Source organism: Flavobacterium sasangense DSM 21067 (assembly GCF_000686885.1).
GTDB lineage: Bacteria > Bacteroidota > Bacteroidia > Flavobacteriales > Flavobacteriaceae > Flavobacterium > Flavobacterium sasangense.
Genome location: NZ_JMLU01000003.1, coordinates 57,414 through 172,756, shown reverse-complemented (window position 1 = coordinate 172,756; position 115,343 = coordinate 57,414). Strand labels below are relative to the sequence as shown.

103 protein-coding genes, 2 tRNA genes and 1 pseudogene (2 of these 106 cut by a window edge) are annotated in these 115,343 nt (G+C 33.1%); 45 read left to right on the top strand and 61 right to left on the bottom strand.

The annotated features are described in order from the left end of the window. The 8 genes from rplJ to BP92_RS0103990 form a co-directional block, all read left to right on the top strand. Nucleotides 1-45: the final stretch of a 50S ribosomal protein L10 gene (gene rplJ, locus BP92_RS0104025; RefSeq protein WP_026724870.1), read on the top strand. It extends 453 nt beyond the left edge of the window; only the last 45 of its 498 coding nucleotides appear in the window; its start codon lies beyond the left edge, outside the window; it ends in the stop codon at nt 43-45. Nucleotides 46-100: 55 nt separating this feature from the next. Next, nucleotides 101-472 carry a 50S ribosomal protein L7/L12 gene (rplL, locus tag BP92_RS0104020; RefSeq protein ID WP_026724869.1) on the top strand — a complete coding sequence of 124 codons (372 nt, stop codon included), beginning with the start codon at nt 101-103 and terminating at the stop codon, nt 470-472. Nucleotides 473-712: 240 nt separating this feature from the next. Continuing rightward, a complete protein-coding gene (gene rpoB / locus BP92_RS0104015) occupies nt 713-4,525 on the top strand; it encodes a DNA-directed RNA polymerase subunit beta (protein ID WP_026724868.1) in 3,813 nt (1,270 codons plus the stop codon). A gap of 246 nt (nt 4,526-4,771) precedes the next feature. Further along, a complete protein-coding gene (gene rpoC, locus BP92_RS0104010; protein WP_026724867.1) occupies nt 4,772-9,079 on the top strand; it encodes a DNA-directed RNA polymerase subunit beta' in 4,308 nt (1,435 codons plus the stop codon). Nucleotides 9,080-9,263: 184 nt separating this feature from the next. Further along, complete coding sequence (locus BP92_RS0104005) at nt 9,264-9,572, top strand: DUF3467 domain-containing protein (protein ID WP_026724866.1); 309 nt, start codon at nt 9,264-9,266, stop codon at nt 9,570-9,572. Between the two features lie 166 nt (nt 9,573-9,738). Next, nucleotides 9,739-16,155, top strand: a complete 6,417-nt coding sequence (locus tag BP92_RS0104000) for an Ig-like domain-containing protein (RefSeq protein WP_160169115.1) — start codon at nt 9,739-9,741, stop codon at nt 16,153-16,155. Nucleotides 16,156-16,224: 69 nt separating this feature from the next. Then, a complete protein-coding gene (locus BP92_RS0103995; protein ID WP_026724864.1) occupies nt 16,225-16,719 on the top strand; it encodes a GNAT family N-acetyltransferase in 495 nt (164 codons plus the stop codon). A gap of 233 nt (nt 16,720-16,952) precedes the next feature. Further along, nucleotides 16,953-17,432: a hypothetical protein gene (locus tag BP92_RS0103990; protein ID WP_026724863.1), complete on the top strand. Its 480-nt coding sequence runs from the start codon at nt 16,953-16,955 to the stop codon at nt 17,430-17,432. Between the two features lie 85 nt (nt 17,433-17,517). On the opposite strand, the gene rluF is transcribed toward BP92_RS0103990, so the two are convergent. The 3 genes from rluF to BP92_RS0103975 form a co-directional block, all read right to left on the bottom strand. Further along, nucleotides 17,518-18,306, bottom strand: coding sequence for a 23S rRNA pseudouridine(2604) synthase RluF (rluF, locus tag BP92_RS0103985; RefSeq protein ID WP_026724862.1), 789 nt, complete (start codon nt 18,304-18,306; stop codon nt 17,518-17,520). Between the two features lie 173 nt (nt 18,307-18,479). Further along, nucleotides 18,480-19,259, bottom strand: coding sequence for a zinc ribbon domain-containing protein (locus BP92_RS0103980; RefSeq protein ID WP_026724861.1), 780 nt, complete (start codon nt 19,257-19,259; stop codon nt 18,480-18,482). A 2-nt stretch (nt 19,260-19,261) separates the two neighbouring features. Continuing rightward, nucleotides 19,262-20,377 carry a Nif3-like dinuclear metal center hexameric protein gene (locus BP92_RS0103975; protein ID WP_026724860.1) on the bottom strand — a complete coding sequence of 372 codons (1,116 nt, stop codon included), beginning with the start codon at nt 20,375-20,377 and terminating at the stop codon, nt 19,262-19,264. A gap of 110 nt (nt 20,378-20,487) precedes the next feature. Here BP92_RS0103975 and lpxK point away from each other — a divergent pair, with 110 nt between their 5' ends. Then, nucleotides 20,488-21,501, top strand: coding sequence for a tetraacyldisaccharide 4'-kinase (gene lpxK / locus BP92_RS0103970; RefSeq protein ID WP_026724859.1), 1,014 nt, complete (start codon nt 20,488-20,490; stop codon nt 21,499-21,501). After that, the gene (locus BP92_RS0103965; protein WP_026724858.1) at nt 21,473-22,285 is read left to right on the top strand and encodes a purine-nucleoside phosphorylase; all 813 of its coding nucleotides are present in this window, start codon (nt 21,473-21,475) and stop codon (nt 22,283-22,285) included. The genes lpxK and BP92_RS0103965 overlap by 29 nt, the downstream gene beginning before the upstream one ends. Here the strand turns inward: BP92_RS0103965 and BP92_RS0103960 are convergent. The 8 genes from BP92_RS0103960 to recF all read right to left on the bottom strand — a co-directional run bounded on the left by BP92_RS0103960 (nt 22,260) and on the right by recF (nt 31,013). Beyond that, on the bottom strand, nt 22,260-24,470 hold the full coding sequence (locus BP92_RS0103960; RefSeq protein ID WP_245598362.1) for a tetratricopeptide repeat-containing hybrid sensor histidine kinase/response regulator: 2,211 nt from the start codon (nt 24,468-24,470) through the stop codon (nt 22,260-22,262). The genes BP92_RS0103965 and BP92_RS0103960 overlap by 26 nt on opposite strands. A 59-nt stretch (nt 24,471-24,529) precedes the next feature. Continuing rightward, nucleotides 24,530-25,540 (bottom strand): type I glyceraldehyde-3-phosphate dehydrogenase, encoded by a 1,011-nt coding sequence (gene gap, locus BP92_RS0103955; RefSeq protein ID WP_026724856.1) that lies wholly within the window; start codon nt 25,538-25,540, stop codon nt 24,530-24,532. A 72-nt stretch (nt 25,541-25,612) separates the two neighbouring features. Beyond that, nucleotides 25,613-26,488: a lipoyl synthase gene (lipA, locus tag BP92_RS0103950; protein WP_026724855.1), complete on the bottom strand. Its 876-nt coding sequence runs from the start codon at nt 26,486-26,488 to the stop codon at nt 25,613-25,615. 107 nt (nt 26,489-26,595) lie between these two features. Then, on the bottom strand, nt 26,596-27,159 hold the full coding sequence (locus tag BP92_RS0103945) for an RNA polymerase sigma factor (RefSeq protein WP_026724854.1): 564 nt from the start codon (nt 27,157-27,159) through the stop codon (nt 26,596-26,598). Beyond that, nucleotides 27,150-28,259, bottom strand: coding sequence for a glycosyltransferase (locus tag BP92_RS0103940; RefSeq protein ID WP_051604381.1), 1,110 nt, complete (start codon nt 28,257-28,259; stop codon nt 27,150-27,152). Before BP92_RS0103940 ends, BP92_RS0103945 begins: the two co-directional genes overlap by 10 nt. 12 nt (nt 28,260-28,271) lie before the next feature. Then, the gene (locus BP92_RS0103935) at nt 28,272-28,475 is read right to left on the bottom strand and encodes a hypothetical protein (protein WP_026724852.1); all 204 of its coding nucleotides are present in this window, start codon (nt 28,473-28,475) and stop codon (nt 28,272-28,274) included. A 307-nt stretch (nt 28,476-28,782) separates the two neighbouring features. Further along, nucleotides 28,783-29,790, bottom strand: coding sequence for a UDP-N-acetylmuramate dehydrogenase (gene murB, locus BP92_RS0103925; protein ID WP_026724851.1), 1,008 nt, complete (start codon nt 29,788-29,790; stop codon nt 28,783-28,785). 143 nt (nt 29,791-29,933) lie between these two features. Continuing rightward, nucleotides 29,934-31,013 carry a DNA replication/repair protein RecF gene (gene recF / locus BP92_RS0103920; RefSeq protein ID WP_026724850.1) on the bottom strand — a complete coding sequence of 360 codons (1,080 nt, stop codon included), beginning with the start codon at nt 31,011-31,013 and terminating at the stop codon, nt 29,934-29,936. A gap of 135 nt (nt 31,014-31,148) precedes the next feature. Between recF and BP92_RS0103915 the strand changes: the two genes are divergently transcribed. From BP92_RS0103915 to BP92_RS0103885, 7 genes are all read left to right on the top strand, one after another. Further along, on the top strand, nt 31,149-31,934 hold the full coding sequence (locus BP92_RS0103915; protein WP_026724849.1) for a tetratricopeptide repeat protein: 786 nt from the start codon (nt 31,149-31,151) through the stop codon (nt 31,932-31,934). 2 nt (nt 31,935-31,936) lie between these two features. Then, entirely contained in the window at nt 31,937-32,422 is a 486-nt protein-coding gene (ribH, locus tag BP92_RS0103910; protein ID WP_026724848.1) for a 6,7-dimethyl-8-ribityllumazine synthase, read from the top strand. 115 nt (nt 32,423-32,537) lie between these two features. Continuing rightward, a complete protein-coding gene (locus BP92_RS0103905) occupies nt 32,538-32,831 on the top strand; it encodes a hypothetical protein (RefSeq protein ID WP_026724847.1) in 294 nt (97 codons plus the stop codon). After that, nucleotides 32,831-34,687: a DNA mismatch repair endonuclease MutL gene (gene mutL / locus BP92_RS0103900; RefSeq protein ID WP_026724846.1), complete on the top strand. Its 1,857-nt coding sequence runs from the start codon at nt 32,831-32,833 to the stop codon at nt 34,685-34,687. Before BP92_RS0103905 ends, mutL begins: the two co-directional genes overlap by 1 nt. Next, nucleotides 34,684-35,427: a rhomboid family intramembrane serine protease gene (locus BP92_RS0103895; protein ID WP_026724845.1), complete on the top strand. Its 744-nt coding sequence runs from the start codon at nt 34,684-34,686 to the stop codon at nt 35,425-35,427. The genes mutL and BP92_RS0103895 overlap by 4 nt, the downstream gene beginning before the upstream one ends. A 37-nt stretch (nt 35,428-35,464) precedes the next feature. Continuing rightward, nucleotides 35,465-36,319: a rhomboid family intramembrane serine protease gene (locus BP92_RS0103890; protein WP_026724844.1), complete on the top strand. Its 855-nt coding sequence runs from the start codon at nt 35,465-35,467 to the stop codon at nt 36,317-36,319. Next, on the top strand, nt 36,320-37,363 hold the full coding sequence (locus tag BP92_RS0103885) for an endonuclease/exonuclease/phosphatase family protein (protein WP_026724843.1): 1,044 nt from the start codon (nt 36,320-36,322) through the stop codon (nt 37,361-37,363). It abuts the gene before it with no gap. Nucleotides 37,364-37,365: 2 nt separating this feature from the next. On the opposite strand, the gene BP92_RS0103880 is transcribed toward BP92_RS0103885, so the two are convergent. The 8 genes from BP92_RS0103880 to BP92_RS0103845 form a co-directional block, all read right to left on the bottom strand. Next, a complete protein-coding gene (locus tag BP92_RS0103880) occupies nt 37,366-37,977 on the bottom strand; it encodes a WbqC family protein (RefSeq protein ID WP_026724842.1) in 612 nt (203 codons plus the stop codon). A 33-nt stretch (nt 37,978-38,010) separates the two neighbouring features. Then, nucleotides 38,011-38,379, bottom strand: coding sequence for a four helix bundle protein (locus BP92_RS0103875; protein ID WP_026724841.1), 369 nt, complete (start codon nt 38,377-38,379; stop codon nt 38,011-38,013). 29 nt (nt 38,380-38,408) lie between these two features. Next, nucleotides 38,409-40,130, bottom strand: coding sequence for a signal peptidase I (lepB, locus tag BP92_RS0103870; RefSeq protein WP_026724840.1), 1,722 nt, complete (start codon nt 40,128-40,130; stop codon nt 38,409-38,411). Nucleotides 40,131-40,166: 36 nt separating this feature from the next. After that, entirely contained in the window at nt 40,167-40,901 is a 735-nt protein-coding gene (gene dapB / locus BP92_RS0103865; protein WP_026724839.1) for a 4-hydroxy-tetrahydrodipicolinate reductase, read from the bottom strand. 44 nt (nt 40,902-40,945) lie between these two features. Continuing rightward, a complete protein-coding gene (locus tag BP92_RS0103860) occupies nt 40,946-41,506 on the bottom strand; it encodes a DUF5683 domain-containing protein (RefSeq protein WP_035692821.1) in 561 nt (186 codons plus the stop codon). Further along, nucleotides 41,506-42,405 carry a ParB/RepB/Spo0J family partition protein gene (locus tag BP92_RS0103855; protein WP_026724837.1) on the bottom strand — a complete coding sequence of 300 codons (900 nt, stop codon included), beginning with the start codon at nt 42,403-42,405 and terminating at the stop codon, nt 41,506-41,508. Before BP92_RS0103855 ends, BP92_RS0103860 begins: the two co-directional genes overlap by 1 nt. Before the next feature lie 9 nt (nt 42,406-42,414). Continuing rightward, complete coding sequence (locus BP92_RS0103850) at nt 42,415-43,179, bottom strand: ParA family protein (protein ID WP_026724836.1); 765 nt, start codon at nt 43,177-43,179, stop codon at nt 42,415-42,417. 159 nt (nt 43,180-43,338) lie between these two features. Then, the gene (locus tag BP92_RS0103845) at nt 43,339-44,466 is read right to left on the bottom strand and encodes a methionine aminotransferase (protein WP_026724835.1); all 1,128 of its coding nucleotides are present in this window, start codon (nt 44,464-44,466) and stop codon (nt 43,339-43,341) included. Between the two features lie 74 nt (nt 44,467-44,540). Here BP92_RS0103845 and BP92_RS0103840 point away from each other — a divergent pair, with 74 nt between their 5' ends. The 4 genes from BP92_RS0103840 to BP92_RS0103825 all read left to right on the top strand — a co-directional run bounded on the left by BP92_RS0103840 (nt 44,541) and on the right by BP92_RS0103825 (nt 48,045). Further along, the gene (locus BP92_RS0103840; RefSeq protein ID WP_245598361.1) at nt 44,541-45,113 is read left to right on the top strand and encodes a hypothetical protein; all 573 of its coding nucleotides are present in this window, start codon (nt 44,541-44,543) and stop codon (nt 45,111-45,113) included. Between the two features lie 331 nt (nt 45,114-45,444). Further along, nucleotides 45,445-46,836: an RtcB family protein gene (locus BP92_RS0103835; RefSeq protein WP_026724833.1), complete on the top strand. Its 1,392-nt coding sequence runs from the start codon at nt 45,445-45,447 to the stop codon at nt 46,834-46,836. 1 nt (nt 46,837) lies between these two features. Beyond that, entirely contained in the window at nt 46,838-47,518 is a 681-nt protein-coding gene (gene prfH, locus BP92_RS0103830; protein ID WP_026724832.1) for a peptide chain release factor H, read from the top strand. After that, on the top strand, nt 47,515-48,045 hold the full coding sequence (locus tag BP92_RS0103825; RefSeq protein ID WP_026724831.1) for a tetratricopeptide repeat protein: 531 nt from the start codon (nt 47,515-47,517) through the stop codon (nt 48,043-48,045). The genes prfH and BP92_RS0103825 overlap by 4 nt, the downstream gene beginning before the upstream one ends. A gap of 51 nt (nt 48,046-48,096) precedes the next feature. Here the strand turns inward: BP92_RS0103825 and scpA are convergent, their stop codons facing one another. The 4 genes from scpA to udk are packed head-to-tail and all read right to left on the bottom strand — an operon-like array spanning nt 48,097 to nt 52,575. Beyond that, on the bottom strand, nt 48,097-50,223 hold the full coding sequence (scpA, locus tag BP92_RS0103820) for a methylmalonyl-CoA mutase (protein ID WP_026724830.1): 2,127 nt from the start codon (nt 50,221-50,223) through the stop codon (nt 48,097-48,099). After that, nucleotides 50,223-51,602, bottom strand: coding sequence for a methylmalonyl-CoA mutase subunit beta (locus tag BP92_RS0103815; protein ID WP_026724829.1), 1,380 nt, complete (start codon nt 51,600-51,602; stop codon nt 50,223-50,225). The genes scpA and BP92_RS0103815 overlap by 1 nt, the downstream gene beginning before the upstream one ends. A gap of 11 nt (nt 51,603-51,613) precedes the next feature. Next, nucleotides 51,614-51,967 carry an FtsB family cell division protein gene (locus tag BP92_RS15755; protein ID WP_051604380.1) on the bottom strand — a complete coding sequence of 118 codons (354 nt, stop codon included), beginning with the start codon at nt 51,965-51,967 and terminating at the stop codon, nt 51,614-51,616. Then, the gene (gene udk, locus BP92_RS0103805; RefSeq protein ID WP_026724827.1) at nt 51,967-52,575 is read right to left on the bottom strand and encodes a uridine kinase; all 609 of its coding nucleotides are present in this window, start codon (nt 52,573-52,575) and stop codon (nt 51,967-51,969) included. Before udk ends, BP92_RS15755 begins: the two co-directional genes overlap by 1 nt. A gap of 191 nt (nt 52,576-52,766) precedes the next feature. Between udk and BP92_RS0103800 the strand changes: the two genes are divergently transcribed. Next, nucleotides 52,767-52,841, top strand: a tRNA-Pro gene (locus BP92_RS0103800). Nucleotides 52,842-52,974: 133 nt separating this feature from the next. After that, on the top strand, nt 52,975-53,922 hold the full coding sequence (trxB, locus tag BP92_RS0103795; RefSeq protein WP_026724826.1) for a thioredoxin-disulfide reductase: 948 nt from the start codon (nt 52,975-52,977) through the stop codon (nt 53,920-53,922). A 67-nt stretch (nt 53,923-53,989) separates the two neighbouring features. Here the strand turns inward: trxB and BP92_RS0103790 are convergent, their stop codons facing one another. Further along, entirely contained in the window at nt 53,990-55,438 is a 1,449-nt protein-coding gene (locus tag BP92_RS0103790) for a glyceraldehyde-3-phosphate dehydrogenase (RefSeq protein ID WP_026724825.1), read from the bottom strand. A 123-nt stretch (nt 55,439-55,561) separates the two neighbouring features. After that, the gene (locus tag BP92_RS0103785; protein ID WP_026724824.1) at nt 55,562-56,944 is read right to left on the bottom strand and encodes a Do family serine endopeptidase; all 1,383 of its coding nucleotides are present in this window, start codon (nt 56,942-56,944) and stop codon (nt 55,562-55,564) included. Nucleotides 56,945-57,069: 125 nt separating this feature from the next. On the opposite strand from BP92_RS0103785, the gene dapF reads away from it, so the two are divergent. The 5 genes from dapF (at nt 57,070) to BP92_RS0103760 (ending at nt 61,214) form a co-directional block, all read left to right on the top strand. Then, nucleotides 57,070-57,858, top strand: coding sequence for a diaminopimelate epimerase (gene dapF / locus BP92_RS0103780; protein WP_026724823.1), 789 nt, complete (start codon nt 57,070-57,072; stop codon nt 57,856-57,858). Nucleotides 57,859-57,878: 20 nt separating this feature from the next. Continuing rightward, complete coding sequence (locus tag BP92_RS0103775) at nt 57,879-58,409, top strand: GNAT family N-acetyltransferase (RefSeq protein ID WP_026724822.1); 531 nt, start codon at nt 57,879-57,881, stop codon at nt 58,407-58,409. Nucleotides 58,410-58,420: 11 nt separating this feature from the next. Beyond that, complete coding sequence (gene mltG, locus BP92_RS0103770) at nt 58,421-59,461, top strand: endolytic transglycosylase MltG (RefSeq protein WP_026724821.1); 1,041 nt, start codon at nt 58,421-58,423, stop codon at nt 59,459-59,461. Nucleotides 59,462-59,597: 136 nt separating this feature from the next. Further along, nucleotides 59,598-60,470: a DUF2279 domain-containing protein gene (locus BP92_RS0103765; RefSeq protein WP_245598360.1), complete on the top strand. Its 873-nt coding sequence runs from the start codon at nt 59,598-59,600 to the stop codon at nt 60,468-60,470. Nucleotides 60,471-60,566: 96 nt separating this feature from the next. Next, nucleotides 60,567-61,214 carry a peptidoglycan-binding protein LysM gene (locus tag BP92_RS0103760; RefSeq protein ID WP_026724819.1) on the top strand — a complete coding sequence of 216 codons (648 nt, stop codon included), beginning with the start codon at nt 60,567-60,569 and terminating at the stop codon, nt 61,212-61,214. A 1-nt stretch (nt 61,215) separates the two neighbouring features. Here the strand turns inward: BP92_RS0103760 and BP92_RS0103755 are convergent, their stop codons facing one another. Genes BP92_RS0103755 through dnaA form a run of 3 tightly spaced genes read right to left on the bottom strand, consistent with a single transcriptional unit; the run spans nt 61,216 to nt 63,841 of the window. Next, nucleotides 61,216-61,950 carry an SAM-dependent methyltransferase gene (locus tag BP92_RS0103755; protein WP_026724818.1) on the bottom strand — a complete coding sequence of 245 codons (735 nt, stop codon included), beginning with the start codon at nt 61,948-61,950 and terminating at the stop codon, nt 61,216-61,218. 4 nt (nt 61,951-61,954) lie between these two features. Next, nucleotides 61,955-62,410, bottom strand: coding sequence for a low molecular weight protein-tyrosine-phosphatase (locus BP92_RS0103750; protein ID WP_026724817.1), 456 nt, complete (start codon nt 62,408-62,410; stop codon nt 61,955-61,957). 3 nt (nt 62,411-62,413) lie between these two features. Then, nucleotides 62,414-63,841 carry a chromosomal replication initiator protein DnaA gene (gene dnaA / locus BP92_RS0103745; protein WP_026724816.1) on the bottom strand — a complete coding sequence of 476 codons (1,428 nt, stop codon included), beginning with the start codon at nt 63,839-63,841 and terminating at the stop codon, nt 62,414-62,416. Between the two features lie 203 nt (nt 63,842-64,044). Between dnaA and BP92_RS0103740 the strand changes: the two genes are divergently transcribed. Then, nucleotides 64,045-64,455 (top strand): acyl-CoA thioesterase, encoded by a 411-nt coding sequence (locus tag BP92_RS0103740; RefSeq protein WP_026724815.1) that lies wholly within the window; start codon nt 64,045-64,047, stop codon nt 64,453-64,455. On the opposite strand, the gene BP92_RS0103735 is transcribed toward BP92_RS0103740, so the two are convergent. The 4 genes from BP92_RS0103735 to ribD are packed head-to-tail and all read right to left on the bottom strand — an operon-like array spanning nt 64,452 to nt 67,573. Next, complete coding sequence (locus BP92_RS0103735) at nt 64,452-65,066, bottom strand: IMPACT family protein (protein WP_026724814.1); 615 nt, start codon at nt 65,064-65,066, stop codon at nt 64,452-64,454. The genes BP92_RS0103740 and BP92_RS0103735 overlap by 4 nt on opposite strands. Before the next feature lies 1 nt (nt 65,067). Next, a complete protein-coding gene (locus BP92_RS0103730; RefSeq protein ID WP_026724813.1) occupies nt 65,068-65,928 on the bottom strand; it encodes a DMT family transporter in 861 nt (286 codons plus the stop codon). A gap of 6 nt (nt 65,929-65,934) precedes the next feature. Then, nucleotides 65,935-66,537 (bottom strand): HAD family hydrolase, encoded by a 603-nt coding sequence (locus BP92_RS0103725; RefSeq protein WP_026724812.1) that lies wholly within the window; start codon nt 66,535-66,537, stop codon nt 65,935-65,937. Then, nucleotides 66,530-67,573, bottom strand: coding sequence for a bifunctional diaminohydroxyphosphoribosylaminopyrimidine deaminase/5-amino-6-(5-phosphoribosylamino)uracil reductase RibD (gene ribD, locus BP92_RS0103720; protein ID WP_026724811.1), 1,044 nt, complete (start codon nt 67,571-67,573; stop codon nt 66,530-66,532). The genes BP92_RS0103725 and ribD overlap by 8 nt, the downstream gene beginning before the upstream one ends. Before the next feature lie 217 nt (nt 67,574-67,790). Between ribD and BP92_RS0103715 the strand changes: the two genes are divergently transcribed. Both BP92_RS0103715 and prmC read left to right on the top strand, forming a co-directional pair. Next, nucleotides 67,791-68,270: a GNAT family N-acetyltransferase gene (locus BP92_RS0103715; RefSeq protein ID WP_026724810.1), complete on the top strand. Its 480-nt coding sequence runs from the start codon at nt 67,791-67,793 to the stop codon at nt 68,268-68,270. Nucleotides 68,271-68,274: 4 nt separating this feature from the next. Further along, a complete protein-coding gene (gene prmC, locus BP92_RS0103710; RefSeq protein WP_026724809.1) occupies nt 68,275-69,129 on the top strand; it encodes a peptide chain release factor N(5)-glutamine methyltransferase in 855 nt (284 codons plus the stop codon). Nucleotides 69,130-69,147: 18 nt separating this feature from the next. Here the strand turns inward: prmC and BP92_RS0103705 are convergent, their stop codons facing one another. After that, entirely contained in the window at nt 69,148-70,389 is a 1,242-nt protein-coding gene (locus BP92_RS0103705) for an ABC transporter permease (protein WP_026724808.1), read from the bottom strand. A gap of 302 nt (nt 70,390-70,691) precedes the next feature. Here BP92_RS0103705 and hisS point away from each other — a divergent pair, with 302 nt between their 5' ends. Together hisS and BP92_RS0103695 are read left to right on the top strand one after the other, a co-directional pair. Beyond that, nucleotides 70,692-72,062: a histidine--tRNA ligase gene (gene hisS / locus BP92_RS0103700; RefSeq protein ID WP_026724807.1), complete on the top strand. Its 1,371-nt coding sequence runs from the start codon at nt 70,692-70,694 to the stop codon at nt 72,060-72,062. Nucleotides 72,063-72,340: 278 nt separating this feature from the next. Next, on the top strand, nt 72,341-72,688 hold the full coding sequence (locus BP92_RS0103695; protein WP_026724806.1) for a hypothetical protein: 348 nt from the start codon (nt 72,341-72,343) through the stop codon (nt 72,686-72,688). An 80-nt stretch (nt 72,689-72,768) separates the two neighbouring features. Here BP92_RS0103695 and BP92_RS0103690 read toward each other — a convergent pair whose 3' ends face one another. The 5 genes from BP92_RS0103690 to BP92_RS0103670 all read right to left on the bottom strand — a co-directional run bounded on the left by BP92_RS0103690 (nt 72,769) and on the right by BP92_RS0103670 (nt 84,483). Next, nucleotides 72,769-77,361 (bottom strand): LamG-like jellyroll fold domain-containing protein, encoded by a 4,593-nt coding sequence (locus BP92_RS0103690; RefSeq protein ID WP_026724805.1) that lies wholly within the window; start codon nt 77,359-77,361, stop codon nt 72,769-72,771. Nucleotides 77,362-77,592: 231 nt separating this feature from the next. Continuing rightward, a complete protein-coding gene (locus BP92_RS0103685) occupies nt 77,593-82,503 on the bottom strand; it encodes a LamG-like jellyroll fold domain-containing protein (protein ID WP_026724804.1) in 4,911 nt (1,636 codons plus the stop codon). A 184-nt stretch (nt 82,504-82,687) separates the two neighbouring features. Next, nucleotides 82,688-83,632 carry a tRNA dihydrouridine synthase gene (locus BP92_RS0103680; protein WP_026724803.1) on the bottom strand — a complete coding sequence of 315 codons (945 nt, stop codon included), beginning with the start codon at nt 83,630-83,632 and terminating at the stop codon, nt 82,688-82,690. Nucleotides 83,633-83,659: 27 nt separating this feature from the next. Beyond that, nucleotides 83,660-84,343, bottom strand: coding sequence for a carboxylesterase family protein (locus tag BP92_RS0103675; RefSeq protein ID WP_026724802.1), 684 nt, complete (start codon nt 84,341-84,343; stop codon nt 83,660-83,662). A 66-nt stretch (nt 84,344-84,409) separates the two neighbouring features. Continuing rightward, nucleotides 84,410-84,483: transfer RNA gene (locus BP92_RS0103670), tRNA-Met, on the bottom strand. A 156-nt stretch (nt 84,484-84,639) separates the two neighbouring features. Between BP92_RS0103670 and BP92_RS0103665 the strand changes: the two genes are divergently transcribed. Then, the gene (locus BP92_RS0103665) at nt 84,640-85,032 is read left to right on the top strand and encodes an START-like domain-containing protein (protein ID WP_026724801.1); all 393 of its coding nucleotides are present in this window, start codon (nt 84,640-84,642) and stop codon (nt 85,030-85,032) included. Nucleotides 85,033-85,083: 51 nt separating this feature from the next. After that, nucleotides 85,084-85,923 carry an aminotransferase class IV gene (locus BP92_RS0103660; RefSeq protein WP_026724800.1) on the top strand — a complete coding sequence of 280 codons (840 nt, stop codon included), beginning with the start codon at nt 85,084-85,086 and terminating at the stop codon, nt 85,921-85,923. On the opposite strand, the gene BP92_RS0103655 is transcribed toward BP92_RS0103660, so the two are convergent. From BP92_RS0103655 to BP92_RS0103635, 5 genes are all read right to left on the bottom strand, one after another. Next, the gene (locus BP92_RS0103655) at nt 85,916-86,476 is read right to left on the bottom strand and encodes a YqgE/AlgH family protein (protein WP_026724799.1); all 561 of its coding nucleotides are present in this window, start codon (nt 86,474-86,476) and stop codon (nt 85,916-85,918) included. The genes BP92_RS0103660 and BP92_RS0103655 overlap by 8 nt on opposite strands. 122 nt (nt 86,477-86,598) lie before the next feature. Then, complete coding sequence (locus tag BP92_RS0103650; protein WP_008256752.1) at nt 86,599-86,874, bottom strand: HU family DNA-binding protein; 276 nt, start codon at nt 86,872-86,874, stop codon at nt 86,599-86,601. A 176-nt stretch (nt 86,875-87,050) separates the two neighbouring features. Then, nucleotides 87,051-87,998 carry a methionyl-tRNA formyltransferase gene (gene fmt / locus BP92_RS0103645; protein ID WP_026724798.1) on the bottom strand — a complete coding sequence of 316 codons (948 nt, stop codon included), beginning with the start codon at nt 87,996-87,998 and terminating at the stop codon, nt 87,051-87,053. Beyond that, nucleotides 87,998-89,884, bottom strand: a complete 1,887-nt coding sequence (locus tag BP92_RS0103640) for a RecQ family ATP-dependent DNA helicase (RefSeq protein WP_026724797.1) — start codon at nt 89,882-89,884, stop codon at nt 87,998-88,000. Before BP92_RS0103640 ends, fmt begins: the two co-directional genes overlap by 1 nt. Before the next feature lie 38 nt (nt 89,885-89,922). Beyond that, a complete protein-coding gene (locus BP92_RS0103635) occupies nt 89,923-90,462 on the bottom strand; it encodes an AAA family ATPase (RefSeq protein WP_026724796.1) in 540 nt (179 codons plus the stop codon). Between the two features lie 125 nt (nt 90,463-90,587). Between BP92_RS0103635 and BP92_RS0103630 the strand changes: the two genes are divergently transcribed. The 4 genes from BP92_RS0103630 to BP92_RS0103615 all read left to right on the top strand — a co-directional run bounded on the left by BP92_RS0103630 (nt 90,588) and on the right by BP92_RS0103615 (nt 94,014). Then, the gene (locus BP92_RS0103630; RefSeq protein ID WP_026724795.1) at nt 90,588-90,872 is read left to right on the top strand and encodes a DUF493 family protein; all 285 of its coding nucleotides are present in this window, start codon (nt 90,588-90,590) and stop codon (nt 90,870-90,872) included. Between the two features lie 6 nt (nt 90,873-90,878). Continuing rightward, nucleotides 90,879-91,580: a DUF4290 domain-containing protein gene (locus tag BP92_RS0103625; protein WP_026724794.1), complete on the top strand. Its 702-nt coding sequence runs from the start codon at nt 90,879-90,881 to the stop codon at nt 91,578-91,580. Nucleotides 91,581-91,588: 8 nt separating this feature from the next. Then, a complete protein-coding gene (gene murA / locus BP92_RS0103620) occupies nt 91,589-92,899 on the top strand; it encodes a UDP-N-acetylglucosamine 1-carboxyvinyltransferase (RefSeq protein ID WP_026724793.1) in 1,311 nt (436 codons plus the stop codon). A 347-nt stretch (nt 92,900-93,246) separates the two neighbouring features. Continuing rightward, on the top strand, nt 93,247-94,014 hold the full coding sequence (locus tag BP92_RS0103615; RefSeq protein WP_026724792.1) for a sulfite exporter TauE/SafE family protein: 768 nt from the start codon (nt 93,247-93,249) through the stop codon (nt 94,012-94,014). Between the two features lie 14 nt (nt 94,015-94,028). Here BP92_RS0103615 and BP92_RS0103610 read toward each other — a convergent pair whose 3' ends face one another. The 8 genes from BP92_RS0103610 to BP92_RS15740 form a co-directional block, all read right to left on the bottom strand. Continuing rightward, nucleotides 94,029-96,686, bottom strand: a complete 2,658-nt coding sequence (locus tag BP92_RS0103610) for a CHAT domain-containing protein (protein ID WP_026724791.1) — start codon at nt 96,684-96,686, stop codon at nt 94,029-94,031. A gap of 107 nt (nt 96,687-96,793) precedes the next feature. Further along, the gene (locus BP92_RS0103605) at nt 96,794-97,084 is read right to left on the bottom strand and encodes a hypothetical protein (protein ID WP_026724790.1); all 291 of its coding nucleotides are present in this window, start codon (nt 97,082-97,084) and stop codon (nt 96,794-96,796) included. 5 nt (nt 97,085-97,089) lie between these two features. Next, nucleotides 97,090-97,338: a hypothetical protein gene (locus BP92_RS0103600; RefSeq protein ID WP_026724789.1), complete on the bottom strand. Its 249-nt coding sequence runs from the start codon at nt 97,336-97,338 to the stop codon at nt 97,090-97,092. A 223-nt stretch (nt 97,339-97,561) separates the two neighbouring features. Next, complete coding sequence (locus BP92_RS16655; protein WP_084329644.1) at nt 97,562-98,587, bottom strand: fibrobacter succinogenes major paralogous domain-containing protein; 1,026 nt, start codon at nt 98,585-98,587, stop codon at nt 97,562-97,564. A 16-nt stretch (nt 98,588-98,603) separates the two neighbouring features. After that, a complete protein-coding gene (locus tag BP92_RS16650; protein WP_051604378.1) occupies nt 98,604-100,388 on the bottom strand; it encodes a collagen-like domain-containing protein in 1,785 nt (594 codons plus the stop codon). 7 nt (nt 100,389-100,395) lie between these two features. Further along, nucleotides 100,396-101,028, bottom strand: a complete 633-nt coding sequence (locus tag BP92_RS0103585; protein ID WP_160169114.1) for an outer membrane beta-barrel protein — start codon at nt 101,026-101,028, stop codon at nt 100,396-100,398. Then, nucleotides 101,003-101,479 carry a T9SS type A sorting domain-containing protein gene (locus tag BP92_RS0103580; protein ID WP_026724787.1) on the bottom strand — a complete coding sequence of 159 codons (477 nt, stop codon included), beginning with the start codon at nt 101,477-101,479 and terminating at the stop codon, nt 101,003-101,005. Before BP92_RS0103580 ends, BP92_RS0103585 begins: the two co-directional genes overlap by 26 nt. 73 nt (nt 101,480-101,552) lie before the next feature. Next, a complete protein-coding gene (locus BP92_RS15740) occupies nt 101,553-101,768 on the bottom strand; it encodes an HTH domain-containing protein (protein WP_051604377.1) in 216 nt (71 codons plus the stop codon). Between the two features lie 328 nt (nt 101,769-102,096). Between BP92_RS15740 and BP92_RS0103570 the strand changes: the two genes are divergently transcribed. Both BP92_RS0103570 and BP92_RS0103565 read left to right on the top strand, forming a co-directional pair. Then, entirely contained in the window at nt 102,097-102,690 is a 594-nt protein-coding gene (locus tag BP92_RS0103570; RefSeq protein ID WP_084329640.1) for an RNA polymerase sigma factor, read from the top strand. A 57-nt stretch (nt 102,691-102,747) separates the two neighbouring features. Then, entirely contained in the window at nt 102,748-103,491 is a 744-nt protein-coding gene (locus BP92_RS0103565) for a tetratricopeptide repeat protein (RefSeq protein ID WP_026724785.1), read from the top strand. A 295-nt stretch (nt 103,492-103,786) separates the two neighbouring features. Here BP92_RS0103565 and BP92_RS0103560 read toward each other — a convergent pair whose 3' ends face one another. From BP92_RS0103560 to BP92_RS0103525, 7 genes are all read right to left on the bottom strand, one after another. Further along, nucleotides 103,787-104,530 carry a hypothetical protein gene (locus BP92_RS0103560; protein WP_026724784.1) on the bottom strand — a complete coding sequence of 248 codons (744 nt, stop codon included), beginning with the start codon at nt 104,528-104,530 and terminating at the stop codon, nt 103,787-103,789. A 410-nt stretch (nt 104,531-104,940) separates the two neighbouring features. Beyond that, nucleotides 104,941-105,237, bottom strand: a complete 297-nt coding sequence (locus BP92_RS15735) for a hypothetical protein (protein WP_035692812.1) — start codon at nt 105,235-105,237, stop codon at nt 104,941-104,943. A gap of 2 nt (nt 105,238-105,239) precedes the next feature. After that, nucleotides 105,240-105,458: a DUF2281 domain-containing protein gene (locus tag BP92_RS0103550; RefSeq protein WP_026724783.1), complete on the bottom strand. Its 219-nt coding sequence runs from the start codon at nt 105,456-105,458 to the stop codon at nt 105,240-105,242. A 74-nt stretch (nt 105,459-105,532) separates the two neighbouring features. Beyond that, nucleotides 105,533-107,998: a DUF5686 and carboxypeptidase regulatory-like domain-containing protein gene (locus BP92_RS0103545; protein WP_026724782.1), complete on the bottom strand. Its 2,466-nt coding sequence runs from the start codon at nt 107,996-107,998 to the stop codon at nt 105,533-105,535. Nucleotides 107,999-108,301: 303 nt separating this feature from the next. After that, on the bottom strand, nt 108,302-108,673 hold the full coding sequence (locus BP92_RS0103540) for a GxxExxY protein (protein WP_026724781.1): 372 nt from the start codon (nt 108,671-108,673) through the stop codon (nt 108,302-108,304). A gap of 399 nt (nt 108,674-109,072) precedes the next feature. Then, a complete protein-coding gene (gene aroQ / locus BP92_RS0103535) occupies nt 109,073-109,486 on the bottom strand; it encodes a type II 3-dehydroquinate dehydratase (protein WP_026724780.1) in 414 nt (137 codons plus the stop codon). A 75-nt stretch (nt 109,487-109,561) separates the two neighbouring features. Further along, nucleotides 109,562-110,116, bottom strand: a complete 555-nt coding sequence (locus BP92_RS0103525) for a porin family protein (RefSeq protein ID WP_026724779.1) — start codon at nt 110,114-110,116, stop codon at nt 109,562-109,564. A 303-nt stretch (nt 110,117-110,419) separates the two neighbouring features. Here BP92_RS0103525 and BP92_RS0103520 point away from each other — a divergent pair, with 303 nt between their 5' ends. Continuing rightward, on the top strand, nt 110,420-111,040 hold the full coding sequence (locus BP92_RS0103520) for an outer membrane beta-barrel protein (protein ID WP_026724778.1): 621 nt from the start codon (nt 110,420-110,422) through the stop codon (nt 111,038-111,040). A 77-nt stretch (nt 111,041-111,117) separates the two neighbouring features. Next, nucleotides 111,118-111,234 (top strand): annotated as a pseudogene (locus BP92_RS16880) (site-specific integrase); the annotation flags it as partial. Nucleotides 111,235-111,372: 138 nt separating this feature from the next. On the opposite strand, the gene BP92_RS0103510 reads toward BP92_RS16880, so the two are convergent. Both BP92_RS0103510 and BP92_RS0103505 read right to left on the bottom strand, forming a co-directional pair. Then, on the bottom strand, nt 111,373-111,708 hold the full coding sequence (locus BP92_RS0103510) for a DUF2752 domain-containing protein (protein WP_026724777.1): 336 nt from the start codon (nt 111,706-111,708) through the stop codon (nt 111,373-111,375). Between the two features lie 9 nt (nt 111,709-111,717). Next, nucleotides 111,718-112,074 (bottom strand): TM2 domain-containing protein, encoded by a 357-nt coding sequence (locus BP92_RS0103505; RefSeq protein WP_026724776.1) that lies wholly within the window; start codon nt 112,072-112,074, stop codon nt 111,718-111,720. A gap of 8 nt (nt 112,075-112,082) precedes the next feature. Between BP92_RS0103505 and BP92_RS15730 the strand changes: the two genes are divergently transcribed. Together BP92_RS15730 and xerD are read left to right on the top strand one after the other, a co-directional pair. Next, entirely contained in the window at nt 112,083-113,012 is a 930-nt protein-coding gene (locus tag BP92_RS15730) for a hypothetical protein (protein WP_150111862.1), read from the top strand. A gap of 14 nt (nt 113,013-113,026) precedes the next feature. Continuing rightward, nucleotides 113,027-113,926, top strand: coding sequence for a site-specific tyrosine recombinase XerD (gene xerD, locus BP92_RS0103495; RefSeq protein ID WP_026724775.1), 900 nt, complete (start codon nt 113,027-113,029; stop codon nt 113,924-113,926). A gap of 753 nt (nt 113,927-114,679) precedes the next feature. Here xerD and rny read toward each other — a convergent pair. After that, nucleotides 114,680-115,343, bottom strand: the end of a protein-coding gene (gene rny / locus BP92_RS0103490) for a ribonuclease Y (protein WP_026724774.1). The gene runs 899 nt beyond the window's last position; 664 of the gene's 1,563 nt are visible here — the last part of the coding sequence; its start codon lies off the right edge, out of view; its stop codon occupies nt 114,680-114,682.

Genomic DNA, 115,343 nt, shown 5'->3' with positions numbered 1-115,343 from the left:
GCAGCTCTTCAAAATCAACCTAACAAGGAAGAGGGAGCAGAATAATAAGTACGCACAAATAAATTATATTTTTTACAAAACATTTTAAACGATAGAAAAAATGGCAGATTTGAAACAATTCGCAGAACAATTAGTTAACTTAACAGTTAAAGAAGTTAACGAATTAGCAACAATATTAAAAGATGAGTATGGTATCGAGCCTGCTGCTGCAGCTGTTGTAGTTGCTGCTGGTGGAGGTGATGCTGGTGCTGCTGCTGAACAAACAGAATTTACAGTAGTATTAAAAGACGCTGGTGCTTCTAAATTAGGAGTTGTTAAAGCTGTTAAAGAATTAACAGGTTTAGGTCTTAAAGAAGCTAAAGATTTAGTTGATGCTGCTCCAACAAATGTAAAAGAAGGAGTTTCTAAAGATGAGGCTGAAGGTCTTAAGAAAGCTTTAGAAGAAGCAGGAGCTGTAGTTGAGTTAAAATAATTTATACTCATAAATAAGCTAGGTTTAGGTCTTGAGAGTGTTCTCAAAGACCTAAACCATTTTGCGTATATTAAATTATTGTATTTTTTATGCGTTTAAAAGTAAACAATAACGAAGAAAAAAATTAAACTATCTTTCCTGGTTTATTTTAAAGATGTATTGTTTATTTAAAAGGAAGTATTATTAAAACAGTGTATTTACACAAAAATTACTTTTTTTAAATCAAAATTTTATCCATTGATGATTGCTAATCAGACTGAAAGATTAAATTTTGCTTCAACAAAAAACATTCCACAATATCCAGATTTTCTAGATATTCAAGTGAAATCGTTTAAAGATTTTTTTCAATTAGAAACTAAATCTGACGAAAGAGGCAACGAAGGGCTGTATAATACCTTCATGGAAAATTTCCCAATTACGGATACGAGAAATCAATTCGTATTAGAATTCCTAGATTATTTTATTGATCCACCTAGATATACCATCGAAGAGTGTATTGATAGAGGCTTAACTTATAGTGTGCCTCTTAAAGCTAGATTAAAATTATATTGTACTGACCCTGAACACGAGGATTTTGAAACAATTGTTCAAGATGTGTATTTAGGAACAATACCATATATGACACCTAGCGGTACATTCGTAATCAATGGTGCTGAGCGTGTAGTTGTATCGCAATTACACAGATCTCCGGGTGTATTCTTTGGTCAGTCTTTCCATGCAAATGGAACTAAATTATATTCTGCCAGAATTATTCCTTTTAAAGGTTCTTGGATTGAATTCGCTACCGATATCAACAACGTAATGTATGCGTATATCGATAGAAAGAAAAAATTACCTGTAACTACTTTATTTAGAGCTATCGGATTTGAAAGAGATAAAGATATCTTAGAAATTTTCGACTTAGCTGAAGAAATTAAAGTATCTAAAACAGGAATCAAGAAATATGCTGGAAGAAGACTTGCTGCACGTGTATTAAATACATGGCATGAAGACTTCGTGGATGAGGATACTGGTGAAGTGGTTTCTATTGAGCGTAACGAAATTATCTTAGATCGTGATACGATTCTTGATAAAGATAATATCGAAGAAATAATTGAAGCAGACGTAAAAACTATTCTTTTACATAAAGAGGATAACAACGCGGCTGATTACACAATTATCCACAATACGTTACAAAAAGACCCAACAAACTCTGAAAAAGAGGCCGTTGAGCATATTTACAGACAATTACGTAACGCGGAACCGCCTGATGAGGAAACGGCTCGTGGTATTATAGATAAATTGTTCTTCTCTGACCAACGTTATAACTTAGGTGAAGTAGGTCGTTACAGAATGAACAAAAAGTTAAATCTTGATATTCCTATGGAAAAACAAGTTTTAACTAAAGAAGATATTATTACAATCGTTAAATATTTGATCGAATTAATCAACTCTAAAGCAGAGATTGATGATATCGACCACTTATCAAACCGTCGTGTAAGAACTGTTGGTGAGCAATTATCAGCTCAGTTCGGAGTAGGTTTAGCTCGTATGGCTAGAACTATCCGTGAGAGAATGAACGTTCGTGATAACGAGGTGTTTACACCTATCGATTTGATTAATGCTAAAACATTATCATCGGTAATTAACTCATTCTTTGGAACGAACCAGTTATCTCAGTTTATGGACCAAACAAACCCATTAGCAGAGATTACACACAAACGTCGTTTATCTGCCCTTGGACCTGGAGGTTTATCTAGAGAAAGAGCTGGTTTCGAGGTTCGTGACGTTCACTATACGCACTACGGAAGACTTTGTCCAATTGAAACTCCAGAGGGACCAAACATTGGTTTGATTTCATCTTTAGGGGTATATGCAAAAGTTAACGGAATGGGTTTCATCGAAACTCCTTACCGTAAAGTTGTAAACGGACAAGTTGATTTAGTTTCTGAACCTATTTACTTAAGTGCAGAGGAAGAAGAAGGTAAAATGATTGCGCAAGCAAACATTGAAATGGATGCTAACGGAAAAATTACGGCTGATAAAGTTATTGCTCGTGAGGAAGGTGACTTCCCAGTAGTAGAACCAACAGTTGTTCATTATACAGACGTTGCTCCAAATCAGATTGCTTCGATTTCAGCTTCATTGATTCCTTTCTTAGAGCATGATGATGCGAACCGTGCGTTGATGGGATCTAACATGATGCGTCAGGCCGTTCCATTATTACGTCCTGAGGCTCCAATCGTAGGTACTGGTTTAGAAAGACAAGTTGCTTCTGATTCAAGAGTATTAATCAACGCTGAAGGTAGCGGAACTGTAGAGTATGTTGATGCTAATATGATTACCATCAAATATGACAGAACTGAAGAAGAGCGTATGGTAAGCTTTGATACAGATGAGAAAACATATCAGTTAATCAAATATAGAAAAACCAATCAAAGTACTTGTATTAACTTAAAGCCTATCGTTAGAAAAGGTGACAGAGTTACTAAAGGTCAAGTATTATGTGAAGGTTATGCTACTCAAAACGGAGAATTAGCAATTGGTAGAAACTTAAAAGTGGCGTTTATGCCATGGAAAGGTTACAACTTCGAGGATGCAATCGTAATCTCTGAAAAAGTAGTTCGTGATGATATTTTTACATCATTACATATTGATGATTATACATTAGAAGTTCGTGATACTAAATTAGGTAACGAAGAATTAACTAATGATATTCCTAACGTTTCTGAAGAAGCTACTAAAGATTTAGATGAAAACGGTATGATTAGAATTGGTGCAGAGGTAAAACCTGGCGATATTCTAATCGGAAAAATTACACCAAAAGGTGAATCAGATCCTACTCCAGAAGAAAAACTTTTAAGAGCTATCTTCGGTGATAAAGCAGGTGATGTAAAAGATGCTTCATTAAAAGCGTCTCCATCTTTACACGGTGTGGTTTTAGATAAAAAATTATTTGCGAAAGCAGTAAAAGATAAGAGAAAACGTTCTAAAGATAAAGAAGACGTTGATAAATTAGAAACTGAATTTGAAGTTAAGTACAACGACTTAAAAGACAAGTTAATTGAAAAATTATTTGTTATCATCGATGGTAAGACTTCTCAAGGTGTAATGAACGATTTAGGTGAAGAAGTATTACCAAAAGGTAAAAAATTCACTAAAAAGATGTTACAAGGAGTAGAAGATTTTGCTCACTTAACTAAAGGTCAGTGGACAACAGATGAGCATACTAATGCAATGGTGAACGACTTAATTCACAACTACAAAATCAAATTAAACGATTTACAAGGTTGGTTAAGAAGAGAGAAATTTACTATTACAGTTGGAGATGAATTACCTTCTGGAATTTTAAAACTTGCTAAAGTTTACATCGCTAAGAAACGTAAATTAAAAGTAGGTGATAAAATGGCAGGACGTCACGGTAACAAAGGTATTGTTGCTAAAATCGTTCGTCATGAAGATATGCCATTCTTAGAAGACGGAACACCAGTAGATATCGTATTGAATCCACTAGGGGTACCATCTCGTATGAACATCGGTCAGATTTATGAAACGGTTCTTGGTTGGGCTGGACAAAAATTGAACAAGAAATTTGCTACTCCAATTTTTGACGGTGCTACTTTAGATCAAATTAATGAATTAACAGACGAAGCAGGAATTCCAAGATTCGGTCATACTTACTTGTATGATGGAGGAACTGGAGAGCGTTTCCACCAACGTGCAACTGTGGGTGTAATTTACATGTTGAAATTAGGACACATGGTAGATGACAAAATGCACGCTCGTTCTATTGGTCCATACTCGTTAATTACACAACAACCATTAGGAGGTAAGGCCCAATTTGGAGGTCAGCGTTTTGGAGAGATGGAGGTTTGGGCACTTGAAGCATACGGTGCATCAAGTACTTTAAGAGAAATCTTGACTGTTAAATCGGATGACGTAATTGGTAGAGCTAAAACTTACGAAGCTATCGTAAAAGGTGAGACTATGCCAGAACCAGGATTACCAGAATCATTTAATGTATTAATGCATGAATTGAAAGGTCTTGGGTTAGACATCAGATTAGAAGAATAAATAAGAATGCAGTATTCAGTTCCGATTTCTCGGAGCTGAATACTTATTTATAATAAGTTTTTAAAGATTTATACCCGTAAACCGTTCCGATTTTTTATGCGATGCTAAATTGTATAACTAGCACTTCAAGGTGAAAGAGACTTGAGGTTTTGAGAAGTAATTCGAGGTAGTAGCTGAATGATTTAGTCTTTTTTCAAGCCGAAAATCATAAATCTAAATTTTAATAATAAATCAATAGTAAAAACTATGATGAATAATAGAAATAATAAAGATAAAAACCAAATCAAAAGGTTTAACAAAATCACGATAGGGTTAGCTTCTCCAGAATCTATTTTAGGAGAATCTAGAGGTGAGGTTTTAAAACCAGAGACTATCAACTATCGTACACACAAACCAGAAAGAGATGGTCTTTTCTGTGAGCGTATTTTCGGGCCTGTTAAAGACTACGAATGTGCTTGTGGAAAATATAAAAGAATTCGCTACAAAGGAATCGTTTGTGACCGATGTGGTGTTGAAGTAACAGAGAAAAAAGTACGTAGAGATAGAGTTGGACACATCAATCTTGTTGTGCCTATCGCTCATATCTGGTATTTCCGTTCGTTACCAAACAAAATTGGTTATATTTTAGGTTTACCATCTAAGAAATTAGATATGATTATTTACTACGAAAGATACGTAGTAATTCAAGCAGGTATTGCTAAAAATGCTGATGGCGAATCATTACAAAGATTAGATTTCCTTACGGAAGAAGAGTATTTAAATATCTTAGATACACTTCCAATGGAAAATCAATATTTAGATGATAACGATCCTAATAAATTCATTGCTAAAATGGGTGCTGAATGTATTATGGATTTATTAGCTCGTACTGACTTAGATGAACTTTCTTATAGTTTACGTCACGCAGCTAATAACGAAACATCTAAACAACGTAAAACAGAAGCATTAAAACGTTTAAATGTTGTAGAATCATTCCGTGAGTCTAACTTAAACAGAGAAAACCGTCCTGAATGGATGATTTTAAAAGTAATTCCAGTTATTCCACCAGAATTACGTCCGTTAGTGCCACTTGATGGAGGTCGTTTCGCAACTTCAGATTTAAATGATTTATACAGAAGAGTTATCATCCGTAACAACCGTTTAAAAAGATTAATGGAAATCAAAGCTCCAGAAGTAATCTTAAGAAACGAAAAACGTATGTTACAAGAATCTGTAGATTCATTATTTGATAACACTCGTAAAGCTTCTGCTGTTAAAACAGAATCAAACAGACCATTAAAATCTTTATCAGATTCATTAAAAGGTAAGCAAGGTCGTTTCCGTCAAAACTTATTAGGAAAACGTGTGGATTATTCTGCTCGTTCGGTAATTGTTGTTGGACCAGAAATGAAATTGTTCGAATGTGGTCTTCCAAAAGATATGGCTGCTGAACTATACAAACCATTCGTTATTCGTAAGTTAATCGAAAGAGGAATCGTTAAAACAGTTAAGTCGGCTAAGAAAATTATCGACAAAAAAGAGCCAGTAGTATGGGATATTTTAGAGAATGTAATTAAAGGACATCCTGTATTATTAAACCGTGCTCCTACGCTTCACCGTTTAGGTATTCAAGCATTCCAACCTAAGTTAATTGAAGGAAAAGCAATCCAGTTACACCCATTAGTATGTACGGCATTCAACGCCGATTTCGATGGTGACCAGATGGCGGTTCACTTACCATTAGGACCAGAAGCTATTTTAGAGGCACAATTATTAATGTTGGCTTCTCACAATATCTTGAATCCTGCGAATGGTGCTCCTATTACAGTACCTTCTCAAGACATGGTACTTGGTCTTTATTATATGACCAAAGAGCGTTTGTCTACTCCAGAAATGAAAATTTTAGGAGAAGGTTTAACTTTCTATTCAGCTGAAGAGGTAAATATCGCTTTAAATGAAGGAAGATTAGAGTTAAATGCTAGAGTGAAAATTAGAGCAAAAGACTTTAATGAAGAAGGAGAATTAGTTACAAAAATTATTCAAACTACAGCTGGTAGAGTATTATTTAATGAAGTAGTACCTGAAGCTGCAGGATATATTAATGAGGTATTAACTAAGAAATCACTTCGTGATATTATTGGTAAAATCTTAGCGGTGACTGACGTTCCTACAACTGCGGCTTTCTTGGATAACATGAAAGATATGGGGTATAAGTTCGCATTCCGTGGAGGATTATCTTTCTCATTAGGTGATATTAGAATTCCAGAACAAAAAACGCAGTTAATTGCTGATGCTCGTGAGCAAGTTGATGGAATTTCGATGAACTATAGTATGGGTCTTATTACCAATAACGAACGTTACAACCAAGTTATTGATATCTGGACTTCTGCGAATGCTCAATTAACAGAATTAGCTATGAAAAATATCCGTGAAGACCAACAAGGTTTCAACTCGGTATATATGATGCTTGACTCTGGGGCGAGGGGTTCTAAAGAACAGATTCGTCAGTTAACTGGTATGCGTGGTTTGATGGCTAAGCCGAAAAAATCAACTGCTGCTGGTGGTGAAATTATTGAAAACCCAATTCTTTCTAACTTTAAGGAAGGTCTTTCGATTCTTGAGTACTTTATTTCTACTCACGGTGCTCGTAAAGGTCTTGCGGATACGGCTCTTAAAACGGCCGATGCTGGTTACTTAACTCGTAGATTACATGATGTATCTCAAGATGTTATCGTTAATTCAGTAGACTGTGGTACATTAAGAGGTATTGAAGTTTCTGCTTTAAAGAAAAACGAGGAAATCGTTGAAACTTTAGGAGAAAGAATCTTAGGTCGTGTAGCATTACAAAATGTAATTAATCCTCTTGATTCTGAAATCTTAGTTCATGCTGGTGAGCAAATCACGGAAGCTATCGTTAAGAAAATTGAAGCATCTCCAGTAGAAAGAGTAGAAGTTCGTTCTCCATTAACATGTGAAGCTACAAAAGGTATTTGTGCTAAATGTTACGGAAGAAACTTAGCTACAGGAAAAATGACTCAGAAAGGTGAAGCAGTTGGTGTTATTGCAGCGCAATCAATTGGTGAGCCAGGTACACAGTTAACACTTCGTACGTTCCACGTTGGAGGGGTTGCTGGAGGTATCTCTGAAGAATCTAGTATTGTTACTCGTTTTGCAGGTAGATTAGAAATTGAAGATTTAAAAACAGTTAAAGGTGAAGATGCTGAAGGTAATACTGTTGATATTGTAATTTCTCGTTCTACTGAGTTAAAATTAGTAGATGCTAAAACAGGAATTTTATTAAATACACACTATATTCCTTACGGTTCAAGTATTTTTGTTAAAGACGGAGACGTTGTTGAAAAAGGTACTACAATCTGTAAATGGGATCCATATAATGGAGTTATTGTTTCAGAATTTACAGGAAAAATTGCTTATGAAGATTTAGAACAAGGACAATCGTTCTTAGTTGAAATCGATGAGCAAACAGGTTTCCAAGAAAAAGTAATTTCTGAAGGTAGAAATAAAAAATTAGTTCCTACTTTATTAATTTATGGTAAAGATGGTGAATTGATTCGTTCTTACAACTTACCAGTAGGGGCTCACCTTATGGTAGATGACGGAGAGAAAATTAAAGCTGGTAAGATTTTAGTTAAAATTCCTCGTCGTTCTTCAAAAGCGGGAGATATTACAGGAGGTTTACCAAGAATTACCGAGTTGTTAGAAGCTCGTAATCCTTCAAACCCTGCAGTAGTTTCTGAAATTGATGGAGTTGTAACATTCGGAAAAATTAAGAGAGGTAACCGCGAAATCGCTATCGAGTCTAAATTTGGTGAAGTGAAGAAATACTTAGTAAAACTTTCGAACCAAATCTTAGTTCAAGAGAACGACTACGTAAAAGCAGGAACTCCACTTTCTGACGGAGCAATTACACCAGAAGATATTTTAAGAATTCAAGGACCATCTGCTGTTCAACAGTATTTAGTAAATGAAATTCAAGAGGTATACCGTTTACAAGGGGTAAAAATCAATGACAAACACTTTGAAGTGGTTATTCGTCAGATGATGCGTAAAGTAAGAATTGTTGATCCAGGAGATACTTTATTCTTAGAAGATCAATTAGCTCATACAAGCGATTTCCTTGTTGAAAACGACAAATTATACGGAATGAAAGTAGTAGAGGATGCAGGTGACTCTGAAAATTTAAAACCAGGTCAAATTATTTCTCCACGTCAGTTAAGAGATGAAAATTCGTTATTAAAACGTAATGATAAAAACTTAGTAGTGGCTCGTGATGTTATTACTGCAACTGCAACTCCAGTACTTCAAGGTATTACGAGAGCATCGTTACAAACGAAATCATTCATTTCTGCTGCATCGTTCCAAGAAACTACTAAAGTATTAAACGAAGCTGCAGTAGCAGGTAAAGTAGATACTTTAGAAGGATTAAAAGAAAACGTTATTGTAGGTCACAGAATCCCAGCTGGTACAGGTATGAGAGACTACGACAATACAATAGTAGGTTCTAAAGAAGAATACAATGAGTTAATGGCTGCTAAAGAAGAGTTTAACTACTAATTAGCTTCATTATTCCAATATAAGCCTAACAGATTTTCTGTTAGGCTTTTTTTTTACCCAAATTATACTTATTCTTGTATAAGATTCTTGAATATCACTTAAATGAACTTAATAATGCAATATAAGGTCTAATAAAAGTTAAAAAAAACTTACATGACTTATATGTTTAAAAATTTAAAAAGAAATGGAAAATAATAACCAACAAGGGCAAATTAACATCGAATTAGATGAACAAACAGCAGAAGGAACGTATTCTAATTTAGCAATTATCAATCATTCTAATTCAGAGTTTGTAGTTGATTTTGTTACGATTATGCCTGGCGTACCAAAGGCGAAAGTAAAATCTAGAATTATCTTAACGCCACAACACGCAAAACGTTTACTAAAAGCATTAGGAGAAAACATTCACCGTTTTGAAAGTGCTCACGGAAAAATCGAAGAAGGAGAACAACCTTCAATTCCTTTAAATTTTGGTCCAACAGGACAAGCTTAATATGATATCCTCAACATGTGTTGGAGATATGTTTTTTATGCATCTCATCGATTAATTATGCATTTCATCGTTGATTTTTCTTAGTAATTGTTTTTTTTTGGAAATTGTGTAACTTTTTGTAAAATTCATGTTTTACACTAAGAAACTAATTAACAAAATTATTTTTATGAAACACAATTACGATTCCGTTGACATGTTAAAAGAAACATGTTCAACAAATTCTTCACAAAAAGAAGAAACATCGTACTCAGTTAAAAAACAAACATGGCTTTCGTTTTTATCTGCGTTCTTGATGTTATTTTCTTTTGTTTTTGTACAAGGACAATCAGTAACTAACTACGTCTTTAGTACAACAACAACTGGTTCATTAGCGTTAGATGCTAATGGAAATACTGTTGATATGTCAATAGGAACAACTCAATTGGTTGCTTCGGGTGTTGATACATCAGTATCCACTGTTCAAGCAATAGGTTTTGATTTTATTGGTATGGGAACATTACAAACTAATTTCTCAGCCAATTCAAATGGAGCTATGGGTTTAGGAAATGTAGCAATAGGCACATCAGGTACAACTAATGCGGGAACAGCTACAACAATGTTTATAGCGCCTTTTGGTGGTGATCACGCTACTCATGCAACAGGTAAAGTGCATTATAAAGTAGTTGGTTCTGCTCCAAACAGAACTCTTGTTGTAGAATGGTTAAATATGGAGATGGATTGGGGGTCTTCCACTGCGAATGGAACTTACCAAGCTAGAATTTATGAAACTTCGGGGGTTGTTGAATTTGTTTATGGAGCAATGGCTGTTGCTGATACTTTTACTACTGGTCCAATAATTGGTTTTTCAGGCGGAGCAGTAGCAGGTAAAATTGCATCTATAACTTCTTCAACAAATGCGCTCACAACTAATGGTACTGCTTTTGTAAACAATACTTACACAGTAGCTGCAATTGCAAATTTAGATTCAAGTGCAAATGGTTCAAGAAGAACTTACGTATTTACACCATCTACATTGCCAGTTTCAGCTCCTACTACACTAACATTTTCGGGAATTACTTCAGCGGGAACTACTGTAAACTGGGTTGATAATTCAACAAATGAATCTGCATTTTTAGTAACAAGAGCTACAGATGCAACTTTTACTACTAATGTTGTTACTACAATTGTAGCGTCAACATCAACTGCAGCGACAGGAGGTGCATATAATTCTATTCAAACTAGTTTATTGCCAAGTACATTGTATTATTATAAAGTTCAAGCTATTTCTGAAGCTGTTTTTTCAACTGAAATATCAGGTTCTCAAGTAACAAATGCTCCTGGGATTTTTATTTCAGTTGCAAATGGTAACTGGACAAATCCTGCAACATGGGATGCAAATGCTGTTCCTACAGGAGCAGATAGTGCAATTGTGGCGGTACATACTGTGACAATTGATGCGGCAAGTTTATCAATTAATAACTTAACGGTTCAAGGCTCTTTAGAGTTTGGTGCAACTCCAACAACTTTCAATGTTAATGGGAATTTAACTGTTGAAGCGGGAGGGGAGTTTCTTGTATTTAACGGTACAACTGGTAAAGCAATTGTTGTTACTGGAAATATAGTGAATGATGGAAATATCGATTTGTCAATTGGAGCAACAACTGAAGGAAGTTTGACTTTAAATGGAACTACAGTTCAATCAATTACTGGTTCTGGAACGTTTGCTAACAATAAAATTAGAAATTTAATTTTTAGTAATACATCAACTGCAATTCCAAATATTAACTGGGGATTTGATGATATTAGTGTTGAATATAATTTAACAATATCAAATGCTAAGATTGATTTAGGGGGTAATAAAATTAATTATGGTGTTAGTGCAACTTCAACAGGTAATACATTTGCATTTACAAATGGAGGTTTTTTAAACGGAACTTTTTCTAGATGGTGGACTTCAGGAGGAACGGGTTATACTACTTCTGGTCCTACAACAATTCCAGCCGGAGCTGCTGGTAGATATCCTTTTTACTCACCTACAGGAGAGCAAAGAATTTTTTATCTTGGAAGAACAACCCCAACGGTTGGAGGTAAATATGCAGTAACATATAATAATGCTACTACTAGTACTACAGGTTTAAATATTACAGATGGTGCTGCAACTATAACCAATAGATGGGATGGGAATTTTGTTGTTACTTTAGACGGAACAACTCCTGCTGCCGCTTCTAACTGGATAACAATGTTTACTCCAGGTGCTTTCTTCACAACAGCGACTGGAGCTAGAGTTTTAGGACAAAGTGTAGCTTTATCAGGAACTCATGTTAATACTTCTAATGCACCATATGGTCAAAGAAGTGGAGTTACAACTACTGATTTAACATCCGCTACTGGATTATATCTTGGAGTTAATGCTGCTGATGTACCAGTTGTTTCAATTGCATCAGGCGATTGGAATTCAACAAGTACTTGGAATGGAGGAGTGGTTCCTGCATGTGCTGATGTAGCTGTAATTGCTAATGGACATACGGTTACTTCTTCAACTTCTGGTAATTTCGCTAAAGGTGTTACTATTGCTACTGGAGGTACTTTAGTAGTTTCTGCTGGAGATTTAACAGTGGGTTGTACATTAAATAATAATACTTTAGCAAATAGTGGTACTTTAACCGTTTCTGGTGGTCTATTAGCTGTTAATGGAAATATGGTTCACAATGCTGCTTCGATTTTTAATCAAAGTGGTGGTGATATTCTTGTAGATGGAAATGAAGGTGGTGTTGCAGCAAATTCTGTTGCTTCGGGAGTGGCAATTGTACAGTTGAATTCGCAATTTATTAACTGGACTGGTGGTGCTTTAACAATTCTTGATCCTCATGCTAATGCTACTGCTTCAAATACTTTAGCGTTTAATAACAGTACTGCACATGTAAATGTTCCAAACACACATACACTAAAATTAGGAGATGGTGTTTCTACAGATGCTGGTGGACATGCTAATGGTTTTAGATTAAATACTTACGCAGGTCTTAATAGAATTTTATTTGGTAACTTAGAAGTAAACACTTTAGGAGGTACAAATAGAATTGTAACTACTACATATTCTTTAGGTTTCGGCGGAAATGTAACAATTGAGCCAAACTCAGAAGTGTTATTTGGAACGTCTTATGTAGCGGGTAACATTGTTAATAATGGTACTTTTACTTCTACAACTTCATTGTTTTTAGCAAACTATTTAAATGGTGCTGAAACTGCAACTACAAATGCGCAAACTATTGGAGGTGCAGGAGTTTATAGAAACTTAGCTGCTGCTCCAACGGCAAACTTAACTTCATTAACGGTTAATAATACTAATGCTACAGGTGTAACGTTAAATGTGCCTTTATCTGTTAGTGGTACATTAACAATGACTTCTGGTATTATTAATACTACAAACACAAATTTATTATCATTAGGAACTGCAGCGGCAGCGGGAACTTTAGCAGGTACGCCAAGTGCTACTAACATGGTTAGAGGGCCTTTTGCAAGAACAATTGCAAATGCTAATGCAAATACGAATTATTTGCTTTTCCCTGTTGGAAAAGTTGCTTATGCACCTATTTGGGCTGCACCTGCTACTACTGCAGTTACTGTGATGAAAGCAGAAACTTTCGATTCTAATACTGGAACTTTAAATGCAGCAATTGCAAATATGTCAACCAACAGAAGATGGGAATTACCATTAGTATCAGGAACGATTAGTAATATCAATGTTAGATTGGGCGATGCTGGAATTGTATCTACGAGTATTCCAGTTCAAGCACCTTCTGCTAGTGGTGAATATACAAGTGCTTTTGGTTCTGTTGCTTCTGCTGTTGCAGGAGTTTCAACTCAATCAACTACGCCTGTACTAAGCGCAAGTTATACTGGTTTCTTAAGTTATGCAGATTCTAACGCTTGTGTTGGAGTTCCGACTCCAGGTAATACAATTGCTTCAAGTAATGCAATTTGTTTAGGAACTTCGGTTACTTTAAGTTTACAAAATTTAACAACAGGTTCAGGGGTTACTTATCAATGGTTCTCATCAACAGATGGGGTTTCTTATTCACCAATAGCAACTGCTACGAATCCAACTTATGCTACAGTGCCAACTGCTGCTACTTACTTTAGATGTGAAGTAACTTGTGCTTCTGGTCCTTCAACTGCAACTTCAACTCCTGTATATGTAACTTTTGCAAATGAAGTAACTGCAACGGTACCTGGTGCAAGATGTGGAACCGGAACTGTTGATTTAAGTGCTGCGCCAAGCGCGGGATCAACTATAAACTGGTATGCCAATGCAACTGGTGGATCATCACTTGCTTCAGGTTCGACATTTACTACACCTTCAATTGCTACAACAACTACTTACTATGCAGCTGCAACAACTGCCTCTGCTGGTAGTTTAGTTTTGGGAGCTGGAGCAACTAACTCATCTTCTACAGCTGCAAGTTTCTTGCCTGGTAGTTGGGGTGGAGCAAAAACTCAATATGTAATCCGTGCATCAGAATTAATACAAGCTGGTTTAACAGCGGGTCCAATTACTAATTTAGGATTTGAACCAACTAACTCTGGTCAAACCTATCAAGGATTCTATGTTCAAATTGGTCATACAACTGAATCTGTTGCTCCTTCTACTACTTTTATTGCGAATGCAGGTTTAAATTTTGTATACGCTGGTACTGAAGCAAATGATGGATTTACGCCTGTTGCGGGTTCTGTAAACAACTTGACTTTTGGAACTGGTGCTGGAACTACAAGTAGTTTTGTATGGGATGGGACTTCAAATATTGTTGTTTCAATTTCTTGGTCAAGAGTACCTGCTGCATCAACTTCAACGTCTACTACTATGAAGGTTGATAACGTTGGGTTTGTTTCAACTGCTTACAGACAAAGAGATAATATTACTCCAACTGAGATGTTAAATGAAACTGGAGTTGCAACTTTTTCAGGGACATCATCTAATAGACCAAGATTTACAATTAATGGACAATTAATTTGTTCTTCACCAAGAGTTGCTGTGGTAGCTACTGTTTCTACGCCTCCAACATTAACTTTGAGTGGTGCTACTGCAACAATTTGTTCTGGAGATTCTTCAAGTGCAGTTACTTTAACTGCAGGTTCTGGTGACTATGATACTTTTGTTTGGAGCCCTGCTACAGGTGTAAGTGGAAATGCTGTTTCTGGATGGACTTTCAATCCAACGATAACAACTAATTATACTTTAACGGCTAGTCAAACTTCGGGTGCTTTATGTGCTACAACTGCGACTTATACCGTTAATGTTAACCCATTACCAACGAATTTAACAATTACTCCAGCAGCACCTTCTATTTGTATTAATACTGTTCAAAGTTTAGCTGTTACTGGTGGAACTGTAGGAGTAGTTGGGAAAATAGGTTCTGGAGTAGCTACAAATACAACATCAACTCCTTTCAAAGGTTGGTTTGGTGGTTCAAAAACTCAAGCACTTTATACGCCAGCTGAATTAACTGCTTTAGGTGTTGAGGCTGGACAAAGTATAAGATCTATTGGTTATGTAGCTTTATCAGGAACACCTATAGTGTTGAATAATTTTACTATAAATGCTGGTTTTGTTTCTAATACAACTTTAGGAGCAGCGTTTATTCCTGGTGCAACTAACGTTGTTTTAGCACCTACTAATTACACACCTGCTGCAACTGGAAATATTGATTTTACACTTTCAACTCCTTTAACTTGGGATGGTGTATCTAGTTTATTAATTGAGACATGTTTTAATAATAACAATGGCGGAGGTGTAAGTGCAAACTCTATTTCTGTTGAATCTACAGTTGTGGCTACAGGTTTAAATTTATATCGTTCAGAAGATAGTACAGCTGATGTTTGTACTAATTTAACAGCTCCAACAGCTACTACAACAAGACCAAATCTTAGAATTTCTACATTAGAAACAGCTAACATTACTTGGTCTCCTGTAACTAATTTATTTACTGATGCTGGAGCAACAATTCCATATACAGGAACAAATGCAACAACAGTTTATGTACAGTCAGCAACTCCTAGTACAACAGTTTATACTGCTACTGCTACAATAGGTGCAACAGGATGTTTTAGAAGTAATACCGTAAGTGTTACTGTAAATGCTTTGCCTGATGCAACAATTACACGAGTTGTTGATACATTAACTGCTGCTGAAAATGGTGCAACTTACCAATGGTATACTTGTAGTGCGGGTCCTGTTTATACAATTATTCCTGGTGAAACTTCACAATCATATACAGCAACTGCAATTGGTAGTTATGCTGTGGATGTAACTAAAAACGGATGTACTACAAGAAGTACATGTTTTGATGTTACTACTTTAGGAACTTCTTCTTTTGATATGAATGCTTTAACGGTTTATCCTAATCCAGTTGTAGATATTTTATCAATTAGATATAATGAAGAAATTACTGCAATTAACGTTTATGACTTAAGTGGAAGATTGGTGAAACAAATTACGCCAAATCAAACTGAAGTTGAGGTGAACATGTCTGAATTAGCTGCTGCAATGTATATTGTAAAAGTAAACGCAGGTGGAAACCAAACTGAGATTAAAGTAATTAAAAAATAAAGTTAAGTTTTTTAAATAAAAAAGGGTCAATCTTTCGAGGTTGGCCCTTTTTGTTTTTATTTTAGCAGTATGAAAATAGTACTTTGTAAAATAGAACAATTAAATGTGGTTATCGACTTAACCAAGAAAATTTGGCCTGTAGCTTATGGAGAAATTTTATCCAAAGCGCAATTGGATTATATGATTGAAAAGTTTTATAACGAAACTGCTTTGTGCGAATTAATGCAGAAAGGACACATTTTTTATTTAGCACTAGACGATAACGATAATTACGTAGGTTTTGTTTCCTATGAAATCAACAGCGAACCCAACAAAACCAAAATCCACAAGATTTACGTCTTACCCGAAACACAAGGAACAGGTTTAGGGAGACAATTCTTTGAATTGGTAAAAGAAAAAGCAATTGAAAACCACCAAAAAGCCATTTTCTTAAACGTAAACAAATACAACAACGCTATACATTTTTACACCAAACTAGGTTTTACAAAAGTAAAAGACGAAGTTATTGATATTGGAAACGGTTACGTAATGGATGATTACGTGATGGAAGTTGCAATCTTTTAAAAATAATTCACTTGAATACGGATTTCCACATTTTGGTTTGGAAAATCTTTTGTATATTACATCAGATTTGAACAAATTGTATTTTGTTTTTGTAAAATTTTGATAATGATTATTTTAATATTCATTATCTTTTATGAAATTTGGGAATTTACTTCTAAAATGACATTAATGAATTATGTGAGTTATAAATCTAAAAATTAATTAGGAATATAAAAAATGTATAAATAAATATTATGAAAAAAAGTGTTTTTTGGCTAGTATTATTATGTTTGAATGTTTTATTTTCTTGTTCTTCTTCAGATGAGGAAAATGTACAAGAGGATTTTTTAGCACCAGCATATATGAAGGGATGTAAATATAATGATGGTGATTATGACAATGTATCAGGAGATAATGGTTCAATATTTTGTTTTTATTCAGAAGAAGATAATATTGTAAAAATAACAATATATAATGCTGATACAAATGGGAATGGTCCTGCTGGAGACCCTATTGAAAATTATACAGTAGATTTAAATAGAGCATCAATTTCAGGTAGTGGTTTTAACTATACTGTAATTTCTAATGGTACGACTTTCAAATTTAGATTTAATAGTAATACTCTTGATCAAAATGAACCTGGATATTATCAAAGAGTTACTGTTACTGTTGGTAATAATATTATACATTTTAAACCATATAGTTGTTCTTTTGTTGAAAGTTATATTCCATAATTCAATTGCAGTTGTTGAGAGTGTCACATTTGTAACTCAATAAAAAAAGCACGAGAAACTCTCGTGCTTTTTTAAATTATATTTTTTATCGATTTCGCTCCCCATAATTCCTCTTCCCAGTAAACTTACCTTTATTACTTGGTAAACTTGCTTCTTCGGTTTTGCTGGAAGGTTCTATTAATCTATTTAATTCCGTTATTTCAGCATCAGTTAAGTTTCGGTATTTGCCTTCTTGTACGTCTAAGGAAATGTTGATGATTCGTGTACGTTTTAAGGCTGTTACTTCGTAATCTAAATATTCACACATTCTACGAATTTGTCTATTCAAACCTTGTGTTAGAATAATTCGGAAAACATATTTGCTAATTTGTTCTACTTTACATTTCTTGGTAATCGTTTCCAAAATCGGAATTCCGTTTGCCATTCGGTCAATAAATCGATCCGTAATTGGTTTGTTTACGGTTACGATATATTCTTTTTCGTGATTGTTTCTCGCTCTAAGAATCTTGTTTACAATATCGCCATCATTCGTCATAAAAATCAAACCTTCACTGGCTTTGTCCAAACGACCAATAGGAAAAATACGCTCTGGATAATTGATGAAATCAACAATGTTGTCACGCACGCTTAAATTAGTGGTACATTCAATTCCCGCAGGTTTGTAAAACGCTAAATAAATAGGTTTCTCGTTTTTCTGTTGTACTAATTCACCATTCACACGAACTTCATCACCAGGCGCCACTTTAGTACCCATTTCCGGAATCTTTCCGTTAATAGTAACTCTTCCTTGCTCAATCAAACGATCGGCCTCTCTGCGAGAACAAAAACCGGTTTCCGATAAATATTTGTTGATGCGTACTGTATTTTCTTCCATGATACAAAGATAGGTTTTTTTAGTAAATAGTGAGTAGTGAATAGTGAATAGCAAGTTTTCTTCAGAAAAATAAGCTTTGCGAACTTTGCGAAAAAACTTTGCGTCTTTGCGTTAAAAAACAAAAAAAAGCCCTTTTAAAAAAAGGACTTTCATTTATTTGGAAAAGGTTTCAATTAGATGCTAGCAAATAATTTTTCCATTTTTTCTTTTTCTTCGTCAGCTAAAACACCGTCTACTAAGATTCTTCCACTGTGCTCATCTGTAATGATTTTTTTGCGAGCTGCAATTTCCATTTGCGTTTGTGGTGGAATTGTAAAGAATGAACCAGCAGAAGCGCCACGCTCAATTGAAACAACCGCTAATCCGTTTCTTACACTGTTTCTAATTCTGTCGTAAGCAGCAATTAAACGCTCTTCAATTTGACCTCTTAATTCTTCTGATTTTGCTGATAAGAAGTTTTCTTCTTTTTCAGTTTCAGCCATAATATCGCTTAATTCCGCTTTTTTATGTTTTAAGTGGGTTTGTTTTCCGTCTAATTTTTCTTTAGTTTGAGCTACAACTTCTTTTTTGTGCTCAATAGAAGCTTTCATTTCTTTAATGTGTTTTTCAGCTAATTGAATTTCTAATTCCTGAAACTCCACTTCTTTAGTTAAAGAGTTGAATTCTCTATTATTACGAACGTTTTTTTGTTGCTCTAAATATTTTTTAATCGCAGTTTTGTGTTCGTCGATAGCGTTTTTCTTTACTTTGATTTGCTCGTCAATAGTTTCTAAATCGCTTTTTAGTTTTTCTAAACGAGTAGAAAGTCCCGCTACTTCATCTTCTAAATCTTCTACTTCAAGAGGCAATTCTCCTCTTACATTTCTTATTTCGTCTATTTTAGAATCAACTAGTTGTAAAGCATAAAGGGCTCTTAACTTATCTTCTACACTTAGCTCTTTGATTGTTGCCATATTTAAAAGTACTTAACTGGATTTGTATTTTCTTCTGATAAAATAATTCCGCATTGCAGCGAATTTGGTGCAAAATTAGTGATTTTTTCTTTAAGAAAATCAACAATATAATTTTTTGTAAATCTTTCGCTTTCAAAATGCCCAATATCTGCCAAAAGTAATTGATTTTCAGCTTCATAGAATTGGTGATATTTTAAGTCGGCCGTAAGATAAGCGTCTGCGCCTGAGGAAATTGCATTCTTAATTGCAAAACTACCGCTTCCGCCCAAAACGGCTACTTTTTTTATCGATTTTCCTGTAAAAGCGGAATGTCTGATACCTTCACATTGTAATTTCTCCTTTACCAATTGTAAAAACTCGGTTTCAGAAAGCGGATTTTCGAATTCGCCAACGCGTCCCAAACCAATATTTTGATGTTTGTTTTCCAATTGATAAATTTCGTAAGCCACCTCTTCATACACATGATTTTTGAATAAAGCCTTCAAGATTTTCCCTTGCAAATGCTTTTCAAACGTCATTTCAATTTTAATTTCTTCGTTCTCTACAAATTCAAAACGTTCTCCAATTTGTGGATTCGAATTTTCATTTCCTAAATAGGTTCCAATTCCTTTTGAATTAAAACTACAATCTTCATAATTTCCAATGGTTCCAGCGCCTGCATCAAACAAAGCATTTCTTAATTTTTCAAAGTTTTCAGGAATTGTATAGGTAACTAATTTTTGAATGTAATTTTCTTTCGGAATCAATACTTTCGAATGTTTCAAACCTAAAGCATCACAGAAAATTTTATTCACTCCTTTTTGATGATTGTCCAAAGCAGTATGAACGGCATAAATCGCAATGTCGTTTTTTATTGCTTTTAAAATCGCACGTTCCACATAATTTTTACCCGTAATTTTCTTAATTCCCGAAAACAAAATAGGATGGAAGCAAACAACCAAATTACATTTTTTTGAAATCGCTTCATCAATTACCGATTCCAATGCATCATGACAAACTAAAACGCCATCAATTTCTTGATTCGGGTTTCCAACTAAAAGTCCCACATTATCAAAATCTTCGGCATAACCTAATGGCGCCATTTCTTCAAGAACAGAAAGTATATCGGAAAGTTTCATGATACAAAATTTAAAAAAATGTTTATACAAATTAACGAAATACTACTAAGAAATGAAATGATAGATCGCATAAACTTTAATATAAAGATAATTTATTATACTTTCGTAATATGATTTTGTTACGAAAAATACTTTTTCCTTTAGCCTTTTTGTATTGGCTCATTACGTTTATCCGAAATTGGCTTTACGATAAAGGCATTTTTAAAAGTCATTCTTTTGATATTCCAATTATTGCGGTTGGAAATCTTAGTGTTGGTGGCACCGGAAAAACGCCTCAAATCGAATATTTAATCCGATTACTTTCTGAAAAGTATAAAGTCGCGGTTTTGAGTCGTGGTTACAAGCGTACGACCGAAGGTTTTATTTTGGCGGATGAAAACGCTACTGCGAGTTCTATTGGTGATGAACCATTTCAGTTTTATTCGAAATTTCCAAACATTCAAGTAGCGGTTGATGCGAATAGAAAAAACGGAATTGAAAATTTATTGCAACTTCAAGATAAACCAGATGTTATTTTATTGGACGATGCTTTCCAGCATAGAAAAGTAAAAGCTGGTTTTTATATTTTGCTTACGGCTTATGATGATTTGTTTTGCGATGACTATATTTTGCCTTTCGGGAATTTACGCGAACCGTCTTCTGGAAAAAAACGTGCTGATATGATAATTGTCACAAAATGTCCGAATGATTTGTCCGAAATTGCGCAGCTGAAAATCAGAGAAAAGTTGAACGTGAAACAACAAGTTTTCTTTACAACCATTCAGTACGACGATTATGTTTTTGGAAATGAGTGTCAATTATTAGTTTCTGAAATTCAATCCGAAAGTAAAGTTTTGGTAGCAGGAATTGCAAAACCTAAATTGTTTTTCGATTTTCTTAAAAATGAGGAGGATGAAACTTTGGTGTTTCCAGATCATCATCATTTTTCAAAGCAAGATTGTGAACAAATTTTAGCGAAAGCTAACGGAAGAAAAATAATTACAACAGAAAAAGATTTTGTTCGTTTAAACGGATTATTGCCAAAAGGGCAATTGTTCTATTTACCAATAAAATCAACTTTTTTAAATACAAACATTGATAAAACGATAGAAGATTATGTGGGACAAAGTTCAAGAAACAGTTAGTTACATTAAAAATAAAACCAATTTTACACCAGAATATGGCGTTATTTTAGGCTCAGGATTAGGCGGATTTACAGCAGATATTGCAATCGAATATACTTTGCCTTATTCGGAAATTCCAAATTTTCCAGTTTCAACGGTGCAAGGGCATCAAGGGGCTTTGGTTTTTGGAACAATCCAAGGGAAAAAAGTAGTGGCAATGCAAGGACGTTTTCATTTTTATGAAGGGTACGATATGAAACAAGTAACGTTTCCAGTTCGTGTGATGAAATATTTAGGAGTTGAAAAATTAGTGGTTTCGAATGCTTCGGGAGGTGTTAATCCGGAATATGTTGTTGGAGATGTTGTTGTCATAACTGATCATATTAATATGATGCCTGAACATCCATTAAGAGGTCATAACGACGAACGCTTTGGGCCAAGATTTGTAAATATGAGCGAGCCTTACTCAAAAGCTATGATTGCAAAAGCATTTGAATTGGCCAAAGAATTGAATATCGATTTGAAAAAAGGAATTTATTTAGGGTTACAAGGACCAACATTTGAAACGCTTGCCGAATACAAAATGGTAAAAGCTTTAGGTGCAGATTGCGTTGGAATGTCAACTGTTCCAGAAGTTATTGTAGCACGTCACATGGACATGGAATGCTTCGGAGTTTCTGTAATTACCGATATGGGTGACGAGGAAAATATCGAAGAAGTAAACCATGAAGAGGTTTTACAAGCGGCTCAAAAGGCAGAACCTCATGTAAGAAATTTAATTAAGAATTTGATTGCTCAGTACTAGTTAAGTATTTAGTTACCACATTATAGAAATGCTCTGGTTCAAAAGGTTTGGTGATTACTTCATTCATACCATAGGACAAGAGCATTTCTCTGTTTTCATTCAAAGAGATTGCTGTTAATGCCACGATAGGAGTGCAAGTGTTGAATTTTCTAATTTCACTTGTAGCTTCTGTTCCGTTGATTCCTGGTAAATGAACGTCCATAAGAATTAAATCGTAGTTATTGATTTTTACATCTTCGATAGCATCTTCACCATTATCTATAATATTGCAAGAAATCCCTCTTTTTTCAAGCATTTTTTGTGTAATCATTTGGTTGATTTTGTTGTCCTCAACTAATAATACTTTTTTCTCAGTCAATAGCGATTGAGAAGGTTTTATAACTTCTTCTTTTACTTTGTTTGCTATTCCTTTTTCAAATTGTAATTCGAAACTAAAAGTACTTCCTTTTCCAGATTCACTATGAAGATGAATTTCACTTCCCATTAATTCTAATATTTTCTTCACAATGGAAAGTCCAAGACCCGTTCCGCCATAAGTACGGTTAATTTCAACAGAACCTTGACTAAAACTATCAAAAATTGCTTCTTGTTTGTCTTTTGGAATTCCTATTCCATTATCTTTAATTTCAAAATAAAGCGTCGCATTTTCAGTGGTTTCTTGTCTCTTTTTGATGGTGCACCAAACATCACCATTTTTACTGAATTTGATGGCGTTGTTCAATAAATTGATAAGGATTTGAGAAAGTTTTGTTGGGTCACCTTTTAAATTGAAATCAATGGATTTGTCAATGTCAAGATGGCATTTGATATTGTTTTCGTGAATGAATTCTTTAAAAGAAGTTACAATGTTTTCGGTTAGTTCCGATAGGTTAAAATTGATTTTCTCAATAACCACTTTATCCGATTCTAAACGGTTGATTTCTAATATATCATTAATAAAATTTAACAGATAATTTCCAGAGAACTCAAGTGATTTCAGGTAATTTAGTTGACTTGCTTTAGGTTTTTCTTGTAATAAAAGATAGGTAATACCATTAATAGCATTCAAAGGTGTGCGTAGTTCATGACTTACGGTCGATAAGAAGTCAGCTCTCGCTTTTGATGCTCGTTCTGCTTTATCTTTTTCTATAGTTAATTCTCTGTTTTTCTCTTTTAGAAGTTTATTCGTGCTGATTCTAATTTTATTGTTTTTGTATAATGATAAACTCAATAGCGATAAAATGGAAATTAAAGCAATACTCAAAATACTAATTAACTTAGAAAAGCGTAATGTTTTTTGTTGGCTCTTTTTTTCTTTATCGAGTTGTTCAATCGTCTTAAGTTGTTTGTCAAATTGAATTTTATCAACGGTGTTTTCAGCTACATAACTATTGTAATATTTTCCAATAGAATCTGTTAAATCGGCATATTTTTTTAAATATAAATTAGAGCTTGAAATGTTTTTGTTTTTTTCATAAGTCGAACTAAGAAGCTTATAAATGCGTTTAGTTAGTTGAAAATCATTGTTGTTTGTTTCGTTAGTTTGATTGGCAAGGTTTAAATAGTTGATGGCTTGCGGATAATTTTTCTTAAAAATTTCAATTTCTCCTAACTGAATATATGCTTCTGTTTTTGTACTTAGCAAAGCATCATCACTAATATTTTCTACGACACCTTTTAATATAGTGCTAGCTTCATCAATCTTTCCTTTTTCTTTTTTTATGATGGCTTTTTGAAGATTGATTAATTCAATAGCTTCAAGGAAATTTAATTTTTTATAAATAACCGTAGCTTTTTCAAAGTAAATTTCAGCATTGGAAATATTGTTTTTTTTGAGATAACATTTTCCTAAGCCATAGTATGAAAGCGCAATATTTGAATTAGGTTCTCCTTTGCTGTAAATACTAATAGCTCTAATGTAATAATCGATTGCTAAATCATTTTTTTCAAGTTCGTAAAAAATGGTAGCTAGTTGTAGATAACAGTCAGCAAGTTTGTTGTCTAGATTATTTGCTTTAGCATATTCAATAGCTTTTTCGGTATACAAAATAGCTTTAGTGTAGGATTTTTTGGCTTCTTTATTGAAAAGACCAATTTCTAAGTAATAATCAGTGCTATCACTTATTTTTCCAGCATCTTTGTAGACAGACTGTGTGTAACCATTTATAGTTACGAATAGAAATAATATGAAAAGTCGTTTAATCAAGAAATGCCTGAGTTAAATTTAACCCTGCAATTTAAAGTTTTTTAGCGATAATAAAAACTTTATTTTTTAGAAACGAATGTAATTAAGTCAATTAATCGAGAAGAATAGCCAATTTCATTGTCGTACCAACCTACAATTTTAACCATTTTGTCAATTACAGAGGTTAATTGCGCATCAAATAAACAAGAGTTTTTATTCCCAATAATATCCACGGAAACAATTGGGTCTTCCGTATAATCTAAAATTCCTTTAAAATTAGTTTCTGAAGCTTTTTTAAACGCTTGATTAATTTCTTCAATAGAAACTTGTCGTTTTACATTGAAAGTAATATCCGTCAATGAACCATCTGGAACTGGAACGCGAATACCACAACCGCCCATTTTTCCTTCTAATTCAGGGAATATCTTAGTCAATGCTTTTGCTGCTCCAGTTGTTGTAGGAACAATCGATTGTGCTGCGCCACGAGCTCTACGTAAATCTTTATGTGGTTGATCGTGCAAACTTTGGTCTGTAGTGTAAGAGTGAATGGTTGTAATGTAAGCTTGTTCCACTTCACACAATTCCTGAATGATTTTAATCATTGGAGCCGCGTTGTTGGTCGTGCAACTTGCATTAGAAATAATAGTTTCGCTTCCGTCTAAAATGTGTTCGTTTACACCTAAAACTACGGTTTTTATTTCATCCACTTCAGAAGGTGCGGAAAGAATTACTTTTTTCGCTCCAACTAAAATATGTTGGTTAATCTCTTCAAACGATTTGAATTTCCCCGTCGATTCGATAACAATATCAACGTTTACCGATTTCCAATCTAAATTTTTAATTTCTCTTTCGTGAAAAAATAAAAACGATTTATCGTCAATACTAATCGAATCGTTAGAAAATGAAACTTTCTGATTCAAAACACCGTGAATGCTATCATATTTTACCAAATGCGCCATTGTTTTGTTATCGGCAATGTCGTTTATGGCAACCACTTCAATAGTAGGATGATTCAAAAGCAATCGGAACAAATTACGTCCAATTCTTCCAAAACCATTAATAGCAATTTTTATTTTTGTTTCAGGTTTCAAGTCTTTTTTGTTACAGGTTTTTATCTAGAATTCAATTCGCTATTCACTAATTACTTTTCACTAATCACTAAATTAATGAATGTGTTTCTCAGCATGATAAGACGAACGCACTAAAGCGCCACTTTCCACATGTCTAAAACCTAATTCTTTTCCTATTTGTTCGTATTTCGCAAATTGTTCTGGCGTGATGTATTCTTTAACTGGTAAATGTTTTTTACTTGGTTGTAAGTACTGACCAATGGTTACAATATCCACTTTTGCGTCGGCTAAATCGTGTAAAACTTGAATTACTTCTTCTTCCGTTTCACCTAAGCCTAACATGATACCCGATTTTGTTCTTTTAATACCTTGCTCTTTCAAGTAACGCAAAACTTCCAAACTTTTTTCATATTTCGCTTGAATACGAACTTCGCGAGTCAAACGTTTTACGGTTTCCATGTTGTGCGAAACTACCTCTGGAGCTACTTCAATTATTCTATCTAAGTTTCTCGTGTTGCCTTGAAAATCTGGAATTAAGGTTTCTAATGTTGTATTTGGATTCATTCGGCGAATCGCTTTCACGGTTTCTGCCCAAATAATCGAACCCATATCTTTTAAATCATCACGATCTACGCTAGTAATAACCGCATGTTTGATGTTCATAATCTTGATAGAACGTGCTACTTTTTCAGGTTCGTCCCAGTCCACATCTTCAGGGCGACCAGTTTTAACACCACAAAAGCCGCACGAACGCGTGCAAATATTTCCTAAAATCATGAAAGTTGCTGTTCCTTCGCCCCAACATTCGCCCATATTAGGACAACTTCCCGAAGTACAAATCGTATTCAGTTTGTATTTGTCTACTAAACCTCTAAGTTCAGTGTAGTTTTTACCTGTTGGTAATTTTACGCGTAACCATTTTGGTTTGGGTTCTCTTGGTGGAAAAACATTGTCAATAGCCGTGTCCATAATCAAAATTTTGATAGGCAAAGATACGATATGAAATTTAGAATTTTGAAGTATGAATTTAGAAAATGAGAAAACTTTAGGAAAGTTTTAGGAAATGTAAAAGTGGATTACTTCCCCGAAATAATCTCCGCCAATAATTTCTTAGCTCGAAGCAGTTTAATTTTGATGTTGTTCAGCGGTTCATCAATTTGTTCTGCCATTTCTTGGTAGGTCATTTCTTGGAAATAACGCATTTGAATGACTTCCTGATAAGCAGGTTTCAATTGTTTGATGTATTGTAGTAATTGGGCTAAATTTTGCTCTATAATCAATTCATCTTCAGCGGAATTCGATTCGTCGGCAACACTGTAGGCTTGATGATCTTCTTCGTCGTTCATTTCAATAAATAAAGAAGATTTCTTTTTGCGAAGCATATCAATATGAACGTTTTTTGCAATCGCAATCAACCAAGTATTAAATCCGTATTCGGGATTGTACGTCGCGATTTTATCAAACGCTTTTGCGAAAGTTTCGATTACGATGTCTTCGGTGTCGGTTTCGTTTTCGGTGCGTTTTAGCATGAATCCGTACACTTCATTCCAGAAAAAATCCAATAAAAACGTGAAAGCAACTTGGTCTCCCTTTTTTGCTTTTTCAATATTTTCTTGAATAATGACCGAATTTACTTCCAATGTACAGGTTTTGAGATGAGGTTTCTAAAAAATACGCTCAGTTGTGTAAAGATAAGTACAATTTCGATAATTGGATACCAATACATAACATCTTTTTCTTTTAATTTTCCAGCGGCATAACCTAAAGAAATCCAAGAGAATAAATATCTAAAAACGATAATTCCAGTCACAATCATCCATTGGAATTGAAACGCTAATAAAATTATCGCTAAAACTAAAAACCAAAACTGACTAAAGAAAAATAATCCCAATTGAAATTTATCAAATCCTTTGTAGAATTTCGCAGTTGTAGCGTGTCTTCTTTTTTGGTACACCCAAGACGAAAAAGTAGTTTTTGGTTCCGAAAATGTAAAACTTTCAGGAGTATATAAAATTGCGGTATTCTTTTTTGTAGCTGCTTGATTGATAAATAAATCATCATCACCCGAACGAATTTTCATGTGATCCATAAAACCGCGAACATTGAAGAATTCTTCTTTTTTGTAAGCTAAATTGCGCCCAACACCCATATAAGGTTTGCCGATTTTTGCCCAAGAAAAATATTGTGTAGCGGTTAACATTGTTTCAAAACGAATGATTTTGTTTAGGAATGAATTCTTCACTTTTTCGTAAGCGCCATAACCTAAAACAATTGTTTTTTCTTTTGTGAATTGAGTTGAAATTTGCAACAACCAATCGTTTGAAGCTGGATAACAATCCGCATCGGTAAATACTAAATATTCGTTTTTTGCGGCTTTAATTCCTAAGGTTAGCGCGAATTTTTTATTACCCCAAAACGCTTCATTGTTTTGAACTTTTACCAACTTTATATTCGCATATTGTTTTTCGTAACTTTCAAATAATTCCAAAGTTTCATCGCTCGAAGCATCGTCAATTAAGACAATTTCGTAATCAGGATAGTTTTGGGTAACCAAAGTTTGAAAATACTTTTTGATATTTTCTTCTTCGTTTTTAGCACAAACAATGATAGAAATAGGTAAACGTTTCGGAGTTCCTTCGGTTTTTTTACCAAATGAGAATTTTCCGAAAATAAAAAGGTAATAAATAAATTGAATAAACACGATAACCGCAAAAGCGATTAAGAGTATTGTTAGTATCATAAATTTTGAAAATTAAGAGTGCGAAGGTTCGCTGCAGTCTTTCATTTGTTCTGGAGTTTTTCCGCAGTAGCTACAGTTTTCTCCATCTTTGTTCAAAAACGGACTTTGGCTAGCACAAGTTCCAGCGAATTTCCCGTCTTTTTTTGCCCAAATTTTTATCGCGATACCTGCAAACGCAAGTCCTAAAAGTCCAATGGTTACTAATACAAGTTTCATCTTTTTCTATTTTGAACTGCAAAATTAATTAAAATCCAAATAACAAATCCCAAATTCCAAACAAATCTCAAAAACAAATTCAAAATTTTTGGAACACAGATTTAAGAAATGGAAGAAATCTTTAAAGTTAGAAAATTTAGCACGCGGATAGAACAGATTTGCTAATGCAAAACGCAGATTTAAACGGATTTCTTATGTTGCCTATGAAAAGTGAAATGCCTAAAATCAACACAAAACAAATCTATAATGTGTCTATGTGTTTAAAAAAGCACGCCAAGATTTTAAACTCCCAACTTTCTTCTCCCAACTAAATAATGTTAACTTCCGCTTCTATCGCAATTCCAAATTTTTCTAAAATCGTTTGTTGGATATTTTTAGATAGCGCTACAATTTCGGCTCCAGTTGCCGTTCCATAATTCACTAAAACTAAGGCTTGATTTTTATGAACTCCGGCATCACCAAAACGTTTTCCTTTAAAGCCAGCTTGTTCAATTAACCAACCCGCAGGTACTTTTACTTCGGTTTCAGAAACTACATAATGTGGCATTTCTGGATGAAGTGCTTTTGCTTTTTCGTAAGTTTCTTTGGGAATAATCGGGTTTTTGAAGAAACTTCCACTGTTACCTAATTCTTTTGGGTCAGGTAATTTACTTTGACGTATAGCAATTACAGCGTTGCTAACGTCTTTTAAAGTTGGGTTTTCGATTCCGTTTTGTTTTAATTCGGTTTCAATAGCGCCATAAGTTGTGGAAACTTTATGATTTATCTTCGTTAATTTAAAACTAACCGAAGTAATGATGTACTGATTTTTCAATTCGTTTTTGAAAACACTTTCACGGTATTCAAATTTGCATTGTGCGTTTGTGAAAGTCTCAATTTCTAATGTTTTCAGGTTTAAAGCATCGCAAGAAAACATCGTATCTTTAATTTCAATACCATAAGCACCAATATTTTGTATTGGAGTTGTGCCTACATTTCCTGGAATCAATGATAAATTCTCAATTCCACCGAAATTTTGGTTGATGCACCAAAGTACAAATTCATGCCAATTTTCACCAGCTTGTGCTTTTACGATAGCAAAATCATCATTTTCTTCTACAATTTCTCTTCCTTTTAAATTCACATGAACGACTAATTTTTGAATGTCTTGCGTTAACAACATATTGCTTCCGCCACCCAAAATAAAAATATCGTTGTTAGCGGTCAATACTTCTTTTAATTCATCGATAGAAGAAACAGAAACAAATTGTTTAGCTTTAGCTTCAATTCCAAAAGTATTATAGTTTTTTAAAGAGAAATTGGTTTGAATATGCATTAGAATAATTTTTTTCAAATGTAATGTTTATGTGGTAATTTTCAAATTCAACATTATGGAGCATTTTTTTTGGAACACAGATTAAAGAAATTTTAATAATTTTTAAAATCTGTTCCATCTGTGTTCCTAAAAATTATTGAAATTTAAATCGGAAATATTTTATAAGATTGATGTGTTTCTTTAATAATCATCTCTGTTCGTTCAGCATGAGTGTCAGAAATAAAAATTTGTCCAAAAACGGCATCATTTACCATGGTGACAATTTTTTGCACACGTGTTTCATCTAATTTATCGAAAATATCATCAAAAAGTAAAATAGGCAATTCACCACTTTGTTTTTTCATGAACTCAAATTGTGCCAATTTCAGAGCAATCAAAAAAGATTTCTGTTGGCCTTGCGAACCAAATTTTTTAATTGGGAAACCATCAATTTCAAAAACCAAATCGTCTTTGTGAATTCCAGAACTCGTATATTGAATAATTCTATCTTTTTGAAGCGATTCTTCTAAAAGTGAAAGTAATTCTTTTTCGAATAATTGACTTTCATAACGTAAAGCAACCGATTCATTTCCTCCCGAAATATTGGTGTGATGCTTTTGGAAAATCGGAATGAAATCGTTAAGAAACTGGTTTCTTTTTTCGAAGATTAATTGCCCGGTTTCGCTTAATAATTCGTTGTAAATAGCTAAATTATCTTCATCAAAAGTTTGGTTTAAAGCGAAGTATTTCAATAGAGCATTGCGCTGCGCTAACGTTTTTTGATATTGAATCAGCAATTGTAAATATTGGTTGTCTAAAGTTCCAATAACACTATCAATAAATTTTCTTCTTGTTTCACTTCCTTCCACAATCAAATCGGCATCAGAAGGAGAAATAATCACCAAAGGAATTAATCCCAAATGTTCAGAAAGTTTTTCGTAAACTTTTCCGTTACGTTTGATGGTTTTCTTTTGCCCTTTTTTTAAACTGCAAACGATTTTTTCTTCTTTGCCGTTTTTTTCAAGTAAAGCATCAATTACAAAAAACTCTTCGCCATGTTTGATATTTTGAACTGCTAACGGATTGAAATAGCTTTTTCCATAAGCTAAATGGTAAATAGCATCTAAAATATTGGTTTTTCCAACGCCGTTTTTTCCAACAAAACAATTGATTTTAGCGTCAAAATCAAATTCGATTTGGGCTAAATTCTTATAATTAAGTAAAGATAACTGTTTTAAAAACACAATAAATAAGGGTTGTTAGATGATAAAAAGTAAGACTTCCTGCAAAAGTAAATTGAAAATCTTAAAAATATCTACAAAAATGGTTTTAAATTTTAATAAAAATTATATTTTTGCACCTCATTAAATTAAAAATAAATGGCAACATATAACAAAAGAGGTTACAAAGCTCCAAAACCTGAAGAAGCAAAAGTTGAAAACGAGTTTGAAGAAGTAGAAGCAGTAGATGTACAAGATAGTACTACAGCAGAGGTTTTCAATACTTTAGATGAAACAGCTTCAAAAACTGAGGATTGGGTAGCTAAAAATCAAAAATTACTTTTAGGTATTGTAGGTGCAATTGCGATTGGAACATTAGGATACTTATTATTCAATCGTTTTGTTGTTGAGCCTAAAGAAGAAAAAGCAGCAAATGAAATTTTTCAAGCACAACAATTCTTTCAACAAGCAGTTGATGCTACAGAGAAAAACGATTCATTATACAATTTAGCACTTAAAGGGGGTGAAGGTAAATTAGGTTTCCTTGCAGTAGCGGAACAATATTCAGGAACAGCAGCTGGAAATTTAGCTAATTACCACGCTGGTATGGCTTATTTAAATTTAGGTGATTTTAAAAATGCTATTGCTTATTTAGAAAAATTTAAATCGGATGATGCTGTTTTAAAACCAATCGCTTTAGGAGCTATCGGAGATGCTTTATCCGAAACTAACAAAGTGGATGATGCGATTTCTTACTACAAGCAAGCTGCTGAAGCTTCTGAAAATGATTTTACTACGCCAAGATACTTGTTTAAAGCAGCTCAGTTATATGTGACTGCAGGAAAAAAAGCAGAGGCTAACAAGTTATTTGTAGAAATCAAAGAAAAATATGAAACTTCTAAAGAAGGAATGAATATTGACGCTTTCATTGCAATGACAGAATAATAATGGCAACAGAAAATAAAAATTTATCCAATTACGATAAAAACACAATCCCAAACGCGAAAGATTTTCGGTTTGGGATTGTTGTTTCAGAATGGAACGAACAAGTAACAGAAGGTTTGTATAATGGAGCTTTTGCAGCTTTGACCGATTGTGGTGCTTTACCAGAAAATATCATACGTTGGAACGTACCAGGAAGTTTCGAGTTGATTTTCGGAGCGCGCCAAATGCACGAAAAATTAGAGCTTGATGCTGTAATTGTAATTGGTTGTGTAATTAAAGGTGAAACCATGCATTTTGAGTTTGTTTGCGAAGGTGTTACGCAAGGAATGAAAGACTTAAATCTTTTATATGATGTACCAACTATCTTTTGTGTTTTAACCGATAACAATATGCAACAATCGTTAGATAGAAGTGGTGGAAAACACGGAAATAAAGGGGTGGAAGCCGCTATTGCTGCAATCAAAATGGTAGATTTGAATAGAAAATAAAAGGATTTCCTTTAAAATCAATATACTAATCCCGATTTTCATCGGGATTTTTTGTTAACAAAAATTTGGAGATTAAACGCGTAAAAATCCTTAAATTTGAAAAAAATAATGCGATATGATTAAGTTTGGAAAAGGTAGAATGCCAAAGAACAAAAGATTTAATTACACGCCTCGTCATTACGAAGGTAAAACGGTAGACAATCCATTTGATTTTGATTCTGCAATACGACGCGATAGAGAAACCGCAAGTTATAATGATATGAGAGCAATGTGGAGCGATGCTAGAGACGCTAGTAGGAACAGAAAGAATCGCTCTTTCAATATGCGTGTTATTATCATTGCCTTAATTTTGGTGTTGATCTTTTTCTTTATCATCGATTTTGATTTTTCCATATTTAGAAGAAAATAATGGCAGCGAGTATTATTCAACTTTTACCCGATCATGTTGCCAATCAAATTGCTGCGGGAGAAGTGGTGCAACGCCCTGCTTCTGTAGTGAAAGAGTTGTTGGAAAATGCCGTTGATGCCAAATCAACCGATATCAAATTAATCGTTAAAGAAGCAGGAAAAACCTTAGTTCAAGTAATTGATAATGGTTTAGGTATGAATACGACCGATGCACGTTTGTGTTTTGAACGTCATGCGACTTCTAAAATTCGAAAAGCAGAAGATTTATTTGATTTACATACAAAAGGTTTTCGTGGCGAAGCATTGGCTTCTATTGCTGCGATTGCTCACGTGGAATTAAAAACAAAACAAGACCAAGAAGAACTTGGAACTCATATTGTTATTGAAGGTAGTAAATTGGTAACCCAAGACGTAGCGGTTTTACCAAAAGGGACTTCGTTTGCCGTTAAGAATTTGTTTTTCAATATTCCGGCCAGAAGAAATTTCTTGAAATCAGAAACGGTAGAATTTCGTCATGTAATGGATGAATTCCAACGTGTAGCGATGGCGCATCCTTCGATTTCGTTTACGTTGATGCATAATGGAAGTGAATTGTATAATTTACCAAGTTCTAATTACCGTCAACGTATCGTAAATATTTTTGGTGGAAAAACCAATGAAAAGTTAGTGCCAGTTTCGGAAGAAACCGAGTTAATTACTATTTCAGGATTTGTAGGAAAACCTGAATTCGCTAAAAAGAGTAGAGGAGAGCAGTTTTTCTTTGTAAATGATAGATATATCAAAAGTGCGTATTTGCATCATGCGATTATGAGTGCTTATGAAGGTTTGCTGAAAGAAGGCAATCAACCAAGTTATTTTTTATACTTGCAAGTGCCACCTCATACGATTGATATCAACATACATCCAACCAAAACCGAAATTAAGTTTGACGACGAACATTCGTTATATGCAATTTTGCGTTCGGCTGTAAAACATAGTTTAGGACAGTTTAATGTAGCTCCTGTTTTAGATTTTGAACGTGATGCTAATTTAGATACGCCTTACGAATACAAAAACAGAGAAGCTGATTTTCCAACGATTCAAGTGGATTCGAATTTTAATCCATTTGCATCTGAAAAACCGAGTTCGAAACCGTTGTCTTCTTTTGGAAGTTATAAAAGAGAAACCACTACGGCGAGTTGGGAAAGTTTGTATGTTGGGTTAAAACAAGATACACAAGAAATAGAAACTTTTTCATTCGAAAGTGAAGAAGTTACTAGTAAATTGTTTGAAGATGATGTGATGGAAACTAAAACCACTTCTACCTATCAAATTCATAAAAAGTATATTGTTAGTGCGATAAAATCGGGAATGTTGGTTATTGATCAGGGAAGAGCACACCAACGTGTGTTGTATGAACAATTTCTGACTAATATTACAGTTCAGAAAGCTTCGAGCCAACAATTGCTATTTCCATTGGAATTGTATTTTTCTTCTGATGAAATGATTTTATTGAAAGAATTACAATCGTCTTTAGAAAATACCGGATTTGTTTTTGATGCTTTCAATAGTGATTCCGTTCAAATTTCAGGATTACCAATTGGAATGACGGAGAGTGAAGTTTCTATTGTTTTAGAAGAATTGATTGGAAATTTACAAAATGAAATTCCAGAAAGTAGTTTTTCACAAAGTGATAGTATTGCCAAATCGATGGCAAAAAGTATGGCTGTTAAAACCGGAACTTATTTAACCGAAAAGGAGCAAGAAAATTTAGTAAATTCTTTATTTGCTTGTAAAGAGCCTAATGTTTCTCCTTTTCAAAAACCTACTTTTATCACGTTAACGGTAGAAGATTTAGATAAAAAATTTGCGATATGATGAACATGACAGAAACTGTAAAACAGTTATTAATTATTAATGTTTTATTTTTTATAGGAAGTTTTGTTGTGCCACAGGCCAATGAATTATTAGCGCTTCATTATTTTGAAAGTGATGGTTTTAAATTTTGGCAACCTATATCTTACATGTTCATGCACGGAAGTTTAATGCATATTTTCTTTAATATGTTTGCTTTGATTTCTTTTGGAAGTGCTTTAGAACATTTTTGGGGAGCAAAAAAGTTTTTGTTTTTCTATTTTTCTTGTGGATTGGGAGCAGCTATAATTCATTCAGGAGTAAATTATTACTATTTTCATGATGGATTAAATGTTTTACTATCTCATAATATTGACAAAGGACAAATTATTGAACTTTTAAATCAGGGAAAATACGATACATCTTGGATAGAATTTATTTCACAAAGTGATTTAGAAAAAATGTATTCGTCTTATTTAACACCTGCTGTTGGAGCTTCAGGAGCTATTTACGGATTGTTGGTAGCTTTTGCTTTTATGTTTCCAAATGCTGAGTTAGCCCTAATGTTTATTCCAGTTCCTATTAAAGCTAAATACTTTGTTCCTGTAGTTGTATTGTTAGATTTGTTTTCAGGAGTAACAGGTTATAGTATTTTTGGTGGAAACATTGCTCATTTTGCCCATGTGGGTGGAGCATTAATTGGTTTTATTATGATGTGGTATTGGAAGAAAAATCAATTCAATCAAAACCGTTGGGACAGATAGATTTCAGAAAATAGAAATCAGAATATAGAGAAAAGAAATGAACATTCTAGACGATTTAAAACTACAATACAATACCGGAGGCATGGTGCAAAAGTTAATCTTTTGGAACATCGGTTGCTTCTTGTTGTCGCTAGTGTTTTTTTACAGTTTTTCTGTTGTGAAATTTCAAATTCCAACATGGATTGCTTTATCGTCTGATTTTGGGACTTTTATTCGTACTCCATGGACATTAATCACGTTTAATTTCTTTCATGCTGGATTTTTGCATTTGATTTTTAATCTGATGGTGCTCCATTTTTCGGGAAGATTGTTTTCAACTTATTTTACCGATAAACAATTGCTTGGTGTTTACGTTTTAGGCGGCATTTTTTCTGGAATTGCTTTTGTGCTTTCGTTCATAATCATTGGAAAATCAGGTTTGTTAGTTGGGGCTAGCGGAGCTATTATGGCTATTCTACTAAGTGCTACAACTTATGCTCCTTTTATGTTATTGCGTATTCCTTTGATTGGAATTGTAAAACTTTGGCATGTTACTTTTGTAATTTTATTAGTTGATTTAATTCAATTGCCATTAGATAATACAGGTGGACATATTGCGCATTTAGGAGGTGCACTTTTTGGATTTATTTACATTAAGTTGTTACAATCAGGAATCGATTTAAGTAAAGGTATTTCAATGATTTTAGACTTTTTTGCTAATCTTTTCAAACCGAAAAAGAAAACCCCATTTAAAAAAGTACATCGCAATACAACAAAAAAAGTAGTAAATTCGTTTACAGAGAAAGATATCACACAGAAACAAATCGATGATATTTTAGATAAAATTAGTAAATCGGGTTATGATAGTCTAACTAAAGAGGAAAAAGAGTTTCTCTTCAAAGCTGGAAAATAAATGCAGAAACAGTCATGGTTAAGTAGAATAATGTTCTTTTTTAATATAGTCCTCGCTGTATTGACTTTTCTTGCTTATTCGTTACCTTTTTTAGCTCCAAAAGCCTTTCCTTTTTTGAGTGTTTTGTCGCTTATTTTGCCTTTGTTTTTAATATTGAATTTTTTCTTTTTTGTGTATTGGCTGTTGCAATTAAAGCGTTACATGTTACTATCGGGATTGGTTTTGCTTTTAGGAATAACGTTTATTAATCGTTTTTATAAATTTTCGGAAACGAATTTACCTAAAGAAGAGAACGATTTTACTTTGATGAGTTACAACGTACGTCTTTTTAATTTATACGAATGGCTTCCGCAAAATGATGTTCCTGAGCAAATTTCTAAGTTAATTGAGGAACAGAAACCAGATATTTTGTGTTTACAAGAATTTTCTCCGAGTGATCGAGTTAATACCAAAATGTTTCCATTTAGTTATGTCAAGTTATACGGTGGAAAGAATAAATATGGTCAAGCTATTTATTCAAAATATAAAATTATTGATGAAGGAGAAATTGAATTTCCAAATTCAAGTAACAACGTAATTTTCGCTGATATTGTCAAAGAAAAAGATACAATTCGTGTTTATAGCATGCACTTGCAATCGATAAAAATAAGTACCGATATTCATGAAAAAATAGACGAAGCAAAATCAAAATTTATTTTCAAACGTTTAAGCGAAGCTTTTACATTACAACAGCACCAAGCGGAACTAATTAAGTTGCACTTTGAAGGTTGTAATTTTTCTAAAATTGTATGTGGCGATTTGAATAATAGTGCTTTTTCTTATGTATATCGTACTATAAAAGGCGATATGAAAGACGTTTTTGAACAAGCAGGAACTGGTTTTGGTAAATCATACAATTACAAATACTATCCAGCCCGAATTGATTACATTTTTGTGGAAAACAATATTGAAGTTAAACAATTTACATCAATAGATACTTTTTTGCAAAGCGATCATTTTCCTCAAATTACACGTTTAAAAATTGTAAATGAAGAAGATAAGTAGAGTTATAATTGTTGATTTTTCAAATAATCAACGGCATATCTTCCTTCGTTAAATAATAAATCCAAAATACTCAAATTATTGATAAAACCATGTTTTTCATTAAATACCTGAGTGTATTCTTGTAACTGAGTGGTGTCTTTTTTTCCATTTACTAAAGGTCTGAAATCAATATAATCAGAAACTTCGTGGAAGAATTCTGTAGTCTTTTCTGGTTGTATATTAATTCCCAAAGAATCGTTTACCAATTGAAAAATTTCCAAATTCAAATCCATTAAAAACTCATGTTTTTTCTCGAATAATGGACGGAAATCATCTTCAAAATATTCAAAGAAAGGCGAAGTTCTATATGCTGCTTCTAAGGATTTAAAGTGATTTTTTTGCCATCCAAAATCGTTTTCAATGCGGACATCTTTATATTTTTGGTGCTTGTCTTTTGAATGTTTGATTGGGATATTCAACATTTGAACTCCATTTGGACTATAAATGTACATCCTATTTCTATTAGTTTGTTTTTGAAAATTATCTTCCATTTCAAACGTAACTGAATCCGCTTGAAGCATTGCTACATAATGACTAATCGATGGAAAATAAGTTGGATGTATTAGGATGTTCATTTGAAATGTTAAATTGTTTAATCGTTGAATTGTTTAGTTTTTATCTTTTAAGATATAGTTTCTTAAGGAATTCAATTTATTAGTAATGCTATTTATTTGATTCCTACAATTTGAATAATTGGTTTCACTAATATATTCTAATTCATAAGATAGTATTAATTGGTTTAATACTTCCATCGTTGAACTGTAAGACATAGAAATGAAATGGGCTTTGTCTTTATCTGAAATTCTTGAAGTTCCTTCAGCTATATTTGAGCAAATTGATACAGAAGCTCTTCTTAATTGAGAAACAAGTCCAAATTTTTCACTATCAGGAAAAGACAGAGTTAAGTTATAGATTGATTTTGTCAATTCTTTTGACTCAATCCAAACGTCTAATTTCTCAAATGAAAATTTATGCATTTCTTTTAAACAATTAAACGGTTTAACAATTAAACATTATTCTCTTCTTTCTTTTTCTTCTTTTTTCTGAAATAATCAAAACCGAAGTAAGCTGCTAAAGCAATTAAGAAATATTGGAAATACGATTTTGGTTGGCCATCACCACTAACAGTAGTGAATAATCTATCCCAACGGATGCTCCAGTTTTTAATTCCATCGTTAATACCATCAATACTCATCCAAATGAAAATAGGTTTTCCAACGATATGGTCAGCAGGAACAAATCCCCAATAACGAGAGTCTAACGAATTGTGACGGTTATCTCCCATCATCCAATAGTAATCTTGTTTAAAAGTATATGATGTTGCAATTTGACCGTTAATACGAATTTCATCTCCGTTTACTTTTAAGTCGTTTCCTTCGTACTCGCCAATTATCTTTTTATAAAGCGGTAAATTTTCTTTATTTAAAGTAACCGTTTTTCCGGCTTCTGGAATATAAATTGGACCCATATTGTCTCGGTTCCAATTGTTTTTTAAAGATGGTTTTCCGTCTTGAATATCAGTAAAAATTCCATCTTCAGCTGTTTTACTAATTTGACGTTTTACCGAACTAATTCTACTATCTGATTTAAGTTGTTCATATTTTTCAGCTGTTAAGTTTCCATAAAAATAACTTGGAGAAATCATCAAACCTAATTTGTTGTAAATATCTTGGTCAATTTGGCCTGTTACTGCGGTAGTTAAAGTGTCTCTCGATATTTCTTCAAATGCATATCTATTAATTAACTCATTTTTTAGTTCAGGTTTATCCCAAATTTCATTTTTAATTTCAAATAGTGGATAACCTTCGGTAATTTGATAGAAATTTTTTATTTCATCCACATTTATATTATTTGTTTTAATCAAATAAAAATACTGTGGTTTTGCTCTTTCAGGAAGAATCGATTCTTTTCCGTTAATAAAAATGATGCCATCTCTAATTTCTATTTTATCACCAGGAATAGCGGTGCAACGTTTTACGTAGTTGGTTTTTTTATCGATAGGTTTGTCATATCTTTTATCGGCCGCTTTGTACATGTGAAACAAAGTATCTGCAGGCCAGTTAAACACCACAATATCATTACGCTCAATTTTTTGTAATGCAGGAAAACGGAAATATGGTAATGAAGGTTTTGCTAAATATGATTTTGTTTTAATAATTGGTAAAGTATCATGAACCATTGGTGCAGCAATAGGCGTCATTGGAGTTCTGGCTCCGTAATGGAATTTACTCACAAATAAAAAGTCACCAACTAATAACGATTTTTCTAATGATGGGGTTGGAATTGTGTACGGTTGAATGAAATACGTGTGAACTAAAGTTGCTACCACAACAGCAAACGATAATGAACCTAATGTATCCATAGTTTTGTTAGGTGCTTTTAAATCACGATTAGCATGATAAGTTGTTTCTTGCGTGTAATTTACATAAGCGATGTAAAATCCTAAGGTAACCACACCTAAAACCATGTCTAAGGTTGATTTTTTACCAAATGTTCTCAAGGTTTCAATCCAAATAATTGGAAATAAAAACAAGTTAATAACGGGAATAAAAAGCAATAAAATCCACCATTTCGGGCGGTTGATGATTTGCATTAATACAATTCCGTTATATACCGGAACAAATGCTTCCCATGCTTTTCTACCTGCTTTTACGTATAATTTCCAAGTTCCAATTCCGTGAATTATTTGAACTAATAAGATAAATACTAACCAACCTGATATTTCCATTTTTAATATCGTTTACTTGTTAAATTGTATAATTGTTTATTTTGAGGTTAAACCCAAAACATCTTTCATCGTGAAAACACCTTTTTTACCTACCAACCATTCAGCAGCAACTACAGCTCCTAAGGCAAAACCTTCTCTGCTGTGTGCCGTGTGCTTGATTTCGATTTGGTCCACTTCGCTGTCATAAAAAATACTGTGGGTTCCAGGTACGTTTTCAATACGTTTTGCTTCAATGTGAATTTGCTTCGCCTGTTCGCTATTGCTCGAGTCATTACTAATTGGAGTTTCTAATGTCCAATTGGCATAATCGGTATGTTTGATAACTCCTTCGGCTAATGTAATTGCTGTTCCGCTTGGTGCATCTAATTTTTGAGTGTGATGAATTTCTTCCATTGAAACTTTGTATTGTTTCAAGTTGGCCATCATTTTGGCTAAATATTCGTTCAATTCAAAAAACACGTTTACACCTAAACTAAAATTAGAAGCATAAATAAAACTTCCATTTTTTTCTTCACACAATTGAACCATTTTCGGATAATCGGCTAACCAACCTGTAGTTCCTGAAATTACGGGAATTCCATTATTTAAACATTCTGAAATATTTCCTACGGCACTATCAGGAACACTAAAGTCTATAGCAACATCGGCATTTAGTAAACCTTCAAATGTATTATCGTGATCTTTTTTTAATACGATTTCATGTCCTCGTTCTAAAGCTATTCTTTCGATAACTTTTCCCATTTTTCCGTATCCTAAAAGTGCAATTTTCATAGTAGTTAGTAGTTGTATTAATCGAACTGTTACCTAATATTTTGTTAAAAACTATAAGTAAGCGTCATTCCATAGTTGAATTGATAATCAATTTGATTTTGATTCATATCGGGTTTTAAAGACAAATTATCGTTGACATTAAACTGCATAAGATGTGCGTCAATATTAGCGTCAACGATATTTAAAATGTAAATTCCAGCAGTAATTAAAGCAGATAAATCTCTATTTCTTTGATGAAATTTTTGTCCACGAATTAATCTGTCGTTATCTAATCCACCATAAATAGGATGATTAGGATCTGAAGTTCCATCTAATCTCCTTTTGTATTCATCCCTAAATCCTTGGTATTTTTTCTGATTCCAAGTGTAAGAATAAATTCCGACACCTAATCCAATATAAACAATAGGAACTTTCCAATATTTTTTGTTGTAAGCTTGTCCAAGTCCAGGAACTAAAGCCGAATAAAAAGCCGCCCTAGCAGGACGATTAGGGTCAATAACAGCTTTCACTGTATCTTGCGTTTTTAACGTCATTTCCTCTTGCGCTCTTCCTTTAAAACTTAGAAAAAGACAAGTCAAAATAAATATGTAGTGCAACTTTCTCACTAAGAGTTGATTAATTTTAAAATGCGATTAAAGTCTTCTTCAGAATGGAAAGGAATCGTAATTTTTCCTTTTCCGTTTCCTGCTACTTTTACATCTACTTTTGTTCCGAAATAGTTAGCAAAAGCTTTTTTCTCTTCTTCGTTGATGTCAAATGAATTTCCTTTTGCAGGTTTAGCTGTTTTTGGTTTTAAACTATCTTGGTAATTTTTAACCAAAGCCTCTGTTTCTCTAACCGAAAGATTTTGAGTAACGACTTTATGATAAATATCGCTTTGAATATCTTGGTTGTCAATATTAATCAACGCTCTTCCGTGTCCCATTGAAATAAAACCGTCACGCATTCCTGTTTGAATGATTGGATCTAATTTCAACAAACGTAAATAATTGGTAATTGTTGAACGTTTTTTACCAACGCGCTCACTCAATTCTTCTTGGGTTAAATTGATTTCTTCGATTAATCTTTGATACGAAATGGCAACCTCAATAGGATCTAAATCATGACGTTGGATGTTTTCCACCAAAGCCATAACTAACGATTCATTATCATTAGCCAAACGGATGTAAGCTGGAATCGTTTTTAATCCGATTAATTTAGAAGCACGCAAACGACGTTCTCCAGAAATTAATTGGTAGTTGTTGAAATCTAATTTTCTAACGGTAATCGGTTGAATTACGCCTAATTCTTTAATGGATTTGGCTAATTCTTGTAACGTTTCTTCGTTAAAATTCGTTCTCGGTTGAAACGGATTAATTTCAATCGATTCGACATCTAATTCAATAATATTTCCTACAACTTTATCTGCGTTTTTGTCCTCAACCGATTTAATATCGTTTTCCGGATCTTTCAGTAAAGCCGATAATCCTCTTCCTAAGGCTTGTTTTTTAACCGCTTTTGTCATCTTACTATATTATTGATTTTTCTTAATAATTTCTTCAGCTAAGTTCAAATAATTAGTTGCTCCTTTACTTGTAGCGTCATAATTAATGATACTTTCTCCAAAACTTGGAGCTTCGCTCAACTTAATATTTCTCTGAATTACCGTTTCAAAAACCATGTCGTTAAAGTGTTTTTGAACTTCTTCCACAACTTGGTTCGATAAACGCAAACGAGAATCGTACATAGTTAACAATAATCCTTCAATATCTAAATTCGGATTGTGGATTTTTTGCACACTTTTAATCGTGTTCAATAATTTTCCTAAACCTTCTAAGGCAAAGTACTCACACTGAATAGGAATAACCACACTATCAGCAGCAGTTAAAGCATTCAAGGTTAATAATCCTAACGAAGGCGCACAATCGATTAAAATATAATCGTATTTATCTTTTACGCTTTCCAATGCTGTTTTTAGCATGTACTCGCGATTTTCTTTGTCAACTAATTCAATTTCGATAGCCACCAAGTCAATATGAGCTGGAATCACCGAAACGTTTGGTGCCGAACAAGAAACGGTTGCTTCTTCTGGAGTAGCGCTATGTTCTAGAACTTGGTACGAACCAATTTCTACACTTTCTACATCGATTCCTAAGCCCGAACTCGCATTAGCTTGTGGGTCAGCATCGATTAAAAGTACTTTTTTTTCTAAAACACCAAGAGAAGCTGCTAAGTTAACAGATGTAGTTGTTTTTCCTACACCACCTTTTTGATTGGCAATTGCAATGATTTTACCCATTTGATTATTGAAAATTTTAAGCCGTAAAAATACAATTATTTATGGTTTTTTCAAGGCAATTTTGTTAACAATGGGTTAAAGTGTTATTTGGCTGAATGTTAGCTTGTTTTTTTGTTTTAAAATGACTTAAAACTTCAAAATGAAACCAATTTGAAGGATTTAAATTTGATTTAGTTTTTCAGCCGCCGCCATCAAAGTTTCATCGGTTTTCGCAAAACAAAAGCGAAGCATGTGTCTATCGGTATTATCATTATAAAAAACCGAAATCGGAATCGAAGCCACGCCATGATTTACGATTAATTCCTTAGCAAAATCCACATCATTTTTTTCTGAAATTTGATTGTAATTCACCACTTGAAAATAGGTTCCATCGCAAGGCATTAACTCAAAACGACTGTTTTTGATTAGACTTTGAAATAAATCGCGTTTGCGTTGGTACATTTTGGAAACTTCACTAAAATCAACCACATCTAAGTATTCCGAAATCGCATGTTGCGAAAAACTATTCACACTAAACACCAAAAATTGATGCACTTTCTTCATTTCGAACATTAGATGTTCAGGTGCAATTAAATAACCCACTTTCCAGCCCGTAACATGCAACGATTTTCCAAAAGAAGAAGCAATTATGGTTCGTTCGACTAATTTCGGACGTGTATTAAACGAAATATGCGGTTGCGAAAATGTAATGTACTCGTACACTTCGTCTCCTAAAATAAGAATTTGAGGATGTTTTTCTAAAATGGTTTCTAAAGCTTCAAAGTCTTGTTCGGTCCAAATTCTTCCCGTAGGATTGTGTGGATTATTGATGACAATCATTTTTGTTTTAGCTGAAATCGCACTTTCAATTCGGTTGAAATTGGGCGTGTAATCATCGTTTAATGAAACACGAACAGGTTTTCCACCGGCAACTAAAACCGAAGGTTCGTAACTGTCATAACTTGGATCTAAAATCAACACTTCATCACCATGATTTAGAAACGTGTTAATCGTTGTAAAAACGCCTTGTGTAGCGCCAGCAGTAATTAGCATTTCGGTTGCTGTATTGACTTTTCTATCGTATTGTTTTAAAGTCTGATTCGCAATTTTTTCCAATAACGAAGGCAAACCCGCCATTGGCGTATATTGGTGAATGTTTTCTCTAATAATGCGTTCCGAAATTTGCAATAAACGTTCGTCTTCAGGGAAATTCGGAAATCCTTGCGATAAATTAATAGCGCCGTGTTGGTTCGCTAATTGCGACATTACGGAAAATATACTGGTGGTGATGTTAGGTAGTTTTGACATGAAACAAAAATATAAAAAATATACATGCTCTAATTTCTTCAAATTACTTTATTTTGTGATTTAATTCTGAGATTTTGAAGATAGTTATCCTAACACCGATGGAAATTGAGCGAGAAAAAGTCCTAAACGCTTTAGCTCGAATTCCCAATTTGAATCATACGTACGAAGTAATCGTTTCTGGAATTGGTCGTGAAAGTACGGCTAAGGCGATGATGCAATTGCCACCACACGATATTTGTGTGTTAATGGGTTTTGCTGCTGTAGTTGGAAAAGAAGCCCATTTACCCGATTATTTGCATTTAGGAAAACCTGTCGAAATTACAAATGCCTCGCTATACGGTTACGAGGGCGGTTTATTTGAAAATGGAAAACCCATCATCACCGAAAAGCCAAAACTAAACTTACCTTGTTTGTCGTCTTTAACTTCCGATAAGTTTGTAAGAACAACCGATTTAGCCGAAAAGACGGTTGTCAACATGGAAGATTACACTTTTAAATTTTTGAAAAAACCACAAGATTTTATCGTGCGCATCATCTCCGATTTTTTACCTCACGAAACCGAAATCGACTTTTTTGAAGAAGTGAAAAGTATTGATTTTTTGGAAGGTGTGATGGCGGTGGATGGGCATATTCATAAGAAATTTTAAAATTTATTTGGAATATTCAAAAAATTAACCAAATCTTTGCAACAGAAAATTAATAACCTTTTAAAACGAAGAAAAATGTTTGTATTCAAATCATTACCTCAAAGCAATTCATCAGTAGGAACTGGTGTGGCTCTTCTTCGTGGCTTAACGCAATCATAGATAAAACAACATATATGAAAAAGCCCGAAGACATTTAGTTTCGGGCTTTTTTTTTGTTTATTCTAGAACCTTCAAAAAATTTTCCCGAAACGTATTCAAAATTTTGCAATGTGCTAAGTATACCTATTTGGTTTACTGCGGTTCATTGTTATGAATCATTTTTAAAATTATCATGGGAAATAAACTATCTGGGAAAGACTTAATAAAATTAGGCTTCCCGAAAAATAATGCAATAAATATTGCCTTAGGGCAAATTAATAGATATCGAAAAAGAGAAAAAAAGGAAAGTATTTTAACCGAAGCGAAACAAGTTTTACTTTATCCTGAAAAATTCAAAGGAGATGGAACTTGGGGAAAAGTTGCAGAAGGTTTAATTAATCCAGTTGAAGTAAAATTTAATCAATTGAGAACAACTCGAGCTCCTTTTTCAATTTTTGGAGAAAACGAAATTGATGAACAAGCAAAGTTTCAATTGTACGATGCTTTAAAACTACCAATTTCAGTAAAAGGCGCTTTGATGCCTGATGCACATTCTGGTTATGGATTGCCAATAGGTGGAGTTTTAGCAACTGAAAATGCAGTGATTCCGTATGGAGTTGGAGTTGATATTGGTTGTCGAATGAGCTTATCGATTTTCGATTTTCCAGCCTCTTTTTTCAAAGGGAAAGACCATCAATTACAAGCCATTTTGAAAGACAATACCAAATTTGGTATGAGCGAAACGCATCAAACAAAAGCGGATCACGAAGTGTTTTATCGAGACGAGTTTAAAAATATTCCAATTGTAAAACAGTTATTGGATAAAGCCTACAAACAATTAGGTTCGTCTGGTGGAGGAAATCATTTTGTGGAATTCGGAATTGTAAAATTAGACAATCCGTTACCCGAATGGAAATTGGAAGCTAAAGAATATGTAGCAGTTTTGTCACATAGTGGTTCGCGTGGATTGGGTGCAAATATTGCCAAACATTATACGTATTTGGCAAGTAAACAATGTCCATTACCAAAAAATGTGCAACATTTAGCTTGGTTAGATTTGAATACGCATGACGGTCAAGAATATTGGATGGCTATGAATTTAGCTGGAGATTATGCTAAAGCGTGTCACGAAGATATTCACAGAAGATTGGCTAAAGCATTAGGAAAACGGATTGTAGTAACCATTGAGAATCATCACAATTTTGCATGGAAAGAAATGGTGGATGGAAAAGAATGTATTGTGCACCGAAAAGGAGCAACACCAGCAGCTAAAGGACAATTGGGAATTATTCCAGGTTCAATGACGGCACCAGGATTTATTGTAATGGGTAAAGGAAACGACGATAGTTTGCAATCGGCTTCACATGGAGCAGGTCGTTTGTTTTCGAGAGCAAAATGTAAAGCTACTTTTACGCAAAGTCAGATTAAAAAAGTGTTGGCTGATAATGATGTGACGTTGATTGGAGGAAATATTGATGAGGCTCCAATGGCATACAAGAACATTCATACTGTCATGAATTTACAAACTGAATTAGTAGATGTGTTAGGAACTTTCACACCGAAAATTGTTAGAATGGATCGATAATATGGAAAAGATAATTCAAATTACCTCAGGAAGAGGACCTGCGGAATGTACTTGGGTAGTAGCACAAGTATTGAAAAAAGTGTTGCAAGAATCAGAAACGTTTGGTTTAGAAGCGACTGTCTTGCAACGCGAAGCAGGTTCGGAAAATGGAACGGTAGCTTCGGCTATGGTTCAAATTATAGGAAATGAAGCGGAAGAGTTTGCAGCTTCATGGTTAGGAACCATTCAATGGATTGGGAAAAGTACGTTTAGAAAATTTCATAAGCGAAGCAATTGGTTTATTGGAATCTTTGAAGTGGATACAATTCAATCGGATACTTTTTCTGAAAAGGATATTCAATATCAAGCGATGCGAAGCTCGGGAGCGGGAGGACAGCATGTGAATAAAGTGAGTTCGGCTATTCGGGCAACACATATACCAACAGGAATTAGTGTGGTAAGTATGGATTCTCGTTCGCAACATCAGAACAAGAAATTAGCGACTGAACGTTTGTTACTGAAACTAAATGAAGCCCAATTAAATCTTTTGAAACAACAATTTCAAAGTCAATGGACAAATCAATTAGCAGTAGAACGTGGAAATCCCATTCGAACTTTTGAAGGTTCCGATTTTAAGAAACTCAAAGTAGAAAAGAAATTTAAAGCTGTGCGACAGCAATTAAAAAACGAATTAAAAAAATGAAAAATATAGATAAATATTTGTTTCAAGCTTTGGATAATTATCCGTATTCTTTGGAAGAAACAATTGAATCTTTAGATTATGCCATATCATACGATTCCAAAAATACAACCGCTTTGTGTTTGTATGGAAGAATTCAAACAGAGCAATTGCAAAATTATGAAGAAGCAAAACGTTATTTTCAAGAAGCTCTAGCGATTAATATTGATGCCGTAGCGGTATATCCATATTATATTGAAACCTTACTTTTAAATGAAGATTATGAAGAAGCATCCAAATTGATTGACTTTGCTTTAACTGTAAAAGGAATCAATAAAATGGTAATTCTTCTTAAGAAAGTCCAATTATTAGAGCGTAAATCAGCTATTAAAGATGCTTTAAAATTACTTAAAGAAGTAAGATTAAATACGTTTACGAATGAAACTTACGAAACCGATGAGGTTGAAAAGCGATTAAAGGCAAAAAAAGATCTCTTGAAACCAAAGAAAAAAGAAAAGTCTGAAAAATCAAAAAAGAAAAGTAAGAAATAAAAAAAACCAGCCTAAAAGCTGGTTTTTTGTTTTATGTATATGGGATTAGATTTACTCCTCCAATAAAACTTCCAAAATCGTAATCGCTGCTTCGCTAATTTTAGTTCCAGGACCAAAAACCGCTACAGCTCCGGCGTCGAATAAGAATTGGTAGTCTTGTGCAGGAATTACACCGCCAACAATTACCATAATATCTTCTCTTCCGTATTTTTTTAGTTCTTCAATTACTTGTGGTACTAAAGTTTTGTGTCCCGCTGCTAAAGAAGAAACGCCTAAAATGTGTACATCGTTTTCAACTGCTTGTTTCGCAGCTTCTTGTGGCGTTTGGAATAATGGTCCAATGTCTACGTCAAAACCTACATCGGCATAACCTGTTGCTACTACTTTCGCACCACGATCGTGACCGTCTTGTCCCATTTTCGCAATCATAATACGAGGACGACGACCTTCTTTCTTTGCGAAAGCATCGGCTAACTGTTTTGCTTTTTCAAAACTTTCGTCGTTTTTAATTTCTTTACTATACACGCCGCTAAAACTTCTAATTTGTGCTTTATATCTTCCAAAAACAGTTTCTAAAGCATCACTAATTTCGCCTAATGTAGCTCTGTTTCGTGCTGCTTCTACGGCTAAAGATAGTAAATTTTCACCACCATTTTTAGCGCTTTCGGTTAATTTTGCTAAACATTCGGCAACTTTAGCATTATCGCGAGTGGCTTTAATTTGGTCTAAACGTTCAATTTGTTGTTTGCGCACCATTTGGTTGTCCACATCCAAAATATGTAACGGATCTTCTTTTTCCAAACGGTATTTGTTCACACCCACAATAATATCTTGACTGCTGTCAATACGTGCTTGTTTGCGTGCTGCAGCTTCTTCAATTCGTAGTTTAGGAATACCAGCTTCAATGGCTTTCGTCATTCCGCCAAGAGTTTCTACTTCTTCAATTAAAGCCCAAGCTTTTTCAGCAATTTCTGCTGTTAAACTTTCTACATAATAACTTCCTGCCCAAGGATCCACCGTTTTACAGATTTTGGTTTCTTCTTGTAAAAAGATTTGGGTATTACGAGCAATTCGTGCTGAGAAATCAGTTGGTAAAGCAATAGCTTCGTCTAAAGCGTTTGTGTGTAACGATTGTGTTCCTCCAAATGCTGCTGCAGCTGCTTCAATCGCAGTTCGAGCTACATTGTTAAAAGGATCTTGCTCCGTTAAACTCCAACCCGAAGTTTGGCAATGCGTTCTTAAAGCCAATGATTTTTCGTCTTTTGGGTTGAATTGTTTCAATAGTTTTGCCCAAAGCATACGACCGGCACGCATTTTCGCAATTTCCATAAAATGATTCATTCCAATCGCCCAGAAAAACGAAAGACGAGGAGCGAAAGTGTCAATATCCATTCCAGCTGCTAAACCAGTGCGAATGTATTCCAAACCATCTGCTAAAGTGTATGCTAATTCAATATCAGCAGTGGCTCCCGCTTCTTGCATGTGGTAACCCGAAATTGAAATCGAGTTGAATTTCGGCATATTTTTACTCGTATATTCGAAAATATCCGCAATAATTTTCATCGAAGGTGTTGGTGGATAAATATAGGTATTTCGCACCATGAATTCTTTCAAAATGTCATTCTGAATTGTTCCCGACAATAGGTTAGGAGTAACGCCTTGTTCTTCAGCTGCTACGATGTAGAATGCCATAATAGGCAAAACCGCTCCATTCATCGTCATCGAAACCGACATTTCACCTAATGGAATTTGGTCGAAAAGTACTTTCATATCTTCCACCGAGTCAATCGCAACTCCAGCTTTTCCAACGTCACCAACCACTCGTTCATGATCTGAATCGTAACCTCTATGCGTCGCTAAATCGAAGGCAACTGAAAGTCCTTTTTGTCCAGCCGCTAAGTTTCTTCTGTAAAAAGCATTACTTTCTTCCGCAGTTGAAAATCCCGCATATTGACGGATGGTCCAAGGTCTGCGAACGTACATGGTGGCATATGGTCCGCGTAAATTGGGTGCAAAACCAGCTCCAAAACCAAGATGTTCTAAATCGGAAATATCTTCATTAGAATAGGTTGGTTTGACTTCAATTCCTTCTGCAGTTGTGAAGTGTTGTTTTTCAGAAACTTCTGATTTCTGACTTTTAACTTCTAACTTTAAATGTTGTATATCTTTTCTCATGATTATTGCTCTTGAGATAATCGTTCTTGTTCTAATTTTTCTGCCAAACGTTTTTCGATAATCGGTGTGATTAATGTTTTTCTAGCGTTTTGTTTTACGAAAGGATACAATTCCAAATCGTTTTTCATTTGGTCGTTTTTGTTTGGATATTTGTTAGTTCCCAATAAAACTTCTTTTCCTGAATCGAAAAGTTCTTGTTCTTTTTGTGCGCTTTCGTTGATTTTTCTTTGAATCGTTCCATCAATTAATTGCGAAATCAATCCGCCATTTTTCTCGATATCTTTGAATAATTCTAAAGCTTTTTCAGCTAATTGTTCTGTTAATGTTTCAATGTAATATGCACCATCAGCTGGATTATTCACTTTATCGAAATAACTTTCGTGTTTTAAAACTAACAATTGGTTTCTCGAAATTCTATCGCCAAACTCGTTGTCTTTGTGATAAATCGCATCGTAAGCTAAATTTGCAACCGCATCGGCTCCACCTAAAATAGCCGACATACATTCGGTAGTCGTACGCAACATGTTGACGTTGTAATCGTATAAAGTTTTGTTACGTTTTGTTGGAGTTGCGATGATATGACAATCGAAATTATGATTGTATTCTGATGCTAATGTATTGAATAAAAGGCGTAAGGCTCTTAGTTTTGCTATTTCGAAAAAATAATTTGTTCCAACAGCTACTTCAATCGTAATTACTGTTCTCGACTCCGCTCGAACTGACAAATCAAGTCTGTTGAAATATTCATTTGCTTGTGCTAAAGTGTAAGCCAATTGTTGTACGATATTCGCACCAGCGTTTTGATAAATTCCGCTTGAAATAGTTAAAAATGGAACAGTTGTTTTTGAAGCAATTGTATTTAATTTCTCAAAATCCTTTTCAAGATTTTCAAACCAATTGCCATCTTTTGCTAATTGTCCGATTGGATCATTTTGAATAAAGATGTTGGCTTTACTTTTTGAAGCAAATTCATTGATTTTATTCGAAAGTTCTACAGAAAGAAAAGGTAAATTGAAATAATAATTTACATTTTCTGTCGGAAGGTTTTGCATCAATTCTTCAATTGAAACGGCATCATTTTCTAAAGTAAAACGAACACTTTCTGCTCCTCTTTGTAATGTTTCTAATGCTCGAGTATTCGATTTTTTTACATCGTGAACAAAAATATTTTGAACGATAGTAAAGGGTTTTGTTAGAACAATGGCTTCAAGATTTATTACTGTTTCATCATTATGATAAAACGGTTTTACTTTAATGCCTTCTGGACTTTCCCAAACTAAAGTTTCGTTGTAATCAGCACCTTTTAGTTCGTATTGAATTTGTTGCTTCCATTGTTTAGAAGAAACGGCTTCAAAATCGGAAAATAAATTGTTGTTAGCCACGAATTATGTATTTAATTGTTACTAGTTGTTTTTTCGGCAGCAGCTTTCTTTTCGTCTTCAAATTCGATGATATAGATGTCTTCATTATCGCGTTTCATATAATATTTCTCGCGAGCGTATTTTTCCACACGATCATCGTTTTTCAACTCTTTGATTTTTATACTGTCTTTTTTGATTTCAGTTTTATAATACTGAATATTATCTTCAATTTCCTCAATTTCCTTGTCTAAAACACGATGTTCTAAATAAGAATAATTGTCGAAAAAAAGCATCCAAACAGAAAAAAGAATTAACACCAAAATATAGCGATTCATTACGAACGCTAAAAACGGGTATTTGGCAATTAAATTCTTGATTTTGTTCATTATGCGATTCTTTGATTAATTACGGCGCGCACTACATCGATAGCTACCGTGTTATATTTGTCATTTGGAATAATAATATCAGCAAACGCTTTTGTAGGCTCTATGAATTGCTCGTGCATTGGTTTTAAAGTGGTTTGATAACGATTCAAAACCTCTTCCATATCACGACCACGTTCTGCAATGTCACGTTTTAAACGACGAATTAATCGCTCGTCTGAATCTGCATGAACGTACACTTTAATATCAAACATCTCTCTTAATTCTGGATTAGTCAAAATTAAGATACCTTCCACAATCATTACTTTTCTTGGATGGGTTAGAATTTTGTCGTCAGTTCTGTCATGTGTTACAAAAGAGTAAACTGGTTGTTCAATGGTTTTTCCAGCTTTTAACTCTTTAAGATGCGCTACTAATAATTCAAAATCAATCGCTCTTGGATGATCAAAATTAATTTTGGTACGCTCTTCATAACTCAAATGATGCGTTTCTTTATAGTACGAATCTTGAGAAATAATACCTACTTCAGAAGAAGGTAACTCATTCATAATCTGATGAACAACTGTTGTCTTTCCACTTCCGGTACCACCGGCAATTCCAATAATTAGCATATAAAAGGTTGTCTTGTTTAATTTTAGCAAAAATAGAAATAATATTCTAAGTGTTTTTTGTTTTTAGATAGAAAGTTTATGGAATAAGTGCTAAAAAAATATAGGTTGAAAAGTTGAGAAAATTTATTTTAAAAAAAGAATGGATTTGTTTGGAACAATAGAAATTAGTTCTATATTTGCACTCACAAATTCGGGGTGTAGCGTAGCCCGGTTATCGCGCCTGCTTTGGGAGCAGGAGGCCGCAGGTTCGAATCCTGCCACCCCGACAAAACCTTCTTGAAACTTCAGGAAGGTTTTTTTATTTTAAAAAACTATAGATTTATAGTTAAAACTAATTCAATTTTAAGAAATAATTTTAATTAAAAACTTACATTTGCTATTCTTAAAAGATTAAAAGTTATGTCAGATACAATCGAAAAAGTAAAATGTTTAATTATAGGTTCTGGTCCAGCAGGTTATACTGCAGCAATTTATGCGGCTAGAGCGAATATGAATCCAGTTTTATATCAAGGGCAACAACCAGGAGGTCAGTTAACGACAACGAATGAAGTAGAAAATTTTCCAGGATATCCAGAAGGTGTAACCGGACCTGAAATGATGGTGCAGTTGCAAGAGCAAGCAAAACGTTTTGGTTCTGATATTCGTGATGGTTGGGCTACAAAAGTAGATTTCTCTGGAGCTATTCATAAAGTTTGGATTAATGATACGATTGAAATTCACGCAGAAACGGTAATTATTTCTACTGGAGCTTCTGCTAAATATTTAGGATTAGAATCGGAACAACACTATTTAAAATTAGGTGGTGGTGTTTCAGCTTGTGCGGTATGTGATGGATTTTTCTATAGAAATCAAGAAGTGGTAATCGTTGGAGCAGGAGATAGCGCTTGTGAAGAAGCACATTACTTATCTAAATTATGTAAAAAAGTAACGATGTTAGTACGTAGCGATAAATTTAGAGCTTCTAAAATTATGGCAGAACGTGTTCAAAAAACAGAAAACATCGAAATTTTAATGCACACTGAAACAGAAGAAGTTTTAGGTGACGGACAAGTAGTTACTGGAGTTAAAGTTAAAAACAGAGCTACAGGAGAAACAAAAGAAATTCCAGCAACTGGATTTTTCGTAGCGATTGGTCACAAACCAAACACAGATATTTTTGCGGATTACATTACGTTAGACGAAACAGGTTACATCGTAAATGTACCTGGAAGTTCTAAAACAAATGTAGCAGGTGTTTTTGTTGCAGGTGATGCTGCAGATCATGTATATCGTCAAGCAATTACGGCTGCTGGAACAGGTTGTATGGCAGCTTTAGATGCAGAACGTTATTTATCAGCAAAAGAATAATTTGATTACTGAATAAATAAAAAAGCTCTTAGTGAAAACTAAGAGCTTTTTAAATTTTTGCTATCTACTAATAATAGCTGTATCTTCTAACTTTAGCAATGTATTTCGCTAAACGAATTACTTGGTGACTGTAACCATATTCGTTATCATACCAAACATACATTACAATGTTTTTTCCGTCTCCAGAAACAATCGTTGCGTTACTATCAAAAATAGCAGGAGCTGAAGTTCCTACGATATCCGAAGATACTAATTCGTTGTTTAAAGAGTATTTAATTTGCTCTACAAGATCGCCTTCTAAAGCGTATTTTTTCATAATGTTGTTTACTTCTTCAATAGAAGTGTTTTTTCCAACTTCTAAATTCAATACGACTAATGAACCATTTGGAACTGGTACACGAATTGCATTTGAAGTTAATTTTCCAGCTAATGCAGGTAATGCTTTTGCAACAGCACTTCCAGCACCTGTTTCAGTAATAACCATGTTTAAAGCAGCAGCACGACCTCTACGGTATTTTTTGTGCATGTTGTCTACTAAGTTTTGGTCATTCGTATAGGCGTGAATCGTTTCTAAGTGTCCTTTTACAACTCCTAAAGTATCTTCAACTGCTTTTAAAACTGGAGTAATGGCATTAGTCGTACAAGAAGCTGCTGAGAAAATATTCACTTCGTCTGGGTTGTAATCTTCATGATTTACGCCGTAAACGATATTTGGAACTCCTTTTCCTGGAGCTGTTAATAAAACTTTATCAGCTCCTTTAGAAGATAAATGGCGTTTTAAAGCTTCTTCAGTTGTGAAAGCTCCTGTGTTGTCGATAACTAATGCATCTTCAATTCCGTAAGCAGTATAATCAATTTCTTCTGGAGAATTAGCTGTAATGATGTGAACCGTTGTTCCGTTAATCAATAAAGCATTGTTTTCTGGATCTGCAATAACAGAACCATGAAAGTCACCATGAACTGAATCGTAACGTAATAAAGAAGCTCTTTTCTCTAATAAAACAGCGTCATTTTTATCTCTAGTTACAATCGCTCTTAATCGTAATTGTTGTCCTTTTCCAATTTTAGACATCATTTCACGAGCTAATAAACGACCAATTCTACCAAATCCGTATAAAACGACATCTTTTGGTTTAATTTCTTGGAAATTTTTAGCATTCTTTAATTTGTCGATAACAAATGCTTTAGCATCGTTGTATTTGTCGTCTTCTAAATGATATTCGTAAGTTAATTTTCCAATATCAATTCTTGATGGTGGTAAATCTAAATCAACAATGGCGCTTGCAATTTCAACTGAATCAAAAACGTTGATTGGTTTTCCAACGAAAGCACCAGCATACTCATGTAAGTTGATGATTTCGCTAACGTTTTTGTCGATTAATTGATTGCGGAATAAAACCAATTCGATTGATTTATCATACCATAAATCACTAATGATTTTAATGAATTCTACACCAGCTTTTCTTCTGTCTGCCTGAAAAGCTAATTCTTTTTCGTATAAAGAGATATTGCTCATGAAAATAAATGTGTTGTTTTGTGGTGCAAAAGTATAGATTTCAATCGTTTTCGTAAAATTTTTTTAATAAAAAAACCAGACATTATTTTTGTCTGGTTTTAAAACTTATCGGTTTGGGTTGTTTTACATGATAATGCTATACATTTGACCGTTTCTGGAGATAATTTGGTATCGTGCTTTTTGATTTTCTTTCTTAGCCAAATAGCTGGAAACTGTTTCCATGTCTTTTGCTTTCATTCCATCAATACTAATAATTAAAGCGCCATCTAAAATATCATTGTATTCAGTAAATTCAGGATTGTTCACTTTTTTAATCTTAATACCTTCTTTTACATTGAATTGTTTTTTGTCGGCAGCATCTAAATCTTCAAATTCAATTCCGTTGAATTCGTAATTCAGAATTTCTTTTTTGGTCAACTTAACAGGAAGTGTTCTTTGTTTTCCATCGCGTAAAACACTTACTTGAATAACATCGTTCGGACGTTTTGTATTGATGTAAGCTGATAATTCGGCAAAACCATTGATTTTTTTATCGTCTAATTGTACAATAATATCACCTTTAGTCAATCCAGCTTTTTCAGCGCCTGAATTTTTAGTTACCTTATTAATGTAGAAACCTTGTGTTTCTTTAATTCCTAATTCTTTTGCGTAGTTCGAATTCAATTCGCCACCTTCAACACCTAAAACACCTCTTTGAACATTTCCAAATTGCATTAAATCTTCAATAATTTTTCGAGTCAAATTAGAAGGAACGGCAAACGAATAACCAGCATAACTTCCTGTTGGAGAAGAAATCATGGTGTTAATTCCGACTAATTCTCCACGAGTGTTTACCAAGGCACCACCACTGTTTCCAGGATTCACCGCTGCATCGGTTTGAATGAAAGATTGAATACCGTTGTTAGATAAATTTCTAGCTTTTGCTGAAACAATTCCAGCAGTAACAGTTGAATTCAAGTTATATGGATTTCCAACCGCCAAAACCCATTCACCAACTTTAATCGCATCAGAATCTCCAAAAACTACATAAGGTAATTTTTCATCGGCTTCTACTTTTAAAAGTGCGACATCCATTTTAGAATCGGTTCCAACCAATTTGGCTTTGTATGATTTATTATTGTTAAGTGTAACTTCTAACTCAGTAGCATCTTGAATAACGTGATTGTTCGTTACAATGTAACCATCTTCGGTAATGATAACTCCAGAACCTGTTCCAATTTGCGTTTGTTCTCTTTGTCCTTGATAACCATAGAAAAACTCCATTAATGGATTGCTAGGAACTTTAGAAACGCTCACGTTTTTAACGTGAACTACGGCATGAACCGTGTTTTCGGCAGCAGCTGTAAAATCAATATTTTCTGCTCCTAAATTTACATTTTTAGCATAATTAGGTGATGCAAGGGTAATTTTACTTGCATTATTCGGTTCTAAAAAGAATTTGTAAGCACCTAATGTTACGGCACCACTTAATAAAGAAACCGCGAATAAACTTCCAAATTTTTTCATCTTTTTATAATTTTTGTTCATTCAAAATTATAACAAAAAATATTCCAAAAAATCACTTTAACGCTCGATTAACAATGTTTAACATCTTATTAATAATTCGTACTTTTGTATAAATTAATTACACAATGCAACTTACATTTTATAAATATCAAGGAACAGGAAACGATTTTGTTATGGTTGACAATCGAACAGAATTTTTTCCGAAAAATAACACCAAACTCATAGAGCAATTGTGCGACAGAAGATTTGGTATAGGTGCTGACGGTCTGATACTATTGGAAAGTCATCCCCAATATGATTTTAAAATGATCTACTATAATTCCGATGGTAACGAAAGTTCGATGTGTGGAAATGGCGGAAGATGTTTAGTAGCTTTTGCCAAACAAATGGGCGTTATCGAAAATAAAGCCGAGTTTGAAGCGGTTGATGGTTATCATTACGCAACCGTTGATAACGAAGGAATAGTAGCGCTTCAAATGAAAGATGTTGATACAGTTAATCAACATGAAGATTACACTTTTTTAAATACGGGTTCTCCTCATCATGTGCAATTGGTAGATAATTTAGTAGAATTAGATATTAAGACGGAAGGTGCTAAAATCCGTTATTCTGATTTGTATGGAAAAGCAGGAAGTAATGTCAATTTTGTATATCAATTAACGAATGACATTTTTGCAGTTCGTACGTATGAGCGCGGCGTTGAAGATGAAACTTTGTCTTGTGGAACAGGAGTAACAGCTGTTGCTATTGCTATGCATCAAACAGGTAAAACAAACAACAATATCATAGATTTAAACGTAGAAGGCGGAAAATTAAAAGTACAATTTGATGTAGATAACGGAAAATACACCAACGTTTTCTTAATCGGACCAGCGACATTTGTTTTTGAAGGGAAGGTTGAATTAGATTTTTGAACTTGTAATTGAACTTGTAAATGATAACATTAAAAGGAATTAGCATCTATCTCCGCGCACTAGAACCCGAAGATTTAGAGTTTATCTACAAAATAGAAAACAACGAATCGGTTTGGGAAGTTAGTAACACGCAAACACCTTACAGTCGTTTTTTAATTCGACAGTATTTAGAAAATGCGCATCAAGATATTTATGAAGCCAAACAGTTGCGATTAGCTATTTGCTTAAATGATACATTCGAGGCAGTAGGATTAATTGATTTATTTGATTTTGATCCTAAGAATAATAGAGCAGGTGTTGGGATTGTAATTTCATCAGAAAACAACAGAAATTCAGGAATAGGTTCTGAAGCATTGAAGCTTGTTATCAATTACGCTTTCAATCAATTGCAATTGCATCAATTATATGCAAATATTGGTTCAAAAAATGAAATTAGTATTTCCCTTTTTACTAAATTTGGCTTTCAAAAAATCGGAGTAAAAAAAGATTGGAATAAAATCAACAATCAATACGAAGACGAAATGTTGTATCAATTAATCAATCACATTTAAATAACAACCCCTTGAACGTAAAAAAACTAATTTCAATAATCGCTGTTGCCGGAATCGTAGTTGCAACTGCAGTTGGTGTTTATGTCTATTTCAAAGCTTTTACACCTAATACTCAATTTTCACAAGACGAAGTTTATGTTTACATTCCTTCGAATTCAACTTATGAACAAGTAGTCGAAATTGTAAAACCGCTTGTGAAAGATTTTGAAAAATTTGATTTCGTAGCTACATCAAGAAATTATAGTACTAATGTAAAAGCCGGAAAATTTCTTTTCAAAAAGGACATGACGAGTTTTGATATGGTAAGAAGTTTGCGTTTAAATGTTCCCGTGAAGGTTGCGTTTAACAATCAAGAAACATTAGGAAAGTTAGTGCAACGTTTAGCAACTCAATTAGAACCGGATAGTTTAAAATTAGAAGTAGCGTTTACTAATACGCCATTTTTAGAAGAAAACGGATTAACAGAAGAAACTATCTTGGCACTTTTTATTCCAAATACATACGAGTTCTATTGGAATACACCAGCGGACAAAATTGCTCAAAAATTAGCAAAAGAATACCGTATTTTCTGGAATAATGAGCGTTCAGAAAAAGCTAAAGCGTTAGGATTAACTCCAATTCAAGTGTATACCTTAGCGTCTATTGTACATAAAGAAACAGCTAAAGTAGATGAAAGACCAACAGTAGCTGGTGTTTACTTAAATCGTTTGAAACAAGATATGCCACTTCAGGCTGACCCAACCGTAATCTTTGCAATTAAAAAACGTTCGGGCGATTTTGATCAAGAAATCAAACGAGTTTTCTTTAACGATTTACGAATTAATTCTCCTTATAATACTTATATCAACAAAGGTTTGCCTCCTGGACCAATTGCTATGCCAGATGTTTCGGCTATCGATGCGGTTTTAAATGCTGAAAAGCACGATTATATTTATTTCTGCGCCAATCCAGACAAACCAGGATATCACGCTTTTGCATCAAGCTACGAAGCACACCAAGTGAATGCTAAAAAATATGCAGATTGGGTAACGAAGTTAGGAATTGATCGTTAATTTTTAGAAGCGAATGGCTTGGGCTCTCTTGGTTTCCATATTCCTGCTTTCCGTTGCAATCTTTTATAAAACTTTAGGGTTTTATAAAAGGATTTCCACTACAATCAGGGCTAGTTGGCTATTCATTTTTTTGTTTGTGTCTATTTTTTCTCAGGCGCAATCAAGTATCAATACTTTCTTAAAACCATCGGATACATTAAATAAACCGAGAAGAACGGGTGTTTATGTGGGTGAATCAGTGGCTTTAGGTGCTACTTTAATTGGTTTAAATCAACTTTGGTACAAAGACTATCCAAAATCGAGTTTCCATTTCATCAACGATAACAATCAGTGGTTGCAAATGGATAAATTAGGGCATATGTATTCAACCTATCATTTAGGAAGAGTAGGTGCCGAAATGTTGCAATGGAGTGGCGCTTCAAAAAAAGAACAATTAATTTATGGATCTACTCTTGGATTAGGATTTTTAACGGTAGTTGAGGTTTTTGATGGTTTTTCACAAGAATGGGGAGCATCTTCTGGCGATATAATTGCAAATGTTTCAGGAACAGCGCTTTATGTGTCGCAAGAATTACTTTGGAAAGAACAACGTATCATACCTAAATTTTCATTTCATCAAACCAAATTCGCATCGCAACGTCCAGAAACTTTAGGCGCTTCTCTAAACGAACAAATTTTGAAAGATTATAACGGTCAAACGTACTGGTTGTCGTTTAACGTTCATTCGTTCACGAAAGATAGCTTTACGCCAAAATGGTTAAACGTCGCAATTGGCTATGGCGGAGAAGGAATGCTTTACGGAAATGATACCGAAGCAATCGAAAATGGAATATTTCAAAATCCATATCGTCAATTTTATCTCAGTTTGGATGTGGACTTAACGAAAATTACTACAAAATCTCATTTTTTAAAGACGCTTTTCTCGGTTTTTAACACGATTAAAATTCCTGCACCAACTTTGCAATACGATGAGTATAACGGACTTAAAGCACATTTCATCTACTTTTAGAAAAGATTAACATGCTGTAAATCAATATTATAATTTTTTTTGTATATTTGCACTGGTAATTTCAGATGGGTGACAGACGCTGAGAAATAACAATTCATGATAAAAAAAAGGTCGTATTTTACAGGATTGACACTCCTAGTATTAATCGTTTCTTCTGGTTTTATAACCTTTAAGAAAGAAAAGTTAGAAGGGTTTCATTTGTCGAACTATGAGGGTATTAAGTACCATGTTCCAAATGAATATGAGAACGAAGAAGTAATTATTCCAGTTAAAGTACCAAATGTTGGTAAATCATTTTCTGGTTTTGCTCAAAAAATGGCTTACAAAGAGTCAAGAGGTATGTTGCATTTAGTGAATCCATACGGATACATGGGTAAGTACCAATTCGGGAGAAGTACACTACGCACTGTGGGTATTTATGATTTTCAAGAATTTTTACGTAACGCTGAATGGCAAGATGAAGCTTTCAAAGCTTTAATCGCTAGAAACAAGTGGGAATTACGTAAAGAAATTCAAAAATATTCTGGTAGAGTAATCAATGGTGTAGAAATTACAGAATCAGGTTTAATTGCGGCAGCTCATTTAGGTGGTGCTGGTTCAGTTAAAAAATATCTAAGAAGTAATGGTCGTAACGGTTTTAAAGATGGTTTTGGAACTTCGCTTTCGAGTTACATTAGAAAATTTTCAAACTATGATATTTCGCACATTGAAGCAAATGCAAATGCTAAAGTAGATTTGGATTAATTTACATTTTGTGAATAATAAAAATACAAGGTCGATTATGTAAATCGGCCTTTTCTTTTTTCCATTGATTCACAGTTTTTGTTTTGATGAACTCTGTTGGTAACGTAATATCGCAAGCTACACATAAAAGTGTGTTGGGTTGTAAAATTTGCAACAAATCTTCCATCAATTTATTGTTTCGATACGGTGTTTCAATAAACAATTGCGACTGATTTTTATCTTGCGACAAACGTTCGAAATTTTTTAATGCTTGTTTTTTATCGTTTTTATCGATAGGTAAATAGCCATTAAAAGCAAAACTTTGTCCGTTCATACCACTCGCCATTAACGCCAATAAAATAGAACTTGGTCCCACTAACGGTACTACTTGAATTGCTTTTTCATGTGCCAATTTCACAATAACAGCACCAGGATCGGCCACTCCAGGACAACCAGATTCACTCATTAATCCAATGTTTTCTCCTCTTAATAATGGTTGGATGAATTCATTGTGTTCTGCAAAATCTGTATGTTTATTTAGAACCGAAATCTTTAAATCGGGTTGTTTTTTCTCCGGATGAATGCTTTTGATGAACTTTCGAGCGGTTTTCTCGTTTTCAACAATATAATAATCAACGAAATCAATAGTTCTTTTTATGGTTTGAGGCAAAACATCTTCAGGAACAACAGTAGTTTCTCCAGGATTAGAAAGTGTAATAGGAATTAAATACAGTTTGCCTAAAGAAGTTGATTTCATGATATTATTGTTTAAGTTTTCTTGCAATCTCCTCGCAAGCTTGGTCTAACATATCAAAAACGTTTTCAAATCCTTCTTGACCGCCATAATACGGGTCGGGAACATCAACGTTTTCATTTGGGAAAATTTCGTTTAGAATCAGTTTGACTTTCGATTTTGCTTCTTCATTTGGGGCTAAAGCCAAAACATCTTTGTAATTAGAATTATCCATTACAAAAATATGGTCAAAAATCTCAAAATCACTTTTTTTGAATTGTCTTGCTCTTTGATTGGTGATATCTAAACCTCTATTTTTTGCAGTAGCAATTGAACGTTTGTCAGGTAATTCCCCTGCGTGCCAACCTCCAGTTCCTGCTGAATCTACTGTAAAATCTTCGGAAAGTTTAGAGCGCATAATACCTTCTGCCAAAGGAGAACGGCAAATATTTCCTAAGCAAACCATTAAGATTTTTGTAGCCATGAATTATAGCGATAACTTCTTGTTGATATCGTCAACGAATTTACGGAATTGTTTATCAGTAGTAACTAAGTTATCAACTGTTTTACAAGCGTGAAGAACCGTTGCGTGGTCTCTGTCTCCAATTTGCGAACCAATGTTAGCCAAAGAAGCTTTCGTGAATTTCTTAGCAAAGAACATCGCTAATTGTCTGGCTTGTACCACGTGACGTTTTCTAGTTTTTGACTGTAACGTTTCAACATCCAATTGGAAATAATCCGAAACAATTTTCTGGATATAATCAATTGAAATTTCACGTTTTACGTTTTTAACGAATTTTTCAACTACTTGCTTAGCTAAATCAATAGTAACTTCACGTTTGTTAAAAGAAGATTGAGCAATCAAAGAAATGATAGCACCTTCTAGTTCACGAACATTAGATTTGATATTCTTAGCAACGTATTCGATAATTTCTTCTGGCATTTCCACTCCGTCACGGAATAAAATGTTTTTCAAAATTGAAATACGCGTTTCGTAGTCTGGTTGGTGTAATTCTGCTGATAATCCCCATTTGAAACGAGATAGTAAGCGTTGCTCAATATCTTGCATGTCAACTGGTGCTTTGTCAGAAGTTAGGATTACTTGTTTTCCGTTTTGATGTAAGTGATTGAAGATGTGGAAAAATACATCTTGCGTTCCTGATTTACCCGATAAGAATTGAACGTCGTCGATAATCAAAACATCAATTAATTGATAAAAATGAATAAAATCGTTACGAGTGTTTTTCTTAACCGAATCAATATATTGTTGTGTAAATATTTCAGCCGAAATATACAACACGGTTTTTTCTGGATATTTATCTTTGATTTCAACCCCAATAGCGTGAGCTAAGTGCGTTTTTCCTAATCCAACTCCACCAAAAATTAATAATGGGTTGAAGGAAGTTCCGCCTGGTTTATTAGCAACAGCCATACCAGCACTTCTTGCTAAACGATTCGAATCTCCTTCTAGGAAATTGTCAAAACTATAATTAGCATTTAATTGCGATTCGATTTTTAAATTACGAATTCCAGGAATGATGAACGGGTTTTTTAATTCAGGATTTTTGTTAACAATTGGCACATCTACTTCCTGAGGTTTTACCGCGGTTCTGTTATAACTCGGAATTTGCTCAGTAAATGGAAGTTTATTGCCATAAGTGTTTTCCATCTTAATTTTATACAATAACTTTGCGCCTGGTCCTAATTCTTTAGTTAGGGCTACTTTTAATAATTTTACATAGTGTTCTTCTAACCATTCGTAGAAGAATTTACTAGGTACTTGAATAGATAACGCGTTATCGTTTAGTTCAACTGATTGAATAGGTTCAAACCAAGTCTTGTAAGCTTGATCTTGAATATTGTCTTTTATGAAAGACAGACAGTTGTTCCATACCGATTGCGCAGTTTTTGTCATAAATTCAATTAGTTATTACTAGTTTATTTTTAGTTTTGTATAGGTTACAAAAGTGAACAGAACGGGTATTCTGTTCGGATAATTTGGGTTAGCAAATATGTGAACAAAATTCTGTAAAAAAAATTTTTTTGCCCTTGATTTTTAAAAAAAAATATTGTAGGCCTAAGGGAATTTTTTTAATGTTAATTTAATATAGATTTAATATGAGAGAATATCAATTTCAAGTTCGTGTGCGTTATGCGGAAACAGATCAAATGGGAGTCGTTTATCACGGAAATTACGCGCAGTATTTTGAAATGGGACGCGTGGAATGGCTAAGAAACTTAGGGGTTTCGTACAAATGGATGGAAGAAAACGGCGTTATGCTTCCTGTGGTTTCATTGACAATGAATTACAAAAAACCAGCTCGTTACGATGACTTGTTGACTGTTAAGACAATATTAAAAAGTCAGACCTCTGTAAAGATAGAATTTGACTATGAAATCTATAATGAAGCAAATGAGTTATTAACAACGGGTTACTCAATGTTAGTGTTTGTAGACATGAAAACGGGGCGTCCAATTTTGCCTCCAAGTTATGTTTCGGAGAAGATAAATTCGTTTCTGGAAGTTTAAATTTCGGTTAGTTTTATTTCGTATAAATTTTCAAAAGTGTCCAATAGATTTTGGACATTTTTTTTTCGGATTGAGATTTCGATTTCGCAATCCATTTCCATTTTTTGAGAAATAATTTGCAGATTTTTCTCTTTGATGATGCGCATCACTTTATTCATGTTGGCATATCCAAAAGAAATAATAAAATGTTTGTCAATGGTTCGCTCTACAATTTCAGAATTTTCCAATGCCATTTGGGCAGCAATCTTGTAAGCAGAAATTAATCCACCAACGCCTAGTTTTACACCGCCAAAATAACGAACCACTACAACTAATACATTCGTAACTTCAAATGATTGAATTTGGCCGTAAATAGGCATTCCGGCACTATTATTCGGTTCTCCGTCATCGTTAGCGCGATATTGAATTTTTTCTGTACCAATTTGATACGCATAACACCAATGACGAGCCGAAAAATGTTCTTTTCGTAAACGCTCTAAAATTTCTTTGATTTCTTCTTCGGTAGTTACAGGAAAAGCGTAGCCAAAGAATTTGCTGTTCTTTTCTTTGTATAACACTTCTTCTGAAGCTGCTGCAATAGTTTTATATGTGTCTTTTTCTGGAAAATCCATTTTAATAGGTAACTAAAAATAGGGCAAATAAAGCTAATCCAATTCCTAAAGCATTTCGCATTGAAATTCTTTCTTTAAAGAAAAGGATCCCTGCAAAGGTAGAAACAATTACGATAGCAATATTGTGAATCGTAAATAAAGTAGCGCTTTCAAACGCTTTTGCTTCTAACATTTTGACTAAAAAGTACAATGAAAAATAATTGGGTAAGCCCAAAACAATTCCTCCTAAAATATTTCTTCCCGAAAATTGGATTTTTCCTCTAAAAGTTAAAAATAGAATAGTCAGAATTCCCACACTAAAAGCGCAGAAAAAAGTAACAGACGAAAACAAACCAATTTTATTTGAAGGAACATGAAATGTTTGTAAGTATTTTAAACTCGCATCAATAGTTCCAGCACCAATAAATACTAGAATAGGATAGAGCAGGTTGGAAGCTTGTTGTACTTCTCCAGTTTCTTTTTTTGAAGTAAAATATACTGCCACTAAGGCTAATAGAATTCCAATAATTTTAATAAAGCCAAGTTGTTCGTTGTATAAAATAACACCTAATGTAATAGGAATTATAACCGACATTTTAGAAGCCACCGAAGCTACCGATAGTCCATTTCGTTGCGAAGTTAGCGTAGTAGCGTAAAAGGTAGATATGAAAACAAAGCCCAAAAGAATACTTCCTTTAAACCAATCTTCGGTAATAATTTCTGTTGGAACAATACTCGAATCTAAAAAGAAAAGTCCAACCAAAAACGCAACAAAATAATTTACTACTAAAGCTTGTAAGGCATCAATATTGAATTTGGCGAATAACTTAATAATAACAAATAGTACAGCGTTAAATAAAATGCTAAGTAGTAAATAAATCACAATGGTTTAAATTATTTTTTTATCGAATAGTTGGGTGACATCTTCAACTCCGGGTTGAATGTTCCAAATCTTAAACCCTAATTTTTCAGCAACATCTGTATTTTCTTTTTTGTCGTCGATGAATAATGTTTTTTTTGGGTTTAAATTATGGTTGTTAATAATATATCGAAACGCATTTTCATCTGGTTTGCGAATTCCAATTTCGTATGAAAAGTAAACTTTTTCAAAACAACTATAAAAATCGCGAGCAAACGTTTGTCCTTCTTTATGTTCAAATTTCTCAATGTGAGTATGATCGGTATTGCTTAAAAGAAACAAGCGATATTTAGAAGCAATCATTTGCAAAAACTCCAAACGTTTTAGTGGAAAATCACCTAAAATAGAATTCCAAGCGGCTCTAATTTCTGTTAAATCAGCATTTGGTAGATGTTTTTGAAAACCTTGTATGAATTCAAGTTCGTCAATTTTTCCAATTTCGTACTTTTTATTCAAAGTGTCTAAATCATCATGCCAAGCGGTTAAGCCTAGTTTTCTAAATTCAGAATCAATTGCTTGTTTGTTCAAATCGATAAATACATCGCCAAAATCAAAAATAATTGCTTCAATCATAATTCTTGAAAATTTTAAGTTCATCATTCATTATGTCAAAACCAGCAACCGGATTTCCGGAAATATTTGGGGCTAATATGCCGTTTTGAAATGTTGTGTCTCCTTTGAAAACACGTGCTTCATCCCATAAATTCGCATCTATAAAGGATTGCAGCGTTTTACTTCCTCCTTCAATTATAACGGATTGTATGTCGTTTTTATACAAAATATCGCAAATTGAAGAAATTAGGTGAATATCAAAGATAGCATTTTCATAGATACAATTTTCAGTTGAAATGAAATTTTCGCTTTCCGTAATAAAAATTGTTTTTTGGGAATTATTTTTAACGTGATAGTTTTCAGAAATTTTTCCTGATTTATCCAACACAATTCGAACTGGATTATTTCCTGAAAAATCTCGGGCATCTAATTTCGGATTATCGTCTAAAACGGTATTCGTTCCAACTAAAATCGCTTGTTCTTCCGTACGCCATTTGTGAACCAATTGTCTTGAGTATTGATTTGTAATCCAAACAGGACTTTTTTCTTCTTTTGAAATTGGAGCAATAAAGCCATCAGCTGTTTCCGCCCATTTCAAAATAATATAAGGTCTTTGTTTTTGATGAAAGGTAAAAAAGCGTTTGTTGAGTTCGTTGCATTCGTCTTCTAAAATACCAACGGTTACATTTTTGCCACTTTCAACTAGTTTTTTGATGCCATTTCCAGCCACTTTTGCAAAAGGGTCAACGGTTCCAACAACTACATTCGGAATTTCATTCGCAATAATTAAATCGCAACACGGAGGCGTTTTTCCGAAGTGACTACACGGTTCTAAACTCACGTAAATAGTAGCTTCTTTCAACAACGATTTGTTTTTTACCGAATTCACTGCATTGACTTCCGCATGAGGTTCGCCTGCTTTTTTGTGCCAACCTTCGCCAATAATCTTACCGTCATGCACAATCACACTTCCTACCAACGGATTCGGATACGTCGTTCCCAAACCATTTTTGGCGAGTTCAATACAGCGTTTCATGTAAAATTCGTGCGTCGTCATAATACAAAAGTAGTATTTTTAAGAGTAAAAAATAAACATATAAGTCATATAAGTTTGAAAATGTTTAAGAAGTTAATTAACAAGTTTGTATAAGCTTTTAATTTTCTTTTGTGAGCTTTTTAAATCTTTCCAAAATGTAAAAAAAAACTTAAATGACTTATATGTTTAAAACAATCTCAAGTTAATTTATGTAATTTTACCCAACAATAAAAATGCTATGTTAATTAGAGAAATACAACAAAAAGATAATGAGTCGATTGCTAAAGTAATTCGTGATATTTTTCATGAATTAGATGCACCAAAAGTAGGAACAGCTTATGCGGATCCCATTTTAGATACGTTATACGAAGTATATCAAGCACCACGTTCTATCTATTATGTTGTAGAAAAAGATGGAAAAGTTGTTGGAGGTTGCGGAGTTGCACCTCTAGAAAATGCAGATGCATCTGTATGTGAATTGCAAAAAATGTACTTTGCTCCTGAAATCAGAGGAACGGGTTATGCCGAGAAAATCATTGAAAAATGTTTGGAATTTGCCAAATCTCAAGGATTTGAAATCTGTTATTTAGAAACTTTATCTTTCATGACAACGGCTCAAAAGCTTTACAAACGAATAGGTTTTGAAAATATCGATGGTCCCATGGGAAATACCGGTCATAACAGTTGTGAAGTTTGGATGACGAAGAAATTAGGATAAAATTATGCTTTTAAAACAATACAAAAACCACTTTTTTGATTCGTTACAAGGTATTCAAGACGAACAAGAAATCGAAAGTTTCTTTTTCATCCTAACTGAATATTTGCACAATTTAAAGCGAGTAGATGTAGCTTTGAATCCGAATTTTGAACTTTCAGATGCAGAAGTTGAAAAGTGGAATACAATTTTAGCGGATTTACAACAAGAAAAACCCATTCAGTATATCACAGGTGAAGCTTGGTTTTACGGATTGCGATTTGAAGTCAATGAAAATACTTTAATTCCAAGGCCAGAAACAGAAGAATTGGTAGAATGGATAATTGAAAGTCAAAAGTCAAAAGTTCAAAGTCAAAAGTTAGAGATTTTGGATATTGGAACAGGAACAGGTTGTATTCCTATTTCATTAAAATTAAATTTACCACAAGCAAACGTTTCAGCGATTGATGTTTCCGAAAAAGCATTAGAAGTGGCTAAAAGAAATGCGGTTTCAAATAAAGTTGATATTAGTTTTATTCAAGCTGACATATTAGAAGTGGAAGATTTAAATCAACATTTTGATATTATCGTGTCAAATCCGCCTTATGTTCGCAATTTAGAAAAACAAGAAATCAAGAAAAATGTCTTAGACTACGAACCCCATTTAGCTTTGTTTGTTGAAGATACAGATGCTTTGCTTTTTTATAGAAAAATTGCGCAATTGGCTTTGAAAAACTTGTCGCCAAACGGATTGTTATTCTTCGAAATCAATCAATATTTAGGAAAAGAAACATTTGGATTACTTAAAAATTTAGGTTTCAAAAATATCGAATTGAAAAAAGATATGTATGGTAACGATCGAATGATAAGATGTGAAAAGTAAAAAGTGATTTTTAACTAATTACTCATATCGTAACGCTTCCACAGGATCTAACTTCGAAGCTTTTATGGCAGGAATTAATCCGGAAAGAATAGTTACTGCAAATGTTACTACAAATGCCCAAAAAATTGCCATCCAGGGAGTTGTGAACGAAAATCCAATAGCAGATGCAATTCCAAAACCAATTAAAATCCCTAAAATAATTCCAACTATTCCACCAATTTGCCCAATAATTAATGTTTCGGTAAAAAATTGCCACGCAATCGTACTTCGTTTTGCGCCAAGCGATTTTCGAACTCCAATTTCACGCGTTCTTTCGGTAACGGAAACTAACATAATATTCATCAAAGCTATTGATGAACCGAAAATTGTAATAATTCCAATCACCCAAGCAGAAATTGATAAAACAGCTGTATTTGAAAGTAACGTTTGAATTAAGTCATCGCTGCGTTCAATTCCGAAGTTGTCTTTCTCAACTGGACTTAATTTTCGAACTCTTCTCATTGTAATTATCGCATCATCAACCGCTTCATCTAAAAGCGCTTCATTGGTAACCATGACATCTAAATCGTAATTAATATTAGGAGCCGAAAATAACGAACGAGCAACCTGAGTTGGAATCAAAACTCGTAAATCCTGACTGTTTCCAAACGTAGAACCTTTTTCTTTTAAAACTCCAATCACCTTGAATTTAGCTCCTCGAATCGAAATGGTTTTATCAATCGGATTGATGTTTTCAAACAATCCTTTTTCAAAATCGGAACCTAGAATACAAACGTAATTGTTGTTGGATATATCGAAAGAATTAAAATTTCTACCTTTTACCACTTCTAATCCTTTATTCGGACAAAAATTTTCATCAACACCAACAATAGAAATTTCTGGATCGGTCTTTTTTTCTCCATATTTTACTTCAACAGCCGAGCCTGCTGTAAATGATAACGAAGTGGTAGTAAACGGAAAATTATATTTGTCTTGAAAAGCCTTGGCTTCTGGATAACTAATGATAGGATTCACACGTTGTTCGGTATCGTTTTGATTAATTTCAGATGAAAAATCATATTGACTAATAGAAAAAGTATTCGCTCCCATAGACGCAAAATCTTTCAAAATCGTATTTTCTAGAGCCGAAACTACCGTTAGAATTCCAACTAAAGCCATAATTCCAATTGCAATAATCATAACCGTTAGCGAAGTACGCAAAGCCTGACCTTTAATGGAATCAAGCGCAATTTTTGTATTTTCTTTAAATAATCCTATCATGACTATAAGACTAAAGTAAGAGTAAAATGTTACAGTATCATGGAGTTTTTTTTAAACACATAGACATATTAGATTTGGATTGGGTATAGTTTTAGGTGTTTCACTTTACATAGTTCACAAAGGCTATGTGTTTTGATGTAAAATGGAATGCCTTTTTAGTTTAAATTTAAACTATGTGCCTATGTGTTTAAAACCAAAAAATAGATTTTTTATACTGCCGAATATGTTCGATATTTGCAATGAAATTTGAAAGACGATTACGATTTTCAAATTTTCAAATTTTCAAATCATCAAATTGAATCATGGCACAAAAACCAAGCATACCAAAAGGAACCCGAGATTTTTCACCAGCAGAAGTGGCGAAACGCAATTATATTTTCAGTACGATAAAAACCAATTTTGAGAAATTTGGCTTTCAACCGATTGAAACGCCTTCGTTTGAAAATTCTGAAACCTTAATGGGAAAATATGGGGAAGAAGGGGATCGTTTGATTTTTAAGATTTTGAATTCGGGAGATTATTTGGCTAAAGCTGATGCTGCTTTGTTGGAAAATAGAGATAGTTTGAAGTTAACAAGTCACATTTCCGAAAAAGCCCTTCGTTACGATTTAACCGTTCCTTTTGCGCGTTATGTGGTGCAACACCAAAACGAAATTGAGTTTCCGTTCAAGCGTTACCAAATTCAACCCGTTTGGCGTGCCGATAGACCTCAAAAAGGACGTTTTAGAGAGTTTTATCAATGTGATGCCGATGTGGTGGGTTCGAATTCACTTTGGCAAGAAGTAGAGTTGGTGCAATTGTATGACTCGGTTTTTAGTCAGTTAGGTTTAGGTGGCGTTACCATTAAAATTAACAATCGTAAAATTTTATCTGGAATTGCTGAGGTAATTGGTGCTTCGGATAAATTGATTGATTTTACGGTAGCGTTAGACAAATTAGATAAAATAGGTGAGGATGGCGTGAAAAAAGAAATGTTAGAAAAAGGCATTTCGGAAACAGCGATTGAGAAAGTACAACCGTTGTTCAATTTCACTGGAACCATCAACGAAAAAATAGAAAAATTAGCCAATTTATTAGCGAATTCTGAAGAAGGAATGAAAGGGGTAAACGAGTTACAATTCATTTGTGATAACGTTACAACTTTAGGTTTGCAAACCGCTTTCTTGGATTTAGACGTTACGTTAGCACGTGGTTTAAATTATTACACAGGAGCCATTTTTGAAGTCGCTGCGCCAAAAGGTGTTGCTATGGGTTCAATTGGTGGCGGTGGTCGTTATGATGACTTGACAGGGATTTTCGGGTTGAAAAATATGTCGGGTGTAGGAATTTCGTTTGGTTTAGACCGAATTGCTTTGGTAATGGAAGAAGTTGGTTTGTTTCCAGAAGCTGTTTTAGCTACATCAAAAGCGTTGTTCTTAAATTTCGGAGATAAAGAAGCCTTGTATGCGATGAAAGCCATCGGAAAATTACGTCAAAAAGGAATCAAGGTTGAGTTATATCCAGATAAATCAAAAATCGACAAACAATTCAAACATGCCGATAGAAGAGGAATTCCATTTGCCGTAATTGTAGGAGAATCGGAAATGGAGCGTGAAGAATTTGGGTTGAAAAACTTAGCTACTGGCGAACAACAGAAAGTGGATTTTACAACGTTAGTTACTTTATTAAAATAATTAAAAGCCGAGCTTTGTTACACACAAACTTGTCACGCTGAAAGCGTCTCTTTTTACACAGAGATTAGACCTTAAATAATCTAAAAAAATAACTTTGCGAAAAACTTTGCGCCTTTGCGTTAAAATTTACACAGAGATTCGCCGAGTTTTTTTGACCTTGATTGTGTTGATTAGAGTTGCACAGAGCGTTTTACTTATTTTAGGTTTGAATTTGTAATTGTTTTTGAACTTGAACTTGAATTTGATTTTTGCCCTTGAACTTGTAATTGATTTTTGATATGAATGTAGACGACGAAGCTAAAAAAGTAATTTGGTCCCTTCAGAATAACAAACGTACTGAAGCGGAACGAAATGTATTTGCTCCGACAGGTAAAAAACCGATGAATAAAACAGTGGTTTATGTTTTGTCGGCGATTGGGATTACTTTTTTGATGAGCTTTGCGTTGTCTTTATTTTCTAAAGAATCGACTCAGTTTTGTTTCTTAATTGATAATTATTGCTTCAATTCAACGGAAAACACATTAGCTTATACGTTTTATATCTTTATAAATCTTTGGATTTTGATTTTAGGAATTGGAATCGCTTATTTGATTGGGAAGAAACTTGGGGATTATTTTAAAATTTAATTGTTTATAATAATAAGTAAACGGATACTTTCAAATTTGAAAGCACCCGTTTTAAGAGTAGAAAAAAATGTAGTTGTTCACTACCTAATGATAATTTTTTGACTTAAGTATTTATTATCATTAGTTTTTATTTTCACAATATAAATTCCGTTAGCAACGTTTTTAACTGGTAATTTGATATTATTCTCAGAACTATTTACTTTCCAATGATTGATTTTTTGTCCTAAAATTGAAAATAAAGTAGCTTCTTCAATTTCTGTATTTTTTGGGTTTATAATTTCTAATTGATGACTTTCAGAATTAAAGAATACAATATTTTGACTGTTTTCAAATTCATTGTTTGATAATGTTTGATTTGAAAATCGCAATGAAAATCTACCACTAAATTCACCTGCTGGTAGTACTACACTAAAATTTGATGTTCGAATATCGTTATAGCTATCATTTGTATTATCATGAATATAAATAGGTTGGTTTAAGTCGAAATTCTCTAATCCATCAATCATAAAGTTTACAGTTCCTGTTTGACTTGATTTTACAGTTAACGGATAAATAGCATTTGTATTAAAGTGACCTACTCCTTGGATAACCAATTTATAATTATCTAATTGAAAATAAATATCATTTGTTTGAGCATCGATTATTTCTCCATCATAGCCATTATTGTAATTATGGTCTGCGTTTTCATTCATGAAACCTATTAGTAGTTGGCGATGAGAATTGGTACTTCCTCTGTAGCCTAATCGTATTTTTGAAAAAGTGTCAGAAGAAATAATATCATCTTCATTATTGTTAGCAGTTGAACTTGTTTGATTTCTAAACATTACATTAGAATCTAGATTATTCTCTTTTACAAATGCGCGTTGACTATTTTTGAAAATGATTTGGCCACCTGTCACACTTCCTTTTACAAAGAACCCTTGCGAAACAGGAATAAATCTACCTGGAATTCTTGTGCTAGTTCCTAATCCGCTAATTAATGGAGGTGATACTGGAGCAACCCCACCAACCAAATTTCGGGTTGCATAACCTCCTTGATAACCTGCAAGATTATGTGTGTTATTTGAAGTGTAATGTTCCCAAAAGTAAAGCGTTCCAGTAATAGAATTTATATTATTGTTAATAAATTCATTAGCATCTAATGCAGAAGGATATGGATTTCCTATTAGGTTAATATTTGCCATTCCAATATAAATGCCGCTGTGATTTATTGTACCATTATTTGGTTTTCCAGTGAAAACATAATTTTGAGTCACATAATTTTGAGGTGTTGCAATTCCACTTCCTTTCATTGTAAATGCTTGTCCAGTTTGCAGATTTGTATTTTCATTAATTTGCTGCCAATTAGCATATTCTGAAGTTAAATTGGTAAACTTATACAGCCAATATCTTGCTAGTTTCATAGGATTTCTAGTACTATTAATACCTGAAATCCATGAAATTGATTGTGGTGACGCTGGATTTGTTCCATCTTTTAAAACATTTGCAACTGTAAATCCGGTATTGTTTTCAGTTGTACTTGTAATGGTACTAACAGGAGATGACCAATAATTGTAATTGTATAAGTTTCCAGTTCCTTCTTGGTCTCTTTCTAACGTTCCTGTTCCACTTGGGTCTAAATCGGAATTAGTTGTTTGGATTAATTGCGATTTTCCTTCTAAATCGATTTTTCCGTTTATTTTTAAGTAATGTGAAATTTCTAATTTTGAATCATTGCTAATTTTTAAGGTATTGTTATCGACAATAGCTGCTAATAGCGTTTTATTTCCAGAAGACGTTATATTATGAGTTGTTTTAATGATGTTCCAATCTATTTTTGTAGCAACATTATTAATAGTTAATGAATTGTTTGGATAATACATTGAGCTACCATTCGTCCAAGCGCCAGCCGTTTCCCAATCGCCATCAGCAAGTGAAACATAAGGTAAAGGAGCTGTTTGTGTTTCAATAGTGTATAAATTGCTATTGTTTAAACTTCCTCTAAACTTCTTGCCCGAAACTTCGTTTAAACAAGTTCCTATGTAATTGTTCATATTGAAATAAGCAAAAAGACTATTATCCCATGTTCTTGTACTAATATCATTTTTAGTAACCGATGCGGGTATAATTTTACCTCTTATCGCAACTCCACTTCCCTTTTCGATTTCTTGATTCATCATAAAACGAATTTCATCAACAGTTAGGGCTGCATTCCAAATGTGAATTTCCTCAAGTTTACCTTTAAAGAAATCCACGGTACTGCTTTCATCTACATAACGCCCACCTATGGTCAGAACATTCGTCATATCCGTACGAGCGTTCATATTACTTTGAATGTCTAAAACACCATCGATATACAACCTTCCTACATTTGACCCATCAAGTGTAAAAGCCACATTACGCCATTGATTGGTTGATAAAGTTGTATTACTCACTATTTCCGACATTGTAACGCCATTGTGAAAACGCATCACTAATTTATTGGCATTATTGATCAAAAAATGATAGCCCGTTTGTGTAGCCCCTTTTTTAGCTACAATTGTTTTTTCGTTATTCAAGGTATTTGAACCCTCACAATTTACCCATGCCGAAATAGAAAATGCAGCAGTAACACTTGTTACATCATTGCATCGGATAAAATCATTTGTGCCATCAAATTTGATGTGACGAGAAGCTATTACTTCTTCGGCTACACCAAGTTTCATGTATTTTGTCCCGTTAAAATTATATGTAGTTTCTAAATTTGAACCAACCGTTTTTAAAAATACAGTTTCTACATTGGTAGTGAAATTAGCATCGTCTGCTAAAATTAATACATAATCACTATTTCCTGTTAAAGCGGGTAGTGAACTCACAGAAGATACTGGTAAAGAAATTTTCACTATCCCAACATCTGTCGTAGCTCTTTCTACAAACTTCCAAGTTCGGTTTGTTACTCGTGTTGAAGTGGCTACCAAACTACTTCCTAAATTGACTTGTATCGGCGAAGCCATCTCTGTTAGTGGTAATAGGTTACTTCCCCAAACTAGATAATCTTTATTGTTGGCAAATGTGTTTGTATTTAAAGCATTTGTAGTATAAATATCACGCAGTCCAATGGTTAAAAAGCTCTCCGGATCGATACTTTTGCTTTGTTTTTGATTTAAGCCGGTACTGTCGTCTCTTCCTATAGCTGCTACATTATAAGTATAACCATTGCTAATTGTGTTGTTCCATAATGCTACCCCATCAGAGTCTACAAGTTCGCCAGGTACGTGTGGTAAACTGATAGCAGGCACAGGAAATAATCCGGGATTAATTCCGTATTTAATAGACAAATAGGATTCTATTTTTTTTCTATCTGAGTCAGATTTTCTTTCAGAGAACATCATAATTTCCATTACATCACCATTAAAACTAGGGCCAAAGTATTCACTTCGTCCTATCCAAAAACGCGAATTTAAAATTTGTTTGAAAGTACCTACATTAACCTCTTTCATCAACGTAGGACTAAGGGTAACGCCTAAATCAACTCCATCTAGATATAAATTCATTCCTGTTCCAGCAGCATTCAATCGAGCATTAAAAATTACAGGACGGTCATAGGTTATAGTACTCGAAGTGATCGCTATACCATAGTTAGTTTGAGCACCTTGATTATAAGCCGCAATATTTGCTACTCCTGCACCATATCTTGCCGAAGTGTTATTAATGGATAGTCCAGTTATATCTTGTGATCCTGAAATTTCAAGAAAATCGTCTCCCATCAATACATCTTGTGCTGCATAAGCCGAACTTACGGGTGTTCCTGGATTTACAACAATAAATATGTCATGATTATAAAATCCTTGTCGAGAAAACATTGATTTTGTTCCATCAAAGTTTACCACAGGATTAAAATTAACATTACTCGTTGTGTTGTTTTTGTATAATGGTCTTGTAGTACTTGTTCCAGTAGCATTTGTCCAACTAGTGTTAATTCCAGTATCATTTGGCCAAGAGTCAATAGGAGCGTCATTTGCTAAAGCTGATAAACTCTGCGGTTTGTACCAAACTTCTAACTTGTTAAAAGCGCTATAGCTAGGATACGTTTTTGCTGCAATTGAATAACCTGTGATTTTGAAGTCATCAATTGCAACACCTCTATATGAATTATTGCTAGAATCTGATCTAAATTGTATTGCGAACTTTATGTTGTTTTTATTGTCAAAGCCTTGTGAAGGTAGGTCGATGCTAGCCGTAAACCAAGTGTTTCCAGGGTTACCACTCCATGCTCTTTGGTCGGTTCCAAATGCAGCAACATTTGTTCTTGTGTACCAATTTACCGCTTGATCGTTTTCTTTTCCTAAAGTACGCCAAGTTGTACCGTCGTCTGTGGAAAATAAAATTTTTATGCCATCATAATCTAATTCGGTTTGAAAATTATATTTTAATGATAATGTTAATCTCTCATAACCAGTTAGATTAATTGTCGGTGTAATAGCTGATGTATTCAAATTATTTGCATAGCCTGCAAGATATAAATATGGAGCTGTAACACCTGTAGCAGTAAAATTAGCATGATTTGATCTTGTAAAACTTCCTAAAGTAAATGCATTATTACCTGTTCCGTTAGAAAAATCAGCATTAAAAATAGTAGTTTGTGCTTTTATTTCTATTGCTATTAGCAGAAATAGGAATAAAAATTTTTTAATTGTAATTTTTTTGACTTTCATATTCTGGGGTTTTGGGATACTTTTTTAGAATTATTTTTTAGAAAATTTAAAAAAAAAATTAATTCACTGATAATGAGTTTTTTATGTATTATTTAGGACAAATATTAACAAAAAAGGCAGCAGAAATTACTGGAAAGTAATAACTGTATTGTTTTTTTTAATAACTGGTTAATTAGATAAATAAATTGTAATATTTATATTAAGAAATAGTTAGTCCAGAGTATTATTTGTTTATTGCTTAATTAGAATTTTTTGACTCAAATAGTTGTTGTTATTAGTTTTTATTTTTAAGATATAAACTCCGGTTGCAACACTTTTAACAGGTAATTTTATATTGTTTTCTGAACTGTTTATTTCCCAATGATTAATTTTTTGTCCTAAAATTGAAAATAAAGTAGCTTCTTCAATTTCAGTATTTTTTGGGTTTATGATTTCTAATTGATGGCTTTCAGAATTAAAGAATACCATATTTTGACTGTTTTCAAATTCATTGTTTGATAATGTTTGATTTGAAAATCGCAATGAAAATCTATCATTAATTTCACCTGCAGGAAGAACTACAGTAAAATTTGATGTTCGAATGTCGTTGTAGCTATCATTTGTATTGTCATGGATGTAAATAGGTTGATTTAAATCAAAATTTTCCAATCCATCAATCATGAAAGTTACCGTTCCTGATTGACTTGATTTTACAGTCAATGGATAAATAGCATTAGAATAAAAGTAGCCAACACCTTGTATCACTAATTTGTAGTTTCCAGTTTGAAAATAAACATCATCAGGTTGAAGATCTATGATTTCGCCATCATATCCTAAATTGTATTCATCATTAGCATTTTCATTCATAAAACCTATCAAAAGTTGGCGATGAAAATTAGTACTTCCTGTATAGCCTAGTCTCAATCTTGTATAATTATCAGGAATTTCTTCTTCGTTACTATTTTGTGGATTTGTGGCCGAATTGTTCTGTCTAAACATTTCGTTTGAGTTTATACTAGTTTCTTTTACAAATTTTCTTTGACTGTTTTGAAAAGTTATTTGTCCTCCATTCGAATTTCCTTTAACAAAATATCCTTGTGCTACAGGAATATATCTGCCTGGAATTCTAGAGCTGGAACCTAAGCCGCTAATCAATGCTGGTGAAACTGGTGGAACGCCACCCACTAAATTGCGAGCTGCGTAACCACCTTGATAACCAGATAAAACATGAGTATTGTTTGATGCATAATGTTCCCAAAAATATAAAGTCCCTGTAATTGAATTTAAATTATCACCGATGAATTCATTAGCATCTAACGCAGATGGATAAGGATTTCCAACTAAGTTAATGTTATTAATCCCGATTTGAATTCCGTTATGATTGATTAAACCATTATTTGGTTTTCCGGTAAAAACATAATTTTGTAGTTGAATGTTTGGCGGAGCAACAATTCCGCTTCCTTTCATGGTGTAAGCTTGCCCAGATTGAAGTATTGTGTTTTCATTGATTTGTTGCCAATTGGCATATTCTGATGTTAAATTAGTAAACTTGTACAGCCAATATCTTGCTAATCTGAGTGGATTTGCAACGCCATTTAATCCTGTTGTCCATGAAATGTTTTGTGGATTTGCTGCATTTGTTCCATCGCGAAGCACACTACCAACTGTAAAACCAGTGTTGTTATTTGTAGAACTAGCAACTGAACTTACTGGAGATGACCAATAATTATAATTGTATAAATTTCCGGTTCCTTTTTGATCTTTTTCTATTGTACCAATACTTGTAGGATCTAAATCACTGTCTGTAGTTTGTAGCAACTGTGAATAATCATGTAAATCGATTTTTCCATCTAATTTTAAATACCAATCATTTTGCAGTTTGGTGTCATTTACAACATCAATTAATACATTTGAATCGACAATCATTCCTAAATCAATATGATTTATGTTTGAAATAATGTTATGTTTCACATGAACAATTGACCAATCATAATCGGCAATATCTAATCCGCGAATTTCTTTTTGGATTGAGTTTACAGCTGTTGGAAAATCGCCAGTTTGCTCTGTTACAAATGGCATTGGCGCTTCTTGAACGGCAATCGTTTTTATATTATAGATTCTAGCTCCTGGAGCTGTATCTATTGTTGAGGTAGTGTGATTATCAATTACATCATCTTTATAATTGTCCATTTTGTAGTAGCGAACAAGATTAATCCATGGTAAACTTGGAATGTCTTTTGGAATAATAGTTCCGCGTGTTTGGCTACTATTATCTTGAATTTCCTGATAAACCATTTTTTGGAATTGGGAATCCGTTAACGCAACATTGAATAAGCGAACTTCATCAATTTTTCCTTTAAAAAACTGCGTATTTGTAATTGAATTTTTTCCAATGGTAAAAAGCGAATTGTCTGAAATAGTTCCAGAAACAGAAGTGCTCGCAACCATTTCACCATTTACAAATAATTTTAATAGTTCGTTTGAACCATCATAAACTGCTCCAACATGAATCCATTGTGCCGAATTTAGTGCTAAATTGTTGCTTAAGGTTGTACCGTTTGCAACAACTTCTACTTTTTTAGAATTAGTGATTTTTATGTAAAATTTGTTTTGACCCACCACAATTCCTTCAGAAGTAAATGCGCTGTTGATGTTTATCCAAGCCATCAATGAAGCGTTTGACCAATTGCTAATAATGTTGTTATCAGTTGCGTAGTCATTTCTACCATCAAATGCAATGAAAAGTTTTCGTTCTAAATCTCTTGGAGAACCAAAAACGTTGTTATTTGTATCGAAAGCGTCTAAAATTCCATCGCCATCTGTATCGGTAGTTCCGTCGATAATTCCGTCGTTGTTGGTGTCTAAACTAACGTAAAGGGTTTGTGAAATATCAAAAGTTGCTCCGTTTGACATTACATCTAAATAGTCTGGAATTCCATCGCCATCGGTATCTTTAACATAGTAAGTAAAAGGCGCTACATTTGTACCTTGATTGTCGTTTCCATAAATATTAAAGGCATAATCATAAATATCTAAGATTCCATCGCCAAAGCCTTCTAAATTGCCATCTCCATTCGTGTCTTTATTTCTAAAATCTTCAGATTCTGGACCATCTCCTGCGCCATCACCATTAATGTCGCCATCTCCATTTTCATAACCAGCATAAGCATTTATATTTCCAGCCCAAGATTCATCTACGTCAAAAATACTGTCGTTGTCGCTGTCTAAATCTAAGTAATTAGGAGCGCCATCGCCATCGTTATCAGGAACAATGTGAGATTCCGCTACATCATGCATACCATTTTGATTGACATCTAACCATTGGTATAAATAAGCTTTCCCATCAGATAAATTACCTAAACCTACTTCAACTACATCTGGAATTCCGTCGTTATCTGAATCTAAATCGAATACATCGGCAATATTATCTCCATCTAAATCACATAAAGTTTGGGTAATTAAGATGTCATCTAAAGCCAAATCATTTCCCATTCCTCCTGTTTCATTATTAATAAAAATTACTTGGAAGGCACTTACATTTAAGTTAAGGTCTGCTGTGAAATGTTGCCAATCTCCTGCAGGTGAAGTAGGTGGGATATCTCCGGTTTCAATAAAAGTAATTAGGTTATTACTCATATCGCGAAATTCTACTCGCACATCAGGTCGTAATCGAGTTGCAATTCCAGCAGCATCTGTTCTATCTATATTTAAAACCCAAAAACTGTAGGTAATGGGAATGTTAGGAAGTGCACCTGTAATAGAAGCAGTATAAAAAATACCGGGTGTGTAAGATGCATTAAAAATTGCCATTCTTCCATTTGGATTTCCAGTATGATCACCACCCTTGTACCAATATGTATTAACCCAAGAAGCAGTACCATCAGGTGTTGGACCAACGGTATATTTCCCGTCATTTAAGTCGGTTGTGCTTAAGTCGGGACATTCTGGCGTGTTTACACCTGCAGATCCGTCTTCATAACAATATGAGGTATACGCATCATAGGTAGTGTTGATGGTTGTACGACCCCCAGCACCAAAAGTTTCGTTAAGGAATTTATAATTTACTTTATTTCCGTTTAAAGAATTACAATTAGATTCTTCAATATCATCTCTAATTCCGTCATTGTCATCGTCTATGTCTACATTGTCAAAAATTCCATCGTTGTCACTATCGTAAAAAGTTTGAATTCCTTTTCCCGTTATGTTAAATAAAAACGGACTCACATCATCACTATTACTTGCAACGGATACTTGTGCGGTTTTAGTTCCAATAGAACTTGGATTAAATTTTATTTTAAAAGTACTTGAGTTATTCGTATTGATGGAACTGCTTGGATTTTGAATAACTGTAAAATCTGAACTTCCTATGATTTGAACCAAAGGAGTTCCGGTTAAGTTTATGGTGTTAGTTCCAATATTTTTTACTGTGAAAGTTCTAATTACAGGATCTGAAACAATTTGAGTTTCTCCAAAATCGGTTCCATAACTGGATGAAACCGATGCGTTATGAGCTATAGTTATATTGTTTAATCCCAGAACTTCTAGGTGATTTCCAGTTTGATTTCCATATAAACTAACATTGTCTATAAAATAGTAATCAGAAGTATTACTTACACCGTTTAATTCATCAAATCGAATTCTGATTTTTACCTGTGTATTTCCATTTGGAATAGCAAAAGTGTAAGGAGAACCTGCAGTATTACCTGCACTTGCTACATGATTAAACGCATAAACATCTGATGTTGTGCTGTTTTTTCCATCAATTAGTTTTACTGAAGTTGTATATGAAGCTCCGTTGTTATATGAAACATCTAAATACAAATCATCGTTATCATCAGGAGATCCGTTAGACGAAAAATAAATAGTTACATAAACATTAGAGAAACTAGTTATGTCAATATTAGAGAAACTAATATTAGGATCATCAGGCGTTGAACTGTTTGAACCTCCAAATCGTAATGAATTTGGACTAGAAACAAAGGTGCTTGTATTGGTTTGAATGGTTCCAGAATTTAACGTTGAAGTATAACTCCAAGTATCTTCTGGTTTGCTGTCAAATCCTTGATAAGAAATTCGGGTTTGAGCATTTGCGATGCTAAAAAAGAAGAGACAGTATAGTACTATCAATTCTTTATGGAATTTTTGGGTAATTTTTCTTTCCATAACACATTTGTTTTTAAAATAAAACAATCAATAAATATAAAATACTGTAAACAAGGTGTTTGGCTTTTATTTATCGAACAAATGTTAGGAAAATCTATTTATTAAATAGGAGTGAAGTAATAAGTGGTATTATTTTTTTAATAACTGGTAATGAATTGATTGTATTTGTCTTACGAGTTTTTATTTACCCGTTTTTAAAAATCTCTTTAACAGCAGCTTCATAGTTTTTACTATTTCCTGCTTTTTTAATTTTTTTATATGTCTTTTGTGGATTTGAAAATGATTCTGAAAAGTATTCCCAAAAGCCTAACATTTTCATGCGAATAGGCGTTGGACCTTGTAAATACGCATCATATTGTTGATAAATCTCATCATGAAAAGCTTCAAAAATTTCGAATCTATTTTTTGGATATTCAGTAGTGTTATTTTTAATCATCGAAGGCAAAAAAGGATCGGCAATTAAACCTCTGCCAATCATCCAATGATCAATTGAAGGAAAACGTTCTTGTAGTTCTTTGAATTTCGCAACCGAAGTAATATCGCCATTATAGTAAATCTTCTGTTTGGAAGTGTCTAAACATTTCTGAAACGAATCTAAATCGACACCACCTTTGTACAATTGTTTACCAATTCGGGCATGAATTGCGATATTTTTAATCGGATATTGTTCTAAAATTGGGAAAACATCTAAAATTTCGGTTGGATTTTCATAACCCATTCGCATTTTCATCGAAACAATAATATCGGTTTCATTGTGAACTCGTTTTAAAATATGTTCAATTTGAGATGTGTTACTAATTAATCCTGATCCCATTCCACACTTGGCTACCATAGGATACGGACAACCTAAGTTCCAATTCAATTCTTTATACCCAAATTGTTGAATGTATTTTGCAACGAATAAAAACTCCTCAGCATCATTGGTAATTATCTGTGGAATAACTTCTAAAGTATCATTATTTTCAGGAAGAATATCACGTTCGTAAGAACCTTTAACCACCAATTTTCCATTCAGTTTAATATAAGGCGAATAGAAAGTGTCTATGCCACCAAAGTGTTTGTGAAATGCGTTTCTAAATCTAAAATCGGTAAATCCTTGTAAAGGGGAAGATAATAATGTGATACTCATTCGGCAAAGATAAGAGAAAGAAATGTATTACTCTCTTTTCTGTTGAAATAACCAATCATACATCGCGTCTTCGTGAAAGAGACGTTCTACATTACCGTGATTTCCACCTTTAATGATGGTTAAAGTAACATCAGCATTTTCATCGCATTTTTTTATGGCATCAACCACTTTTTTTGATTCCGACATAGGAACTATGTAATCTACATCACCATGTTGAATCCATAGTGGAATAGTAGCTAATTTGCAACCATCTTTAACATTTCCACCGCCACAAATAGCAACGGCAGCGGTGATTTTATCCGCATGTTTTCCTGCAAAATGTAAAGTGCCATAACCACCTAAACTCATCCCACAAACATAAATTCGAGATTCGTCTACATTGTAGTTTTTTTTAACATATTCTAAAACTTCTAAAACTTTATCTGGATTCCAACTTCCTTTAGCTAATTGTGGTGCAACTACAATTGCTGGAATTTTTCTTCCTTTATCCATTGCTCGTAAAACGCCATAACGTCTCACGCGATTTAAATTAGTTCCAGAAAGACTTTTTCCGTGAAGAAAAATCAAAACGGGTTGTTTTTCAGTACTTTCTTTATCAGGTACATTAATCCAAAATGGATATGTTGTTTTATTGGTTATAGTTTTTAATTGGGAAAACCCAAAGGCGCTAGTAAGTATGAAAAGTATAATATAAAATGATTTTAATTTCATTATCAACGGATTAGGTTAAAAAAACAAAACCCGAAATTTACAATAGAGTAAAATTTCGGGTTTTCGTAGCGAAGACGGGAGTTGAACCCGTGACCTCAGGGTTATGAATCCTGCGCTCTAACCAACTGAGCTACCTCGCCAAATGTTGGTCTTGCATCCTTGTTGAATGCGGGTGCAAATATAAAACTAATTCTTTTGTTTGCAAATATTTTTTAGCTAAAATAAATTAAAATATTTTTTTTTGTTTATTCGATTAATTCTATATATATTTCGAAACTGAAAAATAAAAACGAATTATGAGTGTAAAAGTAAAATACGAATTAGAATTCCCCATACAATCTTCGCCACAATTATTATATCAATATATTTCTACACCTTCTGGATTATCTGAATGGTTTGCTGATAATGTAAATTCTAGAGGTGAATTTTTTACTTTTATTTGGGATGATTCTGAAGAAAAGGCAAAATTAGCTTCTAAAAAATCAGGAGAGCGTATTAAATTTAAATGGTTAAACGAAGATGGTACTGAAACTGACTACTTTTTTGAAATGAAAATCATGGAAGATGAAATCACCAAAGATGTTTCTATTGTAATTTCAGATTTTGCTCATTCTGATGAATTAGAAGAATCTAAATTATTGTGGGAAAATCAAATTTCAGACTTAAAACATGTTTTAGGTTCCGTTTAAAAACTCAATAATATCAACTATATTTGTCCCGATTTAAAGTCGGGATTTTTTATGGTAAATTTTAACGGAAATATTCAGGAAAACAGTTCAATTTTGATTGAAAACAATAGAGGTTTTTTATTTGGAGATAGTGTTTTTGAAACAATTAAAATGTTGGATAACAAAGTATTGTTTCTGGAAGATCACTATTTTAGATTGATGGCTTCTATGCGTATTTGTCGTATGGAAATTCCCATGAATTTTACTATGGAATATTTTGAATCTCAAATTTTAAATCTAATTACTACTTTTTCAGATTCTAATTCGTATCGTGTACGTTTTTCTATTTACAGAGATTCTGAGGGTTTTTATTTACCAAAAACTAGAAGTGTTCAATTTTTAGTTACCGCTTTTCCTTTAAATTCAGATTTATATGTTTTTGGAAAAGAATATTATGAAGTCGAGTTGTATAAGGACTTTTATATAACTAAACAATTACTTTCGACCTTAAAAACTAATAATAAAATGCTTCAAATTACAGGAAGTATTTTTGCCGAAGAAAATGGTTATGATAACTGCTTGGTTTTAAATGATGAAAAAAATGTAGTGGAGGCTTTGCAAAGTAACTTGTTTATGAAAACAGGTAATGTTGTGGTAACTCCTCCTGTTTCCGATGGATGTTTAAATGGAATCATGCGTAAACAAATACTTGAAATTTTGAAAAAAATAGAAGGAATCGAAGTTAAAGAAACTTCAATTTCTCCTTTCGATTTACAAAAGGCAGATGAGCTATTTTTAACCAACGTAATTTCTGGAATTCAACCTGTAACAAAATATCGCAAAAAAGAATACACAACTGAATTTGCTTCAGATGTATTAAAAAGATTGAATGCAAAAATCCGACTTAGTTAAGCATTGGGTTTTCTGGTGAGTTTGAAAATAGGACATATTCCCCACCTTGTTCAATAATCTTTTCTTTCCAAAACAAGTTGCTTGCTTTTGAAAGTAATTTGTTTTTTAACGTGTTTTCAGCAACAATCCATGAGTTTTCTTGCATCTCCATTTCTAGTTGGTTTACACTCCAACCACTATAACCCAAGAAAAAACGAATATGATTTTTGGTGATTTTACCATCATTTATGAGTTGCTTGGTAGTTTCAAAGTCACCTCCCCAATAAATTCCATTTGAAATTTCTACGCTATTAGGAATGATTTCTGGAATATTGTGAATAAAATATAAATTATCCTGTTCAACAGGTCCACCATTATATATTTTAAAAGAAGCTTCAATTTCAGGAATCAAATCATTGATTGTGTAGTTCAATGGTTTATTTAGAATAAACCCAATCGAACCTTCATCGTTATGTTCTGCCAATAGGACCACAGAGCGATTAAAAGAAACATCGCCTAAAATCGAAGGTTCCGCAATTAGCAGATGACCTTTTTTGGGTAAAGTTGATATCATATTTCTGTAGTTAATTAACTAAAGTTATCAAAAAAAAAGTAAAGAATCAAAAAAATATCGATAAAGTGCAAAAAAAAGTCCCGAAATACATCGGGACTCTCTTATTTTATGTAACAAAAATATTATTTGTTTACTGCACCTTCTAATTCAGCACCAGCTTTGAATTTTACTACGTTTTTAGCAGCAATTTTGATAGTTTTACCAGTTTGTGGATTTCTTCCGTCTCTAGCAGCTCTTTTAGATACTGACCAAGATCCGAAACCTACTAAAGATACTCTTCCACCTTTGTTTAAAGTTCCTTCAACATTGCTTAAAAATGATTCTAAAGCTAATTTAGCAGCTGCTTTTGTAATACCAGCAGAAGCTGCCATTGCATCGATTAATTCTGATTTGTTCATGATTAAAGTTATTTATAATTGGTTAAACTTAATTATTTATCACAAATTTAGCGGTATTGTTGAACTACGCAAGTATTCGTGCTATTTTTCGACTAAAATGTTAATAAAATAGACTAAATGTTAATAACATTGTTTGTTTTTTTGAATTTCACGCTCAAATATAGTGTTTTCAGGGCTTAGAGCGCTATCGCATTTTCAGATAACTTAACCCCGTTTAATAATTCATGAGCCAACATCCTTTTCTTTCCTGGAAATTGTAAACTTTCGATTTTTAAAAGACCATCTTTTGTAGCAATAAAAATCTCTTTTTTAGTAGTTGTAATCTTTCCGATAGTTTGTGAATGTTCTTTTTCTTCAAAACTTGCTAAATAAATTTTTACATTCCATTCGTTTTCGCCGTCTTTAATATAAGTCCAAGCGGCTGGGTAAGGCGATAATCCTCTTATTAAGTTAAAAATCGTCATTCCTGATTGGGTCCAATCAATTTTGCAATTCTCTTTATTTAGTTTATAAGCCGTTTTAACATCCGGATTACTTTCTTGTAAAGTAGTAGTTGCTTTTCCAGCTTCAATTAACTGTAGTGTTTCTAAAACCGTTTCGCTTCCTAAATGCATCAAACGATCATGTAATTCACCAGCAGTTTCGTTGGTACCGATTTCAGTTTCTTTACTCAAAATCATCGCACCGGTATCAATTTTATCATCAATAAAGAAGGATGTAACGCCTGTTTTAGTTTCACCATTAATAATAGCCCAATTAATAGGTGCCGCACCACGATATTCTGGTAACAAAGAAGCATGAAGATTAAATGTTCCTAATTTTGGCATTTTCCAAACTACTTCAGGCAACATTCTAAAGGCAACCACTACTTGTAAATTGGCATCCAAACTTTTTAGTTCGGCTAAAAATGCTTCCGATTTTAAATTGGTCGGTTGTAATATGCGTAAGTTTTTTTCCAAGGCATATTCTTTAACGGCACTCATGCTTACTTTTTGTCCACGACCTGCTGGTTTGTCGGGAGCAGTGATAACACCTACAATATTATAGTTGTTTTTGTAAATAGTATCTAGAATCCCAACGGCAAAATCGGGCGTTCCCATGAATACAATTCTTAATTTTTCCATTATATAAGGTAATATTGATTGTTTGAATTGATTTTGATTCGCTTATTCTCTAGTAATAATTGAATCGCAAAGATAGTCGCTTCTGAAGAAATGTGCAGTTGGTTTTCAATTTCTCTTGAATTTAAAGGACTTTTTTCTAATAATTTAAGTACCGATTGCGTTATTTCAACTGGATTGACTTTTTTTTTAGCAGTACAATACGAACAAATGCCACAGTCTTCCTTTGAAATTTCATCAAAATAAGCCAAAAGCATTCTGTTTTTACAAGTATCTTCGTTTGTAATATAGTTCACCACGCTTTGAAATTGCTCTTCCTTCAATTTGTTTTGATGTTCTAAAAATTTTGCAACACGATTAATAGTTAAATCATCTTCGCGAGCTTCGTTAAAAGTGATGGAACTATCATTGTTTTTCGCATGTAAAATGATACACTGACTTTCTGCTAGTTTATCAATTACTTCTTCCACATGTTTTTCTGATGTGTTTGCTTTTTTGGCCACCAAATGTGGATTAATCGTAGTTTCTACATCAAAAATTCCAGAATAGGTTCTTAAAATCGTGGTAATAACAGGTTCGTCGTGCGGATGCAAACTGATGTAACGAATCACTTCTTTGCTCGGAATGATAAATTGTAAACTTATTTTTTCTGTGGATTCACTTTGAAAAGTAATGATTCCTTGTCGGTCCAAAAACTGCAAACTATTAAAAGCTTTAATTACTGGAAAATGATAATGCGCACAAAACTGATTCAAATTAAAAGCAAAACTTTCATTATAACCTTCACCATAAGTAATTTGAAAGTAATTGTTCAGTTTGATATAAACGTCTTTTACGAATTTTTTATCCGGTAAAACATCAATAAATTGAGTCTTAGTGTACCCAATATCAGAAGGATTCGTAACGATAATCCCAAAGGCTTTTTCACGATTTCGTCCGGCTCTTCCTGCTTCTTGATAGTAATTTTCAAGGTTTTCTGGAAGTTGAATATGAATTACGGTTTTTACATCGGGTTTGTCAATTCCCATTCCAAAAGCATTGGTGGCTACCATGACTTGTGATTTATTCTCTAACCACGATTGCATGTTTTTCTCTTTCTCTTTTGCAAGTAATCCGCCGTGATAAATGGTTGACGAAAATCCCAATTGCTTCAATTGTTGTGAAGTTTCAACACAAGATTTTCGATTACGAACATAAATAATCGAAGTTTGCGGATTTTTTGTTAAAATCTGCTGTATTTTGAAAAGTTTATCTTCGGTTTTAATCACATGATACGCTAAGTTTTCTCGAGTAAATGACTTTGTAAATACTTTTGGATTAACTAAAGCCAAATGGGTGCAAATGTCTTCTTGAACTCTCTTATTGGCAGTGGCCGTCAAAGCTAAAAAAGGAGTAGTAGGAAAATGCGTTTTTAAAGCTGAAATCTTCAAATACGCCGGTCTAAAATCATGTCCCCATTGGCTCACACAATGCGCTTCGTCAATAGCAATCAAGTTGATGGGTAATTGTTTCAAACGTTCCACAATCCAATCATGTTGTAAACGTTCGGGAGAAAGATATAAAAATTTGTAATTTCCAAATTGGCTATTGTCTAAAATATCAATAATGTCGTCTTGCGAAACGCCACCAGTTAAAGCAATCGCTTTGATGTTTTTGCTTTGTAAATTCTGAACTTGGTCTTTCATCAAGGCAATCAAAGGCGAAATCACTAAACAAATTCCATTTAACATCATTGCCGGAATCTGAAAGCATACCGATTTTCCTCCTCCAGTGGGCAAAAGTGCAAACGTATCATTTCCACTTAAAACCGATTGAATGATTTCTTCTTGAGGTGCTCTAAAACTATCGTGTTTCCAGTATTTTTGAAGAATTTGTAAGGCTTCCGACATGTAAATTGGCTTTTAGAAACACTAAATTACGAAAAAAATTATTTAACAAGATGTTTCATAATAAAATCCACACGATTTTCAACCGTGTCTTTTGGAACTTCTGTAATCGAATAGCCGTATTTTTTATAAGTTTCCATCAAATGTTCGTGAATTAAAACCGCTTGCTCGTAGTTTTCATATCGTTCGGCATCACTAACATAAATTTCTTCCCAAGGTGGTAAAACAAAAATCGCTGAATATTTGTGGTCTTGACATGCTTTATCAAAAAATGCAGGGTACGAATCACCAATATAATGCATATACGCCAAAACATCTGGAATGCCTCGGTCTAAAAAAACGATATTTGCTTCTTCTTTTAGAGCTTCTTTGAATTGTCTTTTTCTGCCTTCCAACAGTAATTCACTGAATAAAAGGGGTTTCTCTAAGAACAATTGTTCAATACCTTGTTCTTGTGCTTCACGAATAACTTCGCGCGAAACCTCAGGATAACAAGTGTGTCCTTTTTCTTTTAATGCATCGATTAAGGTGGTTTTTCCAGAGCTTGGACCACCAATTAAAACCACAATTTCTTTATTCATATTGGAAATACTAAGGCGCAAAAGTAAGTTTTTTTAAAAATCTAATCAACTTAAAAATTTATAAGTTACTACATTACAATTCTGAACATAAAAAAGTATATTTGCTTTTCCAATACGAAATGATGATGGATAAGAAAACAGAAGATTTTTACGCAAGATTAAAAGAAGAATTAACAAACTCAACGCTTTGGCCTTCAGAGTATTTGTATAAATTTATTATGCCGTCTGATGTGCATAGTATAGCAAAAGTAGAAGCTGCTTTTAATGATATGGGAGCTGTTATTACTACGCAACAATCTAAAACAGGTAAATTTACCAGTATTTCTATTAGTGTAACTATGGCAAGTGCTCAGAGTGTGATTGATAAATACATTGAAGTTTCGGATATTGAAGGCATCATTTCATTATAAAAAAACATGCAAGAAGAAGTAAGTTACTTAGAATATAATTCAGAACGTCCGCATTTGATTATTCCAGAATACGGAAGACATTTGCAGAAATTAATCGATCAAGCTACTGAAATTGAAGATCGAGAAGAACGTAACAAAGCAGCAAAATACATTATTTCTGTGATGGGTTCTTTAAATCCGCACTTGAGAGACGTTTTAGATTTTCAACATAAATTGTGGGATCAGTTGTTTATTATGTCTGATTTTAAATTGGATGTAGATTCGCCTTATCCAATTCCATCAAAAGATATTTTAACTCAGAAACCAGAACGTTTAAAATATCCTCAAAATTTTCCAAAATACCGTTTTTACGGAAACAACATTAAATACATGATTGATGTGGCAAACAGCTGGGAAGAAAGCGATTTAAAGAATGCTTTAGTGTTAGTGATTGCCAATCACATGAAAAAAAGTTATTTGAGTTGGAATAAAGATACGGTTACGGATGAGGTAATTTTTGAACATTTATTAGAACTTTCAGGTGGAAAATTAAATCTTTCGAAATCAAACGAAGAACTTTCGAATACACATGATTTAATGAAAGTGAATAAGAAAGTTTCGAATAAAACGCAATTTGGTCCTAGTAAAGTTGGAATCATTAAGAAAAACAACAATAACAAAGGACATTTGAACAAAAACAATCAAAATAAAAATACATTTAAAAAATAGGCAGTTACATGGGAACATTTAAAATAGAAGGAGGAATAGCATTAAAAGGAGATATAACACCTCAAGGAGCAAAAAATGAAGCATTACAAGTGTTATGTCCTGTTTTATTAACTTCTGAAAAAGTTAGAGTAACTAATATTCCAGATATTATAGATGTTAACAAATTAATTACACTTTTGGGTAATTTAGGAGTTAAAATTCAAAAAAATGGATCTGGTGATTACACCTTTCAAGCCGATGAGGTAAATGTAAATTACTTAAAAACCGAAGCTTTCAAGAAAGAAGGTGGAAGTTTAAGAGGTTCCATTATGATTGTAGGACCTTTATTAGCGCGTTTTGGTTGTGGGTATATACCAAAACCAGGAGGCGATAAAATTGGTCGTCGTCGTTTAGATACGCACTTTGAAGGTTTTATTAACTTGGGTGCTAAATTTAGATATGAAAGAGAAGACCATTTCTACGGAGTGGAAATCGATGGAAGATTGCAAGGAGCATACATGTTGTTAGACGAAGCTTCTGTAACAGGAACGGCTAATATTGTAATGGCTGCTGTTTTAGCAGAAGGAACAACAACTATTTATAACGCTGCTTGTGAGCCTTATTTACAACAATTGTGTAAAATGTTGAATTCTATGGGAGCTAAAATCTCAGGCGTAGGATCTAACTTATTAACGATTGAAGGAGTTGAAAGCTTAGGTGGTTGCGAACACCGAATTTTACCTGATATGGTTGAAATCGGTTCTTGGATTGGTCTTGCGGCTATGACAAGAAGTGAGATTACGATTAAAAATGTAAGTTGGGAGAACTTAGGTCAAATTCCAAATGTATTCAGAAAATTAGGAATCACCTTAGAAAGAAAAGGTGATGATATCTACATTCCAGCTCATAAAGAGGGTTACGAAATTAAAACCGATATCGACGGTTCTATATTAACGGTTTCAGATGCACCATGGCCAGGATTTACACCAGATTTATTAAGCATCGTTTTAGTGGTTTGTACGCAAGCAAAAGGCGACGTGTTAATTCATCAAAAAATGTTTGAAAGCCGTTTGTTCTTCGTGGATAAATTAATCGACATGGGAGCGAAAATTATGTTATGCGACCCACACAGAGCGGTGGTTATGGGACATAATTTCCAATCCCAATTGAAAGCAACAACAATGAGTTCGCCAGATATTAGAGCTGGAATCTCTTTATTAATTGCTGCTTTAACTGCAAAAGGAACGTCAACCATTCAAAATATCGAACAAATCGATAGAGGTTACGAACGCATTGACGAAAGATTAAGAGCTATCGGAGCTAATATTGTAAGGGTATAGTTTTAAATTAGAATAATGAAAATCCAAATTCTGAACAAAAAGGAATTTGGATTTTTTATTTTCCCAAAATAACTACCACTTTGTCAAGCTGAACTCGTTTCAGCTTCTAATTTAAACATATAAGGTATATAAGTTTTAAGTTGATGTTAATTTCTTTAAAAAGTCCATAAAAGAAAAAAATACACAAACTTTGTCATTCCGTGAGGAATCTCTTGCGCAAATGATTTTTGATTGTAAAAATAATTGTCAAAATTTATCCAATTTCTCCAATCCGTGTTCCTATTTTTGTATTTGGAATTGAATTTGATTTTTGTACTTGATTTTGCCCTTGAACTTGATATTTTAAAATGGAAACCTACATCATCATTTTTCTCTGCATAGCATCCTTCATAGCCGGTTTTATCGATGCTATTGTGGGTGGTGGTGGATTAATTCAAACTCCTGCAGCCTTAATTTTATTACCAAATATATCCGTAGCTTCAATTATTGGAACGCTTAAAATTCCAGGTTTTAGTGGTACAAGTATGGCAGCTTATCAGTATTTAAAATCAGCAAAAGTCAATTGGAAGTTGTTTTTTGTCATGGCAATTGTTTCTTTCGGTTTTGCTTATTTAGGCTCGAGTTTACTTAACGTAATGCAAAACGATTTCATGAAACCTTTACTTTTTGTGATTTTGATTTTGTTATTACTTTATACTTATTTCAAAAAAGATTTTGGTCAATTTCAAATAGATAAATTAACCACCAAGCAAACCTATATTTACGGAAGTATAATTTGTGTTTTTTTAGGTTTTTATGATGGTTTTATTGGTCCTGGAACAGGAAGTTTATTAATTATGGCGTTTATAGCCATACTAGGTTTCGATTTTTTGCAAGCCAATATCTATGCAAAACTAGTCAACTTGGCTACTAACTTTGGTTCCATTACCTTGTTTGTTTTGAAAGGAAAAATCATTTGGACGATTGCTATTCCAATGGCAATTTGTAATGTTGCCGGTTCTTGGTTGGGCGCAAGATTAGCTATTTCTAAAGGCAACGGATTTATTCGAATCTTCTTTTTAATTGTGGTAGGATTAGCGTTAATTCGTTTTGGATATGATGTGTTTTTGAAATAAAGAACTCATTATAATTATTTTTTTGAGTAGAATTTATAGTATGTAATAAGCATAACTCCTATAAAAACAGAAATTGCTCCAAAACCCCACCACCAATAATTACGTTGTTGCAATCGAATCGTTTCATTATTGCCTGTAATGTTTAACCCAGCCCAATACAACGGATTAGCCATTCTCGGAGATGCTGTTGCCAAATAGTCAAACTTTGCTTTTTGTAGCGCTGCAGACTTAGTATATCCTGCATCTAAATACTTTAAAAACAAACTGATTATTTGTAAGGAACTTTTCTCATCTATTTTCCAAGAAGCCAGCATCATGCTTTTAACCCCAATAGCAGTAAAAGCTCTCGCTAAATTGATATTCCCTTCTCTTGATTTATAGCCAACTCCGGTTTCACAAGCCCCTAAAAGAAGAAAATCGCAATTAGCTTTTAAATTGTACACTTCATTCATACTCAAAAAACCATCCGACAAATAAATTCCTTTATTCGATTCAAGTTCATCATCAGAAGCATTTCCATGCGATAATAAAGCAACCATTCTGTTGTTTTTTATTTGGTTTAAAAATGCCTTTTTGGTTGCCTCTGTTCCTTGAAATAATTTTGCGTTAAAAGAATTTGCAATTACTTTAGACTCCTTATTTGTTTTTGATAATTTAGCCAAATCTTTAGTATGAAAACTAGGGCTAAAAACAGAAAAAATATTCGATTTTGTAGTGTTTTGATCAACAATATCGGAAATAGAAGAAGATAGCCCATAACTAAACTCATATTTTTTTGCTAAATAAGGCAACTGATTAAAATCATTCGATGCATTCTTCTCGCTTAATAAAATATCAAAGGGGAGATTGGCAATATTAGCGTTTGGAATAATTTGAATATGTGTAGTTGATTTGGGAAAATACTTTTCAATAGGTTTAAAATAATCATAATAATAATTATAAGCGGCACTTTTATATTCTGAAATCAAATTTTGTTGAAGATTTTCTAATATATTACCGACTTTAGTATTATCAACTTGCAAATCATTTTCGTTATTAAGTGCCATTATCTTAGTTCGATATTTAGAAATCATAAAGACCAGAACTCGATAATTGTTTTGATTACCAGTAAAGTTGTAGCTTAGAATAATTTCATTTTCATTAAGTTTGTTTTGAACTTCAGTTAATGACAGAATATTTTTTTTAAATAAATTTAGGTTGTTTTCAGTGTAAAGAGTTAATTCTTTTTTAGCTTCTTTTTCAAATTGCTTCTTGGAAAGATCCTGAGGAATCTTATCATTTATATTTAAAAATAAGTTTTCTAAACTTATATATATGGCATTGCTAGTAAAATTATTTTTTAATGAATTATTTTTTTCTTTTTCTTTGTATAATGTTTCTAATAATGCGGTGTATTTAGATTTCTGATCATATTCGTAATATAAATCTATGAACTTTCTATTTCCTGTAGCTAAAACTAATTTATAATAAATTTTAACTAAATTATTGTGTGGAGAATTATAATAAATGTTAGTATGATATTGCTTAATGTTTTTGATACTATTATTAGTATATTCTTGCCAAATTTTTTCAGCTAATAGCAAAGTTTTTTCTATCTCGTATAACAATTTGGTGTCTTTTTTTTGAATATACATTTCATCTAAACACCAAGCTTTCCAATTAAGTAAACCAAGTAATGCAGCATTATTGTTATAATTACTTTTCTCTAAATCACTTGGAATTATTAATCTTTTAATGCCTTCATCATAATTTTCAAGAGCTTTGGCATAATCTTTCTTATAAAAATACATCAAGCCCCTCAAGGAGTTTAAGTGTGAAGACGGCTCATAATAATAACCAGCTAATTTATTGTTAATAGCTATTCCTTTCGAATATAAGGCTATAGCTTTATTCGCATTAAAGTTACCTGTTTTATAATCTATTTTATCAGTATTAAAAAGATTATTACTTGCCAAATCTAAATTTAAAGCGGCAACAGATACAAATAATCTAGATTTTTTTAAATTATCGTAGGGATATCGTTTATAAATAAAATATTGAAGACTATCTAAGTATTTAAATCTATTTCCTAAGCTCTCTTTGTAATTTCTAATAGTAAACATATGAGCATTATAAAAAATATAATCATCTATCAAATGCTCCTTCTTGTTTTTGTGATAAATTTTTAATGCTCTACTAGTGTAGTAATAGGCTTTATCAATTAAATACCGCATATTATAATACCTACCTAAATAAGCATAATAAAGCGCCTTATAAATTTCTTTTTCTGGTGCAGCTTTTTTATAATAGCGATAAAATGTATGGCATTCCGCTAAATAATCTTCTGTTAAATATAACTTATCATAACAAATAGCAAGTAACTGATGGGTTTTTGCAAACAGCAAGTAATTTTTGGAGGTTACCTTGTTTAATAAAATGACATTCTGTTTCAGAATAGCCATCGCTTTATAAGTAGCGCCCAAATCTATATAACAATCGGCAAGACCGTTTTGAGCAGTGACTTGCAAATCCAAGTTTTGATTTAGTTTCGCTTCATTTGTTATTTTTTCATACAAAGGAACCGCATGCCGATAATCGGAGCGGTCTAAAAAATATTGGGCTTTTTGGAGCGAAGATTGGCCAGCAACACAATACGAAAAAAAGAATAAGAGAACTAAAAAATAATACCTCATAAATTATAACAAAGAAAAGTATACAAGTATAGTAAAAAAATCAAGAAAAAACCACAAAAGGATACCATAGGGCATCCCTCTTATTATCTATTTTTTATGCTCTTAAACTAAATTTTTCTAATAGAAATTGTTATTCCAACCGTCACCTCATATTGATTAGGATTAGTACCCATGAACATGTGTACTTCTTCCATTAAATCTTCTATTCTGTCATTTTGTTTACTAAAATCTTCTCCATTAGTAACAATATTCAATTGAAAATCATCGCCAGCTCGATGTGTTAAGGTGTTTAATTCCATTGAACAATGGTCTTCTATTTTACCTTCTTTTAACTCAACTTTCCAGTTGTAATTGTTAAAAGTATTTACAAATATCAGTTTGAATTTTTCTGTTGTCATAATTGTTATTCTTTCTTTAATATTTCATCAATTTTACTATCTCTAAATTTTTTTCTAATTTCTGATGCTAATTCTTCAGTTAATACGGTATTTCCATTACCGTATTCATTAAGTTTAACAATTAATTTATCTGTGACTTTTTTTACATTAGAAAGAATTTCTAGGTACTCAGATTTTGTTTTTGTTCCATAATTTTTATTTTTCCTACTATTAAGTTTTTTGGCTATACCCTTATTATGGTTTAAAGAATCCATTTTACGGACTTATCATTTAATTTAATTGGTGGTGTGTAACAAGTCTTTTCTAAATGAATTCCCATTAAAAACAAATTTTTTTCGACCATTTCCAATGGTTTCTCATGTGTCTATACCCACTAAAAAAACACCTGTTGGGGTAATTTTATTATTTGTAAAATTTAAGTTATCATAGTACTTTTTACTTTGTTCTTTTTACTTTGTTCTTTTTATTTAAAATAGTTTAATTCTTTATGCATCGCACAGAGACAGCGTTTAAAATATATTCTGTTGACATTTCAGCTCTTCCAGTCCAATCAATAAAAAATATAGCACCTAGAGGTACATTACCTTGTTCGGGACTAATACTAATAAAGGTTGAAGGATTTGTAGAAGTCCAAAAATGTGCACTATTATTTAGAGAGCCCAAAAATCCAGCAAAATAACTTAGTTTACCTGCCCCAAGAGCAGTAAAACCACTGCTATTTGTATTATATTCAGGAAAAAGCCAATATGCACAGGGTTTCAATTTATTTGCTGTTTGAAATCCACCTCCACCTAGGAAGGTTAATAAAGTATTCCATTCGGAATCTGTAGGTACATGAAATCCTATTGGAGCTATTTGTTTTCTTAACGATGGGTTGTTTAATGAGGCCGTATCGTATATTCCAGCAACAGCATACTTGTTGTATAATTTTCCATAAATTGGTCCATTTGCTGGATCATTATTATAATAACACCAAGCACCTGTAGTTAAGTTTGCCCAAGTAGTTATATCAGTTACTTGTGGAATAGGGGTGCCATCTCTATAAGTTGTTACATCTAGGTTTTTGGTAGACCATACTTGAGTTCCAATAGTTACTAAAGGTGGTGGAGCTGTAGTAGTAAAAGTTAATTCATTTCCATAGGCAGTACCAACATTATTGGTAGCGTAAGCTCTAACATAATAGGTAATTCCAACAGTCAAACCTGTTATAGAACTTAAAAAACTTCCTATTCCTGAACCATCAGTAGTTTTTGTTACTAAAGCTATAGTAGGCCCAGTAGTATTACTCCAACAAATTCCCCGAACTGTTACTGTTGTTCCTCCATCATTAGAAACAATACTACTACAACCAGCAGTGATAGGAGATATTGAACAAATATTACTAGTTATTACTGTAGGTAGTGTATTTCTTTTGTATTGAATAGCTTGGTAAGCAGGCAACATAATTTGTGCCTGTGTAAGGGTTACTAAAAAAAGTGTTATAATAGCTAAATAGTTACGCATAATATTTGCAGTTAAATTAATTAGACATATCCCCACTACTAATAAATGTAGTGTTGTTTAATCCTAAAATTGTTGCTATGGCATATTGTCCAGCTGTTTTGGTAAAAGCTGTTCTATTGTTTACTGTTATCCCACTAGCCCCAACTATGGTTACTTGTCCAGTTCCAGCTTGTAGTAAAAAACAATTAAAACCTACAAATAAAGTGCCTGGCACCGTAACGGTACATGCATTAGAGCACATAATTATTTTTCCGTTATCGGCAGCCGTTAAAGTATAAGTAGCTCCTGTTTGTGCATTGATATTAGCGGCAAAGCCTGCTATAGTTGCTGTTGCCGTGTTATTTCCCGCTACTGCATTTGTAAAGGTTTTGGCTCCTGCTATGGTTTGGGTGCCATTGGTTATCACTCCTCCGTTAGTTGCATCAGCAGGTGTTAAATTCAATACTCCAGCTGTAAGAGTTGCTCCATTAGCAGTAGAGGTTCCACTGATAGTTCCCATAGTAATAGAAGCGTTAGACCCAGCAGGTCCTTGTGGTCCAGTAGCTCCTGCAACACCTTGTATTCCCTGAGTACCTTGTGCGCCAGTAGGACCTGCAGGACCTGTAGCTCCAACTAATGCAGTACCTGTAGCTGGCCACGTTCCAGCAACTTTAGGGCCAAAAATAGTTTTGGTTGTGGTGTTAATATAAAAATCGCCATTAACTCCTAGGCCAGCTCCTGGAGCAATTGTTCCATTTAGAACAGTATTTCCATTGGTTCCGTTAGTTCCTGTAGCTCCAGTTAAACCTATTGGACCTATTGGACCAGTTGCGCCAGCAGCACCATTGGCTCCATTTGTTCCTGCAATACCTTGTGGTCCCTGCGCTCCTGTTAATCCAATTGGACCCTGAGGACCAGCAGGACCCGTTACGCCATCAGCACCGTTTATTCCATTAGTTCCTGCTATACCTTGTTCTCCTTGAATTCCTTGAGGACCAGTTGCTCCTGTTAATCCAATTGGGCCAGCTGGACCAGTTGCTCCATCTGCTCCGTTCGTTCCATTAGTTCCTGCTATACCTTGTGGGCCTTGAGGTCCTGTTAATCCTATTGGACCTTGTTCTCCTTGAATCCCTTGTGGGCCAGTAGCACCATCAATTCCATTAGTACCATTTATACCTGGTGTTCCTTGTAGACCCGTTAAACCAATTGGTCCTTGTTCCCCTTGAATTCCTTGTGGGCCAGTCGCACCGTCAATTCCATTAGTACCATTTATACCTGGTGTTCCTTGTAGACCCGTTAAACCAATCGGCCCTTGTTCCCCTTGAATTCCTTGTGGCCCAGTTGCGCCTGTTAATCCAATTGGGCCTTGAGCTCCTGGAGGACCTGGATTACCTGGATTTGCAGAATAATAAGCAAAAGGAACATACGTAAATGCATTGTTACTTATTTGTGTAAAATTTTGGCAGTTTTGACTAGCATCTAATTCAACTTTTAAACTTTTTGTATTTATATTCCATAAAATTCCATTAAACCCAGTTGCATAACCACTTACTTGAGTTCCTGTACCAATTAGTAAATTAACCATACCAAACTTGTCTGTTGTGGTAACAATTGTTTCTTGGTATTCTGTTTGTGTTTGGTGGTCTATAATACTAAATCGTAAACAAATGGTTTTATTTGCCAAAATGTATTGTTGGTTATTTGCACCTGGTAATTGTTGTCCATTAGGACCATAAATAACAGCTTGATAAGTAATTCCTGAATTTTGTGCAAATCCAAGAGTTGCTATAAATAATGTTAATATTGTTAGTATCTTTTTCATTTTTTAATTAATTTATATTGAAATGGATTCCAAATCGAATTTGTTGGTTGTTGAATTTTAATTTTTCTTCAGTATTATTTGATACATTAATTGCAGTTGAATAGTTGTATCCTAAACTTAATTGCCAGTCATCACTTACAAAATATTTTGCGGTAATAACTGCCCCAGGTTGTATCCAAATTCCTGAAAATTCTTTTTCTTTGGTTAAATCAAATAATTCTCCATTAATTTTTTGCTCTCCATTAATAATGTGCATCAATTGCATTTGAAGACCTGCACTTAATTCAAAAGGCATTCTCTCTGAAGGAATAATAATATATTGCAACTGGTTATTTAAACCCATATAAGTGGTTTCCCATTCATAATGATTGGCGCTATCACCAGCTGTGGCATCAAAACCGTTAATAGCTAAACCAGCACTATAATGCAATTTGTTATCTAATAATTTAAAAACATAGCCTAATTCATAAAATTGACTGGATTTGCTATTAAGTTCAAGTGGTAAATTATCCGTGCTTTTAAAAACATAAGAGGTTAGATTCAATCCAGTTGAAAAATATAGATCTTGTGCTTTTGAACTCATACTAAACAATAGTAAGTATGCAATAACTAGGTTAGTCTTTTTTAATAATGGTTTCATAAAATACATTGGTATTGTTTGTTATTTTAATTAAGTAAGTGGATGTAGCTATGTTAGATAGAGAAATACTGGTTTTAAAATCATTTATTGTGCATTCTTTATGGAGTACTAATCGACCTAATCTGTCAAAAAGTTCAACTGTACATTTTCCTTCAAATGACAATGAAAAAAGTAAATTTAATTCATCAGCAACAGGAACAGGGTACAATTGTAAAGTTTCTTTTTCGATACTTGCATCAATTATCTTCATGCCTGTAGGTTGCTGATATCCTTGAACTATGCATTTGTTAAACATTTCAGAAAAACCAATTGTTGATAGCTGACCTACACTTTGACTAACATAATAACCTGTAGAAGTTAAATTTGAATTTCCCACTACCGAAATAGTGTTTCTTGCAACCTCTTGTGAAAAAGAGTTTAATGTGATTAATACCAATAAAATATATTTCATATAATTTTTTTTAAATGTTTAAACATTAGCAGGCTTGCATAATGAGAGCAAAAGATTATTTATTGATATCAAATTAATTTACAAAACAAAGTTTACAATCCGTTTCATACAAATAGGTTTCTAATTTTCGATCATAAATGATGGGTGCTTTTAATTCGTTCCTCATAAAAGCAATATAATAATTAACACTACGTTCTGAAATTTCTAATTTTTGAGCTAATTGTTTCGGTGTACCCGTTTTTTTTGTTGTAATTAAATCATGTAATCGTATAAAGACACGTATATCCATATTTGTATGCAATTTTACAACCACTCAACGCAACTGACTTGCGCTCAGAGTTTTTTCTTAAAAATCTTCTAATTTCAATACGATTAAGAAGGAAAATCTTCCCGAAAATTTTAAAAAAAAATGCACTGCCTATTGATGAACAATTAAAAACAGGGCCAATAAGTTAAAAAGTATATTGAAAAAGGAAGCTTCAAATTACAAGATTTTCAACTTACATATTTAAGAAAACAAAACAAAACGCAATCTCATTGCGTTAGAGTGATTTTGATTCAAAATCAAATGGATTAATATTCAAAAGCTGTATAAAATAGTAAGATAAAATTTATATTTGTGTCCAGATAAAAACGAAATACACCTTTTTTTGAGTCATTTGATTTCTATACATTCTATTGCACTCCAGCAATTTTGCAAAGGGGATAATCAGGCCTTAAGCACCCTTTATAAAAATTGGTTGCCCGAATTGTATTTGGTAGCCTACCGGTACGTGCAATGTGAACAAGAAGCCGAAGATATCGTTGCTGATTGCTTTGAAAAAATATTTGCTATGCCTATTACAAAAAGGCAACAAAAATTTATAGAAGAAGAAATCAACATCAAAGCATTACTTTTGGTAATGGTAAAAAACAAAAGTCTAGATGTTATTAAAACAAAAAAAAACAGAATTAGAATTTTAGAGGGTATTAAAGGTTTTCTCCCTACAATTAGCTTTAACAATGCGAAACAAAACCTTGCAAATGACAATTTCAAAGAATTATTAAATTGCCTACCCAAAAAAGAAAAACAAATTCTCAGTCTTAGTATTGATGGGTTCACCAATGCAGAAATAGGAGAACAATTCAACTTATCTGAAAAAACAATTGCGAATCTTTTAGCAATGGTTAGGAAAAAAGTAAAAAATTTATGGAATACGTTTATGGAGTAATTAGCTAAAAAAATTACTTTTGGGAAGAATTTATAATTGAATCGTTTTAAACATACTATGACAGAAAACCAAAATATTAATTTAGAACTGCTGTTGCAATCACTAGAAGATGATTTCGACCCACAGGAACGTATGCGTATTTTGGAAATATTAAAAAAAACGAATCCTATAGACGATTCCTTACTGGGAGCAAAAATGGTGTTAGAAAAAAACAATTGGGATTATGAAGTCTTAAAATATACGTTCAGTAAAACAGAAGAAAGAATAGAAACAATAGCTCGCGCTACTAAAAAAACAAACAACAGTATCAATTATCTAAAATATGCCGCCGTATTGCTTCCTATAGGCTTTGTTTTAGGCTATTTTATACATTTCACTTTAACCCATAACCAATCCATAGACCAGTTTTATAGTAAAGAAGAAGGTTTACCTCACTATATGGGAACAGAAAATGCAAATTTTGAAAATCTAATGGTGCTTTACCGCGACAATAAAATGAAAGCTGCATTTGGAGTGTCGGAAGAAATTCTAATAAAAAAACCGCAAAATGATACAGCTATCTACTTTCATGCAGTAATTGGTTATGAATTAAAAAACTTCAAAGTGGCTAAAGAGGGTTATACTAAAATAACTCAAAAAAAAGAAAGTGCTTTTTATTATGATGCAGTTTATCGATTAGGTTTTACCTTAAAAAAACTTAATGAAGAGAAAGCAGCTTATCAACAATTTAGTACAATCTCAAAAGACCAAAATAATCCTTATAATCAAAAAGCAAAAGAAATTCTAGAATGTTTTGATTAATTTAATGAGATAATTACAACTATTTAATAATTATTTATGAAATGATTCTTTAATTACATGTCTAGTCAAAAAAATCGATACAGATTTATTAAGACTTCACATATTTATAAACGAATAATATTTAATAAACATTTTATGTTATTGTTTCAATCGTAATGTTTTCAAATCTATTTTTGGTTAAAACTGAAAATATTATTAGGAAAGTTAAAACATTATAAATGTTTAGTAGTTTAAGTTACTTCATATTAATACTAAATAACATTTTTACCTATTAATTTAATAGGTTAGATGTATGTTAACATGTTCCCACAATTTTCAATCCCCCACCTTTTAATTTTACGAAACGGTCATTAACTTCCTGTAAAAAACAAACTTCTAATAACGCCAATTTCACTCGAGAATCGGCTAGAGTAGGAGTAAACGATATGTTTAAATTATATACGGTGCTATCACGTAAGTTGGTTAAAATAATTGCGCTTGTTTGGGTTTCAGCTGGCGTAAAACGGTCAAAGTCTAAAGTTACTACATGCAATTGAAATTGTACTTGTTCAGCACTTTTAGGAGCGGTTAAAGCAGAGTTACAAAAATCTAGAACTTCAAAAGTACCAGTTGTAAAATCAACAGCCATCTTAAAAGGAAAAAAACGACTAAAAGGTTTACATGGGTCAAACTCAAAATCTAAAACAGCTTTCTTACCTTCTGGAGTAAGTAAACCATGGCTAACAGTTCGTTGTCCTCTTGCATTATGGGTGTCCCATTTTAATATCCCTTGTAGTAATCGTACCACTTGGTTATGTAAATAGGGTATTCGAAGCGGTAGCAAAGAAGAAGCTATTGCTAGTCTAAAATATTTTCCCACTTTGGCACAATGCGCAAATTCAGAACTATTCTCTCTTACACGAGCATAATTAGCATTATTCTTAATTTTCTCGCCATCAAATCCACCCGTTTTCCGTATCACAATTTTACCATTCATCTCATAAAATGATAAACCATCAAATTTTCCAGTTAACTGTATAATCCCTTTTAATTTTCCCATGAACAATTTATTGTAAATAGTTACTCATAATTTTATTTAAATATATAGCACTGATATAGCATAGATATAGCACTAATAAAGCACTATTTATTAATACAAACAAAATATAAAATAAAAGCTTTAAGTAGCGTTAAGCATAACTTAAAAGGAATAACACTACATTTCTAATGTTTTACAAAAAGTAATTCTACCGTCGTCACTTCAAGTGTTTTACCTTTATAAAGCCTCAGATTTATAAAGGTAAAATGTATCGAGAACTGTAGAAACGTAATTTTAATTACCACAATTATAATTTGTTGTAGTATACTCAAAGGATAAAATTAAATTTAAAACAAGAAGTATCTAATTAAAGTAAAGTGGAAAGTACACCAATAAAAAAAGACATTTCGTTTAGAAATGTCTTTAATAATTTACAACCAATGTTTATTAGGATTTTGGTGAGTTGAAAGTACAGCGTATAAGTGAACTGTTTTGCTAGGGATATCAATAGTAAAATGAACCATATACTTGAATGTTTTCAGTGGTAAACAATGGATGTTCTTATATCTTACTTGGAAATCTGGATTACTTTGTAAGGTTTTTAAAAGCACTTTGTATTCTTTTAAAAATTTACTTCCCAATCCTTTTCTTCTTGAATTTAAGAAATCACGAGCTTCTTTCAAATCATTGGCAACTCTTGGGTCAGCAACTATTTGGTACTTAATCATGGTTAGCCTTCTAATTCTTCTATCATTTTAAAAGCATCAACAGGAGGTTCTTGATTTTCAATACGTTGTAATACAACATCTTTGTGCCACTGAGGCACATCTTGACTTTCTTGGGAGTACTTAAATGCAAGAAAATCAATGTATTTTTCCACTTCTTCTACCAAAGCATCAGGTAAATTTTTGAGTTTGGAATTTACGTGTTTGATTGCTGATGTTGTCATAATAAATTAGAATTACAGAATACAAATATAATAAATATTCAATTCAACTTCCTCTAATTAAGGAACTTTAAGATTTAAAACTTCACCCCAAACATCACACCATCACCTTGATAACCATTTTGGTAACTTCTCACATAATCAACACGCAAGAATCTAAATTTACCCCAACCAATGTTATCAAAACCAACAGTAAACTCTTGATACGGTTTCATATTCGGGATGTTCAATTGGTGAAAACCGCCAATTAAATTCCATTGCAATTTGTTTAATAATGGAATCTTATTCATAATGTAGCCTTTAAAGTTATGTTCAATATGCGTTTCCAAATACGCATCATTTGTAGAATGACTATAATAAGGTAACAAGTTAAATGCATTCAAAGAATTATTCAATAAGTTCACATGTGTTTGATTGCCGTTAAAGTGTTTATAATCTACAAACGAAATATTATCGGCATTAAAGAATTTACCCGCTTTAAAGCGTAAGCCAAAATCACCCTTATTTCCTATCGTTTTGTTGTAATCAATTGTAGCAGTAACAAAATCATAATGATAGTTGCTATTTGAAGCTCCAAACGCTTTTTCATAGTAAAGACTTATTACCGGATAATCATCGTTTTGGATGTTAATCTTTCCATCAGGACGCGAAATGTATTTTTGACCAAAACGAATGCGCGTTCCTAAACTCGCTTTCATAATATGATGTTGCTCAAACGGAACCGAAGTGTAATTATAAGGTTGCAACGGATCATTTGAAAAGTACAAATCATCATTTTTAATAAAAGTATGATTGGTATTATTGAATAACGCATGACGGTTTTCGTACAACACTTTTCCATTAACAAAAAGGCCATTGGTAACTTCTTGTCCATAATTAATTTCGGCAAATTCTTTATTATACAATTTCATGTAGTTGTTCTTAAAGAATAAAGTAGCTACCGAGTTTAATATATTGCTAATCGGCTCATTTGGATTAAACTGACTAATTGCGCTTCCGCCAGTTAAACTGATGTAAGCATTATTTCTATTATTAAATCGGTGATAAAAACGACCGTTCACACGAAGTCTATCTTCAGCAAAACCATAATTAAAAGTTGATGAAATAGAGGTTACTTTTCCTGTTTCTTCATTCCACTTTCTAAAAGAAAAACCGCTATCCAAATTATAACCTTGTACCGTGTTAAAACTCAACGAACCTATATTGGTAAGTCCTTGATAATTAAAATTCCATTTTTTGTATGTGTTTTTATAATTATAACCTGTAATAATTTTTAATAGTTTAAACTTATTACTTTTAGCATCAATAGAATCTAAATAAACTTGCGATTTTCTAATTGTTTGAATACTATCTTTTTTAACATAATTCTTCGTTTCTTCTTCAGTTAAAGGAACCGGACGGTTTTCTTCCCAAAAAGTAACTTCCTTTTTATTGGCATTCTCAGCAAAGGTGACAATTTCTTTCCCAAAAGTTTTCTTTTCAAAAGCGTCTTTAAAGTTATAATTCGTGAAAACATGAGTAAACTTACCTGTAAACTTCATTCCGAAAATTCCAGCATTAAAATCTAATGATTGTATGTTTTTAGCCCAAATCTTATTCTCACTATTATAACTGAAATTTTGTGTCAGTTTCATAGTTTCTAAAATTGGCTGTTGCATGCGATAACCTTTGATATCTAGATTAATTCCGTAAATAGCCCAACTGTCTTCAACAATATAAATGTATCCTTCAAAAACGGGCTCTTTATCACGCTTAGGAGTGACTAGTATTTTATTGATTAACTGGTTTTTATCATCATAAAAAGTACTTTCTAATTTGTATTTATAATAATTGAAAGCATTATCAGCAATAGGAGAGACCATGTTAATGCCGAAATCAACATAGTTTTCATAAAAATCATAATTGGTATTTAATGCTGTGTTGTAGCTAAAACCGTTATCGTCTCCAGCAATTTTAGAAGCTATGATTTCTTCTTTCAAATCATCAGGTTTTTGAAACTTAATTTTAGAAACCGTTTCTGATTGGTAAATAATACCACTTCGGGTAGAATCTAAATTGCCTTCTAAATCACCAATTTCAACACCCATGAATTTTTTAGGAATATCTTTGGCTTTAAAAATTCCTCGAGAATAAAAATCAGCTTCAAATTTATCCGTTTTAGCAGCGTTTTTCTTTTTAGATTTAATGGCATTTCGAATGATATCATTAGCAGGATTTTCGCCATTCATTACAACAACCTCCTTCAATTGAAAATCTTCTTCATATAAAGTAACATCAAACTCATAAGGAAAGCTCGTAATGTTTAAGACATGCTTTTGAGTTTTAAATCCCAAATACTGAAATATCAAATGGATATTCTTTTGCTCTGTGGTATTCAGTTCATATTTTCCTAATTCATTAGAAGTGGTACCTATATAAGTATTCTCAATATAAATATTTACAAAAGGAAGTGGATTTCCATCTTTATCTTTGACGGTTCCTTTTATTTGAGCGAAGGAGATAAAAGTTAAGAATAATAGGAGCAGGGTAATTTGTTGTTTCATGTTGTTTGTTTTTATTACACAGAGCTACACAGAGCTTTTTTTAATTTTCTTTGTCTTTATAGAGCTACACCGAGGCGTTTCACTTGTTTTTTACACAGAGTTGCACAGAGCTTTTTTTGATTTTCTTTGTCTTTATAGAGCTACACCGAGGCGTTTCACTTGTTTTTTACACAGAGTTGCACAGAGCTTTTTTTGATTTTCTTTGTCTTTATAGAGCTACACCGAGGCGTTTTTCACTTGTTTTTACACAGAGTTTTTTTTATTTTCCTTGTCTTTATAGAGTTTAGCTGAGACTTTTTATTTTCACATTGCAAATCGTTTAATTCCTTTAGATAATAGTTTAGTGTTGAAATTAATTAATAATCCTGTTTTATAATTCCCTAATCTCATATAAGTTAATATTTGAGCTTTGTGAACATCGGTAAAAGTCTCAACTGTTTTTAATTCAAGAACCAATTGATCTTCTATCAATAAATCAATTTTATAACCGTGATCTAATTTGATTTCTTTGTATTCTATTGGAAGTTTTTTCTCTCTTTCAACTTTTAAATTAGCATTTTTTAATTCATAGTATAAACATTCTTGATAAGCAGATTCTAGTAATCCAGGACCCAAATGTCGATGAACTTCAATAGCTAAACCAATTACTTGTTCTGTTAACTTATCAACTTCCATATTTTTACTTTATAAATATTCTTTATTTAAATTAATGTAACGCTCTCAATTTCTCACATTCAACACAAAGTAAATAAAAACCCTCTGTGAATCTCATTTAACTCTGTGCATCTCTGTGCAACAACTAAGTGCAACGCCTTCTTCATCTTTCAAACTCAACACAAAGTATATACAGTCCTCCGTGAATCTCATTTACCTCTGTGCATCTCGGTGTAAAAAGCCAAGTGCAACGTCTCTCAATCTCACATTCAACACAAAGTATATACAGTCCTCCGTGAATCTCATTTACCTCTGTGTATCTCGGTGTAAAAAGCCAAGTGCAACGCTCTCAATTTCTCTCATTCGATACAAAGTTTATAAAAACCTCGGTGTATCTCTGTGTAACAAAAAAGTGAAACGCTACTCAAAAGCTCTCAACGCCAATTCATAACTCTGCAATCCAAAGCCAATAATAACTCCTTTAGCATTTGCTGAAATATACGATTGATGACGGAAAGACTCTCTAGAAAACGTATTGGAAATATGAACTTCGATAACAGGAGTTGTAACAGCTTTAACAGCATCTCCAATTCCTATAGAAGTATGCGTATAAGCTCCAGCATTTAAAACAATACCATCATGAGTAAAACCCACTTCTTGAATTTTCGAAATAATTTCACCTTCAATATTACTTTGAAAGTATTCTAATGCGATAGTTGGAAATTGAAGTTGAAGTTTTTCAAAGTACGATTCAAAAGTTTCATTGCCATAAACTTCGGGTTCTCTTTTGCCTAATAGGTTAAGGTTTGGACCATTTATAATGATAATCTTCATGAGAATTGTTTTTGTAAAAGTAAAAAAACCATTCTTTTTGAGAATGGTTTTAGCAAAATATTATAACTTTTAGTGTTAAAACATATAACCTATAGAAAATTGGATTACCGAATTTTTCACATCAGCATCTTTTTTAGCTTCGGTTAATCCAGCTACGTAACGACCTGAAACAAATAAGCCATCTGTAATCTTGTAGCTTAATCCGCCTGCTAAACCAAAATCGAACGAATTGCTGTCGTTGGCATCTACTTCATTTCGTTCACTTACTAATACAGAAGCTTGTGGACCTAACTCTAAACTTAGTTTATTAGTAGTCAAATAAAACTTAGCCAAAACAGGTAAAGAAAGATAACCCAATTCATTTTTAACTTGTTCACCAAATCTTTCCAATTCGGAACCTTGGGTAGAATATAAAAGTTCAGGTTGAATAGCAAAGTTTTCAAATACTTTTAATTCTACAACTAATCCAGCATGATAACTGGTAATGGTTTTAAAATCTACACCTGATATTTCTCCTCCCGTGTAGTTGGCAAAATTAACACCACCTTTTACCCCAAATTTTAGCATTTGAGCCTGAGATAAACCAGTTCCTAGAACTAGTAAAATCAATGTTGCAATTGTTCTCTTCATATTAAAATGTTTTATTAGGAACGCTTATGGGCGCTTTTAATTGTTTTTATCGATGAAATGCAGTTTTTAACGATTTTTGAAACTAATTGATTTACAGTTGTTTAAATTTTTTTTACATTTTTTTTGTCTTTATTTTTTATTAAAAAAACTTTAATTTTTTAGTTTTTATTTTTTTTAAGTATCTGAATATGAGTGATTTTTGTTTTACTTGTTAATAAAATTGTTAATAACATAACAATTTTTGCTATTTTGTATAGAAAAATGCTATAAATTTGCCCTATTAACTTTAAATTTAAACTAAACATGAAAAAAGTTTTATTATCTGCTGTAGCATTATTGGCTTTCGGTTTTGCTAACGCACAAGAAGAAGAAAAAGGAAACGGTGGATTTTCTAAAGGAAGTATTTTTATGTCAGGAACTGTTGGATTTAGTTCTGAAAAACAAGACGATGTAAAAGTAAATGAATTTACAGTTGCTCCTAAAGTAGGTTACTTCGTAACTGAAAACATTGCATTAGGATTAGGATTAGGTTTTGGAAGTGGTAAAGTTGACGTTGATGGTGATACAGCTGCTGAAAACAAAACAACTTCATTTGGAGCTTTTGGTAGATATTACCTGAAAACTTCTAAATTTGCACCATTTGCAGAATTAAATGTTAATTATGCTACAACTAGTACTGAGTACATTTATTTCATGGGAGAATTAGCTCCATTTGGTTCAGGGGAAGATGTTAATACATTTTCTATCAATTTAGCTCCAGGTTTTAACTATTTCGTTTCTGATAATTTTGCTTTAGAAACTTCAGTTGGAATCTTAGGTTATTCATCATCTAAAGAAGATGTATCTGGTGCTGAGGCTAAAAACAAATTCCAATTAGGATTAGATTTCGCTTCAATCAATTTTGGTTTAGTTTACAAATTCTAATTTGTAATTACTACAATAAAAAGAAATCCCGCTTCGGCGGGATTTTTTTATTGCTGTAATTTGCCTACATTTGATATATGAGTACTTGGCAATCGTATATTAAAGAATATCAAAATTATCTTCGTTTAGAGCGTGGTCTTTCTAAAAACACCATTGAAAATTATACTTTTGATATTGAAAAATTGGTATTGTTTTAAGAGATTGTTTAATTTATAAAAACCTAGTTTTGATTAAATAATAATACTTTTTATTTCATAATGAGTTTAAAAAATAAAGTTATGAAAAATGTATCTTCAGTAATTCTTTAAATTAGACCTATAAAAAAAGGAGCTTTAAGCTCCTTTTGCATACATTAATCTTCCAATGACTCCAGGCATCCTTTTGCCTTGTATATCGTAAATAGATTTTATCCACATAGGAAATAGCATTGGAACAACAATAAAGGATAGTTTGTTAAATTCCCAAGCTTTTTCAAATTCAAAATGAACAAAATGTAAAGTAGCTTTTGTTAAACCACAGGCATAGCATTCTATTCCAGCTAGTCTTACTGATAAACATACACTTTCTCCTTTGTCAAAAAAATCTGAAGGTAGAAACCATAAAACAAAAGGAGTTAAAATTGTTACAATGTGAATGGTATAAAAGATAAATTTACGAATATAGTGCATCAGAAAAGATTATAGAGTTTTTGCGTATGAACCGTCTTTTGGTTGTAAGTCACCTGTAATGATTCTAATTAAATCAATTAATGCCCAAACACCACACCCTCCAAGAGTAAGTAATTGAACAATACCTTGCCAAGTATAACCTAAGTAGAATCTGTGAATTCCTAATCCACCAATTAACGCAACTAAGATTAAAGCCGTTACTTGACTTTTTCCTTCTCCAGCTGCTGCAGGTGAAGTTAATTCTTCATTGTTTTCAACAACGGTTACATTGTTATTTGTTGTTCTTTGAACAGGGAATGATGCATAAGAAACTGTTAACGCACCAAAAGTTAGCATTAATGCCATTAAAAATAATTTAATTTTCATAATTAAAAATGTTTAGATTTGTACAAAAATATAAAAATCAAATTATAAAAATGAAATTTCTTATTAAATCTACCTTAATTTTTTTATTGTTTCCATACTTTTTGCTTTCTCAAAATAAATATGAGTTTCTTGGAGCAGTTAAATTAAATGGTAACGATAAAACTTTAATTACTTACAGATTAGTTTTTGAAGAAAAAAACGGAGTTATCAATGGTTATTCTGTAACTGATTTAGATGGTGTTCATGAAACTAAAAATACAATTTCAGGGACATATGATAGAAAGTCTAAGTTGTTGGTATTTCAAGAAAAAGATATTTTATATACGAAATCAAAGTTTTCTCAAAGTTCATTTTGTTTTGTTAATTTCTCTGGCAAAGTAAAATTAGTTAATAATACAAGTAAAATTGAGGGAGCTTTCAAGGGTCTATACAAAAACAAACAAAAGTGTATAGATGGTACATTAGCATTAGTTGGTAGTAATAAAATTTATAATCTAGCAGAAAAGGTTAATAAAAAAATACAAAAATCAAACAAGATTGATAAAAAAGTAAAAGAACAAAATAATCCAATTGCACTTTTAGATAGTCTAAAAATTAATAAACTTTCTAAAAATCAAAATCTAAATGTTTTTTGGGAATCCAAATCGGTAAAAATTGAAATTTTTGACTCAGGTAGAGAAGATGGTGATATTATTAATTTATATCACAATAATAAATTAATTCTTGAAAATTACAAAGTGAAACATGATAAAAAGATTATTACTTTAAATCTTGATTTAGCGACAACAAATGAATTTAAAATTCTGGCTATTAATGAGGGTGATTTAGCACCTAATACAGCGAAAATCATTTTACATGATTCAAATAGAACCTTTGAATTGTTTACTTCTTTTAAGAAAAATGAGAGTGCATTCATTACTTTCATACAAAAAGAATAAATTAAAAAGTTTTAATGAGCAATTGGCAATCGTATATTAAAGAATATCAAAATTATTTGCGATTAGAGCGTGGTCTTTCTAAAAACACCATTGAAAATTATACTTTTGATATTGAAAAATTAGTGTTGTTCTTACATCAACATGAAATACAGGTTTCTCCCATTCAAATTTCTGAAGAAACTATTCAGCAATTCATTTACGAAATTTCAAGTAAAGTAAATGCACGAAGCCAGTCGCGTATAATTTCGGGACTAAAAAGCTTTTTTAATTATTTAGTTTTTGAAGATTATCGAAAAGATACACCACTAGAATTAATAGAAGTTCCTAAAACCGGTCGAAAATTACCCGATACTTTAGCTACGGATGAAATTGATGCGCTAATTTCAGCAATCGATTTATCCACACCCGAAGGCGAACGCAATAGAGCCATGTTAGAAACCTTATACAGTTGTGGTTTGCGTGTTTCGGAGTTGGTTGGTTTAAAGATTTCCGACTTATTTTTTGAAGAAGGTTTTATCAAAATCACTGGAAAAGGAAATAAACAACGATTTGTGCCTGTAGGAGGCTCTACAATTAAATATATTACTTCTTATGTAAACTTAATACGAGTGCATTTTCCAGTTCAAAAAGGACATGAAGACACACTTTTTCTAAATAGGAGAGGGAGGCAATTAACCCGCGCCATGGTTTTTACGATTATTAAAGATTTAGCCGTAAAAATCAATTTAAATAAAACAATAAGTCCTCACACATTCCGACATTCATTCGCAACGCATCTTTTAGAAAATGGTGCCGATTTACGCTCCATACAATTAATGCTCGGTCACGAATCAATTACTACTACCGAAGTATATGTGCATTTGGATAGAAAGTTCTTGTCGGAAGTTTTAAATAATTATCATCCGAGGAAGTAGGGTTTGTTTTTACACAGAGCTACACGGAGTTTTTTTGAAATACTTTGAGTCGAATAAGAGCTACACAGAGATGTTTTACTTTTTTTGAGTATTGCTTGCAAAGACGCTAAGTCGCTAAGTTTTCCTCAACGTTTGTCATGCTGAAAGCATCTCTTGAACAAGTGATGTTTTCTTTTAATAGTTTGATATTAATTTTAGTTCAGCTTTAAACTTACACACTTTTTTGCACAGAGCTACACCGAGTTTTTTTAAAATACTTTTTGTTGAGAGAGCTACACAGAGACGTTTTACTTTTTTTGAGTATTGCTCGCAAAGACTCTAAGTCACTAAGTTTTCTTCAACGTTTGTCATGCTGAAAGCATCTCTTGAACAAGTGATGTTTTCTTTTAATAGTTTGATATTAATTTTAGTTCAGCTTTAAACTTACACACTTTTTTACACAGAGCTACACAGAGTTTTTTTGTAATACTTTTTGTTGAGAGAGCTACATAGAGACGTTTTACTTTTTTTGAGTATTGCTCGCAAAGACGCTAAGTCGCTAAGTTTTCCTCAACGTTTGTCATGCTTAAAGCATCTCTTTTATGAACTTCGAATCGGAATTTAGTTAAAGATTAAACTTATATGTTTAAAACAAACAACAATAATCACTCACTAAAGAGATTCCTAACGGAATGACAAAATTGAGCACAAAAAAATCGTATTAATTAAGTTAATACGATTTTTTACTTTTGCCTAATGCCTAATGCCTAATGCCTATTTAGCAATATTCACTGCTCTAGTTTCACGAATAACCGTGATTTTCACTTGACCAGGGTATGTCATTTCAGTTTGGATTTTTTGAGAAATATCAAATGATAAATTTACCGCTGCATCGTCAGATACTTTTTCACTTTCTACAATTACACGTAATTCTCTACCAGCTTGAATTGCATAAGCGTTTTTCACTCCGTTGAATCCGAAAGCGATATCTTCTAAGTCTTTCAAACGTTGGATGTAAGAATCTAGTACTTGTCTTCTTGCTCCTGGACGTGCTCCAGAAATAGCATCACAAACTTGGATAATTGGAGAAATTAAAGACTTCATTTCAATTTCGTCGTGGTGAGCTCCAATAGCGTTGCACACTTCTTCTTTTTCACCATATTTCTCAGCCCATTGCATACCTAAGATTGCGTGAGGTAATTCACTTTCTGTATCTGGCACTTTTCCAATATCGTGTAATAAACCAGCTCTTTTAGCTAATTTAACGTTTAATCCTAATTCAGCTGCCATGATACCACACAACTTAGCTACTTCTCTTGAGTGTTGTAATAAGTTTTGTCCGTAAGAAGAACGGTATTTCATTCTACCCACCACTTTAATTAATTCAGGGTGTAATCCGTGGATTCCTAAATCAATTACGGTACGTTTTCCAGTTTCG

Bases quoted from the DNA above. Each gene is read 5' to 3' on its own strand.
- rplL (WP_026724869.1), top strand. From the start codon at position 101: ATGGCAGATTTGAAACAATTCGCAGAACAATTAGTTAACTTAACAGTT.
- rpoB (WP_026724868.1), top strand. From the start codon at position 713: ATGATTGCTAATCAGACTGAAAGATTAAATTTTGCTTCAACAAAAAAC.
- rpoC (WP_026724867.1), top strand. From the start codon at position 4,772: ATGATGAATAATAGAAATAATAAAGATAAAAACCAAATCAAAAGGTTT.
- BP92_RS0104005 (WP_026724866.1), top strand. From the start codon at position 9,264: ATGGAAAATAATAACCAACAAGGGCAAATTAACATCGAATTAGATGAA.
- BP92_RS0104000 (WP_160169115.1), top strand. From the start codon at position 9,739: ATGAAACACAATTACGATTCCGTTGACATGTTAAAAGAAACATGTTCA.
- BP92_RS0103995 (WP_026724864.1), top strand. From the start codon at position 16,225: ATGAAAATAGTACTTTGTAAAATAGAACAATTAAATGTGGTTATCGAC.
- BP92_RS0103990 (WP_026724863.1), top strand. From the start codon at position 16,953: ATGAAAAAAAGTGTTTTTTGGCTAGTATTATTATGTTTGAATGTTTTA.
- rluF (WP_026724862.1), bottom strand. From the start codon at position 18,306: ATGGAAGAAAATACAGTACGCATCAACAAATATTTATCGGAAACCGGT.
- BP92_RS0103980 (WP_026724861.1), bottom strand. From the start codon at position 19,259: ATGGCAACAATCAAAGAGCTAAGTGTAGAAGATAAGTTAAGAGCCCTT.
- BP92_RS0103975 (WP_026724860.1), bottom strand. From the start codon at position 20,377: ATGAAACTTTCCGATATACTTTCTGTTCTTGAAGAAATGGCGCCATTA.
- lpxK (WP_026724859.1), top strand. From the start codon at position 20,488: ATGATTTTGTTACGAAAAATACTTTTTCCTTTAGCCTTTTTGTATTGG.
- BP92_RS0103965 (WP_026724858.1), top strand. From the start codon at position 21,473: ATGTGGGACAAAGTTCAAGAAACAGTTAGTTACATTAAAAATAAAACC.
- lipA (WP_026724855.1), bottom strand. From the start codon at position 26,488: ATGGACACGGCTATTGACAATGTTTTTCCACCAAGAGAACCCAAACCA.
- BP92_RS0103940 (WP_051604381.1), bottom strand. From the start codon at position 28,259: ATGATACTAACAATACTCTTAATCGCTTTTGCGGTTATCGTGTTTATT.
- BP92_RS0103935 (WP_026724852.1), bottom strand. From the start codon at position 28,475: ATGAAACTTGTATTAGTAACCATTGGACTTTTAGGACTTGCGTTTGCA.
- murB (WP_026724851.1), bottom strand. From the start codon at position 29,790: ATGCATATTCAAACCAATTTCTCTTTAAAAAACTATAATACTTTTGGA.
- BP92_RS0103915 (WP_026724849.1), top strand. From the start codon at position 31,149: ATGGCAACATATAACAAAAGAGGTTACAAAGCTCCAAAACCTGAAGAA.
- ribH (WP_026724848.1), top strand. From the start codon at position 31,937: ATGGCAACAGAAAATAAAAATTTATCCAATTACGATAAAAACACAATC.
- BP92_RS0103905 (WP_026724847.1), top strand. From the start codon at position 32,538: ATGATTAAGTTTGGAAAAGGTAGAATGCCAAAGAACAAAAGATTTAAT.
- mutL (WP_026724846.1), top strand. From the start codon at position 32,831: ATGGCAGCGAGTATTATTCAACTTTTACCCGATCATGTTGCCAATCAA.
- BP92_RS0103895 (WP_026724845.1), top strand. From the start codon at position 34,684: ATGATGAACATGACAGAAACTGTAAAACAGTTATTAATTATTAATGTT.
- BP92_RS0103890 (WP_026724844.1), top strand. From the start codon at position 35,465: ATGAACATTCTAGACGATTTAAAACTACAATACAATACCGGAGGCATG.
- BP92_RS0103885 (WP_026724843.1), top strand. From the start codon at position 36,320: ATGCAGAAACAGTCATGGTTAAGTAGAATAATGTTCTTTTTTAATATA.
- BP92_RS0103880 (WP_026724842.1), bottom strand. From the start codon at position 37,977: ATGAACATCCTAATACATCCAACTTATTTTCCATCGATTAGTCATTAT.
- BP92_RS0103875 (WP_026724841.1), bottom strand. From the start codon at position 38,379: ATGCATAAATTTTCATTTGAGAAATTAGACGTTTGGATTGAGTCAAAA.
- lepB (WP_026724840.1), bottom strand. From the start codon at position 40,130: ATGGAAATATCAGGTTGGTTAGTATTTATCTTATTAGTTCAAATAATT.
- dapB (WP_026724839.1), bottom strand. From the start codon at position 40,901: ATGAAAATTGCACTTTTAGGATACGGAAAAATGGGAAAAGTTATCGAA.
- BP92_RS0103855 (WP_026724837.1), bottom strand. From the start codon at position 42,405: ATGACAAAAGCGGTTAAAAAACAAGCCTTAGGAAGAGGATTATCGGCT.
- BP92_RS0103850 (WP_026724836.1), bottom strand. From the start codon at position 43,179: ATGGGTAAAATCATTGCAATTGCCAATCAAAAAGGTGGTGTAGGAAAA.
- BP92_RS0103845 (WP_026724835.1), bottom strand. From the start codon at position 44,466: ATGTCAAAACTACCTAACATCACCACCAGTATATTTTCCGTAATGTCG.
- BP92_RS0103835 (WP_026724833.1), top strand. From the start codon at position 45,445: ATGGGAAATAAACTATCTGGGAAAGACTTAATAAAATTAGGCTTCCCG.
- prfH (WP_026724832.1), top strand. From the start codon at position 46,838: ATGGAAAAGATAATTCAAATTACCTCAGGAAGAGGACCTGCGGAATGT.
- BP92_RS0103825 (WP_026724831.1), top strand. From the start codon at position 47,515: ATGAAAAATATAGATAAATATTTGTTTCAAGCTTTGGATAATTATCCG.
- BP92_RS15755 (WP_051604380.1), bottom strand. From the start codon at position 51,967: ATGAACAAAATCAAGAATTTAATTGCCAAATACCCGTTTTTAGCGTTC.
- udk (WP_026724827.1), bottom strand. From the start codon at position 52,575: ATGCTAATTATTGGAATTGCCGGTGGTACCGGAAGTGGAAAGACAACA.
- trxB (WP_026724826.1), top strand. From the start codon at position 52,975: ATGTCAGATACAATCGAAAAAGTAAAATGTTTAATTATAGGTTCTGGT.
- BP92_RS0103790 (WP_026724825.1), bottom strand. From the start codon at position 55,438: ATGAGCAATATCTCTTTATACGAAAAAGAATTAGCTTTTCAGGCAGAC.
- BP92_RS0103785 (WP_026724824.1), bottom strand. From the start codon at position 56,944: ATGAAAAAATTTGGAAGTTTATTCGCGGTTTCTTTATTAAGTGGTGCC.
- dapF (WP_026724823.1), top strand. From the start codon at position 57,070: ATGCAACTTACATTTTATAAATATCAAGGAACAGGAAACGATTTTGTT.
- BP92_RS0103775 (WP_026724822.1), top strand. From the start codon at position 57,879: ATGATAACATTAAAAGGAATTAGCATCTATCTCCGCGCACTAGAACCC.
- BP92_RS0103760 (WP_026724819.1), top strand. From the start codon at position 60,567: ATGATAAAAAAAAGGTCGTATTTTACAGGATTGACACTCCTAGTATTA.
- BP92_RS0103755 (WP_026724818.1), bottom strand. From the start codon at position 61,950: ATGAAATCAACTTCTTTAGGCAAACTGTATTTAATTCCTATTACACTT.
- BP92_RS0103750 (WP_026724817.1), bottom strand. From the start codon at position 62,410: ATGGCTACAAAAATCTTAATGGTTTGCTTAGGAAATATTTGCCGTTCT.
- dnaA (WP_026724816.1), bottom strand. From the start codon at position 63,841: ATGACAAAAACTGCGCAATCGGTATGGAACAACTGTCTGTCTTTCATA.
- BP92_RS0103740 (WP_026724815.1), top strand. From the start codon at position 64,045: ATGAGAGAATATCAATTTCAAGTTCGTGTGCGTTATGCGGAAACAGAT.
- BP92_RS0103735 (WP_026724814.1), bottom strand. From the start codon at position 65,066: ATGGATTTTCCAGAAAAAGACACATATAAAACTATTGCAGCAGCTTCA.
- BP92_RS0103725 (WP_026724812.1), bottom strand. From the start codon at position 66,537: ATGATTGAAGCAATTATTTTTGATTTTGGCGATGTATTTATCGATTTG.
- ribD (WP_026724811.1), bottom strand. From the start codon at position 67,573: ATGACGACGCACGAATTTTACATGAAACGCTGTATTGAACTCGCCAAA.
- BP92_RS0103715 (WP_026724810.1), top strand. From the start codon at position 67,791: ATGTTAATTAGAGAAATACAACAAAAAGATAATGAGTCGATTGCTAAA.
- prmC (WP_026724809.1), top strand. From the start codon at position 68,275: ATGCTTTTAAAACAATACAAAAACCACTTTTTTGATTCGTTACAAGGT.
- BP92_RS0103705 (WP_026724808.1), bottom strand. From the start codon at position 70,389: ATGATAGGATTATTTAAAGAAAATACAAAAATTGCGCTTGATTCCATT.
- hisS (WP_026724807.1), top strand. From the start codon at position 70,692: ATGGCACAAAAACCAAGCATACCAAAAGGAACCCGAGATTTTTCACCA.
- BP92_RS0103695 (WP_026724806.1), top strand. From the start codon at position 72,341: ATGAATGTAGACGACGAAGCTAAAAAAGTAATTTGGTCCCTTCAGAAT.
- BP92_RS0103690 (WP_026724805.1), bottom strand. From the start codon at position 77,361: ATGAAAGTCAAAAAAATTACAATTAAAAAATTTTTATTCCTATTTCTG.
- BP92_RS0103685 (WP_026724804.1), bottom strand. From the start codon at position 82,503: ATGGAAAGAAAAATTACCCAAAAATTCCATAAAGAATTGATAGTACTA.
- BP92_RS0103680 (WP_026724803.1), bottom strand. From the start codon at position 83,632: ATGAGTATCACATTATTATCTTCCCCTTTACAAGGATTTACCGATTTT.
- BP92_RS0103675 (WP_026724802.1), bottom strand. From the start codon at position 84,343: ATGAAATTAAAATCATTTTATATTATACTTTTCATACTTACTAGCGCC.
- BP92_RS0103665 (WP_026724801.1), top strand. From the start codon at position 84,640: ATGAGTGTAAAAGTAAAATACGAATTAGAATTCCCCATACAATCTTCG.
- BP92_RS0103660 (WP_026724800.1), top strand. From the start codon at position 85,084: ATGGTAAATTTTAACGGAAATATTCAGGAAAACAGTTCAATTTTGATT.
- BP92_RS0103655 (WP_026724799.1), bottom strand. From the start codon at position 86,476: ATGATATCAACTTTACCCAAAAAAGGTCATCTGCTAATTGCGGAACCT.
- BP92_RS0103650 (WP_008256752.1), bottom strand. From the start codon at position 86,874: ATGAACAAATCAGAATTAATCGATGCAATGGCAGCTTCTGCTGGTATT.
- fmt (WP_026724798.1), bottom strand. From the start codon at position 87,998: ATGGAAAAATTAAGAATTGTATTCATGGGAACGCCCGATTTTGCCGTT.
- BP92_RS0103640 (WP_026724797.1), bottom strand. From the start codon at position 89,884: ATGTCGGAAGCCTTACAAATTCTTCAAAAATACTGGAAACACGATAGT.
- BP92_RS0103635 (WP_026724796.1), bottom strand. From the start codon at position 90,462: ATGAATAAAGAAATTGTGGTTTTAATTGGTGGTCCAAGCTCTGGAAAA.
- BP92_RS0103630 (WP_026724795.1), top strand. From the start codon at position 90,588: ATGGATAAGAAAACAGAAGATTTTTACGCAAGATTAAAAGAAGAATTA.
- BP92_RS0103625 (WP_026724794.1), top strand. From the start codon at position 90,879: ATGCAAGAAGAAGTAAGTTACTTAGAATATAATTCAGAACGTCCGCAT.
- murA (WP_026724793.1), top strand. From the start codon at position 91,589: ATGGGAACATTTAAAATAGAAGGAGGAATAGCATTAAAAGGAGATATA.
- BP92_RS0103615 (WP_026724792.1), top strand. From the start codon at position 93,247: ATGGAAACCTACATCATCATTTTTCTCTGCATAGCATCCTTCATAGCC.
- BP92_RS0103610 (WP_026724791.1), bottom strand. From the start codon at position 96,686: ATGAGGTATTATTTTTTAGTTCTCTTATTCTTTTTTTCGTATTGTGTT.
- BP92_RS0103605 (WP_026724790.1), bottom strand. From the start codon at position 97,084: ATGACAACAGAAAAATTCAAACTGATATTTGTAAATACTTTTAACAAT.
- BP92_RS0103600 (WP_026724789.1), bottom strand. From the start codon at position 97,338: ATGGATTCTTTAAACCATAATAAGGGTATAGCCAAAAAACTTAATAGT.
- BP92_RS16655 (WP_084329644.1), bottom strand. From the start codon at position 98,587: ATGCGTAACTATTTAGCTATTATAACACTTTTTTTAGTAACCCTTACA.
- BP92_RS16650 (WP_051604378.1), bottom strand. From the start codon at position 100,388: ATGAAAAAGATACTAACAATATTAACATTATTTATAGCAACTCTTGGA.
- BP92_RS0103585 (WP_160169114.1), bottom strand. From the start codon at position 101,028: ATGAAACCATTATTAAAAAAGACTAACCTAGTTATTGCATACTTACTA.
- BP92_RS0103580 (WP_026724787.1), bottom strand. From the start codon at position 101,479: ATGAAATATATTTTATTGGTATTAATCACATTAAACTCTTTTTCACAA.
- BP92_RS15740 (WP_051604377.1), bottom strand. From the start codon at position 101,768: ATGGATATACGTGTCTTTATACGATTACATGATTTAATTACAACAAAA.
- BP92_RS0103565 (WP_026724785.1), top strand. From the start codon at position 102,748: ATGACAGAAAACCAAAATATTAATTTAGAACTGCTGTTGCAATCACTA.
- BP92_RS0103560 (WP_026724784.1), bottom strand. From the start codon at position 104,530: ATGGGAAAATTAAAAGGGATTATACAGTTAACTGGAAAATTTGATGGT.
- BP92_RS15735 (WP_035692812.1), bottom strand. From the start codon at position 105,237: ATGATTAAGTACCAAATAGTTGCTGACCCAAGAGTTGCCAATGATTTG.
- BP92_RS0103550 (WP_026724783.1), bottom strand. From the start codon at position 105,458: ATGACAACATCAGCAATCAAACACGTAAATTCCAAACTCAAAAATTTA.
- BP92_RS0103545 (WP_026724782.1), bottom strand. From the start codon at position 107,998: ATGAAACAACAAATTACCCTGCTCCTATTATTCTTAACTTTTATCTCC.
- BP92_RS0103540 (WP_026724781.1), bottom strand. From the start codon at position 108,673: ATGGAAGTTGATAAGTTAACAGAACAAGTAATTGGTTTAGCTATTGAA.
- aroQ (WP_026724780.1), bottom strand. From the start codon at position 109,486: ATGAAGATTATCATTATAAATGGTCCAAACCTTAACCTATTAGGCAAA.
- BP92_RS0103525 (WP_026724779.1), bottom strand. From the start codon at position 110,116: ATGAAGAGAACAATTGCAACATTGATTTTACTAGTTCTAGGAACTGGT.
- BP92_RS0103520 (WP_026724778.1), top strand. From the start codon at position 110,420: ATGAAAAAAGTTTTATTATCTGCTGTAGCATTATTGGCTTTCGGTTTT.
- BP92_RS0103510 (WP_026724777.1), bottom strand. From the start codon at position 111,708: ATGCACTATATTCGTAAATTTATCTTTTATACCATTCACATTGTAACA.
- BP92_RS0103505 (WP_026724776.1), bottom strand. From the start codon at position 112,074: ATGAAAATTAAATTATTTTTAATGGCATTAATGCTAACTTTTGGTGCG.
- BP92_RS15730 (WP_150111862.1), top strand. From the start codon at position 112,083: ATGTTTAGATTTGTACAAAAATATAAAAATCAAATTATAAAAATGAAA.
- xerD (WP_026724775.1), top strand. From the start codon at position 113,027: ATGAGCAATTGGCAATCGTATATTAAAGAATATCAAAATTATTTGCGA.